A 114,829-nucleotide genomic window follows, 5' to 3' on the forward strand; every position below is an offset into this window, starting at 1 on the left:
CTGTCCCTGTCGGTACCGGGCCTGCTCGCGGCGTGGAACATCCTGGTCAAGGGCACCCTCGGCGTCCTCGTCTCGTTGACGCTCGCGGCCACCACCCCGATGCGGTCCCTGCCGGCGGGACTGTCCCGCCTGCACCTGCCCGGCGTCGTCGTCACGATTGCCACCCTCATGCTCCGCTACGTGAACCTGCTTGCGGGAGAGATCGACCGGATGCGGATCGCCCGCGTCTCGCGCGGCGACGACCCGCGTTCCCTGCACCAGGTCGGTGCCGCCGCGCGCGGCGTGGGCGGGACGTTCCTGCGCGCCTACGAGCGCGGCGAACGCGTGCACCTGGCGATGCTCTCGCGCGGATTCACCGGAACGGTGCCGCTGTCCTCGGCGCCGGCCCGGCGTCGCGACTGGTGCACCGCGCTGACGCCCGCCGCCTGCGCGGTGGCCGTCGCCACCGCCGCGTGGATGGTGTGAGATGCAGCCTCCCGCAGTCGAAACCGCCGGTCTCGTCTTCGAGTATCCGGACGGCCGACGGGCACTGGACGGCGTCGACCTCTCGATCGCTCACGGCGAACGGGTCGCGGTCCTCGGCCCCAACGGCGCCGGCAAGACCACCCTCATCCTGCAACTCAACGCGGTGCTCGCCGCGACCGCGGGCTCGGTGCGGATCGGTGGCCTCGCGGTGGACCGGAAGAACCTGCGCGAGATCCGGCGCCGCGTGGGTGTCGTGTTCCAGGACCCCGACGACCAGCTGTTCATGCCCACCGTGGCCGAGGATGTCGCCTTCGGGCCCGCCAACTTCGGGGTGCGCGGCACGGAACTCGAACGGCGCGTGGCCGATGCGCTCGCGCAGGTCGACATGGCCGAGCACGCGCACCGCAGCGCCGGTCACCTCTCCGGTGGCCAGCGGCGCCGGGTGGCGCTCGCGACGGTGCTGGCGTGCCGACCCGATGTGCTCGTGCTCGACGAGCCGTCGAGCAATCTCGACCCGGTCGCCCGCCGCGAACTCGCCGAGGTGCTCATGCGCCTGGAGGCGACCCTCGTCCTGGTCACGCACGACCTGCCGTACGCCGCGCAACTGTGCCGCCGTGCGGTGGTCCTCGACGAGGGCCGGGTGGTGGCGGACGACGGCATCGACCGCGTCCTCGCCGACGCGGACCTGCTCGCCGCGCACCGCCTCGAGCTGCCGTGGGGGTTCACGCTTCCCGCGACGGAGTCGCTGCCCGACCGACTGCGGGACCGGTGAGCTCGGCGGCGAGCCGCGGATTGGTCTGCGTCAGCTGCCAATCCGTCCAGTACTCGAGGCTGCCCGCCTGATCGGCGTCGAGTCGGTCGCACACCAGGTCCCAGTGCACGGCCACCCGGTCCCCGATCCGCAGATCCGGGACGAAGGAACCCGCACCGACGCTGCGCCGGGCGGGCCGGTCCTCGAGCGGGCCGAGCGCCAGTCGCCGGCCGTCGAACTGCAGTCCCCGCGAACGCACCGTGGCGGTGTGCGGGGTCAGGCTCACGACGACACCGTTGCGGATCCGGCACGAGTCCAGCACGTGCAGCGGTTGCGGCATCCCGGTGCCGAGCAGTCGCGTCCACGGATACACCCCGAACACGTGGAACGCGTGGGTGGGCGCGGCCTCGGGCAGCAGGGCGTCGGTGAGGTACTTCCAGTAGTGTCCGGCGCTCGCGCCGAGGCGGTCGAGCAGTTCCCGGCCGAAGCGCTCCCGGTCCACCGCCGCCGTCAGTTCGTTGCCGGTCCAGTAGCCGCGAACCACGGCGTCGTCGAGGGCGTCGTCGACGCCGGACAGGTCGGCGAGCAGTTCCTGGTACGGCCACGCGCCACTGAACTGCCGTGCAGCCGAGTCGACGTCGCCGTCGTCCGGATCCGTGGCGCCACACGCGACGGCCTCGAGAGCCGCCGAACCCGCCGGCCCGCAGTACCCGAGCGAGTTGGGCGCGTAGGCGTAGCGCGCGAACAGGACCCGGCCGGCCGCGGCGCTCACTCGGGTCTCCGCCCCACCAGCAGCGCCGTCTCCCGGTGCAGGCGACCGAAGTTGTAGTACGCCGCGCACGCGCCCTCGGGCGAGACCATGCACGTCCCGATCGGGGTCTCGGGCGTGCACGCGGTGCCGAACACCTTGCACTCCCACGGCTTGATGACCCCCTTGAGGACCTCGCCGCACTGGCACGCCTTGGGATCGGCCACCCGGACGCCGGGCATCGAGAAGCGTTCCTCCGCGTCGAACTCGACGTAGTCGGGGTGGATCCGCAGCGCGCTCTGCGAGATGAACCCGAGTCCGCGCCATTCGAAGTGCGGTCGCAGCGCGAAGGTTTCGCTCATCAGCTTCAGCGCCTGCGTGTTGCCCTCGGGCCGGACGACGCGGATGTACTGGTTCTCCACCTCGCAGCGGCCCTCGCGGATCTGCTGCAGCAGCATGTGCACCGACGCGAGGATGTCGAGCGGTTCGAACCCCGCCACCACCATCGGCTTTCCGTACACCTCGGGGACGAACCGGTACGGCCGCAACCCCACCACCGTCGAGACGTGCCCGGGTCCGAGGAAGCCGTCGAGTCGCAGATCCGGGGACTCGAGGATCGCCTTGATCGGCGGCACGATCGTCACGTGGTTGCAGAAGATGCTGAAGTTCGTCACCCCCATCTGCCGGGCGCGCACCAGCGTCACCGCGGTGGACGGGGCGGTGGTCTCGAAGCCGACCGCGAAGAACACCACCTGCTTGTCGGGGTGGTCGACGGCGATCTTGAGGGCGTCGAGCGGCGAGTACACGAATCGCACATCCGCACCACGGGCTTTCGCCTCGATGAGGTTGCCGTGCGATCCGGGCACCCGCATCATGTCGCCGAACGTCGTGAAGATGACGTCCGGCTGTTCGGCGAGGTACATCGCGTCGTCGACCCGGCCCATGGGGATCACGCACACCGGGCACCCCGGACCGTGCACGAGTTCGACGGACGGCGGCAACAGGTGTTCGATGCCGTGCCGGTAGATGGTGTGGGTGTGGCCGCCGCACACCTCCATGAACTTGAACTCGTCGTCGCCGGCGAGTTCGGTGATGGACCGGACCAGCGCGCGGGCCGCCGCCGGGTCGCGGAATTCGTCCACGAATTTCATGCTGCAACCTCCTTGTGCCCCGGCGTCAGTTGATACGCGAGGAATGGAACGCGTCGATCTCGTTCTCGTAGTCGGCGCCCATCTTCTGGACCTGGTCGAGGGTGAGCGCGGCCTCGGCCTCGTCGATCTTCGCCATCGCGAAGCCCACGTGGACCAGCACCCAGTCGCCCACCACGAGGCCGTCGTCGGCCAGCAGTCGCACACTGATGGTCCGCTGGACCCCGTTGACGTCCACCTTCGCCAGGTGCTGCTCCGTGTCGACCATCTGCACCACCTGGCCGGGAATGCCCAGACACATGTCGTTTCCTCCTCTCGCTCAACAGATTCGCGGCAGCGGATCCCCCACCAGCATGTCCACGATCCGGCTGCCGCCGAACGCGGTGCGCAGCGCGACGATGCCCTCCGGTTCTGCCAGCACCTCCCCGACGACCGCGGCCTGCTCGCCGCCCGGACACGCACGCAGTGCCGCGAGCGCGGCATCGGTCTCCTCCGCGGCGACGACCGCGACGAACTTGCCCTCGTTGGCGACGTACAGCGGATCGATGCCCAGCAGGTCACATGCGCCCGAGACCTGCGGCAGCACCGGCAGTGACTCCTCGTCGAGCACCACCGCCAGTCCGGTGGACTGGGCCAACTCGTTGCACACCGTGCCGACCCCGCCCCGGGTCGCGTCGCGCATCCACCGCGTCGACGGGGCCGCCTCGAGCAGCGCGTGGACCAGACCGTTGACCGGCGCCGTGTCGGACCGGATGTCCGCCTCGATCGCGAGTTCACCGCGCGCGAGCATGACGGCCATGCCGTGTTCGCCGATCGTGCCCGAGAGCAGCACCCGGTCGCCGGGCCGGACACACTCGGGTCCGAGTCGGCGGGTGACCGGCAGCGCGCCGACACCGGCGGTGCAGATGTAGACGCCGTCGGCCGCGCCCTTGCCGACCACCTTGGTGTCGCCGGTGACCACGTGCACCCCGGCCTGTGCAGCGGAATCCGCTATGTCCTGGACGATTTCGCGTAGCAACGCGATCTCGAAGCCCTCCTCGATCACGAATGCGGCGGACAGCCATAACGGCCGTGCGCCGGTCACGGCGAGATCGTTGACGGTGCCGTGCACCGCGAGGTTCCCGATCGACCCGCCCGGGAACTGCAGGGGCTGTACCACGAACGAGTCGGTCGAGAACGCGATCCGCTCGCCCGCCGGCAGCGTCAGCGCGGCCGCGTCGCCCAACTGCTCGAGCTGCGGATTGCGCAGCGCCTCCACGAACACCGAGTCGACCAGCGCCGCCGACGATTTCCCGCCGGCGCCGTGGGCGAGCGTCACGACGTCCTCGAGGAGCCTGGGCCGGCGCTTGCGGAACGAGGCGATGCGGTCGAGGACCCGGTCCTCGCGTTCGGCGGCCGTCGTAGGTTCCATCCGTCAATCCTCCTGGCTGTCGGTGGCGGGTCCGCCCGGTCTGTTCATGTGCTCCTGTGCGGCGCTCCAGAGCCGGTAGCCGACGAGCGCGTGACTCTCCTGGATGCGGTGGATGCTCTGCGATCGGATCGTGAAGCAGTAGTCCAGGTCGTCGCTCACCGCCATCCGGCCGCCGTCGTGTCCCGCGAATCCGATCGTGAGCAGACCGCGCCGCCGCGCTTCCGTCAGCGCGATCATCAGGTCGTCGGAATTCCCCGACGTCGACAGGGCGATCGCAATGTCGTGCGGGCCCGCGTGCGCGATGATCTGCCGGGAGAAGATCAGGTCGAAGCCGACGTCGTTGCCCAGCGCCGTCACCACGGCCTGGTCCGCGGCGAGCGACCACGCGGCGACGGGCCGGCCCCGGGCCGGACGGCTGAACAGCGACGCGAGGGTGGCCGCGTCGGTGGAGCTGCCGCCGTTGCCGAACGTGTAGAGCCGACCCCCCTGCGCGAACCGCTCCGCCATCCGGCGCCCGGCCTCCTCGATCCCCGATCCCCACTCGACGGTCGAGTCCCGCTGCAGCCGAGCACTTTCCGCAGCCTTACCGCGGGCCGAGGCGGCGAGGTCGTCGAGCAGGGCGTCGGCACCCTCCTCGTGGGCGTCGATGAACGGGTACAGGAAATCCGTTCCCTCGGGGACTGGGGTCGGGCCGGTCATCGCGGTACCTCCTCGTTCGGGTGGATGTCGAGGGGGATCCTGCTGATCGCGGCACCGCCGTGGACCAGCAGCAGGTCGTGGGCGGCGACGTCGCCGACGATCGTCGTGTCGACCCACTCCTCCCCGCCGGCCGTTCGGACGAGAGTGCCGTCGAGCGGATCCGACGGCGCCAGCACCACTTCCGCGAGTCGGCCCTCGTCGCTGCACGTGACGCACGCGTCGCCTTCGCACTCGACGCCCCCATCGGCGGGTGCCTGCACCAGCCCGGGGTGCTCGAAGCAGACGTGCGTCAGTTCCCACAGCAGGTGGTACATCAGCACGAACCGCCCGGTCGCGGGAACCATCGGATCGTCGGAGTCCACCCACAGGACGTGGGTGGACGCGCCGGGGCCGGGCCGCGGACCCGAGCCGATCCAGATCGTGTCCGCACCCCACGCCGGGGCCCGCCGCATGATGTCCCGCACCTGTGGTTGGTCGGCGGACGCCACCGCGAGGATCACGTCCCCGGGCCGGGTCGCGACGCGGCACTGCGCCACCGGGTCGGGTTCCACGAGCGAGACCGACGGCAGCGCCCGTTTGCCCACGATCACCGGGTGGACGAACTCGACCGCCACGTGATGGGCGTGCGGTTCCCACTGCGGCGAGACCACCCACAGGGTGGCGCCCGCCTGGAATCGACGCGCCAGGGCCAGGGCCGCGGCCGCCAGGTCCGCCGACAGCTCCCGGCCGATCAGTTCGACCGTCGCGTCACTCGTCGTCATGGTTGCACCTCGTCGATCGGATCGGTCCGGGAGCGACGCGCGAGCGTCGCGAGTCCCAGTGCGGCCTGCCCCAACGACAGTCCGCCGTCGTTCGCCGGCACCGACCGGTGCGTGAGCACCCGCAATCCCGCCGACTCCAGGCGGACCCGGACGAGCGCGGTCAGCAACCGGTTCTGGAACACCCCACCGGTCAGGCCCACCGTCGCCACCCCCGACCGCCGCGCAGTGTCGGCCGCGAGGCTCGCGGTCGCCGCCGCCAACGCACAGTGGAAGCCGAAGGCCAGTTCCGGCACCGGGACGCCCGCACGCATTCCCGTCACGAGTCCCCCCACCAGCTCCGCGAGCTTCAGCTCGCCGCCCTCGATCCGCATCTCGATCGCCGCGGGCGTGCGGGCGGTGCGGGCGAGGGCTTCGAGTTCCACCGCGGCCTGGGCCTCGTAGCTGACCCGGTGCCGCACCCCCAGCACCGACGCGACACCGTCGAAGAGCCGACCGACGCTCGTCGTCCGCACGCAGCCCAGCCCGGTGTCGAGTTGCGCTGCCACCAGCCCACGTTCGTTCGCCGCCAGCGCGCGCAGGCACGGCAGTTCCTCTGCCGCCGCGGTGTCCAGGCCCACCTCGTGCAACAGCGCCAACGCGACACGGGCCGGGTTGCGCACCGCGACGTCGCCACCGGGCAGCGTGAACGGCTGCAGGTGTCCGACGCGGTCGGCGTCGAGCAGGTCCTCCCCGACCAGCAGCATCTCCCCGCCCCACACGGTGCGGTCGCAGCCGTAGCCGGTGCCGTCATACGCGATGCCCAGCAGGGGCGTCCCCACCATGCGGTGTTCGGCGACCAGCGCCGCGACGTGGGCGTGGTGGTGCTGGACCGTGCGCAGGTCGATGCCCTCGCGTTCGCTGAACTCCTCGGCCCAACTGCGCGTCGAGTACCCCGGATGGTCGTCGGCGACGACCAGTTCGGGCCGGACGTCGTGCAGCGCGGACAGTTGCGCGACGGAGTCGTCGAACGCGCGCCGACTCTCGAGGCTGCCCATGTCGCCGAGATGCCCGGAGCAGAAGGCGAAGTCCTGCCGGGTGAGGCAGAAGGTGTTCTTCACCTCGGCACCCACCGCGAGCACGGTCGGGCCGGGACGGTCCAGCAGCACGGGCAGCGGCGCGTACCCGCGGGAGCGTCGGATCGGCGACACCGCGCCGTCGACGACCGTGAGCACCGAGTCCTCGCACGGCACGGCGATGTCGCGGTCGTGCATCAGGAACACGTCCGCGATGCCGGACAGTCGCTCGCGCGCATCGGCGTTGTCGAAGCACAGCGGTTCGCCGCCGAGATTGCCCGACGTCATCACCAGCAGTTCCGGCGGCGGGACGGCGCTGCCGGGCACCGGCGCGAACAGCAGGTGGTGCAGCGGCGCGTAGGGCAGCAGGATCCCGATCTCGTCGAGCCCCGGAGCGACATCGGCCGCCACCTCGGATCGGGTCTTCCTGCGCAGCAGCACGATCGGACGCGCGGCGCTGCGCAGCACATCGGCCTCGGCGGTTCCGACGTCACACACCCGGCGTGCGGTGTCGACGTCGGCCGCCATCACGGCGAACGGCTTGGCGGGCCGCTGCTTCCGCTCCCGCAGCCGCCGAACGGCGTCGGGATCGGTTGCGTCGCAGGCCAGATGGAATCCACCGATACCCTTGATCGCGACGATGCCACCCGACGCGATCTCCTGCTGCACCCGCTCGAGGACGGCGTCGTCGCCGTCGATGCGCGCGCCGGCGGCCTCCGCGTGGATCCGCGGCCCGCAGTCCGGACAGCAGATCGGCTGCGCGTGGTACCGGCGGTCGGTGGGATCGGCGTACTCGCGGGCGCACCGCGGACACATCGGGAACCGCGCCATCGTGGTCGCCGGCCGGTCGTAGGGCAGGTCCGTGACGACCGTGAACCGCGGCCCGCAGTTGGTGCAGTTCACGAACGGGTGCCGGTACCGCCGGTCGGCCGGGTCGGCCATCTCCCGCGCGCAGTCGGCGCAGATCCCGACGTCGGGCGGGACCAGGGTCCGGGCACCCGGGGTGTGCAGGCTCGGCACGATCCGGAACGTGTCGTCCCCGCGCGGCAGCGCCGGTTCGACGGTCACGTCCACCACCACCGCGAGCGGTGGTGCATCGCGCCGCAGCCCGATCGTGAACTCCGCCAGTGCGTCCGGTCGGCCCTCGACCTCGATGAACACGCACACCTCGTCGTTTCCGCAGTGCCCGGTGAGGCCCAACCGCTCGGCCAGCCGCGCCACGAACGGCCGGAAACCCACGCCCTGCACCACCCCACGGACCGTCACCCGGTGCCGCTGCTTCGCGGCCCGGTCGGTGAACGCCTCGGCGGTCACGGTGCCCCGTCTCCGTCGTCCCGCGGACGGCCCATCAACTCCAGACCCGCCATGGCCCGTTCGGCGCCCTCCCGGTCGACGCGCTCCACCGCGAATCCCATGTGGATCACGATCCAGTCGCCGGGGGCGAGCACAGTGTCCTCGAGCATCCCGATGTTGACCTTGCGCTCCTTCCCCTCGACGTCGACCAGCGCGAGCTGGCCGCCGTAGCCGTCGAGCAGTCGGACCACCCGCCCGGGGATTCCCAGACACATCGCTCAGCCCTCCGTCTCGTCGACCGGACCACCGACCGCCGCCGGACCGAACCCGGACACGACCGCCAGCACCTCGTCCGCGGCGTCGTCCACCGCCGCGGCGACCGGCGCGGACAGCCCGATCCCCTCGTCGACGCACGCCGCCTGGCAGCCGACGACGACGGTGCGTGGGAGTCGTCCGCCCAGCGCGGCGAGGCTCGCGAACACCGCGCCCGGATCCATGCCGTGCGCGTCGAGTCGAGGGGCAGCGCCGGGGTCGTCCGGGCCGACCTCGAACACCCGGACGTCGCCCGGCCGGCCGCGGTCCGGAACCGCGTCCACGAGAACCAGCGCGTCCCAGTCGTCGAGCAGGTCGTACGCCAGGTGCATCCCACGGATGCCGTAGTCGACCGCACGGACGCCGTCGGGCAGCGCGGCGGATGCCCGCCCGGACACCAAGGCGTGCAGCACCTCCGGGCCGAAGCCGTCGTCGCCGAGGAAGATGTTGCCGATTCCGGCGACCAGGATCCTCGGCGGCGACGCCGCGGGCGACGCGGGCGTCATCTCGTCACATCCGGCGCATGCGCAGGTAGCGCTGCATGTCCGGGATCGACCGCACCCCGATCCACACGCCTGCCGCGGCGACCGCCGCGAACAGCACCGTAGACACCATTCCGATTGCCCTCATGACCGATTCTCCTCTCGCTCGTTCGCCGGATCGGCCTGCGAATCGAGTGGTTCCACTTCGTCGGGCGCGAAGTACAGGTAGCGGCCGTACCAGTCGTGCAGTTCGGCGGCCGGATCGTCGAGGATGACGACACCCACGTGCGTGCCGCCGTCGACGTCGGCGTGCACGGTGGCGACCCGGGCGACCTGGCCGGTGAAGAACAGATCCTGCGCGTCCGCCCGCCGCGAGGGCCGCAGCCGCACCAGGCTGCCCTTCGCGATCCGCACCCCGTCGACGACCACGCCGTCGGCCTCGGGCCGAACGCTGTTGTCGGCGGCTGGATCCCACCACGGCACGTCGTCGGGCACCTCGGGAACGAGTCCGCCGGGGGTGACGAACGTCGGGGGCTCTGCCGGTCCGGTGTCGAAGGCGCGCGGGTCGCGCAGTGCACCGTGCAACCGCTGCATGTCCGACGCCGACATGCCGTCGCAGCGGTCGATGATCTGCGCCGCCAGCGGATCGGTCGCGCGGGCCTGCGCCTTCTCCTCGTCCGTCAGTGTCATCACCCGGAGGGTGAGGATCTCGTCGATCTCGGTGGCGTCGAACAGGTCTCCGCCGCTCTCCTCGGCGACCCGCGGGTGGTCGTAGAGAATGATCGGCGACGCCAGGACGACGTCGCTGGTGCCGGGGGCGTCCCGGTCCCCGGCCAGGACCGGGTAGCAGCGATGCTGCCGGCACCCGGCCGCGGCGTCGGCGAGGCGGTCGGGCGGCTCGAGCAGCGACACGAAGCGGGCGTCGCGGGCCGCGAGGAGCAGGTGCGCACCGATGAGCGAGTGGCGAATCGCAATGTCTTTCACGGGCACCCCGGGCGCGACGACGTCGTCCAGGACGGTCTCGTTGCGCACGTCGACGGTCAGTCGCACCGCGTCGCCGATGGGTGCCGCTGTCAACTCGACCCGGCCGCGGACCGGGAACCGTGTCCGCACCAGGCGGCCGGCCGGACCGAGATCCTCGACGTCCGCGCCGCCCGGCACCCGGACGTCCCGGCCGACGCCGTCCTGCAGGTCCGCCACCCCGAACGCGCCGAGTGCGATCTCCACCTCCACGGCCTCGTCCCAGCTCACCCACGTCCGACCGTCGACGACGAGTTCGGGGACCGCCTCGAATCCGGCCCCCCGTGTCGCCTCCACGGTCCGTACCTGCAACTGCAGGAAACGCAGCACCGGTTCGACGACACCGTCGTCACGGTCGAGCACGCACTCGACGCGCATCGTCGAATCCTCGCCCACTCCACGGTCGGCGGCGCCGACCGGCCCGAGGACACCGAACTGCCAGCGCGACTGGTTCTTCCGCGACGTGGAACGGTACGGGTACAGCAGGTAGCCCTCGTACAGGACGGCGTCGGCCACCGCCCGCAGCCGGGCCAGATCGTCGAGTCCGGTCACGTCGCCACCTCCCCCGCGGCCTCGAGCAGTTCGGTCACGGCCTGGTCGATGCCGGGCAGACCGCGGGCGGCCTTGTACCGCATCAGCGCGGCGATGGTGTCGTGGTCCAGGCGCAGCCACCCGGTCGACGGGAAGTTCTGCCGCACGGTCTCGCGCCACACGTCGACGGGCAGGTCGAACTGCGCCTCCCGATCCCACGGGACCTGCTCGACCCCGAACCCCTTGGTCCCCTTCGTGAACACCGTGCCGCTGAACAGGAAGCTCAGCGGGACCGTTCCGTCCGCGTCGCCCTCCAACGCGTGCAGGTACTTCGACGCCGTGACCTCGAAGTCGTAGGTGCACGGCAGCACCAGTTCGGTCACGCACTCGCCGGTGAACCCCGGTACCGTCGCCGTGGCGTGCAGCCACGGGAACGTCGAGAGGGTCGTCGCCCACCGCTCGCGGGGACCGAACAGGTCGAGCAGTCCCGCCTCCTCGGTGTCCGAGTAGCGGCGGCGCCGCGGCTCGATCCGGATCTGGCACCGCAGGGCGAGCGCGTGCACGGTGGCGCCGGTCGACTCGGCGATGCGCACGCGGGCGATCAGGTTGGGGGTCACCGCGAACGGTTCGGGGCCCACCGAGAGCACCGCGAAGTCCAGGGCCGTCACGGCGCACCTCCGGTCTGCTCGTGGACCGGCACACTGCGCCGATCGATGCGTTCGAAGAAGTCGTCGAGTTCGCGGTGCGCGTCCTGCCCGCCGTCGAACCCGCGCCAGCACCGCCGCAACCGCCCCACCAGTTCGTAGCAGGCGTCGATCGGCAGGAGGTGGCATTCGGCGGCGGCCGGTCCGGTCTTCGGCACCCGGATCAACAGCGCCTCGACGTCGGCGACGACGGTGTCGACGGCCGGGTTGGCCTCCCGCACCGAGTCCCACGCCGCGATGGGCAGTTCCGACTCGGTCGCGCCGGCGGGGCCGGGATAGAACGCGACCGTGCGGTCCTGTTCGGAGTTCCGGAAGAAGAAGGCGAGCCCCACCGGGATCTCGAGCCCGTCCCACTGGCCCGGTCCCAGCCGGAAGTCCGGGAACGACAGGTACCGGTCGGGCACGGCCCGGTACCTCAGCTCGGCGCCGGGTTCGGTGAACAGCAGGTAGCACGGCCGGCACACGCACATCAGCTGCCGTCCGGCCATGTTCACCACGTGCGGATGCTCGTCGGCGATCGGCACTGCACACATCTCGCACCGTTCCCCGGCGATCGGTTGCGGCCGGGACTCCGCGATACGCCGAAGCACCCCCAGCGCCGGACCGGTGGGGGTGCCGTGGTTCGACGGCGCGTTCACCCCGTCACCGCCGTCGGCACGGCCACCGAGAGGACGCCGTCACGCACCAGCACCGGAAGCGGATCGAGGTGATCGCCCGAGGTCTCCACCGCGGCCCCCGCGCGGCGGACGTCGTAGTGGGCCCGGCAGGTGGGGCAGCGCACCACCGCGTCGCCCACCGCACCACCGGCCCGGCGCTGCATCACCGCCCCGGCCATCGAATTCCCGCACGAGGGACACCGGTCCCGGTACGCGAAGAGTTCGTCCCCGATCCGGCACACCAGCATCGCGAGGCCGCCCACGGTGAAGCCGCCCACCTCGCCCGCACCGATCTCCGCGAATTCCGGTGCGGAAACCCACGTTCCGGGTTGCTGTCCGGAATCGCGCACGTGCGACATCAGCGAATCGACGCTGAACACGCCCGGTGTCGCCGCGGCGGGCTCGGCGGTGTCGGTCTCCACCTCGATCGCGGTGGTCTCGGGCGCCGCGGCCTGGACCGCCCCCTCCACCGCGAGCTGCAGGGTGACCGCCGACGACGGGCACCCGTGACAGCTGCCCAGTAGCCGCAGTCGCACGACGCCGTCGGCCGTCACCTCGACGAGTTCGACGTCGCCGCCGTGCGAGCCCAGGTAGGGGCGGACGTTGTCGAGCGCGGTCCGCACCCGGGTCTCGACGTCGTGCGGATGCAGCCCGCTCACCAGCAGGACGCTCGACACCAGTTCGTCGCGGGCCAGTTCGTCGACCAGTCCGGGGGTGCGCGCGGCGACGGCGAGGATCCGGTCGAGCGCCTCACCGTAGAGGTCGACCACCTCGCGGACGAGTTGCTCGGCCCGCTCCCGGGCCACCGGTCCCCCGGCCGACGCGGCGTCGAGCAGCGCCTCGATCCGATCGCCGGCTCCCCGCCAGCGATCGGATTCGTGCGTCTCGCTTCGCGTCTCGTCGTGTACCGACGCCATCCGTCACCTCACTCCCCGGTCATGGACTGCGTGGGCGAATGGAGCTTCTCGAGGGTCTTGCCGTCGCCGAGGTACATGTGGACACCGCACGGCAGGCAAGGATCGAAACTGCGCACGGTGCGCATGATGTCGATGCCCTTGAAGTTGTCGCGATCGTTCTCCTCGTAGATGTGCAGATCCGTCACCGCGTCCTCGTAAGGTCCCGGAACCCCTTCGGCGTCACGGGGACTCGCGTTCCACGGTGTCGGCGGGTACGGGTGGTAGTTCGCGATCTTGCCGTCGCGGATCACCATGTGGTGCGAGAGCACCCCGCGCACGGCCTCGGTGAACCCGCACCCGATGCCCTCGTCGGGGACCTCGAACGACTCCCACGTCTTGGTTCGGCCGGCATTGATCTCGACGAGCGCCTTCCGCGCGAAGTGCAGCGCCATCGCGGCCGCGTACGCCTGGAAGTACGTCCGGGCGCGGTTGCGCTCGATCGTGTTGCTCCACTGCGGAATCTTCCACTCGAGCCTGACCGGGCCCTTCAGCGCCGTCTTCGGGAAGTCGATCTCGACACTGTGGCCGGTGGCCTTCACCTCGTCGGTCTCGACCAGCCCGGCCAGCGCGGTGGACCACATGCGGGCCAGGGCACCGCCGCCGGTGTCGAGTGCCAGGTTGCTCTTGCCGTCGAACCACCGCGGCGACATCACCCAGCTGTACTTGTCCTCGAGGTCGCGCTTCTGCGGCTTCGGGTTGGTGTGCTGGTTCCACGGGTGCCGCCGGTCCACCGGGTTGCCCAGCGGATCGGTCGTCACGAACATCTCCTGGTCGGACCAGTCGTCGTAGTAGGACGAGCCGAGCATGATCCGGATACCGAGGTTGATGTCCACCAGGTCGGTCGTCACCATCTTGTTGTCGACGATGACACCCGGCGTGACGAACATCTTCCGACCCCAGTCGGTCATGTCCTTGTACGCGAAGTTGCACACCTCCGGATCCTGGAAGGCACCCCAGCACCCCAGCATCACCCGGCGCTCACCCACGTGCTCGTAGCCGGGAAGCGCCTCGTAGAAGAAGTCGAACAGATCGTCGTGCATGGGCACGACCTTCTTCATGAACTCGACGTAGCGCATCAACCGCGTCGTGTAGTCGGTGATCAGCTGCACCGTCGCGACCGTCCCGACACCGCCGGGATACAGCGTGGACGGGTGGACGTGCCGACCCTCCATGAGGCAGAACATCTCTCGCGTGAGCCGGCTGACCTGCAACGCCTCGCGGTAGAAGTCGCCGGTGAAGGGGTTGAGCGCACGCATGATGTCGGCGACGGTCTTGTACCCGTGGGCGTCGGCGTGCGGAGCCGCGGTCTTCTCGGCCTGCGCGAGGACGCCGGGATTGGTCTCCGAGACCATCTTCTCGCAGTAGTCGACCGCCACCAGGTTCTCCTGGAAGATGTTGTGGTCGAACATGTATTCTGCGGCCTCGCCGAGGTTCGCGATCCACTCGCCGAGGTGCGGCGGCTGGACCCCGTACGCCATGTTCTGCGTGTAGCACGAGCAGGTCGCGTGGTTGTCGCCGCAGATCCCGCAGATGCGACTGGTGATGAAGTGCGCGTCGCGCGGATCCTTGCCCTTCATGAAGAGCGAGTAGCCACGGAAGATGGACGACGTGCTGTGGCATTCGGCAACGGTCTTGTTCTTGAAGTCGACCTTGGTGTAGATCCCGAGGCTGCCGACGATGCGGGTGATCGGGTCCCAGGACATCTCGACGAGACCCTTGTCGTCGGCTGCCCCCCGCGTCGGCTCGGGCACTGTGGAAGTCATCGAGAAGCCTCTCTACTATCGGCGATCGCCTGTCGTCGTTCTCGCGCTACCAGGTGCGCACCGCGCCTGTCCTGAGCAAGCGCCCGGGCACGCGCCAGCTGGGTTCCTTGTCGAGCGTCCGGCCCGTGACACCCCGCAGCGTCCGGATCACCGATCCGTAGACCTCGGAGACCGAACTGGAGAGGATGCCGCCCGGCGGCTCGTCCATGAACGGCATGAACTTGTCCGGGAATCCGGGCATGGTGCAGCCGATGCAGATGCCGCCGACGTTCGGGCAACCACCGAGCCCGTTCATCCAACCTCGTTTGGGCACATTGCATTTCACGACCGGACCCCAGCAGCCGAGCTTCACGATGCACTTCGGGGAGCCGTACTCGTCCGCGAAGTCGCCCTGCTCGTAGTAGCCCGCGCGGTCGCATCCCTCGTGCACGGTCTGCCCGAACAGCCACTGCGGCCGCAGCATTTCGTCGAGCGGGATCATCGGCGCCTGATCCGTCACCTGGTACAGCAGATAGGTCAGGGTCTCGGAGAGGTTGTCCGGCTGGATCGGACACCCGGGCACGCACACGATCGGCAGGCCGGCCTTGGACTTCCAGTCCCACCCGAGATAGTCGGGCACGCCCATCGCGCCGGTCGGATTTCCGGCCATCGCGTGGATCCCGCCGTACGTCGCACACGTGCCGGCGGCGACGATCGCGGTCGCCTTGGGTGCCAGTCGATCCAGCCATTCGCTCGTCGTGACCGGCTGCCCGGTGTCCGGGTTGCTGCCGAACCCGCACCAGTAGCCCTCGTCGTGCAGTTTCTCGTTCGGGATCGATCCCTCGACCACCAGAACGAACGGTTCGAGTTCGCCGCGATCGGCTTTCCAGAACCACTCGAGGAAATCGTCGGCGCCGCCCGCGGGACCGCACTCGAAGTCGATCAGCGGCCAGTGCATGGCGATCTTCGGCAGTCCGGGAAGAGCACCGAGGGCGATCTCCTCCACGCTCGGCTGAGTCGCCGCGGTCAACGACACCGAATCGCCGTCGCAGCTGAGTCCGGCGTTGATCCACAGGACGTGAATGAGACCTTCGTCCGTCTCGTCAGATTTGGCGTGTTCCGGCTTCTTCGCAGCTTTCGTCGGTGTCGACATAGCAGCCACTCCCCGGGGCTCCACCGCCCCTGCGTCACCGGAGTCGACCCTCGGCCCACTTGCGTGACGCCCACCACAATTAAGGCGCGACAGCGGTGGGTCTGTCAACGCCGGATGATCACCCTGCGCGGCGCTCGGCGACCCACCGATACCAATCCTCCAGCCCCTCTCCGCTGGTCGCGGACAGATTGATCACTCGCACATCGGGATTCACCGACCGCGCGTTGCGTTCACACGCCTCCGTATCGAATTGAACATAAGGGAGCAGATCGGTCTTGTTGACGATCACGAGATCGGCCACCGCGAAGATGTGCGGGTACTTGAGCGGCTTGTCGTCCCCCTCGGTCACGGAGATGAGGACAACCTTGCCTTGCTCGCCGAGGTCGAACAGTGCAGGGCACACGAGGTTTCCGACGTTCTCCACGAACACCAGCGAGTCGTTCGCGGGACTCAACGCATCCAGCGCACCTCGCATCATCTCGGCGTCGAGATGACATCCAGATCCTGTATTGACCTGAACCACAGCACATCCCGTCGACCGGATCCGATCGGCGTCGAGCAGCGTCTCCTGGTCTCCCTCGATCACCGATATCGGACTCGACGCCCGCAGATCCCGCACGGTGCGCTCGAGCAGTGTCGTCTTGCCCGATCCGGGCGAGCTCATCAGGTTGAAGGCCCGTACCCCCCGCTCGGCCAGCCACGACCGATTGCCCGCCGCCAACCGATCGTTCTTGTCGAGGATCTTCTGTTCGAGTGTCACGGTCTCGGTCGCGGCGGGCACGTGGTCGTGATCGTGCCCGTGTTCATGATCGTGCCCGTGCCCGTGCCCGTGCCCGTGCCCGTGGGCATGCTCGTGCTGGTGTTCGCGCCGAGAAGCCCCGTCCGCCGGAATCGTGATCCGAGCCCCGGCCGGCTCGTCGACCTTGCCGCATCCACACGTCGCGCACATAGCTCAACCCACTTCCATCGACATGATCCGCAGTTCACGACCCGAGAGGACCTCGACGTCGGCGCTGCCGCAGGGACACAGCAGCACCAGGTCGTGCAGGGGAAAGTCCTCGCCGCAGCCGCGGCAGTGCGCGCGGCCAGGCGGCTCCTCGATGTCCAGCCGGGCACCCTCCGCGACAGTGCCCTCGGTGACCAGTTCGAAACAGAACTGCATCGCGTCGGGTACCACGGCGCACAGCCTGCCCACCTGCAGTCTGATGCTGTGCACGCTGCGTCCGGCGGCACGTTCGCACACCGCATCGACGACGCTCTGGGTGATTGCCATTTCGTGCATCACGGGTGTCCGTTCGGACGGAGGCTGTCGGATCACACGATAGGACGACGCCGCGACGAGCAACAGGGGATTCGGCGAAGTACCGTCAGCTCGCGTCGTGCTCGTGGAAGTGGGTCGCGCCGATCGTGTGCAGCAGTTCGTGCACGGTGTCGTCGACCAGTCGGTAGCGGACGGTGCGCCCCGACCGCGCGGCCTGCACCCATCCCTGCTGCCGCAGCAACCGCAGCGCGTGCGAGACCGCGGTTCCGGTCATCCCCAGGGCCGCCGCCAGATCGGTGACGCAGATGTCGGGCGCGTGGTGCAGGCACAGCAGCAGCCGCAGGCGATTGGGATCCGACAACAGTTCGAAACGGTTTGCCCACGCACCGATGTCGGGCGTCACGAGCGCCTGCGAGGCGCGGCGCACGTGGTCCGGGTCGATCGCCGGCGTCTGGGGCACGGCACCAGTGTAGGTCCGGGTCCGGGCACGACCCGTCGAATCGGGCCCCGCCGCGGCGAGACCTACCGTGTAGGGGTGGTCATGCAGCAGGCAATCAATCCGGTCGACGGCGTCGGCATCGCGTATCGGGTGATCGGCGACGGCCCGCCGCTGGTGCTCGCGCACGGGACGGCGCTGTCGAGTGCGATCTGGCGGGCATTCGGATACGTCAAGGCGCTGCGCGACGAATTCCAGTTGGTCCTGCCCGACATGCGCGGTCACGGCCGCAGCGACACCCCGCACGGTGCGGCGTCGTACGCGATGGACCTCGTCGTCGGCGACATCCTCGCGGTACTCGACGACCTCGGCCACGAGCGGGCGCACTACCTGGGCTACTCGTTCGGCGGCCGCGTCGGGCTCTCGCTCGCGGTCGCGGCGCCGGACCGCCTGCGCACCCTCACCGTCGGCGGCGGCAGCAGCCGACCGCAGGCCGGTTCGTTCGACAAGCTGTTCTTCCCGGGCTGCATCGACGTCCTCGACCACGAGGGCATGACGGCGTTCCTCGACCGGTGGAACGCGCATCGTTCGTGGCCGCTGGACCCGGCGACGCGGGCGGCGTTCGACGCCAACGACACCCGCGCCCTCGTCGCGTACCTGCGCCGGTCCGAGGAGGAACCGGGCGTGCCCGACGCCGCGCTCGCAGCGCTGGATGTCCCGACGATGCTGTTCGTCGGGTCCGAGGATCGGCCGCGGTTCTCGGACACCCAGAAACTGGCGTCGCTGATCCCGGGTTCCCGGCTCGCGGTGATCCCCGGTTTCGACCACGCCACCACCGTCGCGGCATCGCCCGAGGTCCTGGCGGTGGTGAGGCCGTTCCTGGAGGAGCACATCGAAGGCGTCTAGATGTACCGACCATCCTCGATGTCGATTGCAGGGCTGCCGCCGCCGAAGAATCGGAAACATCTTGGGTGACAACGGATCCCGGGATCTCGATGGCGAGTCAGACCAGGAGGCCGATACTGGTCGCCAGCATCACCACCGCCGTTGCGCCGTGGACGCCGTACGCGGTGGCCTTCGGCCCACCGCTGCGCAGCACGACCACCGCGTCTCCTGCGGGTACGGCGGCGAGCACCAGCACGTACCAACCCAGCACCGGCGTCGCCGCGACGAGCATCAGAACGAAGACGGCGGCCCCGAACGCGATCTCGCGCAATCCCTTCACGCGCAGCCAGGACCGGAAGGCGGGGTCGTCGGCGTGTGTTTCGGGAATGCCGAAACCGACGGCAGCCTGCGGCGTCGTGAAGGCGCTCCCGCCCATGACGATGAGCGCCACGCCGAGCAGGCCGGCGAGAACAGTGGCAATGGTGGTGAGCATCAGCGGTCCTGTCCGTTGAGGGAGTCTCTTGACGAAGTGGTTGTCGGTCCATGCCGTCCGGAACGACGGCGGGTTCACGGTGGCCGAGTAGGTCAGGGCTCGAGCACGTAGCGACCGCGCGTCCCGCCCTTGGCCATAGCCCGGTGGGCGTCGGCGGCCTGAGCCAACGGCAGCACCGCATGCACTCGGGTCGGCAACCGGCCGGACGCGGCGCGGGCCAGCAGCTGTCCCAACCGAGGACCGTCCGACTGCGTCACCAGTACGTTCACCGTGATCCCCCGCTCGGCCGCGGGCACCAGGTTGGGTCGGACGCCGACGAAGGCTCCGCCGTCGCGGACCAAGGTCAGGCCCCACACCTGCATGGACGTGGTGTCGACGACCGCGTCCCAGCCCGGCTCGGCGTCAGTCACGAAGTCGGCGCCGAGACCTCGCACGAACTGCTCGTCCGCGGCTCGGGCCAGACCGGTCACCTGCCAGCCTCGGTCGGGCGCGACCGAGGCCACGTTGGCCCCGATCGCACCGGCCGCACCGGTCACCAGCAATCGGTTGCCGTCGGCGGGCGCGTCGCCCAGCAGATCGACGATCTGCGCCGCACCCAGGCCGTTGAGCGGCACCGTCGATGCCGCGACCAAGTCGAGCCCGTCGGGCACCACGGCGAGATCGGCTGCGGGCACGACGAGTTGTTCGGCATAGGTGCCGAAATCGCGGTCGAAACCGAGAACGACACCGGCAACCCGAGTCCCGACAGCCAGGTCCACGCCCGGACCGGCGGCGAGGACGGTGCCGGCGAAGTCCCAGCCCAGGCCGGTGTGGTCGGGCTGGTCGATCATGCCCAGCTCGTGGAAGAAGCCGCCCACGACGCCGAGGTCGGTGGGGTTGACCGGCGCGGCCGCGACCGCGACCCGGACCTCGCCGGGGCCGGGCTCGGCGAGGGGGACATCGATGATCTCGATCAAGTCGGGTCCGCCCGGTGTGCGGACGACGGCGGCCCGGAAGGTGGGTGTGCTCATGTTTCGCTCCTCCATCAGTTCTGTTTCTGATGAGGTCGAGACTGCTCCTGGGTTTTGGAAGGCACTTGGAGCCGGCCAGGAACGCTCGAGGCGGGGCTGAGGCGCTCCGCCGCCGATCGCACCTTCAGCGATTCTGCGGGGGCGAAACATCCACGCCGAGAACACGATCGGCGCGTGATCGGGCGTCGGCGGACCAGTGGGGGGCGTTCCACCGGTCGGCGATGATGGCGGCCTGGGCGAAGTGTGCGGCGGCCTCGTCGTCGCGGCCGAGGAAGAGGGCGAGTTCGCCGAGCGTGTGGGCGACCGGGCGGAGCGCCAGCGACAGGCTCGCTGCGCCCGCAGGGGGACCGTCTCGGTGGGGGAGCAGGTCTGCGTAGATCTCCTCGGCAGCGTCGCGGTCGTCCGAGGCGATGATCGCCATCGCGCGCAGGCTGGCCAGGAAGGTGAAGAAGAAGTCGGGCCGGATCGGGGTCGGTGACGTGCGTGTCCGATGTGCCTCGTCGCCGCGGCCGGCGGCGTGGAGGGCGAGCGTGAGCAGGTCGGCGACCATCGGGCCGAGCGCCTCGTGATGAGATCGCACGTCGTCCAGGTGGTCGCCGAGCGTGCCGTCATTGAGCCAGACCGCCGCCTGCGCGAGGCGGAGGAAGCCCGCGGCGTGCACCGATCCGGCGCGTTCCATGCGTGCGGTGGCCTCGGCGTAGAGGGGCTCGGCGTCGGCGAACCGGCCCTCGATGAGCACCAGTGTCGCCAGCGCGATCTCGGCGGCCCCGATCGCCTCGGGCATACGGTAGGCGCGGGCAAGGTCGAGTGCCTCGACCGTCACGCGACGCATGGCGGCCGGGTCGTTGGCCGCGGCGGCGTTCGCGGCCTGGTTGAGCAGTCCGGTCACGCGGTAGACGGGCAGATCGTGCTCGGCGCCGATTTGCACCAGCTCGCGGGAGTATTCCTCCCGCCCGGTCCCGCGGGCCAGGACCAGCAGCGCCGCGGCTCGGAGGCGGGGATCGGTGGCGAGGTCGAGCGCTTCCTGCGCCGCCTCCACGACGGTCGGATCGTCCTCGCCCACCAGTTCGTGGGCGTAGGCGATGAGGAGGTGGGATCGCATATCGGTGGCGAGATCGGTCCGTTCGAGCAGGCGACCGAGGCGGTCGACGATGGGACGGTCGACCGTGCCGTAGGTGCGGGCCTGCCAGGGTGTGGGCTCGGTCCAGGCGGTGAACGCGGCGATCATCAGGTCGTCGCGCGCGAGCGACTCGGCGTACTCCACGGCCTGCTCCCGCGTAGCCCTGGCCGCGGCGAAGGCCCCTGCCCTGACCTGCGCGCGCAGCAGCCTGCCGAGCAGTCCGACGCGCTCGTCGGGGTCGCTGGAGTTGGTGACGGCATCGGTGAGGAGTGCGGCCGCCACATCGTGGGCGTAGCGTGCCTCGGCCAGCTCGGCGGCCCGCACGCAATAGCCCACGGCCTCCGGCGATCCCGCCCGCGCATGGTGATGGGCGAGGGCCGCGACGTCGCCGGTGCCCTCCAGGGCCGCGGCGATCCTGGTGTGCATCCGGGTGATTCGCACCCGGCTGACATCGGTGATGAGCGTGTCCCGGACCAGCGCGTGCACGAACCGGACGCGCCCAGGCCCGGGCTCGTCGAGCAACCCGGCGATGACACCCGCGTCCAGCGCGTCCAGCACGCCGTCCTCGTCGGTGTCGGCGGCCCGCACGAGCACGTCCACCGAGCTTTCCCGGCCGGCCACGGCCGCCAGCCGCAGGACGGACACGCCGCTCTCGGGCAGCCTGGCGAACCGGCGTCGCAGCACATCCCGTACGCCTTCGGGGACCTCGGAGAGCGCGATCAGCGCACCCTCGCCGCCCAGCAGCCGCGCGCTCTCCCGCACGTAGAACGGGTTGCCGCCGGTCCGCTCGGCGATCCCGGCCACGGTCGCGTCGTCGGCCTCGCACTCGGCGCGGACGAGCTCGGCGACGGCCGTGGCGTTCAATCCGGGCAGATCCAGCCGCAGAGGGGCGGTGCGGGCGAGAGACCCGAGCGCTTCGGTGAGGCGCTCGCTCTCCTCCGCGCGGTACGCCGCGACGACCAAGATCGGGGCCCGCACGTCGACGCCACCGCCGAGCAGTTCCAGTGTGGCGGCGTCCGCCCAGTGCAGGTCGTCCAGGACGACGGCGACCGGGCGGTCGCCGGCGGCCGCCGAGAGCCAGGCCCACACGGCCCTCCGCAACCGGAACCGCCCGGCCGCCGCGTCACCGTCCACCGGCGCGGAGTCGGAGAGTAACGGTGCCAGGTCCGCGGCGAACTCCCCGGGAGGAACGGTCTCGGCCACCTGCCGCAGTGCCTCGACCCACGCCCACGCGGGCGGCGCGCTGTCCATGTCGGGACAGCGCCCGGCGGCCACGAGCCACCCGTCCTGCCCGAGCCGCGCACCGAGCTGCTCCAGCAGCGTCGACTTGCCGAGCCCCGCTTCCCCGGTGACGAGCGCGACGCGTGCCCCCTGCGCGACGACCTGCCCTGCGGCCGCCAGCAGCGCTGAAAGCTCGCCCGACCGTCCCACGAATGTTGTTGCGCCGGGTTGGTTTTGCGGCGGCAGCAGCACGGTGGCCGTGGCCCGGCGCCCGGGTGAGTCTGCCGGAGGCGACGGGACGGCCGCACGGAGGACGTCCGTGCGCTGGGTGAGTATCGCCTCTTCCAGCGCCACCAGATCCGGGCCTGGGTCGAGGCCCAGCTCGTCGGCGAAGGTGGCGCGGGCGCGGCGGAGCGCGGTCAGGGCGTCAGCCTGGCGGCCGCTGCTCCACAGCGCGAGGGCGTGCAAGCGCCAGCCCTCCTCGCGCAGAGGATCGTCGCGAGTGAGGCGCTCCGTCTCGGGCACCACCGTCGCGGAGTGACCGAGCCGCAGTCCCGCCGCGATGTGCAGTTCCCGGGCGACCAGGCGCAGCTCGTTCAGCCGGACGGTCTCGGCGACGGCCCACGGCTCGTCGGCGACCTCGGCGAACGCGGGGCCCCGCCACAGCGCCAGTGCCTCGTCCAGCCGGACGCGAGCGTCATGGGGATCCGCGAGTGTGCGGGCTTCGTCAAGCAACTGCTCGAAGTGCCACGCGTCCACTGCTTCCGGTGGCAGCCGCAATGCGTAGCCGGGTGGCGCGCTCACCAGCAGTCGGGCCGGGGTGCGCGGGGGGCGGGCGGGCTCGAGCAGGCGGCGCAGATTGGACACGTACGCCTGCAACGAGGCCAGCGCGCGTGCCGGCGGTTCGCCGCGCCACAGATCCTCGACCATCCGGTCGACCGGGACGACTTGTCCGCGCGCGGCCACCAACAGGGCCAGCACGCCGCGCTGGCGCGGTCCGCCGAGGGGAAGGGGTTCGTCGCAGGCCTCAGCCGCGAACGAGCCCAATACCCGGATCAAGACCATGACGTGGCACATAGTACGCACGGTCACGTCAGGTATTCCACGTCAGCTCCAACTGTTTTCCAAACTCCCGGGAGCAGTCTCGAGCACATCGAACCAGACCAGATATGAAGGGCAGGAACAGATGAGCATCGACACGCAGGACATGGAGATCGTCCACCGCGCCTTCCGCCGCGAGTCGCGGTTGCTGAAGGAGCTCGTCGCGGCGGTCACGCCGGGTGACACCGCGCGCGCCACAGTGATCGCCGACCACTTCCGCGATTACCGACTGGGATTGAAGAACCACCATGAGGGCGAGGACGAGCTGCTGTGGCCGCCGCTGCTGTCCCGGGTCGACCTGGAGGCGGACATCGTCCTGCGCATGCAGGCCCAGCACGAGCGCGTCGAAGCCACGATGGCCAGGCTGGACGCCGCGGTACCGGCGTGGGAGGCCACCGCCGGAGCCGACGAGCGCGACACCCTGGTAGCGGCCCTGACCGATCACCGGGCGGTCCTGGTCGAACACCTCGACGACGAGGAGACCACTCTGCTTCCGCTCGCGGCCGAGCACATCACCGAGAAGGAATGGGCGTCCCTGGGCGAGCACCTGGTGGCGAACACGCCCAAGCTCACCTTGCTCACGCTCTTCGGCCTCGTCCTGGAGGACGCCGATCAAGCGGAGCGCGCCACGCTCCTCGGCGTCCTGCCCGCACCGATCCGCGCCGTCTGGCACGTCATCGGTCGCCCCCGCTACGCCCGCCACATCCGCCGCGTCCGCGCGGCCTGACCTACCCCCCCGAGCGGGGTCACCGCGATGCCCAGGCTGCGCAGCGCGCTCGCCGCGGCGCCGGCTCCACACATGCCGTGCACGCCGGCGCCGGGTGGCGTGGAGGCCGAGCACAGGTACATCCCGTCCACGCCGGTCGCGTACGGGTCGGCGGCGAACAGGGGGCGACCGACCATCTGCAGCGGCGTGTTGGCGCCTCCCACGATGTCGCCGCCGACGTAGTTGGGATTGCAGCTCTCGTGGCCGGTCGCACTCGTGGAGTGCACGGCGACGATCCGGCTGCGGAAACCCGGTGCGTAGGACTCGATCTGGTCGAGCACGACCTCGGTGGCATCCCCCTGGTACCCGGCCGGGACGTGCGCATAGGCGTAGATCGGGTGCACTCCGTCGACCGATCTGGTCGGATCGGCCAGGTACTGCTGTCCGATCAGCACGAACGGCCGCTCCGGCATCCGGCCGGCCGCCACCTCGGCCTCCACGGCCGCCACCTCGCCGGCGTCGCCACCGAGGTGCACGGTTCCGGCCCGACGTGCGGACTCGTTGGTCCACGGGACCCCGTGCCGCACAGCAAGATCCACCTTGAAGGCGGCCGGGCCGAACGCGTACGAGCGGTACCGGCGCCCGCGTCGGCTGCCGAGCCGGCCACCGAGGATCTCGGCGACCGCCTGCGGGGTCGTGTCGAACAGGGTCACGTCGGCCGGGGGCAGATCCGCGAGCGACGCGACGCGTGCGTTGCACTCGATCACCCCGCCACGCTCGGCCAACACGCACGCGAGCGCCGACGTGATCGCCTGCGACCCGCCCTCCGCCACCGGCCACCCGTACCGATGACCGGCGACCACCAGCATCACGCCCACGGAGGCCGACAACGGCCGGTTCAGGGGTTGGAACAGGTGCGCCGCGCACCCCATGAGCAGCGCCCGCGCCTGTGGCGTGCGAAACGCCTTCGTCAGCACGGTCGCGGGGAGCCCCGCCCGCAGACCGAACCTGGCGAGCGCCACCGGGTGCGAGGGCACCCGCAACAGCGGACCGAGCACATCGGGGGCGAGCTCGTCGAAACGCGCCGCGATCGGTCCGAACACCCGTCGCCAGGCGTTCCGGTCGACCCCCATCCCGGCTGCGGTGCGATCCACGTCGCCCACCAGCACGCCGGCCGAACCGTCTTCGAGCGGATGCACGAGGTCCACCTCGGGCCACCGCCACCGCAATCCGTGCTCGACGAGCGGAAGGGACGCCAGATACGGCGAGGCGACGCCGAAGGGATGCACCGCCGAACAGACGTCGTGCAGCAGGCCGGGCACCGTCAGCTCACTCGTGCGTGCCCCACCGCCCGGCGTCTCGGCGGCCTCGAGCACCTGGACCTTCACTCCGTGACCGGCCAGTCGGACGGCGGCGGCCAACCCGTTGGGCCCGGATCCGACCACGACGGCGGTCCTCGACCGCGTCAAGTCAGCGATCTCGACCACCCGCAACGACCTGCACCGGCATGTCCGCGGCCCAGGGTTGACGGTTGACCATGTCCGCGACCCGCACGCTGCCCCGCTCGAATTCCCCGGTGGCGGCGTCCAACAGGCGGTACGCCTGGGACTGCCGGTGGATCGGCTGGGCGTCGAGGACGAGCACTCGCAGTTCACCCGGTTCGAAGCTGCATCTCTCCTGCAGCGCCGCGACCAGTTGCTCGGAATGCAGGTGGCCGTCGCCGAAGTTCCATCCGAGCACCACCCCGGCCACCGTCTCCCCGTCGAGTTCCACGTAGTCGATCCCGGGCCGATCCCCGATGAGTCGGGGCAGCAGGGCCGCGTGCGCCCGACCGTGCGTGTGGATCGCGCGGAACGCGAAGCCGGTGAGCCGAGTGACCCGGGCCTCGTCCTCGCCGCCGTAGATCTTCTCCAGCTGACGGTGCGGCAGCATCGCCGCGCGGATCGTGTTGTCGGTCAGCTTCTGCTCACCAGTGGGCGAGAGGCACCACACCGACGTGTCCCAGTTGCCGGCGTAGTAGCGCATGCCGAGCAGGAAGGAGATCCGCCGCGGGAAGAGATTACCCAGGATCACGAGAAGGAAGCTGACGGCGGGGATCAGCAGGACTGCGGGATGGGCAAGGTCGCTCACACCCAGGTCGGCATGGTTCACGAACAGCACGAGGACGGCGAAGATCATGAACACGTTCCACTCCAGCGGCGTCCCCATCGGGATCGTCACGATGATGTGCAGATGGAACAGGATCATCACGATGGCGGCGACGGTGGTGACGGTGCCGCCGCTCGAGCAGACGAGCACCAGTGGAACGCCGAACTCGATCGCGGTGCCGCCGTGGGCGAGCAGCTTCGAGAGCGCGGACGGTCGCAGGTCCTCGGGGTACGAGCGGGTGAACTGGTGCTTGATGCGCTTGGCACGCCACAGCGGGCTGTTCGCCTCCATGGCCTGCACGACCGACGGGAAGTGCACGTTGACCTTCGAGATCGCCGCTCCCCACCAGATGCACAGCAGCACGAACTTGGCGACGACCATGGAATCGGGGAACGGAATCAGGAAGGTCAACGCGATCGCCCCGTAGACCTCCGCCCGGGCGGCCAGGAAGATCGTCTGGTCGCGCAGTCCGACGAGAGCGAGCACCACCAGCACGACCGCCACCTTCTGCCAGGGCAGCTGTCCGGTACCGGACGCGGTCGCCGAGAGCAGGGCCACCAGCAAGGAGACGAGCAGTGCGACGTACAGCACGACGTCGACAATGCTGCGCCGGCTACCGGAGGTGAACGGGAACCACCCCGACCATGGGGGCAACCGGACGGTTCCGGGTCGCAACCAGTAGAGGAAGGAGCCCAGCGGCGGCAGGAAGCGCAGGTTCAACGGCCCGAAACCGCAACCCAGCCCGGTGACCTCGAAAAGGATGCACCACAGCACGACCTTCTCCCAGACCACCGGCAGCGCCCACCACTGCCCCACGTCGAGGAGGCCGTCCACTCCCGGGGTGCTCGTCGCGAACAGCGCGCCGCCGAGGACGAACAGGGCGATCTTGAGGAGATAGCCCACGTACACCACGTCGGGTGTCCCGAAGCCCTGGGAGAGAAAGTTCTCCGACAGGATGCGCATCTGGACGGGCCGGTCACTGCGCCGCAACGCGTCCGCGTCGACGTCCGGTTCAACCGGTTGCAGGAATCCCATGCGTCCTCCGAACCACTGACCGAATCGGCGCATGCCGGGCCGGTTGGCGACCGGGCCTCTGGGTGGCCGGTCCTGACCGCCGAACATAGGGGTTGTAGACACTTCTCCACAAGTGCCTACAACAACATTTTCATCGCCCCGAACACCAGGCCCCGCCGGTCCGAGTTGCGATTCGGTTCTCGGACGTGTCCTAGGATCGGGCGGAGATGACCCCCCACTCCAACACCATTCGCGACCGCATCCTCGACGCCGCCGAGGTGTGCCTGGCGCGCAACGGGATCCGCCGCACGACCGTGCGAGCCGTGGCTCAGGAAGCGGGCATCAGCCGCGCCTACCTGTACCGGTTCTTCACCGACAAGCCGGCACTGCTGTCAGCGGCGCTGATCCGCCGGGGCGCGGACTTCTGGGCGGATGCCACCCATCGGATCGAGCGTCAGGACAGCGTGGCAGCCATGCTGACCGAGGCCGTCGTGTTGTCCCGACAGGAACCGCTCGGGCCCTTGGCGGTTGAGCTGTCCGCCCGGGAACCACATGAGTACGCCGAGATCATGGGGAACTACGCACAGGACGTGGTCGCGCAACTCTCGGACTTCTGGGTGGACCGGATGCGCGACGCCCGGGAGCGGGGACTGATCCGCGAGGATCTGGACCTGATCGGAGCGGCGGAGTGGCTGATCCGGATGCTCGTCTCCCTGGTGGGCACCCCAGGTTCGGCCGTCGACGTGGACGACCGCGCGGCGCTGCTGAGCTACCTGCAGACCTATCTGGATCCCGTATTCACTCCCCCGACCTGACGGCCAGGTCGCTCCAACCCAGGTAGGGGATCCCCGGAAGCGGGGAAACCCATCCGCATCTCAGCGGCTGAACGCACCCTCGAGGCGGTTGCGGGACCCCGGATGGATCAGGCGCGCGGCGCTCACCAGTCCGCGCTCGGACCACGTCCGGCGCCGGATCAGCAGGCAGGGTTCGCCGCGGTCGATCTGCAGCAGGCGGCACTCCTCGGGGCTGGCGAGGACGGCCTCGACGACGTGCTCGCCGCGCACGAGGGGCGCAACACGGCTGAGGTAGTCGTTCGGCGTGATCGCGGTGAAGTCCTGGTCGAGGTACTCGGGCGCCTCGGCCGGATTCACCAGACGGTCCTCCACCTGGATCGGCTTGTCGTCTTCGTAGTGCACGAGAACGGAGTGGAACACCCTGGCGCCGACGGCATCCCGGAGGAACGCCTGCGAGTGGTCGGTCTCCTCCTCGCGGACGAAGATCACCTCGGTGCGGTGCCGGTGGCCCCGCTCCTGGATCTCGTCGGCGATGTTCTTGACCTCGAACAGCGGTGACGGGGTCTTGGTGCTCGCCACGAACGTGCCGATGCCCATCATCCGCACGATCAGACCGTCACTCGTCAGTTCGCGCAACGCGCGGTTGATGGTCATCCGGGACAGCCCGAGCGCGTTGACGAACTGGTTCTCGGACGGCAACTGATCGCCTTCGGACCAACGGCCCGACCGGATCTGCTCCGCCACCAGCTTCTTGACGCGTTCGTAGGCGGGAACGGACTCGCCGCCGGCCTCGTCGAACAGCGCGGCCAGTTCCGCGTCGACGTCAACCACTGCCATCCGCTGCCCCTGTTCCTCGAAAAGTTCCACCGCTCCGTTCGTCGACTCGGCCCACGAAGTCTACCGACCGGTGACCTCCGCTCCGACGGCGAGCGGCCGCTGATCGGGATCGAGCAGGACGGGTCGGCGACGGAACGCCCCGACGAGCCGAATGTACTTGCTGCACAACCTTCCGCCATCGGGGAGGTCACCGCTCATATCACCGATGCCGAGCGGCCGCACCACCTGACGACCTGCCCCGCGAATCAGCCGACGCGTCGCATTCCAGGCTCATAAGCGGGCTCATAAGCACAAATGATGCCCTGCATCACTAATACGAGCTTGCCGCGGGTGACGCGCACCACCCAGCATGGATTGCGCATGATCCGTACGAAAGGCAGATGAATGACTTCAGAGCTGGCGGCGGTCGCCTTCGATGCGACTGCAATTGCAGAGATTATCGACCTCGATCGCTATCCGATCCATCGCCTGGACTCCGACGAAGGGCGCCGACTGGTCGAGCGTTGCCAAGACGATCTGCGCAATCACGGCGCATGCCAACTCCACGGATTCATTCGACCGAATGCTGTCGAAATCCTGGTAGCCGAGGCCCTCGAAAAGGCCGGGAATGCGTACCGGACGGACGACACGCACAATGTGTATTTCGAGGAAATTCCGGCGGACGCGGCGGCCGACGACCCGCGAGGAATGCTCCAGCACTCCTCGAAGCTCACGATCGCGTGGGACGAGATCGCCGAGAACTCCGCCCTGCGAACGGTCTACAACTGGGATTCGCTGACCGATTTCATCGGACAGGCGTTGGAAATGCCCAGCTTCTACCGCTACGACGATGCGCTGGGTGCGTGCTCTGTGGCCCTGTTCGAGCAGGGCGACGAACTGGGCTGGCATTTCGACAGGTCGCACTTCGCGGTGACTCTCATGCTCCAGCCCACCGACGAGGGCGGGGAATACGAGTACTTCCACATGCTTCGATCCCCGGAATCGGAGAACTACGACGAGGTGGCGGAGCGACTGAACGGATCTCGGTCCGGCGTGATCACCCTGCAGAACGAACCGGGCACCCTCAGCTTCTTCCGTGGCCGGTACTCCATGCACCGCGTCACCCCGGTGACAGGCGAAAAGACCCGCGTCAATGCCGTCCTCGCCTATTCCGAAAAGCCCGACGACAAGATGAACAGCATCACCCAGAAGCTCTTCTACGGACGCACGACGTAACTGCGCGACAGCGCCAGGGGCCGGAGGCATGCGGGCGAACCGCCCAACCATGCCGCCGGCCCCTGTCGCTTTTCATCGAGTGGTGGTGTGAGTGTGGCCAGGATCGTGGGCTACTCGATCGGCTCGGGACCGAAGGCGCGATCCGCTGTCGCCGCGATCGGCTCCGCCCTCGCCGAACGGGCTGCAGGCGATCACCAGGCGATCGGCTGTATCGTGCACAGCGACCGCGGATCGCAACCGTTCCCGCGGGTTCGTCCAAGTGTCGGGTAGACAGGCACGGTCGGATCGATGGGGCGAGTAGGCGCCCGCGGTGACAACGCCGCCATGGAATCGTTCTACGCACTCCCGTCGGAAGAACCTTCTCGACCGCTGCCGCTGAACCACCGGCGGCCACCTTCGGATCGCGATCGCCTCCTGGGCCGAACCGGCCTACCAACGACGCCCGTCCAGGCCCGACACGTTGACCCCGTCGAATACGAGACCCGCATGACCACACCAGCCGCTCGGGCTGCGCGACCGAGCCTGCCACGCGATCGTGCTGCCGCCGTGCCCAACTCGGCACCCCATCGGATACCGACCGGTATCCCGTTCGCAGCCGAGTTCACCCGGTATGCGGGCCTAGCTGCGCCGAAGGCCGATCGGGCACCACTCTCCTTGACATCAGCTTGTATAGACCGGAATATACAAGCCGTAATCATGGAAAGTGAGGGAGCGCACAACAGCTACCGACACGGGATGCGGGCGACAACAGGGTCGTTCGGCAGCCACGTGCGGCAGGCAGTGCCCTCACCGCCCGATCGCTAGGAGCACCCAATGGACATCACCTCATTCGGCAGCGAGGCCCGCCCGATCAGCGGCCCCGCGTCGCCGAACGTGCTCCGTGCGGACCCCGCCCCTGCCCCTGCGGACGACAGCGCCAACCGGGGGCCGTTCCGCGGGCCCGAGGGCCGGATGCTCCACCCCACCGACAGGGAACGACGATGTTTCCCTGTCCTCCGATCCCGGAATCGGAAGGCCACGAGGTGGTGGCGGAGCGCCCGGACGGTTCCCGAACCGGTGTGACCACCCCACAGAACGAACCTGGCGCCTCAACTTCTTCCATGGTCGGCACTCGATCCACCGCGCCGCTCCCATGGCGGGCGAGCAGACACGAATCGATGCAGTTCTCGCCTGTTCCGAAAAGCCGGACAACAAGCCGAACGACATCAACCTGAAGCTCTTCCACGGACGCACAGCATAATTGCGCGACAGCGCAATGGCCCGGAGCATGCGAGCGAGTCGGTGACCATGGCTCCGGCCCCCTTCTTTTTCGTCGACATGATCGCGCCGAAGTCTGCAGCGCTTCTGAATTGATCAAGTCGGCATGACGAACACGGACGAAATAGGGAACTTTCAGTGCACGACACCAACGCAGGTCGAAACTTGACCGGAATAGATCCGACAGCTCTCGCGGCGAATTCCACGAGCCCATTCGAAGTGGATGCGGTTTCCCTCGATCTCATGGAGCGATCGTGGAAGACGGCGACGAGTGCAGCCGAACGTCGGCAGGTCTACGGTCGGACGACCGGAGTCGGAGCCAACCGCGAGGTGCAGATCGACCAAGCTCTCGAACAGGATTTTCGGCTGCTGCGCAGCCATGCGACGGGTGCCGGGCCCTACCTTCCCCACGACACCGTCCGCGCTGCAATGATCGTGCGGCTCAACCAATTGCTGGCCGGCGGCTCGGGCATGCACCCGGACATCGTGGAGGCGATCTCGAAGTCGCTCAGCAACGACGACCTGCCACGGGTACACGCATCGAGTGCCATCGGAACCGCGGATCTCAGTCAGTTCGCCGAGATCGCGCTGGGCCTCATGGGCGAGGCCGACCTCGAGAGCGGTCGACGGGAGGCGCTCTGGCGCCCCCACCCGGGCGACGCGCTCGCGTTCATCTCGACAAATGCCATGGGCGTCGCTCGCGGTACCGCCGCATGCCAGGCGATGGAGCACTACCTCGGGCACTACGCGGCTGTCGCCGCGCTGTCGCTGATCGCAACTGGTGGCGCGACCGAGGCGTTCGACGAGTTCGTCCATTCGTCGCGCCCGCACCCGCACCAGGCGTCGACGGCCGCAAGGATTCGGGCTCTCATCGAGGATCACGAGTGGACCCCACGACGGGTGCAGGATTCGTACGGGTTCCGGGCCCTGCCGCAGGTTGTCGGCCCCGCTCAGCACGCCCTCGAATCCTATTCGGCCGCACTGGACATCGAGATGAACTCGGCGGCCGAGAACCCGGTGGTCAGCGTCGATCGAGACGACGTCTTCCACAACGCGAACTTCCATACGCAGGCCCTGGCCCTCGCATGCGACCACAGCAAGCTCGCCCTCTTCGGCGTCGCGAACCTGTCGATGCGGCGACTGGCGAACCTGACCGAGCCTTCGTTCACTGGCTTGAATCCGTTTCTGGCCGTCGGGCCGGCGGGTAGCAGCGGGGTCATGCTGCTCGAGTACATCGCGGCAGCATCCCTGTCGCGGTCTCGGAACTCGGCGGCCCCGGCGACGCTCGGAACGGTCACGATCTCGCGCGGAACCGAAGATCACGCGAGTTTCCATTCGCAGGCTGTCGACCAGATGCAGGACTGCATTCAGGCGGCAAACGAGATCCTCGGGTGCGAACTCGTCGCCGCGGTGAGGGCACTTCGCATCCTCGACGTTTCGCTCGATCCCGAAACCCCGCTCGGTACTTATCTCCAGAGGGTGTCGAGCGTTCTCGATCCGAACAGCCTCGATCGTCCACTCACCCAGGACCTCGAGAGCGCGATTGACTTCCTCACGCAGTCTCATGGACTGAAAGGCATTTGATGTCCGAAAACTCAGTGATCACCGCACCCGGTGACAAGACCACCCAGCCAGTCGCGCTCGACCAGATCCCGTTCAGCCGGTTTCACGCCAAGATCACCGGGATGACGCTCGGCGCCAACTTCTCCGACGGCTACACACTCGGAATCATCGGCGCGATCCTGCCCACGATCACCACCCAGCTCGGGCTCTCCTCGTTCTGGGAAGGGATGATCGCCAGCTCCGCACTGATCGGCCTGTTCCTCGGAAGCATGATCCTGGGACGAGTCGGAGACATCATCGGGCGGCAACGCCTCTACGTCTTCAACTTCGTGCTGATCGCAGCGGTGTCGTTGATGCAGCTGTGGACTCCCAACGTGCTGGTGCTGTTCATCATGCGCGTTCTCATCGGCTTCGGACTGGGTGCCGACTATGCGGTCGGGCCCACCCTGATGTCGGAGTTCGCGCCGCGCAAGCACCGCGGGGCCATGCTCGCCTCGCTCACCGTCGCGTGGACCGTCGGTTACGTCGCCGCCAACGTGATCGGCACCTATCTCAACACCGGCGACGACTCGTGGCGCTGGCTCCTGGCGAGCGGCGCGATCCCCGCATTGATCGTGTTGGTCGTCCGAATCGGCACACCCGAGTCGCCGGGATGGCTGATCAGCAAGGGACGGGTCGACGAGGCAAAGGCGATCGTCCGCCGCTGCTTCGGAGTGGAATTGGATACCACCAGCGTCGCGCCGGAAGAGGAATCCACCTCGTACAAGGCACTCTTCAACAAGGCCAACAGGACGCGCACCTGGTTCGCCGTTCTGTTCTACAGCGCCCTCGTGCTCCCGTACTTCGCGATCTACACGTTCGTTCCCACGATCCTGGCCGGGCTCAATGTCGAGGACGCCGATCTCCAGTACCTGATCCTCAACATCTTCCTCCTCGTCGGAGGCATCGCCGGAGTCTGGTTCGTCGCGAAGATGCCGCGGCGCTCGTTCACCATCGCGTCCTTCGGTGTCCTCGCCGTCTCGCTCGTGGCACTGGGTGCGATGAGCGACATGTCGGTCATGGCGATGATGATTCCCTTCGCCATCTACACGTTCGTGATGTCGGGCGCGTCGAACATCACCCAGGTCTATCCCGCCGAAGTCTTTCCCACCAGCCTCCGGGCTTCCGGTGTCGGATTGGCCAACGGACTCAGCCGAATCGCCTCGGCCATCGGTACCTTTGTCCTCCCGGTCAGCCTGACGAGCTGGGGAATCCCCGCCACGATGTACTGGCTCGCCGGGGTACTGCTGCTCGGCATGCTGATCTCCATCAAATGGGCACCCGAGACCAAATCACAGCACCTGGTGTGATCGCCGGGAAATGAGATCACTGTTGCCGCACTCCGCGATCCGCGCGGAGTGCGGCAACTTTCGTCGATGGAGGCGATTCATGAACAGACCACCGTGGACGTCGATCGAATTTCGACACTTCCTCGCCTTGGCCGAGGTGGGTCGGACAGGTTCGTTCACGGCCGCCGCCCACGCACTCGGGTATACCCAATCCGCGATCAGTCAGCAGATAAAGAAGCTCGAGTCCGTGGTGGGGCGGCGTCTGGTCGAGCGTCCCACAACCACCCTCCATTCGGTCACGTTGACCGACGAGGGAAAGATCCTGTTGGAACACGCGAAAGCGATCCAGGCACGGCTCGACACAGCGTGGGCCGATCTCACCGCGTTGTCCGAGGGCGCTGTCGGAACGCTGCGAGTCGGTAGCTACGAGAGCGTCGGCACCAGAATCCTTCCGCACGCCCTGAAGCTGTTCAAGGAGGTTTGGCCCCGGATAGACGTCGTGCTCGAGGAACACGACGACGACGAGATCCTCCTCCAGCGGGTCGAGGGCGGCGAGTTGGACCTGACCTTCATGGTCTTCCCCCTGACACCAGGTCCATTCGAATCCGCTGAGCTGCTTGTCGATCCGTACGTTCTCGTGGTGCCCGAGGAATCGTCGATCGTGACCGGGGACGTCCCGATGCAACTCGACCGGGTATCCGACCTTCCCCTGATCGCGTACGGAAAGCTGCGAGGGATCCACGACATCGCCGCGCGGCTCGGACGCCCCAGCCTGAACGATCAAGTCATCTTCCGCAGCAACGACAACGGCACGATCATGGGCATGGTCGCGGAGGGCTTGGGCGCGGCAGTCATGCCGCGACTGTCGGTGGACGCCAACCAGTCCGGATTCCGGATGGTCGACTTGGACCGGGTGAGTCCCAGGATCATCGGGATCGCGTGGCATCGCGGTCGGCGAATCACTCCCGTCATGCAGTCGTTCATCTCGGCGGCACAGAGCAGCGCGGGCCTGCTCGCAACGTAGGGACGCCGGCCCGACGTCATGCACCGCTCGGCGAATCCATCTGCCGGTGAATGCAATGCGTGGCCGATCACGATGGCCGTTCGTCCCCGTTCCAGGCCTGGAACGGGACGAACGGCAACGCCGGCGGGATCGCAGGCTGCCCGGTGTCAGCCTGCCGAAACAGTGCGGTGTGCCGGTTATCGACTGGTCGACACCAGATCCTTTTCGACGATGTCGATGCGGTATTTCCGGGCACGGTCGAGGATCGCCTCGGCCGTGCGCAGACGGGAAGATAGCTTCCGTCGATGCTGTCGGTGCGGTTGGCGAGGAGTTCCCTGGGACGCTGCACTTCTTCCGCGCTGGGCGCAAACTCGGTGTTGGCCATCCGAATGTGCTCCGGCTTCACACAGAGCATGCCGCCCATTCCATTTGCCACGGACCGGCGGCAGTAGCTGCGATTCCCGTCCGTGTCGTCCTCGCAGTGCACGAGCACCGAGTGAAACACCCCGGCACCGAGCGCATCCCGGAGGAAAACCTCCTCGAAATCCTGCCGCTCCGATGGTGGACTCGGCCCACCAAGTCTGCCGACCGGTGACCTCGGGCCCGACGTGCTCGAGTCGCCGATGCCGATCACCGGCACTTACCGGCCCGCCGGCCCCGCGAATCGTCGGGCGCAGCCGGTCCTCCAGGCGGTCCGCCCCGTGCGTCGACCCCGTCCACTCTACGTCCGGGAGAGCGATCGTCGGTGTATTCGTCGACGCATTCACGATCAGCATAAGCAGAAGTAATGACCTCCATCATTAATGCGAGCTTGCCGCGGGTGATGCGCATCACTCAGCATGGATTGCGCATGATCCGTACGAAAGGCAGATGAATGACTTCAGAGCTGGCGGCGGTCGCCTTCGATGCGACTGCAATTGCAGAGATTATCGACCTGGATCGGTATCCGATCGATCGCCTGGATTCCGAGGAAGGTCGCCGACTGGTAGAGCGTTGTCAAGACGATCTGCGCAATCACGGCGCATGTCAGCTTCACGGATTCATTCGACCGAATGCTGTCGAAATCCTGGTAGCCGAGGCCCTCGAAAAGGCCGGGAATGCGTACCGGACGGACGACACGCACAATGTGTATTTCGAGGAAATTCCGGCGGACGCGGCGGCCGACGACCCTAGAGTGATGCTCCAGCACTCCTCGAAGCTCACGATCGCGTGGGACGAGATCGCCGAGGAATCCGCCCTGCGAACGGTGTACAACTGGGATCCGCTGACCGATTTCATCGGACAGGCGTTGGAAATGCCCAGCTTCTACCGCTACGACGATGCGCTGGGTGCGTGCTCTGTGGCCCTGTTCGAGCAGGGCGACGAACTGGGCTGGCATTTCGACCGATCACACTTCGCGGTGACTCTCATGCTCCAGCCCACCGACGAGGGCGGGGAATACGAGTACTTCCACATGCTCCGATCCCCGGAATCGGAGAACTACGACGAGGTGGCGGAGCGACTGAACGGGTCACGAGCCGGCGTGATCACCCTGCAGAACGAACCGGGCACCCTCAGCTTCTTCCGTGGCCGGTACTCCATGCACCGCGTCACCCCCGTGGCAGGCGAGCAGACACGAGTCAACGCCGTCCTCGCCTATTCCGAAAAGCCCGACGACAAGCTGAACAGCATCACCCAGAAGCTCTTCTACGGACGCACAACATAACCGCGCGACGGCAGTAACGGGCCCGGAGGCGTGCAAGTGAGTCGGGCAACCTTGCCTCCGGGCCCTTTCGTATCTCATCGACATGATCGCGCCCGAGTCTGCAGTTCCTTTGAATTGATCAATTCGGCACGAAGAACACAGACGAAAAAGGGAATTTCCAGTGCACGACAATAAGGTAGGTCAAAACTTGACCGGGAAATATCTGACTGCTCTCACAGCTAACTCTCTGGGCTCATTCGAAGTGGATGCGGCCTCCCTCGACCTCATGGAACGTTCATGGAAGACAGCGACGAGCGCATCCGGACGTCGACAGGTATACGGTCGGACGACTGGAGTCGGAGCCAACCGCGAGGTACAGGTCGACCAAGCCCTCGACCAAGATCTCCGGCTACTGCGCAGCCATGCGACGGGTACCGGGCCCTATCTCTCCCACGACACCGTCCGCGCTGCGATGATCGCGAGGCTGAACCAGCTACTGGCCGGCGGCTCCGGCATGCACCCGGACATCGTCGAGGCGATGTCGAAGTCGCTGGCCCAGGACGACCTGCCACGGGTCCACGCTTCGAGCGCTATCGGAACCGCGGATCTCAGCCAGTTCGCCGAGATCGCGCTGGGCCTCATGGGCGAGGCCGACCTCGAGAGCGGTCGACGGGACCCGCTCTGGCACCCCCGTCCCGGCGATGCTCTTGCGTTCATCTCTACGAACGCCATGGGCGTCGCGCGCGGCATGGCTGCGTGCCGGGCGATGGAGCATTACATCGCGCACTACGAGGCTGTCGCCTCACTGTCACTGATCGCGACCCGCGGCTCGACCGAGGCCTTCGACGAGTTCGTCCACGCATCGCGCCCGCAACCACACCAGGCATCGACCGCAGCGAGGATCCGGGCTCTCGTTGCAGACCACGAGTGGGTCCCGCGGCGGGTGCAGGATTCGTACGGGTTCCGCGCCCTCCCGCAGGTCCTCGGACCTGCAATACACTCCCTCGAATCCTATTCGGCCGCACTGGACATCGAGTTGAACTCGGCAGCCGAGAACCCGGTGGTGAGTGCCGATCGAGACGACGTCTTCCACAACGCGAACTTCCACACGCAGGCTCTGGCACTCGCGTGCGACCACAGCAAACTCGCTCTCTTCGGCGTCGCAAATCTGTCGACTCGGCGGCTGGCGAACCTCACCGAGCCGGCGTTCACGGGCCTGGATCCGTTTCTGGCGGTCGGCCCGGCCGGTAGCAGCGGGGTCATGCTGCTCGAGTACATCGCGGCGGCGGCCCTCGCCAGATTCCGGAACTCGTCGGCTCCGGCGACGCTGGGAACAGTCACGATCTCGCGCGGAACCGAGGACCACGCGAGTTTCCATACGCAGGCCATCGACCAGACGCACGAGTGCATCCAGTCTGCAAACGAGGTACTCGGCTGTGAACTCATCGCTGCGGTGAGGGCACTTCGCATCCTCGGCGTTTCACTCGATCCGATCACCCCGCTCGGTGCCTACCTCCAGAGGGCTTCGAGCGTTCTCGATCCGAACAGCCTCGATCGACCACTCACCCAAGACCTCGAGAACGCGGTCGACTTCCTCACCCAGTCTCATGGACTGAAAGGCATTTGATATGTCCGAGAACTCAGTGATCGCCGATTCCGGCGACAAGCCGGCCGCACCAACCGCGCTCGACCAACTGCCTTTCAGTCGATTTCACGCCAAGATCACCGCGATGACGCTCGGCGCCAATTTCTCCGACGGCTACGCTCTGGGAATCATCGGCGCAATCCTGCCCACTATCAGTGTGCAACTCGGCCTCTCCTCCTTCTGGGAAGGGATGATCGCCAGTTCAGCGCTGATCGGTCTCTTCTTCGGGAGCCTGATTCTGGGAAGAGTCGGAGACATCATCGGGCGCCAACGCCTCTACGTGCTCAACTTCGTGCTGATCGCGGCGGTGTCGTTGATGCAGTTCTGGACTCCCAACGTAATGATGTTGTTCGTTCTGCGCGTTCTCATCGGCTTCGGACTGGGTGCCGACTATGCAGTCGGCCCCACCCTGATGTCGGAGTTCGCGCCGCGCAAGCAGCGAGGGGCCATGCTTGCGTCGCTCACGGTGGCGTGGACCGTCGGTTATGTCGCCGCCAATGTGATCGCCACGTATCTCAATACCGGCGACGACTCGTGGCGCTGGCTCCTGGCGAGCGGCGCGATCCCCGCCGTGATCGTGCTGGTCGTCCGCATCGGCACGCCGGAATCACCCGGATGGCTCATCAGTAAGGGGCGGGTCGACGAAGCACGCGCGATCGTCCGCCGCTGCTTCGGAGTGGAACTGGATACAAGTGCGTACACGCAGGAAGGGGAATCCACTGGATACAAGGAACTCTTCAGTGCGAGCAACAGGACGCGCACTTGGTTCGGCATTCTCTTCTTCAGCGCTCTCGTGCTCCCGTACTTCGCGATCTACACGTTCGTTCCCACGATCCTGTCCGAACTCGCTGTCGAGGATGCCGATCTCCAGTACCTGCTCCTCAACATCTTCCTCCTCGTCGGAGGCATCGCCGGAATCTGGTTCGTCGCGAAGATGCCGCGGCGCTCGTTCACCATCGTGTCCTTCGGAGTCCTCGCGGTTTCCCTCGCAGCTCTGGGCGCGCTCAGCGACATGTCGGTCACGGCGATGATGATTCCGTTCGTCATCTACACATTCGTGATGTCGGCCGCATCGAACATCACGCAGGTCTACCCTCCCGAGCTCTTCCCCACGAGCCTCAGAGCCTCCGGCGTCGGATTGCTCAACGGGCTGAGCCGAATCGCCTCGGCTGCCGGCACCTTCGCTCTCCCTCTCAGCCTGACGAACTGGGGAATCTCCGTCACGATGTACTGGCTCGCAGGCGTACTGCTGCTCGGCATGCTGGTCTCGATCCGATGGGCGCCCGAGACCAGATCACAGAACCTGGTTTGAGCGCTTCATCGAACCGGGCATAAGTCGAGACGAAGAAGCTGGAACGCAGATGCCGCACTCCGCGATCCGCGCGGAGTGCGGCATCTGTTGCTGATGGAACGTCAGTGTGGTGCAGCCTCGCCGAAACGCCAATCGTTTGCTCTGACGAGGGGCCCCGAGGTTCGAGCCGAAGAGGGGTCGCAGGATCACCCCCGCCATGCAGTCGTTCATCTCGGCGGCACAGAGCAGTGCGGGTCTGCTCGCGACATAGGGACACAGGTTCTGCGTCATGCACTCTGATCGACGAATCGATCTGCAGGCAAAGATAATACGTGTCCGAGTGCGAAACGGTCACCGTGCCCGGGGTGGACACGCGTGTCGTACGGAAGGCCCCGGAGGGTTTCGTGAACCGAGTCGGGAACTCGACGCCGCCCTCGCCCGTCGGTCGGCCGGCGCCTCTCCAGGGCATCACCGGCGAGTAGGGCGCCCAGACGGGCGACGTACAGGGACACCGCCCCGGCCGTAGGGGAAGGGGTGTGCACCACCTGGATCTCTTCGCCGGCCACCGCAATACGCTGTCCGTCGTCGAGTCGCCAGTAGCGGTGGTCGCCGTGAAACCCCTGCCACAGAACGTGGTCGGCCGGATGCAACAGAACCGGGGCGTACAAGCCGCACGCCACATCGACCGCCGCGGCGAAGTGGGAACTGCTCCCGTGCGTGCAGATCACCGCGACCACCGATCGGTCACCCACGGCAGCAGCGATCTCCTCGGTACTACCGGCCGCATCGACGACGACCACGTCCGTATCATCGCCCACCAGCCAACAATTCGTTGCGTCCGACTTCGCGGGAGTGATTCGGCACCGCTCCGACAACCCGGTGACCACAACCTGCTCGACCCGAAATGTACCGCTCATCGAACCTCGATGCGTAGTGTCCGCCAACTCGTCTCGAGGACGAACGTTCACGTGCGCCTCTCACTACGAGGCTAGTCAGGCGCGGGCAGTGCGGGTACTGGTCGAGCGGAGAGGCGGACCTGACCGAACGGGCAGGAGATCAGGCGATGGACGCGGATACGCGTTCGTCCCCGTTCCGGGCCTGGAACGGGGACGAACACGGTTGTGTGCCTTGTTATCGGCTCACTACACCCCGGCCCCTTCGAGGATGTCGATGCGGTACTTCCGGGCGCGGTCGAGGATCGCCTCGGCCGCGCGCAGACGGGGCAGGTAGCTTCCGTCGATACTGTCGGTGCGGGTGGCGAGGAGTTCCCTGGCGGCCTGCACTTCTTCCGTGCTGGGCGCAAACTCGGTGTTGATCATCCGAATGTGGTTCGGCTTCACACAGAGCATGCCGCCCATCCCATTTGCCACGGACCGGCGGCAGTAGGCGCGAAGCCCATCCGTATCGGATGCGAGGGACGGCCCGTCGATCGGCGCGGGGCGTCCGGCCGATCGACTGGCCAGGACGAGGTGGGACCGCGCCCCCATGACCGTGGCGGAGTCGTCCGTCGCCGACGTGTCGTGGCGGAAGTCGCCGCTGCCGAATGCCAAGCGGGTCAACGCGTTCGCACGCGCGATCGATACCGCGTTCAGAACCCCTGTCGCCGACTCGATCAGGGCGATCACACCTCCGGCGAAGTCGCCGAGCCCGGCCGCGGTCGCATCGATCTCGGCCGGGTCCTCGGTCTTCGCCAGCACGACCCCGAGAATCCCCGGGCAATGGGCCGCGAAGTCGAGGTCGAGTTGCCAATCCGCGGTGGTAGCCGGATTGACCCGGATCCAGGCCTCCCCACCCCTCGCTGCCCAATCGTGGATCTCGTCGCGGGCACGCGGCCTGTCTCCGGGCGCGACGCCGTCTTCGAGATCGAGGATGACGGCGTCGGGGCCATACCCTCGAACCCGGTCTTCCAGTTCGTGCGTGCGGGTTCCGGGCACCAGCAGCCACGAACGCGCGTCACGAGGAGCGACCGCTCCGACGGACTCACTGATGTTGCGGCAGTTCAGGGTAGTGATGACATTTCCTCTCGTGGATGGAGCACAGGTCAGTTCTGCGGATCAGCCGACCATCCGCCGCAGCTGACGCGACGCGACGGACAGGGCCGCGAGGTCCCGTCGGCCGGATGCGGCGATCTCCGCGAGCGACTCGCGAGCCCGGCGCAGACGGGACTCGTTGCGCTCCTGCCATTCCGTGATCATCCGGTCGGTGTCGTCACCGGGCAGCGCCTGCGCGAGGACGTCCAGTGTGAGGGCGCGCACGCTGTCGTACAGCTCGTCGCGCAGAGCCAGGCGCGCGAGCGCATCCCAGCGCCCCTCCTTGGGCAGCTCGGAGACCCCGTTGAGCAGCGGGACGAGTCCCACCCGCTCGCACAGATGGAAGTAGAGCTCACCGGCGACGGCCGTGTCGCACTCGGCCAACTCCGCGATCTCGACGACGTCGAGCAGGCCGAACCGGTCGAGCGCCAGTTCGACGTCCTGAACCAGGTCCTCGGGTGCGCCCCGCTCCGCGACCGCGCGCGTGCGGTCGCGGAGGTTGGTGCGGTCGGCGCCCACCAGCCACTCCTCGAGGTGCGCGGACGCGTCCTCGATCCGGTCCTTGAACCGCGCGATCTCCGCTCCCACCGCGAGCGGCTGCGGCCGACGGTGCAGCATCCAACGCGACGCCCGGTCGAGCAGCCGCCGCGTCACCGAGACCAGTTCGTCGGCGACCGCGCTCGGAACATCGGCTGCCGCGATCTTCGACCACAGCTCGGGGAGCCCGAACACCTCGCTGACCACACTGAACGCCCGGACGGCGTCATCGGGAGTGGCGCCCGCCTCCTCTCCGAGGCGGAAGACGTAGCTGATGCTGCCACGGTCGACGACGTCGTTGGTCAACGCCGTCGCGACGATCTCGCGGCGCAGTGGATGCCGGTCGATGGCGTCGACGTGATCGCGCCGAAGGGGCTGCGGGAAGTACTCGCGCAGGATCGGCAGGAACACGTCGTGGTCGACGAGGTCGCCGGCCAGCAGAGCGCCCTTGAGCTCGAGCTTCACGTGCGCCATCAGCGTCGCCAGTTCCGGCGCCGACAGACCCGCCCCGGACCGGCCCAGCGCCGTGATCGCCTTGCGATCGGGCAACACCTCGAGCCTGCGATCCAGCGCGCCGGCCGCCTCGAGTGCCGCGATCTGGCGTCCGTGTGCCTCCAGCATCGAGGGTGCGGCGGCGATCGCCGTGCCGATCAACTCGTTCTGGGAGACGTTGTTCGCCAACACCAGTGCGGCGACCTCGTCGGTCATCTCGGCCAGCAGGTGCGGACGCACCTCGGCATCGACGCTGCCGGCGCCGACCAGATCGTCGACCAGGATCTTGATGTTGACCTCGTGGTCGGAGCAGTCCACACCGGCCGAGTTGTCGAGCGCGTCGGTGCCCACGCGTCCTCCCGCACGAGCGAACTCGATTCGCGCCGCCTGCGTGAAGCCGAGGTTGCCGCCCTCGCCGACGACACGGGCGCGCAGATCGCACCCGTCCACGCGCACAGCGTCGTTCGTCTTGTCCCCGGCGTCGGCATGCGACTCGGTCGAGGCCTTGACGTAGGTGCCGATGCCGCCGTTCCACAGCAGGTCCACCGGTGCGCCCAGGATCGCCCGGATCAGTTCGGGCGGTGTCATTTCCGTCACGTTCGCGTCGAGACCGAGGACGCGACGGACCGCATCGCTGATCGGGACGGACTTCGCGCCGCGTTCCCACACGCCGCCGCCGGGGCCGATCAGCGACCGGTCGTAGTCGGCCCACGAGGATCGCGGCAGCGCGAACAGCCGCTCCCGCTCCGCGTACGACCGTTCGGGATCCGGATCCGGATCCAGGAAGACGTGCCGGTGGTCGAATGCCGCGACCAGTCGAATGTGCTTGCTGCACAGCATCCCGTTGCCGAAGACGTCGCCGCTCATGTCGCCGATGCCGACCGCGGTGAAGTCTTCCCGCTGGCAGTCGACCCCCAGTTCACGGAAGCGCCGCTTCACGCTCTCCCACGCGCCGCGCGCGGTGATGCCCATCGCCTTGTGGTCGTACCCCACCGAACCGCCGGACGCGAAGGCGTCACCCAACCAGAAGTCGTACTCGGCCGCGACCGCGTTCGCGATGTCGGAGAACGAGGCGGTGCCCTTGTCTGCGGCCACCACGAGGTAGGTGTCGTCGCCGTCGTGGCGGACGATGCCCGGCGCCGGGACGACCGCCCCGGTGCGCCGGTCGATGTTGTCCGTGAGGTCGAGCAGGCCGCTGATGAACGTGCGGTAACCCGCGACACCCGCCTCCCGCAGCGAGGCGCGATCGGCCTCGGCGTCTCCGGTCGGCGCGGGCGGGCGGCGCAGCACGAAGCCGCCCTTGGCCCCGACCGGCACGATCACCGCGTTCTTGACCGCCTGGGCCTTGACCAGGCCCAGCACCTCGGTGCGGAAGTCCTCCCGGCGATCCGACCAGCGCAGCCCGCCGCGGGCCACCGCGCCGAACCGCATGTGCACACCCGCGACGGTCGGCGAGTACACGAAGATCTCGTGCCGCGGGCGGGGCTCGGGCAGCTCGCCGATGCTGCGCGAATCAAGTTTCAGCGCAAGGGAATCGCGTGCGGGAGTGGCGAAGTGGTTGGTGCGCACGGTGTTGCGGACGGCGCTGAGGAGCGCCCGGAAGATCCGGTCCTCGTCGAGCCCGGACACCTGCTCGATCGACGCCGACACCGCCGCGGCGGCCGTCTCTCCGCCGTCGCCCGGCGCCACCGACGGATCGAATCGCGCCGTGAAGCACTCGACGAGGCCGACCGCGATCGCCGGGTAGCGGCACATCACATCGGCGACATACGCACTGCTGTAAGGCAATCCACCTTGCCGCAGGAACTCGGCGTACGCGCGGAGCGCCGACACGTCGCGCCACTGCAGCCCCGCGCGGGCCACCAACTCGCCCAGGCGGTCCGCCTCGGCGGCACCCACCCACAGCGCCTCCACCGCCGCACCGAAGCGGCGCGCGAAGTCGTCGAACCCGTCTTCCGGGGCGATCGGGTACCGGACGGTGAATTCGTACACCCAGCAGGGCAGGTCCGCCGGAGACACCAACGCGTAGGGACGTTCGTCGAGGACCTCGACCCCGAGGCTCTGCAGCAGCGGCATGAGATCCCCGAGCGACGCGGGTCGCCCGCCCACGTACAGGGACAGGCGGTGGGTGGCGCGCGCCGTCACGTCGGGGACGATCCGGACGCCGACGCCCCCGTCGGCGAGCCCGGCCAGGATGTCGAGGTCGACGCGTGCGCGCTCGGGGGTGATGTCCTGCTTGTACCCCGCGGGGAGGCCGGAGACGAATCGCGCGAGATGCTCACGCGCTTCGGGGTCCGCGTCGGCGAGCACACGCTCGTCCCAACTGCGGAAGACACGGGCGAGAGCGTCGTCGATCTCGCTGGGGTTCGTCGTCGGATCGGTCTGGGTGGAGACGGTGGTCATCTGGGAACCTTCCGCCGGATGCCACGCTGCATCCGGCTGGTCGTCGTGTCCGTTCAACTGGTCGAGTTCTCGAAATCTCGGGGCCGTACAGCGGCCTGCCCCTTGACACGAGCTTGTATAGACAGGAATATACAAGTCATAGTTGCAGAACGTGAGCCAGCGCACAACAGCTACGACAAAACGGATGCCGACGACAACGGAGTCGCTCGACAGCCACCGGAGCAGCGCCCTCACCGCCCGATCACTAGGAGTTACCCGATGGACATCACCTCACCCGGCCACGAGGCCCGCCCGGTCAGCGCACCCCGCGGCTCCGAGCTGAACACCCTCGGGTGGCAGCAGGAGGGCGCGCTGCGCATGCTCATGAACAACCTCGACCCCGAGGTTGCCGAGCACCCGGACAACCTGGTCGTCTACGGCGGCACCGGCCGCGCCGCCCGCAGCTGGGCCGCGTTCGACGCCATCGTCGCGACCCTCAAGACGCTGAAGAACGACGAGACCATGCTGGTGCAGTCCGGCAAGCCGGTCGGCGTCTTCCGCACCAACGAGTGGGCTCCGCGCGTGCTCCTCGCGAACTCCAACCTCGTCGGCGACTGGGCCAACTGGGAGCAGTTCCGCAAGCTCGAGGACGAGGGCCTGATGATGTACGGCCAGATGACCGCCGGGTCCTGGATCTACATCGGTACCCAGGGCATCCTGCAGGGCACCTACGAGACCTTCGGTGCGATCGCCCGCAAGCGCTTCGACGGCACCCTCGCCGGCACCATCACCCTCACCGCCGGCATGGGCGGCATGGGCGGCGCCCAGCCTCTCGCGGTCACCATGAACGACGGCGTCGCGATCTGCGTCGACTGCGACGTCACCCGCATCGACCGCCGCATCGCGCACAAGTACCTCGACACCAAGGCCGACAGCATCGAGCACGCGCTGCAGCTGGCGACCGAGGCCCGCGACGCCCGCAAGCCGCTGTCGATCGGCCTGGTCGGCAACGCCGCCGAGATCTTCCCGGCACTGCTGGAGATGGACGCCCCGATCGACATCGTCACCGACCAGACGTCGGCGCACGACCCGCTGTCCTACCTGCCGCTCGGCGTCGACTTCGCCGACATGAAGGCGATGGCCGAGAAGGATCCGGCCCAGTTCACCGAGGACTCCCGCAAGTCGATGGCCGCGCACGTCGAGGCGATGGTCGGCTTCATGGACAAGGGCGCCGAGGTCTTCGACTACGGCAACTCGATCCGCGACGAGGCCCGCAAGGCCGGCTACGACCGCGCGTTCGCGTTCCCCGGCTTCGTCCCGGCCTACATCCGTCCGCTGTTCGAGGAGGGCCTCGGCCCGTTCCGCTGGGCCGCGCTGTCGGGCGACCCGAAGGACATCGCCGCGACCGACAAGGCGATCCTCGAGCTGTTCCCGGAGAACGAGCACCTCAAGCGCTGGATCGAGATGGCCGGCGAGAAGGTCGCCTTCGAGGGCCTGCCCGCCCGCATCTGCTGGCTCGGCTACGGCGAGCGCCACAAGGCCGGCCTGAAGTTCAACGAGATGGTCGCCAACGGCGAGCTGTCGGCCCCGATCGCGATCGGCCGTGACCACCTCGACTCCGGCTCCGTCGCCTCGCCGTACCGCGAGACCGAGGCGATGAAGGACGGCTCGGACATGATCGCCGACTGGCCGCTGCTCAACGCCCTCGTCAACACTGCGTCGGGCGCCTCCTGGGTGTCGATCCACCACGGTGGCGGCGTCGGTATGGGCCGCTCGATCCACGCCGGTCAGGTGTGCATCGCCGACGGCACCGAGCTGGCCGCGAAGAAGATCGAGGCCGTGCTCACCAACGACCCGGGCATGGGCGTCATCCGCCACGCGGACGCCGGCTACGAGCACGCCATCGACACCGCGCGCGAGCGCGGCGTGCGTATCCCGATGACCGAGAACAACTGATCCTCACACCTGAACAAGGGCTCACGACGACCAGCGTGAGCCCGAACCGGCGGCACTGACGTCGGCTCCGCGGCGAGCGGCAACGCGCAGGACGATCCCCCCTGCGTGTTGCCGCTCGTCGTCGTTTCCGGGGCCGGGACGACGGCGAACTGCGCCCTCTGGACAAACGGCGCGATCGGATGCGATAGTCACGTATGCCACTAGATGGCAATTGACTTCCACTAGATGAAATCTAGCGATTCCCCCTCTCGTTCCCCCTCAGGAGTTCCCGTGACCGCTCAGACTCTCGACGACGCCCTCGACCTGTCCGAATTTCGCAGCACCGTCCGCGCTTTCGCGAACGCGGAGATCCTTCCCGGCGCGGCCGAGCGCGACGAGTCCAAGGAGTTCCCCGCGCACCTGATGCGCCGCCTGGCCGAGCAGGACCTGATGGGCATCTCCGTTCCGGAGGAGTTCGGCGGACTCGGGCTGTCGACGCGCGCCCAGCTGGTTGCCGTCGAGGAGGTCGCCCGCGCCGACGCCGCACTGGCGTCGATCTACACCGCCCACTACCTGGGCCTCGAGCCGATCCTCGTCGGCGGGACCGAGGAGCAGAAGAAGCGCTGGCTGCCCGGGCTGGCCTCGGGTGAGGTCCTGGCCGGCTTCGCGCTCACCGAGCCCGACGCGGGCTCGGACATCGCCTCCATGCGCACCGTGGCGCGCCGCGAGGACGACGGCTGGCACCTGTCCGGCTCCAAGACCTTCATCTCCAACGCCCGCGAGGCCGACCTGGTCGTGCTGTTCGCCAAGACCGATCCCTCCGCCGGCTTCCGCGGCATCACGGCCTTCGCGGTCCCGAAGGGCACGCCCGGCATCAGCTACTCGGAGCCGCAGGACAAGATGGGCATCCGCTCGGCGCCCACCTACACCGTCTACCTCGACGACGTGGTCCTGCCGCACGACGCCGTCATCGGCACCGAGGGACGCGGCGGCAACATCGCGCTCACCGCACTCAACCGCGCCCGCATCGACGTTGCCGCAATGGCCAACGGAATCGCCCTGCGCGCTTGGGAACTCGGACGCGAGTACGCCGCCGAGCGCAAGCAGTTCGGGCACCCCATCTTCGAGTTCCAGGCCATCCAGCTGCTGCTCGGTGAGTGCGACGCCAAGCTGGTCGCCTCGCGCGTGACCGCCGACTGGGCCTCCGACGTCAAGGACGCCGGCCAGGACCTGCGCCGCGCCGCCTCGATCTCGAAGTTCGTGGCGACCGAGGCCTGCTTCTCGATCGTCGACCAGGTCGTCCAGATCCACGGCGGCGCCGGGTTCATGCGCGAGTCCGAGATCGAGCGCCTCTACCGCGACTGCCGGATCCTGCGCATCTTCGAGGGCACCTCGCAGATCCAGCTGCTCACCATCGCCGGCAACGCCCCGTCGATCCGTTCCACCGAGTACTGAGAGGCGAGGCGAACATGACCACCCCCGCACTCCCCCCGCTCGACGGCGTCCGCGTCGTCGACCTCTCCCGCGTCCTCGCGGGCCCGTTCTGCACCGCGCTGCTCGCCGACGCCGGCGCCGACGTCGTCAAGATCGAGTCGAAAGCCGGCGAGGACTCCCGCCACCTCGGACCGTTCCGCGACGGCGAGAGCATCTACTTCAACGTCCTCAACCGCGGCAAGCGCTCGATCGCGCTCGACCTCAAGGACCCCGAGGACCGGGAGTCGTTGCTGCAGTTGATCGCCGACGCCGACGTCGTCGTCGAGAACTTCCGCCCCGGCGTCACCAGCCGGCTCGGCATCGACTACGAGGCCGCCCGCGCCCGAAACCCGAAGATCGTCTACGCGTCGATCTCCGGTTTCGGGCAGAAGGGCCCGATGGCGGGCGCCGCGGCCTACGACCTCGTGGTCCAGGCGCTGTCCGGCGTCATGAGCATCACCGGCACCGAGGACTCCGGCCCCACCCGCCTGGGCGAATCGTTCGGCGACACCATCACCGGCGTCTTCGCCGCGTGGGGCATCAGCACCGCACTGCTGGCCGCCCGCAGCACCGGCCAGGGCCAGCACCTGGACGTGGCGATGTTCGACAGCATGCTCGCGATGCTGCCCACCGCGCACAGTCAGCTGCAGGCGTCCGGCGAGACCCCGAAGCGCGTCGGCAACCGGCACCCGGTCTCGACGCCGTTTGACACCTATCGCGCCGACGACGGCCTGTTCGTCCTCGCGATCGCCAGCGAGAAGGGCTTCCAGACGCTGGCCCGGACCATGGGCCGCGACGAACTGCTCGCCGACCCCCGGTTCGCGGACGACACCCTGCGCACCGAGAACGAGCCCGCGCTCCGCAAGGAGATCGAGGCGTGGGCCTCGGGCCGGACCGTCGCCCAGGTCCTCGAGGTGCTCGACGCGGCCGGGCTGGCGGGCTCGGAGGTGTGGACGGTCGAGCAGGCGCTCGGGTCGGATCAGGCCCGGCGCCGCGGGGTCGTCGAGTCGTTCGAGCACCCGGCCGCCGGTACCGTGGCGTACGTCCGGCAGCCGGTCGTCTTCGGCGACAGCACGCGGCCGGAGGTGCGGCGCAGCCCGCTGCTCGACGAGCACCACGACGAGATTCTCGGCGAGGCGCGCCCGCGATAGATTCACGCAGTCGGCCGATCGGTCGACACCCTCGGCATGGGAGACACGCATGGCCCCCGGTGAGACACGCAGTGTCAGTCGCACCTTCGAACTGCTCGGCGCGATCATCGAGCACGGTGGGCTCACCCTCGCCGACGCCGCGAAGACGACCGACCTCGCCACCAGCACGGCGCTGCGGCTGATCCGCAGCCTCGAGCAGACCGAGTTCGTCCTCCGCGGCGAGGACAACGTCTACCGGGTCGGTCCGCGACTGCTGCAGATCGGGGCGAGGGCCATCGCGGACAACCAGTTGCTGCTCCGCGCGCAGCCGGCCATGACCGAGATCGCCGAGATCACCCGGGAGTCGACGTACCTGTCGGCTCCCGGGCCTCGCGGCACCGCGTTGTACATGGGGCAGATCGAGGGCACCCACGCCATCCGGCACATGGGATGGGTCGGGCAGACGGTGCCGCTGCGGGGAACCGCCGTCGGTGCCGCGCTGCTCGGCGAGGTGGGCGAGCACGGCTACGCCATCGCCCACGACACGATCGAGGACCACTCCACCGGCGTGGCCGCCCCGATCTACGACGCGATCGGCCGGATCGTCGGGGCCCTGAGCGTCGTCGGCCCCACCTTCCGACTGGACGACGACGTCTGCGCTCAGCACGGGCAGGTCCTCGTCGAGCGCTGCGCGCGACTGTCGGCCGAACTGGGACGCACCGTCCCGTCGTAGTCCGAGACCCGCAGTTCGCGAAATGAGAAGTTTGGTGCCGCGGTCTCGTATCCGAGACAATGGCGCGGCACGCCGGTCGGGACGATGACGCGGCACTCCGGCCGATCGGCCGGGATCGGAAGGGGTCATTCGATGTCGACGAGCCGGGTCAAGTCCGCGGAGCGGGTGCTCGACGTGCTCGATCTGCTCGCCCGGCGCGGTGTCCCGATGGCCGCGACCGAGATCTCGAGCGCGCTGGACCTGCCCAAGAGTACGACGCACCACCTGCTCAACGTGATGCGGGACCGGCGGTTCGTCGCGTACTGGCCCGATCAGCGGGCGTGGACGCTCGGCGTCTCCGCGTTCGAGGTGGGGGCGTCGTACATGCGGTCCGGTCCCCTGCACCGCGAGGGGCAGCGACACATGGTCGCGCTCACGCAGGCCGCGGACGAGACGTCGCATCTGGCGGTCCTGCAGGGCACCGACGTGATCTACCTGGACAAGCGCGAGCCTCTCAAGCCCGGCGTCCGGCTGGTGACGGAGGTCGGGACCCGGCTGCCCGCGCACCTGACCGCCGTCGGACGCGCGATCCTGGCGCGTCTCGATCCCGAGCAGCTCAGCGCGCTGTACGCCGGGTACACGTGGCCGACGCGCACCGGCGAGGGGCCGACGTCGCTCGACGACCTGCGGGCGCTCCTGCGGGCCGATCGCGAACTGGGGTACGCGGTGGAGCGCGACTCCACCACCAACGGCGTCACGTGCATCGCCGGTCCCGTCGTCACCCGGGACGGCCGTCCGGTCGCCGCGCTGGGTGTCGCGTACCTGACCGGCGCGCGTTCCGACGCGGAGACGACGGAACTGGCCCGGCTGGTCACGGACGCGGCCGCGCACTTCTCGGACAGCCTCAGCGACCGCATGGTCGAAGAGTCCATGGAGGCCTGACCCGCCCACCCGCCCGTCCCCGTTCGACAGTCCCCACCCACCTGTTGTCTTATATACGAGACTATGGTCTCGTATACGAGACATATTCGTCACGGCTGCGGATCCGTCGCGACCGCCCGGCCGTCCCTGCCTTCGGAGTCCCCATGACCCTCACCGCCCAGTCCACCGACATCGTCGACGTCGGACTCGGACCCGTCACCGTCCAGGACGTCGTCGACGTCGCCCGCCGCGGCCACGGGGTGCGCCTCACCGACGACGCCCTCGCCGAGATCGCGCGCTCGCGCCGACGCATCGAGGACCTCGCCGTCGACCCCCGCCCGGTGTACGGCGTCTCGACGGGCTTCGGCGCGCTCGCCACCCGGCACATCCCGCAGGAGCTGCGGACCCAGCTGCAGCGCAGCCTGATCCGCTCGCACGCCGCCGGGTCCGGACCCGAGGTGGAGCGCGAGGTCGTGCGGGCGCTGATGCTGCTGCGCCTGTCCACGCTCGCGACCGGACGCACCGGCGTGCGCCCCGAGGTCGCGCAGGCGTACGCCGACCTGCTCACCGCCGGGATCACGCCGGTGGTCCACGAGTTCGGCAGCCTCGGCTGCTCCGGCGACCTCGCCCCGCTCGCGCACGTCGCGCTCGCGGTGACCGGGGAGGGCACGGTCCGCACCGCGGACGGACGGCTGCTCGACGCCGCCGACGCGCTCGCCGAGCACGGCCTGAGCCCGGTCGTCCTCGCCGAGAAGGAGGGCCTGGCCCTCATCAACGGCACCGACGGCATGCTCGGCCAGCTCGCGCTCGCCGTCACCGATCTCGACCACCTGCTCAAGCTCGCCGACATCGCGGCCGCGATGAGCGTCGAGGGCCTGCTCGGCACCGACCGGGTGTTCGCGGCGGACCTGCAGGCGCTGCGCCCGCACCCCGGACAGGCCGCGGCCGCCGCCAACATGGCTCGCCTGCTGGCCGATTCGCCGATCGTCGCGAGCCACGCCGGCCCCGAGGACACCCGCGTGCAGGACGCCTACTCGCTGCGCTGCGCACCGCAGGTGGCCGGCGGCGCGCGGGACACCGTCGAGCACGCCCGCACGGTCGCGCACCGCGAACTCGCGTCGGCGGTCGACAACCCCGTCGTCACCCTCGACGGCCGGGTGGAGTCGAACGGCAACTTCCACGGCGCCCCCGTGGCCTACGTCCTCGACTTCCTCGCGATCGTCGCGGCCGACGTCGCGAGCATCAGCGAGCGCCGGACCGACCGGTTCCTCGACGTCGCCCGCAATCACGGCCTGCCGCCGTTCCTGGCCGACGATCCCGGCGTGGACAGCGGGCTGATGATCGCGCAGTACACGCAGGCCGCGATCGTCTCCGAGCTCAAGCGGTTGGCGGCGCCGGCGAGCGTCGACTCCATTCCGTCGTCCGCGATGCAGGAGGATCACGTCTCGATGGGGTGGTCCGGCGCCCGGAAGCTCCGCCGCGCCGTGGACGGACTCACCCGGGTGCTCGCCATCGAGATCCTCACCGCGGCACGGGGTATCGATCTTCGCGCGCCGCTGCAGCCCGCGCCGGGCACGGGCGCGGTGGTCCGCACGCTCCGCGAGAGCGTTCCCGGTCCGGGCACCGACCGCTTCCTCGCCCCCGAGATCGACCGGGCCGTCGCACTCGCCGCGTCCGGCGCGCTGGTCGCGGCCGCCGAGCACGAGATCGGCGCCCTGCAGTGACCCGCTCGATCGGCCTGCCCCGGGCCCGACCCGAGATCGACGCGCTGCCCGCGTATTCGCGGGCCTCGGGTGCCGCGACGGTCCGCTGGCGCGCGTCGAGCAACGAATCCACCATCGCGCCGTCCCCGGCCGTCGTCGAGGCGATCGCCCGCAAGGGCGCACACGGACACCTCTACCCGACGCTGTTCGCCGACGACCTGGTCGCGGCCCTGGCCGAGCGCCTGTCCGTGCCGGCCGACGCGGTGCTGACCGGCGCCGGTTCGCTGGCACTGCTGCAACAGGTCCTCACCGCCTTCACCGGTCCCGGCACCGAGGTGGTCCACGCGTGGCGCAGCTACGAGGCGTATCCCATTCTCATCGGGATCGCCGGCGCCACAGCCGTTCCGGTGCCGCTGGACGCGGCGCACCGGCACGACGTCGATGCGATGATCGCGGCGGTGACGCCCGACACCCGCGCGGTGCTGGTGTGCAACCCGAACAATCCGACGGGCACCGAACTCACCGAGACCGAGTTGCGGCGACTGCTCGACCACGTGCCCTCGGACGTCCTGGTGATCCTCGACGAGGCGTACCGCGAGTTCGCCGAGGAGCAGGTCGATGGCGTGGAACTGCTGCGCGAGTACCCGAACGTGGTGGTGCTCCGGACGTTCTCGAAGGCCTACGGCCTGGCCGGCCTGCGCGTGGGGTACGCGGTCGCCGACTCCGCCGTCGCCGCCCCGTTGCACGCCGCCGCCCCGCCGTTCGGCCTGAGCTCGGTCGCCGAGGCCGCGGCGTGCGCCGCGCTCACCGACCCCGGGCACACCGACCGGATCGTGGAGTCGGTCCGGGCCGGACGCCGGCACCTGCGCACGGGACTCGCCGACCGGGGCATCGAAACCCCCGCCAGCGGAGGAAACTTCGTCTGGATCCCGGTGGGCGACCAGGCCGCTTCCCTCGACGCCGCCTGCGTCGCGCACGGGGTGTCCGTGCGCGCGTTCTCCGGCGAGGGCGTGCGGGTGACCGTCGGCGACCGCGACGCCGAGGATGCTGTGCTCGCCGCCGTCGACGCCTTCACCGCAGACCGACAGAACTGATACGAGGAACCCGATGTCTCTCACCGCCCTCGCCGACGCCCTCGGCTCGAGCCGGCTCGTCACCGATCCCGACGTCATGGACGCCTACACCCGCGACGAGGCGCACCTCGCGACCCCCGGCCGGCCCCTCGCCGTGCTGATCGCGGATTCCGCCGAGGACGTCGTCGCCGCCATGAAATGGGCCACCGCCCATCGCGTTCCGGTGGTCCCCCGCGGCGCGGGCAGCGGCCTGGCCGGCGGCGCCACCGCGATCGACGGCTGCCTGGTGGTGTCCACCGCGGCCATGCGCACCATCGTCGAACTGAACGCGGCCGATCAGCTCGCGGTGGTGCAGGCCGGTGTCGTCAACGCCGACCTCGACGGGGCGGCCGCCGAGCACGGGCTGATGTACGCCCCGGACCCGAGCAGCTACCAGATCTCGACGATCGGCGGGAACATCGCCACCAATGCCGGCGGACTGCGCTGCGTCAAGTACGGCGTGACCCGGGATTCGGTGCTGGGTCTCGAGGTGGTGCTGGCCGACGGCCGGATCCTGCGCACCGGGCACCGCACCGTCAAGGGCGTCGCCGGCTACGACCTCACCGGGCTGCTGGTCGGCTCCGAGGGCACCCTCGGGATCGTCACGAGCGCGACGGTCCGCCTGCGCCCGCGCCCGCCCCGGGAACCGGCGACGATCGTCGGCAGCTTCGGCTCGCTGCGCGCGGCCGCGGACGCCGTCGCCGCGGTGGTTCGTGCCGGGATCGGGCCGAGCCTGCTCGAACTGATCGACCGCGCCACGCTGGCGGCGATCGACGAGTGGAAGCGCATCGGCCTCGAGCCCGGGACCGAGGCGATGCTCATCGCCCAGGCCGACGGACCCGACGCCGACGAGGCCGCCACCGCGATCGAACGGCACTTCACCGAGGCGGGCGCGGACTTCGTCGCGGTCTCCCGGGACCCCGCCGAGTCGGCGCAGTTGCTCGAGATTCGCCGCCTGGCGTACCCGGCGGCCGAGCGCCTCGGGCAGTGCCTGGTCGAGGACGTCGGGGTGCCGCGCTCGCGGTTGCCGGAGATGGTCGAGTCGATCGAGGAGATCTCGCGGCGGCACGCCGTGACCGTGATGACGGTCGCACACGCCGGGGACGGCAACGTGCACCCGACGTTCGTGTTCGACCGCCTCGCCGACGGGTCGGTCCCGGACGCCGTCTGGACGGCCGCCGACGAGGTGTTCCGACGCGCTCTCGACCTGGGTGGCACGCTTACTGGTGAGCACGGCGTCGGCGTGTTGAAGCGACGCTGGATGGCGCTCGAAGTGGGAGAGGCTGGTTTGGACATCCATCACGCGGTGAAAGCCGCGTTCGATCCGCTCGGTCTGATGAATCCGGGGAAGGGCTTCTGACCGGCGACCAGGCGAAACAATCCGAATACAAACCGAATGTTGACAGACCTGTATATACAGGCCTATACATTTTGCACTGACATGGCGTGATCCAGCGCACAAGCACGAAGAAGGTGGGCATCACCCCCGGAAGTCGACCCCGCCGCACGGTGGGATCAGCAGAAAGAACAGGCCCCATGACACACGACGGCAGCACATCCGAGGTGCTCCTCACCCCCGAGCGGCGCACCATCGACGTCGTCCCCGACAATGAGCGCCACGGCACTCCCCGTAGCCAGTTCACGCTGTGGTTCGGCGCGAACATGCAGATCACGGCCGTCGTCGACGGCGCCCTGGCCGTCGTGTTCGGCGCCGACGCGCTCTGGGCGATCCTGGGCCTGCTGATCGGCAACGTCTTCGGCGGCGCCGTGATGGCGCTCCACTCGGCGCAGGGCCCCCGGATGGGCCTGCCGCAGATGATCTCGAGCCGCGCCCAGTTCGGCGTCAAGGGCGCGGTCATCCCGCTCGTGCTCGTGATCCTGATGTACCTCGGGTTCGCCGCCACCGGCACCGTCCTGGCCGGCCAGGCCGTGAACAAGGTGCTCGGCATCGACAACGCCAAGGTCGGCATCGTGATCTTCGGGTTGCTCACCGCGTTCGTCGCGGTCACCGGCTACAAGCTGATCCACATCGTCGGCCGCATCGCCACGGTCGTCGGCGTCATCGGCTTCACCTACCTGGCCGTGCGACTGTTCATGGAGTACGACGTCGCGAACTACGTCGGAACCGTCGACTTCGACGTCGTGACCTTCCTGCTGGCGATCTCCCTGGGCGCCGGATGGCAGCTCACCTTCGGCCCGTACGTGGCCGACTACTCCCGCTACCTGCCCCGCGAGACCAGCGAGCGCACCACGTTCTGGTCGACGTTCCTCGGCAGCGTTATCGGATCGCAGTGGTCGATGACCTTCGGCGCGCTCACCGCGGCCGTCGCTGGAAAGGCATTCCTCGGCAACCAGGTCGGCTTCATGGGCGACCTCGCCGGCCCGGCGATCATCGCCTTCCTGATCTACCTGGTGATCGTGGTCGGCAAGCTGACCGTCAACGTCCTCAACGCGTACGGCGGATTCATGTCGATCCTCACCACCGTCACCGCGTTCGACGGCCGCTCGCAGATCTCCACCAAGGCCCGCACGCTGTACATCCTCGGGTTCACCGTCGCCTCGATGTTCATCGCGATCGCGGCGAGCGCGGACTTCCTGGACAACTTCAAGAACTTCGTCCTGGTGCTGCTCATGGTGTTCACGCCGTGGAGCGCAATCAACCTGATCGACTACTACCTGATCTCGAAGGAGCGCATCGACATCCCGGCGCTCTACGACCCGAAGGGGCGCTACGGAGCCTGGAACGTCCCGGCCCTGCTCGTCTACGTCGTCGGCGTGCTCGCGCAGATCCCGTTCCTCGCGCAGAAGATGTACACCGGCCCGATCACCGACATGCTCGGCGGCGCGGACATCTCGTGGATCGTCGGCATCGTGTTCACCGGCCTGATCTACTACCCGGTCGCCAAGCGGACGAACAACCCGCCCAGCGAAATGATCTACCCCGCCCACACCGCGATGGTCGACAGCCGGGTCTGAGCCCGGCCACCGTCCAACCGCATTCCCTCCCGACCTAGGAGCCTCACGTGACCACGACCGGTCCCCGGACCACCGCACTGACGAACATCGGAACCCTCGTCACCAACGACCCCTCACTGGGCGAGGGGGCGCTGGGTGTCCGACACGATGCAGCGGTCGTCTTCGAGGACGGCGTGGTCGCGTGGGTCGGTGACTCCGCGGACGCCCCGGCGGCCGACGCCGGACACGACCTCGGCGGCCGGGCCGTGCTGCCCGGCTTCGTCGAGAGCCACTCGCACCTGGTGTTCGCGGGCGAGCGGGCCGAGGAGTTCGCCGCACGCATGGCGGGCGAGAAGTACGCGGCGGGCGGCATCCGCACCACGATCGAGGCGACGCGGACCGCGAGCGACGAGCAGCTCGCCGCGAACGTGCAGCGGCTGCTCGACGAGTCGCTGCGCTCGGGCAGCACCACCGTCGAGATCAAGAGCGGTTACGGCCAGAGCGCCCGGGACGAGCTGCGCAGCGTCCAGGTCGCGAGCCGGTTCACCGACGAGGTCACCCTGCTGGCCGCGCACGTGCCGCCGCCCGAGTACGCGGGCCGCGCCGACGAGTACGTGACGATGGCCGTCGACGAGATGATCCCGGCGTGCGCTCCGTACGCGAAGTGGATCGACGTGTTCTGCGAGCGCGGCGCGTTCAACCTCGAGCAGTCGCGCGCCGTCCTCACCGCCGGCGTCGCGCACGGCCTGATCCCCCGCGTGCACGGCAACCAGCTCGGCGAGGGCCCGGGCGTGCAGCTGGCCGTCGAGATGGGCGCCGCCTCGGTGGACCACGTCACCTACGTCACCGACGCGGACATCGACGCGCTCGCCGGCAGCAACACCGTCGCGACCCTGCTCCCCGGCGCGGACTTCTCCACCCGCAACCAGTACCCCGGCGCCCGCGCGCTCCTCGACGCCGGTGTCACCGTGGCGCTCGGCGCGGACTGCAACCCCGGCACCTGCTACACCACCAGCCTGCCGTTCTGCATCGCCATCGCCGTCCGGGACATGCACATGACGCCCGCCGAGGCCGTGTGGGCCGCGACCGCCGGTGGCGCCCGCGCCCTGCAGCGCGAGGACGTCGGCAGCCTGCGCATCGGTGCCCGGGCCGACGCGATCGCGCTCGACGCACCGTCGTACCTGCACCTCGCCTACCGTCCGGGTGTGCCGCTGATCCGCGAGGTGTTCAAGGGCGGCGTCCTCGCTACCGCCACGAACTGATCGACCGAACTGGGATCTGACATGTCTGAGATGACCAACCACATCACCGTCGACATCGCGCCCCGGCCGTGGTCCGGCCGGACCGATGGCACCGGACCCGAGCACCTCCGCTGGCACCAGGCCGTCACGCCGTACCGCCCGGGCTCGGGCACCGGCACGGTCCTGATCGGGTTCGCCAGCGACGAGGGCGTGCGACGCAACAAGGGGCGCCAGGGCGCCGCCGCCGGCCCCGACGCGCTCCGCAAGGCCCTGTCCTCGATGGCGTTGGAGAACGAGACGACGCTGTCCGACGCGGGAACGGTCGCCGTGACGGGTGACCAACTCGAGGCGGGCCAGGAGGCGCTCGGCGCCGCCGTGACCACGGCGCTCGACGCCGGACGGCTGCCCGTCGTCCTCGGCGGCGGTCACGAGGTCGCCTACGGCACCTACCTGGGCGTTGCCGGCTCGCAGTTGCGGGGTCGGCACCCCCGACTCGGCATCCTCAATCTCGACGCTCACTTCGACCTGCGCAACGACCCGGTTCCCAGCTCCGGCACGCCGTTCCGACAGATCGCCGAGGCCGAGGAGGCCGCGGGCACCGGCCACCGCTACGACGTGATCGGCATCAGCCAACCGAGCAACACCAACACCCTGTTCGAGACCGCACACCGCCTCGGCGTGCGGTACCTGCTGGACGAGCACTGCGGCGTGGCCGATCGGGAGCGGGTCGACGAGTTCGTCACCGCCTTCCTCGACGACGTCGACCTCGTGTACCTGACGATCGACCTCGACGTCCTGCCCGCCGCCGTCGCTCCCGGCGTCAGCGCGCCCGCGGCCTACGGTGTGCCGCTCGAGATCATCCAGCGGGTGTGCGATCGGGTGACCGCGAGCGGCAAGCTGGCGGTCGTCGACGTCGCCGAGCTCAACCCGACCCTCGACGTCGACAGCCGCACGGCGCGGACCGCTGCGCGGCTGATCCACCGCATCGTCGCCGGCCACGTTCCGCCGGAAGCCTGACGCAGGCCCTCACCGCTCGAGCCGCTATTCCCCCTCCCCTGTAGCCGGCACCCTCTTCCAGGGTGTCGGCTGCAGTGGTTTCGGGAGTTGCACGGTTGTCGTTGTGCCGTTGTCGGCTGTGCCGCGGTCGCGGGCGAGGCCTCCACTCGAAACTCACCTGCGCACCCGCGTCACCGCGTGCTAACGTCCGCCCTTGGAATCGTGGCCCGTAGACAGGAGGTGAGACCCGTGAACGCAGTATCCGCGCTGGGTGCTCCCCCGCAGCCCACGATCACGCGACTGACCTAGTCGCCATTGGGAGCGCCGTACAAGGCAATTCGCGAAAGGCGACTCCCATGAATACAACTCCTTCCTCGATCCCTCAGCGTGCCGCAGGCGAGCGAGCGCTGGTCCTCGGTGGCGGCGGATCTACCGGCAATGCGTGGCTGATCGGCGTCGTCGCCGGGCTGTTCGAGGCCGGGCTCGACGTGACCACCGCCGACCTGACCGTCGGGACCTCGGCCGGCTCGACAGCCGCCGCCCAGCTGGCGGGCGCAACGCCGACCGAACTACTCGCCGCCGTCCTGACCTCCCCTCCCCCACACCGCACCCATCCGGCCGGACCCGATCCACGACGCGTTCCGGCCAGGCCGGTGTCGGACCACATGGCGAGAACGAGCAAGATCATCGCTTCCGCCACGGATCCGGCCGACATGCGCCGCAGAATGGGCGCGGCGGCACTCGACTTGGATGGCACGTCGGACGATTCCAGGCAGAACCATTGGCGTGCAACGGTTGCTGCACGCATTCCCGGTCAGCATTGGCCGCAGCGGCCGTTGCTCGTCACGGCGGTCGACGCCGAGACCGGCGAACCGGCGGTGTTCGACGGCCGCAGTGGGGTGGATCTGGTGGATGCCGTCGCCGCCAGCTGTTCCAGTGGCTTCGCCTACAGGATCGGGGACCGTCGGTACATCGACGGCGGCTACCGTTCCAACGCCGAGAACGCTGATCTGGCAGGCGGATACAAGCGGGTGCTGGTGCTCTCGCCCTTCGGCGGCCGGACACGGACGCCGTCGGAGTGGGGCCTCGACCTGGCGACGCAGGTCGACGAACTACGCGCGCACGGCAGCAGAGTCGAAACGATCTTCCCGGGCAGCGACTCCGAGTACATGTTCGGCGCCAATGCCATGGATCTGTCGCTGCGTCCGCCCGCCGCGCGAGCCGGTTACGACCAAGGCAGGGCCTTGGCCGAGCAGCTCACCGCGTTCTGGAACTGACGCTCGCAGAACCGGCCCCGCCGATCGCGCAATCATCCTCCCGCGCGATCGGCGGCCCGTTCGTCGGGCGTCCTAGAGCCAGCGCGGCGGCAGTCGATCGGCTCCAGCCGTGAGCCCGCTCGCCCCACGACCCGAGGCCCAACGGACCACGGCCGCGAGCGGACCCGCGACCGTGTCGGTGATCGGCGGACCGTCCTCCACGACGACGAACCGGCGATCGTCCACCTCGAGGACCAATCCCGCGCCGTCGCCCGTGCGTCGCCACATGCCGACGATGTCGTCGAGCAGCGAGCCGAGCACCACGTCCGGGAAGTCCTCGAACCGTCCGCCGTTGCCGAGGTCGACGGTGTGGATCCACACCTCGCGGCTGCGCATCCAGGCCGTCTCCGACGCCGGCACCATGCGTCCCTGTGCGGTCCGCACCTGCGCATCCCACGCCTGCCCGGGCAGATGCCGCCACTTCTCGTCGAGCTGAGCTGCCCTCTCGGCGAACAAGTTCCGCAACGAACCGGCGCTGAGGGCGGCGCCCTCGTCGATCTCCCGGGCCCGCTGCTCCATCGACTCGTACATGGGCGTCTCGACACCGGTCGCCGCCCAGTCCAGGAGCCGGCACAACGCGGCCGCGTTGTAGCCGACGTGCCCGACGAGGTGCTTGCGGGTCCAGCCGTCGAGCAGGCTCGGACCGGACAGATCCTCGTCCGGGAGCGCCGCGAGCCGCTGCGCGAAGTACGCGGTGCCCTCGCGCGCGATGTCCAACCGCTCGGACAGGTCCAGATCGTTGAAGGCCACTGACGCTCCTACTCGACGACGGTCTCGATGCTCACCTCGACCGTATCCCCGTCCCCGACGTGGCGCGCGGGCTTGCGCCCTCGAAGCCCCAACCGTCAATCCACCGGATCCGACCAGATGTCCATCGGCACGCTCTCGACGCTGCGGCCGTTCTCGTCGAGGATGCGCCCCATGCGCTTGAAGAACCGCAGTGTCACGGTGCGGTCGAGGATCTCGAGGGACGGCGCGATCCGCCGCAGGAGTTGCTCGACGCGGTGCACGTCCTCGAGGGAGCGGACCCAGACCGAGTAGAAGAAGTTGGCCGGCGCGCCGGTGAGGACGAGGCACGCCCGCGTCTCGGGCAGGGCGACCAGTCGGCGCGCGACGTCGTCGCACTCGTCGACCGGGACGTGCGCCCACATCCACACCGACACCGGCCACCCGGACAGGGGCTGCGCGACGTCGCAGCGCAGCAGCAGCGCGCTCCGGCCGAGCAGGGCGTTCAGCCTGCGCCGCGCGGTGCTGACGCTGCAGTCGAGTCGGGCAGCGATGTCGGTCAGCGAGGCTCGCCCGTCGTGGAAGAGGGCGGTGATCAGTCGTCGGTCGACGGTGTCGAGCGGCTGCAGCGACGACTGACCCCGACGCCCGTGCGCGTCGAGTTGGCCCCGCTGGTCGGCGTCGAGCGCCCGGAGCTGCCAATCCCCACCCATCGCGTACGGGCGGATCACGAGATGTGTTCTGGTCGAGCGGATTCCGGACAGCTTCTCGATGTGCAGCACCATCCGGGACAGTGCCGCCAGGTCGGCGACGCTGACCGTCAGCAGCAGGTCGCGGGCACCGCTCGTGTGCTCGACGGTGAGCACGTGCGCCCGGCGGGACAGGATCTCGGCGGTCACCTCCGCCTCGCCCGCCACACACTCGACCTCGACGAGCGCCGCGGTCTGCGGTCCGGCGGGGTGCGCCGTGACCCAGGCCGATCCGGAGGTGACCAGTCGGGCCCAACGCCGCGACGCGGTCACCGGATCGATGCCGAGTGCGCCGCCCACCTTCGACCACGAGGCCCGCGGCTCGAACTGGAGCACGTTGACCAGGCGCAGATCGATCTCGTCGAGGCCGTCAGATTTCTGAGAATCCGGTTCGCTCACGAAAGAATCCTGCATTTCGTCGGGGAGTTGTGCACGTCGTGTGCATCATGCCTGAACCCGCTGCACCGCGGGCACCACCGAGAGAGGAGCCCTCCGTGTCGCTCGCCGAGGACGCACACGCACTGCACGACGATCTGGTTCGGCTCCGGCGCACGCTGCACGCCGAACCCGAAGTGGGCCTGCATCTTCCGCGCACCCAGGAGAAGGTCCTCGCCGCCCTGGACGGACTGCCGCTCGAGATCGCCACCGGGACCGGACTGACGTCCGTGACGGCGGTCCTCCGCGGGTCACGCCCCGGCCCCACCGTGCTGCTGCGCGGCGACATGGACGCCCTCCCCGTCGGCGAACGCGCGAGCGTCGACTACGCGTCGCGCATCCCCGGGCAGATGCACGCGTGCGGCCACGACCTGCACACGTCCATGCTGGCCGGCGCCGCCCACCTGCTGTCCGCGCGGCGCGAGCACCTCGCCGGTGACGTCGTCTTCATGTTCCAACCCGGGGAGGAGGGCTTCGACGGCGCCGGCCTGATGCTGGAGGAAGGTGTGCTCGAGGCTTCCGGCTCCCGACCGGTGGCGGCATACGGACTGCACGTCAGCGCGTCGATGCCGCCGCGCGGGGTGTTCGTCACGCGCCGCGGACCGTTGATGGCGGCCAGCGACGTCGTCCGGGTGACGGTGCTCGGACGCGGCGGACACGGCTCGGCACCGCACGCGACGCTCGACCCCATTCCGGCGGCGTGCGAGATGGTGACGGCGCTGCAGACGTTCGCGGCGCGCTCGTTCGCGCCGTTCGACCCGGTCGTGGTCACGGTGGGCTCCTTCCACGCCGGGACCGCCGCCAACGTCATCCCCGACGACGCCCGCTTCGACGTCACGGTGCGTACCTTCGCGCCGGAGACCCGCGAGAAGGCCCGCGCGGGGATCATCCGCGTGTGCTCGGGCATCGCGGCCGCGCACGGCCTCGACGTGGACGTCGACTACGTCGAGCAGTACCCGGTGACCGTCAACGACGACACCGAGGCCGAGTTCGTCGCCGACGTGGTCGCCGAGGTGCACGGCCCGGAGCGGTTCGCGTGGTCGCCGCAGCCGGCGACCGGTTCCGAGGACTTCTCGCGAGTGCTCGACGAGGTCCCAGGCGCGTTCGTGTTCCTCGGCGCGTGCCCCACCGACCGCGATCCCACCACGGCGGCGTACAACCACTCGCCGCTCGCCGAATTCGACGACAGCGTGCTCGGCGACGGCGCGGCCCTCTACGGCGAACTGGCACTCCGCCGCCTCGCCCGACCGGACGTGGTGGCGTCCTGATCACCGATCAGGGGCGGCGCATCACCGTCTCGACGAGGTCGTTCGCCGAGGTCCGGATCGACCGCGCCTAGTAGGCGCGGTCGGTCGGCCCCGAACTCGTGGGCATGTCCGGGGCACGGGTGGCGCCGACCATCCGGAGGGCGATCCCGACGTACTTCCGCGCGACCACTTCCGGGCTGTGGATGCCCTCCGCGTGGTACCAGCGGGGAATCGCCTGGCACATACCGAGAATCGCCCGGGTGGTCTCGGCGGGATCGTCCGCGTCGAAGTCCCCGGCCGAGTTTCCGTCGTGCACGATGTCGAGCACCAGGCCCTCGATGCCCTTCCGCATCGCGCGGTACCGGTCCCAGTTCTCCGGACCCAGGTACCGCGCCTCGCCTTCGAGGGCGGCCAGCCGCGCGCGGTTCGTCATCTGCAGCACGATCGTGAAGATCACATTCGTCAGGCGCTGAACCGGATCGCCGTCGCCGGCGGCGTTCGCTGCGAGGGCCCGCGAACGCAGGCCGCCGGTGGAGAGTTCGAGGAGCGCGATGAGCAACCCCTCCTTGCTCTGATGGTGGTAGTACAGCGAGGGGACGGTGACCCCGACCCGACGGGCGATGTCCCGGACGGATGCTCCGTGGAAGCCCGACTCGTAGAACGCGTCGAGCGCCGCCGACAGGATGGGGGTCAGTTCCATCCGCTCGACACTGCGCCAGTCGGTGGGACCCTCGACCCCTTCGGCCACGTCCGTCGACAACTTCGCCACCTGACCCCATATCTGTCGTTCACGCTTGCTGACGGTCCGAGACTACTCGGGCTCGGTTCGACTTCCGGCCTACTCCGACGCGGCGGGACGGACGCCCCGCCCACGATCACGAGAGGTCGACCGCGGGGATGCGACCCGCACTTAGCGTGCGATAGATAGGGCCGCCCATTGATCTCCCCTGCCAGCCATGGTAGCAATTTAGCGATCGTTAAGTAGGCAGGATTATCCGGAGGAGTCTCGTGGGGCCACGCATCCGAAAGGAACTCCCATGACGAACGCTGTCATCGTCGACGCCGTCCGCCTCGCATCCGGCAAGGGCAAGCCGGGCGGCGCCCTCTCCGGCACGCATCCGGTCGAGATGCTCGCCGAGGTGCTCCACGCGCTCGTCGACCGCAACGATCTCGATCCCGCGATGGTCGACGACGTCATCGGCGGCTGCGTCCAGCAGGTCGGCGAGCAGGCCGTCAACATCACCCGTACCGCGCTGCTCTCGGCCGGATTCCCCGAGTCCGTTCCGGCCACCACCATCGACCGGCAGTGCGGATCGAGCCAGCAGGCCGCGCACTTCGCCGCGCAGGGCGTCATCGCCGGTGCCTACGACATCGTCATCGCGTGCGGCGTCGAATCGATGAGCCGGATCCCCATGGGCACGTCTCCCATCGGCCAGGACACGGCCGGGCCGGGCATCGCCGCGCGATACCCGGAAGGTCTTGTCCACCAGGGCATCTCGGCCGAATTGGTCGCCGCGAAGTGGAAGCTCGACCGGGCCACCCTCGACGCCTACTCGGCCGAGTCGCACCGCCGCGCGGCGGCCGCGATCGCATCCGGATTCTTCGACGCCGAGATCGTGCCGACCGACGTCACCACCGGGACGGGCGAGACGATCGAGCACGCCGTGGACGAGACGGTCCGCGCCGCCACCACGGCCGAAGGGTTGGCCGGTCTGAGGCCGTCGTTCCGCACGGACGCGTTCGCGCAGCGGTTCCCCGACGCCCAGTGGCACATCACCCCCGGCAACTCGTCGCCCCTGACCGACGGCGCCTCCGCGGTGCTGATCATGAGCGAGGACATGGCGAACAAGCTGGGCCTGACCCCGCGCGCCCGGTTCCATTCGTTCGCGGTCGCCGGCGACGACCCGGTGTACATGCTCACGGCACCGATTCCGGCCACCCACAAGGTCCTCGCCCGGGCGGGACTCGGCATCGACGACATCGACGCCTACGAGGTCAACGAGGCCTTCGCCCCCGTCCCGCTGATGTGGGCGCACGAATTCGGCGCCGATCCCGCCAAGCTCAACCCCCGCGGCGGGGCGATCGCGCTCGGCCACGCCCTCGGCTCCTCCGGCACCCGCCTGCTCACGACGCTCGTGAATCACCTCGAAGCCACCGGCGGACGCTACGGTCTGCAGACCATGTGCGAGGGCGCCGGGATGGCGAACGCCACCATCATCGAACGAATCTGAACCACAAGCACATTCGAAAGGAACACACATGATCGTCAACGACAGCGTCGCACTCGTCACCGGCGGCGCCTCCGGCCTCGGCCTCGCCACCGTCAAGGCCCTCCACGAGCAGGGCGCCAGCGTCGTCATCCTCGACCTGCCCTCGTCGAACGGCGAGACCGTCGCCAAGGAACTCGGCGACCGCGTCCGCTTCGCCGCCGGCGACGTGACCGACGAGGCCTCCGTCACCGCTGCCCTCGACCTGGCGGAATCCCTCGGCCCGCTGCGCGTCACCGTCAACTGCGCCGGCATCGGCAACGCCATGAAGACGGTCGGCAAGAACGGCGCGTTCCCCCTCGCCGACTTCAGCCGCGTGATCAACATCAATCTCGTCGGCACGTTCAACGTGATCCGTCTGGCCGCCGAGCGCATCTCGAAGACCGAGCCGATCGACGGCGAGCGCGGCGTCATCATCAACACCGCCTCCGTCGCCGCGTTCGACGGCCAGATCGGTCAGGCCGCCTACTCCGCCTCCAAGGGCGGCGTCGTCGGCATGACCCTGCCGATCGCCCGCGACCTCGCCTCGCTGCTCATCCGCGTGGTCACCATCGCTCCCGGCCTGTTCAAGACCCCGCTCCTCGCCGGTCTGCCGGAAGCCGCGCAGGCCTCGCTCGGCCAGCAGGTGCCCCACCCGTCGCGCCTCGGCGATCCCGCCGAGTACGGCGCCCTCGCCGCGCACATCGTCTCCAACCCCATGCTCAACGGCGAGGTGATCCGCCTCGACGGCGCCATCCGCATGGCACCGCGCTGATCGTCGCGACATGAGGCGGTCTCCGGTCCGCGCGGCACCCGCGCGGACCGGAGCGCGACTCACTTGGCCAGCAGACCCTTCGCGATGTGGGTCACCTGGATCTCGTTGGAGCCGGCGTAGATCATGAGCGACTTGGCGTCACGCGCGAGCTGCTCCACCTTGTACTCGGCCATGTAGCCGTTGCCGCCGAACAGCTGCACGGCCTCCATCGCCACCTCGGTCGCGGCACGCGACGAGTACAGCTTCATCGCCGACGCCTCGGCGAGCGTGACCTTGTTGCCCGCTGCGGTGCGCTCGATCGCGTTGAACACCATGTTCTGCACGTTGAGGCGGGCGACCTCCATCTCGGCCAGCTTGAGCTGGATGAGCTGGAACTGCGCGATCTCCTTGCCCCACAGCTTGCGGTTCTTCGCGTAGTCGATGCACAGCCGCTGGCACTCGTTGATGATGCCCAGCGCGAGCGACGCGATGCCGATGCGCTCGGCCGCGAACGACTCCTTCGCGCTCTCCTTGCCGTCACCCTTGGCCGGGTTCTCCGTCTCGCCGAGCAGCCGGTCCTTCGTGATGCGCACGTTGTCGAAGAACAGTTCGCCGGTGGGCGAGGAGTTCATGCCCATCTTCTTGAACGCCGGGCTCTGCGTGAAGCCCTCCATGCCCTTGTCGAGGACGAAGCCGAGCACCTTGCGGTCGCGGCGGTCGACCGACGGATCACCCTCGTCGAGCTTGGCGTAGACGATCGTGACGTCGGCGTACGGGCCGTTGGTGATGAACGTCTTCTGGCCGTTGAGGATGTAGTCCTCGCCGTCGCGGCGGACGTACGACTTCATGCCGCCGAAGGCGTCCGAGCCGGAGTCGGGCTCGGTGATGGCCCAGGCGCCCACCTTCTCCATCGTGACCAGCCCGGGCAGCCAGCGCTTCTTCTGTGCCAGCGTGCCGCGGCTGCGCAGGGTGCCGACGGTCAGCCCCAGGCTCACGCCCATCGACGCGACCAGGCCCAGGCTCACACCGGCCAGTTCGCTGTTGAGGATGACGCCCATGCTGCCGGCGCCGCTGAAACCACCGGACTTCTCGCCGGACTCGGGGACGGTCTCGCCGCGCTCCTTCGCCTCTTCCTTCGCGAAGGCCTTCTCGAGGGCCTCGCTGGCCATCTCGTCCATGCCGAAGGTGGCGTACATCTTGCGGATGATCTCGAACGGGGGAAGCTCACCGCTCTCGAGCTTGTCGACGTGCGGCTTGATCTCCTTGTCGATGAAGCCGCGAAGGGCATCGCGGAACATCAGGTCGGTGTCGGACCACTCGTACATGTCGTGAACTCCAGTCGGTGCGATCGAGGTGGCGGCCAGCGGAACAGGCCGGGCCGCCGCGTGGCGACCATCACATCCACACATATAGAACGCGTTCTCATTTGTCCACTCCGGGCGTCCCCGATCACATTTAGTTAGTGCACGACTTAATCGTGTATTATTCATTTCCATGACCGCGACCACCGCAGAACAGGACATCGACTGGGGCGACGCCGACCCCCTGGCCCTCGACCGCCAGGTGTGCTTCGCGCTCGCGGTGGCCAACCGCGCGGTTCTCGCGGTCTACCGCCCCCTCCTCGAGCCCATGGGTCTGACGCACCCGCAGTACCTCGTGATGCTCGCCCTGTGGGGGAACGCGCCGATGTCGGTCAAGGAGATCGGGCAGGCCCTCCAACTCGACTCACCCACCCTGTCGCCGCTCCTCAAGCGGCTCGAGTCGAGCGGGCTGATCACCCGCACCCGCAGCAGTTCCGACGAACGCCAGTTGATCGTCGAACTGACCGACGCCGGGAAGGCCCTGCGCGCCCGGGCCGAACGCATTCCCGGTGCCGTGGTCCAGCGCCTCGGTGTCAGCCTCGCCGAACTCGAAGAACTCCACTCCGTCCTCACCCGCGTCAACGCCGCTGCCCTGCGCGCCGGCGCCCTGCACGAGTGAACCCGCCCCTCCAGACAGGAACAGGTACACCGGACATGACCAGCAACAAGAAGGTCCATCGCCGCCCCAACCCGCTGCAGTGGATCGGGTACTCCTGCGGCCGCAAGCTGCCCGATTCGATGCAGGACTGGGTCCGCAACGACCTCATCGGCGACTGGGCGGTGCCCCGGCACATGATCCGCAGCATGGTGCCGTTCCTCCCCATCTTCGCCGCGTTCTTCCTGTTCCCCGGCCCGTTGTGGCTGCGTGGCTCGATGGTCCTGCTGGGTGTGTTCCTGGCGCTGTTCTTCTCGGCGGCCTACATGGAGCAGAACCGGCGTCGCCGCCTCGAGAAGCACGGCCTGGACCCCGACCTCGAGAACCCGAAGAAGGTCGCTCGACAGCACGCCGAGAAGGCCGCGTACGAGAAGGCACACCCGCACACGATCTAGTGCGGGCCGATCACCCGGACCCGCCCGGCTCCCAGCCCCGGGCCCGGCGCGCGTCCAGCGCCGACCCGAGCGCCATGATGCCCTCGTAGCAGCTCGGATCGACCCCCGCGAGATCCCGGATCCGGCCCAGCCGGTTGTTCACCGTGTTGGGGTGCACGTCGAGCGCCCGGGCCGTTCGCCCGCGGTCGAGATCGTGATGCAGATACGCGTCGAGGGTCTCGACTAGTTCCGGGTACGGATCGAGCGGCAGCAACCAGTCCGCCAGGTACTGCCGCCCCTCCGTCGGCCTGGACAGCTGGAACGGCAACGCCAGGTCCTTGAGCTGATACACCCCGGGGTCGCAGCCGAGCCGCCGCGCCAACAACAGCAGCTCACCGGCGAGCCGCACCGAATCCGCTATCCGGGCACGCGTGACCGGCTCGGTCACGGCACCGGTGACGGGCGAGTCGACCGCGGCCGAGATCGACTCGGTCAGGGCGACCGCCCGGCGGTACCAGTCGATGTCGCCGCCGACCTTGTGCGGCACCAACAGCGTGCCGCCGTCCGGCTCGAGGACGCCCAGCACCGGCGGGGGGCCGTTGCGATCGAGCACCCGCGCCGTTCTCGTGTCCGCCGACCACCGCGCGGCCGGATCCTGTTGCGCATCAGCGCGGTACAGGGTCAGGACCGAGTACTCGTCGGCCAGTTCGATGCCGCACCAGCGCGCGGTCGGGTCGGCGTCCTGCCCGGCCAGCAACAGCCGCGCCAACAACTCCCGGGACGACTTCTCGTCGCCGTCCAAAGCGATCCGCTCGCTCTCGTAGGATTCGACCACCGCGCACGTGATGGTCTCCTGCAGGCGCAGGACCGCCGCGCCGATCTCCACCAGCCCGGCCGCGCGCTCCCCCGCTGCGGCGGCGCGGCATTCGTCGAGGAGCGTGCGCCCGAAACGGTGCCAGTTGTGGAGCACCGCGGCCAACGACGCCCCGTCGGCCGCCGCCTGGACGGCGCCCTCACAGATCGGACGCAATTCGGCGGCGCTGAAAGTCCGGTTCTCCCGGATCGCGCGGGCGGCCACTTCGAAGAATCGACGGGTGCTGCGCCGCAACAGTTCCGGATGCGAATCGACGGGGACACCGTGCCTGCCCTCGCGAACCGGGAGCTTCCTCCCGTGGGCCAGCGAGTCGAGCCTGGCGTCGAATCGATCCAGGATTGCGATCACCGCGGCGCCGGCCTCCGGACGGTGCCGGTCGTCTTTCGACGGCATGGGCCGAACGATACGCCGACGATTCGGCACGGAGCCACGGATCGCGGCGTCCGTTGCGCCACCGTCACCCCGGCCCCCGCGGCCTATTCGCGGTCGGCGCTGCGGCGCAGCGCCCGGCGCTCGGCATCGTCGTGTGCCTGTTGCAGGAGGCTGATCGCCAATGCGTGTGTGACGGCGCCCGGGTTGACGATCGAAACCCAGCCTTGCGCCCGATACAGCGGGTGAGGAAGGACGGTGTCGGTCGCGGTGTGGTCCCTGGGTGTCCCCCCGTCACGGGGGTTCTCGCCGAGGAGATCGACGAACGCATCGGTGCCGACGTGGATGTTCACTCGCCAACGATCGGGGCGGTCGAGGTCGCTCGAGGCATCGTCGGGATAGTTCTTCGTGACGATGGTGGCGTAGGGCTGCTGACGCTGTGGCACTTGGCCATCGGGCGCGTAGTAGAAGAAGTGATCGCCCCAGGCGATCTCGGGGAAGACACTGCCCTCGCCGGGGGCGAGCTCGAACACCCCGTCGAACGCTCGGATCGTCTCGAGAAGTTGCTCCATACTCATGGTTCGAGCATGCAGTTGAAGTGCTTGTGGAGGGTTCGCATGATCGGCACTGACGACTCAGCCTCACCGGTGAGCACCGCTGCCGTCGCGGCAGCGACGGGCTACTCCGTGCAACAGGTTCGAGACCTGGAGGCCTTGGGCGTGATCCCTGCGGCAGCCAGGTCGCGCAACGGGTACCGGCAGTTCTCCGCGGCCCACGTCCGCGCCCTTCGCGCGTATCGCGACCTCGCACACGCGGTGGGACCTGTCGATGCGCGACGAGCGATGCGGGAGATTCGACTCCAGCCGCCCGATCGGGGGGCTGCATTGATCTGTGGGTTCCATGCTCGGCTCAACGGCGAGCGCGAGCAGGCCCTCGCAGCACGCTCGGCGTTGGAGTCGATCCGAGCCGAAGCGACAACCGACGCTGAACCCGTCGACGGCGACTCCATGACCATCACGGAGTTGTCGCAGGCACTCGGAGTCAAAGCGTCCACACTCCGCTTCTGGGAGAAGGTCGGTTTGGTGACACCCGACCGGGTCGGCACGCGAGCGGGGACCGCGCGGCGCTACACCCTGACCGCCATCCGGGAAGCACGCATCACCGCGGCCCTCCGGGCCAGTGGCTACCGCATCCCGGACGTACAGAAGGCGATCACGGCGGTCCGCGACCTCGACGACGTGAGCCACTCCCTCGCCGCGCTCGACACGCGAGTGGAGGCCATCGCCCGACGCGCACTGGCCCTTCTGCGCGCGGGCGCCCTGTTGGCAGAGCTCATCGAGTCAGCCGGGACGGCGTGACAAAGGTCAGCCCTCCGCCTCACCGAGTCGGCGCCGCAGATACTCGCGCTCGGGTTCGGTGCCGGCCAGACCCAGCGCACGCCGGTACGCCTCGGCGGCCTCGAGGCTGCGCCCGAGACGGATCAGCAGTTCCGCACGCGCCGCCTCGTACGGGTGGTGCGCGCGCAGACGCGGTTCGTCGGCCAGGCCGTCGAGCAGCGTGAGACCCGCCTCGGGGCCGTCCCGCATCGCGACCGCGACCGCGCGGTTCAACGCGACGACGGGCGACGGCACGATCCGGAGCAGGACGTCGTACAGGGACACGATCTGCGGCCAGTCGGTGCCCGCGACGTCGGGGGCCTCGTCGTGCAGCGCGGCGATCGCGGCCTGGACACCGTAGGCCCCGGGCGGGCCTCCGGTGAGCGCGATCAACACCAGTTCGCTGCCCTCGTCGATCATCGCGCGGTCCCAGTCGGTGCGATCCTGATCGCCCAGCAGCACCAGTTCGCCGCCCGGGCCGGTGCGGGCCCCGCGACGCGCGTGGACGAGCAGCATGAGCGCCAGGAGCCCCGCCACCTCACGTTCGTCCGGCAACAGTCGGTGCAGGACGCGGGTCAGCCGGATCGCTTCCTCGGCGACGTCGAGACGCTGCAACCGAGGTCCGGCGCTAGCCGCGTATCCCTCGGTGAAGATCGAGTACAGCACCTGCAGGACGCCGGGCAGCCGCTGCGGCAGCTCGTCGGCTCCGGGAACGCGGAAGGGGATCCGGAGATCCCGGATCCGCTTCTTGGCCCGCGTGATCCGCTTCGCCATCGTCGTGGTCGGCACCAGGAAGGCCCGCGCCACCTCGGGTGTCGTGAGACCGGCGAGGCAGCGCAGCGTCAGCGCAGTCCGGTCCTCGGGTGGCAGCGCCGGGTGCGCGCACGTGAAGAACAGCTGCAGCCGCTCGTCGGGCAACTCCCCGCTCGCGTCCGCGGGCGTAGCGGGATCGGCGCGATCCGCCTCCACCTGCAGCACCGCGATCCTCGCCGCGAGCACCCGGTCCCGACGCAACCGGTCGACGGCCCGGCGCCGCGCGGTCGTCAGGAGCCAGGCCCCGGGCTTGGCCGGCACCCCGTCCACCGGCCAGTGCCGCAGCGCCGATTCGATCGCCTCCGACGTGGCCTCCTCGGCCAGGTCGAGGTCCCCGAACCGGCCGACCAAGGCGGCGAGCAGACGGCCGCGCTCCTCGCGGAAGACCGCCTCGACGGACGTCTCCGCGTCGGCGGCGCGGCCGCTGCCCGCCCGTTCCATCGGTCGTCAGTTCCCGAAGTCGGCGATGGGGCGCACCACGATCCGGCCGCCGCCGCGCGATCCCGGGCACCGTGCCGCCCAGTCGAGCGCGACGTCGAGGTCGGGCACGTCGATGACGTAGAACCCGCCCAGCACCTCACGGGTCTCGGCGAACGGCCCGTCGGTGGTGATGGTGCGGGCGCCGTCCTCCCCCACCTGCACACTGGTCGCGGTGGTCAGGTCGGCCAGCGACTCCCCCGAGACATAGATGCCGGCGTCCCTGACCTGCTTGTCGTAGACCATCCAGTCCTCGGGGGTGCAGCCACTCGCGGCGTCGGCGGATTCGGCGTTGATCAGCAGCAGATACTTCATGATCGGTTCCTCCTCGAGAGGTGCTCGTTGTTGCGGTACACCATGACGACGAACGAGGAGACCCCGGAAGGACAGCGCCGACGAACTTTCTCGCGCGCCGTCAGTCGAGCCCGCGCAGGAACTCGAGCATCGCGGTGTTGACCTGCTCGGCCGCCTCCATCTGCACGAAGTGCCCGACGTCGGGGATCACGTGCGTCGAGCGCAGACCGGGCACCATCGCTGCCATCGTCTCGAACGGGTTCTCGCCCATCATCTCGAGCACCGGGTCCTTCGCGCCGGCGATGAACGTCGTGGGGACGGTGATCGGGCGGCCGTGCAGTTCCTCGTTCTGCTCCCACACGTAGTCGTCGGCGCGGTACCAGTTGAGCCCGCCGGTGAACCCGGTGCGCGTGAACTCGTCCACGTAGTAGCCGAATTCGTCCTCGGTCAGCCACGACCACGGCAACGCCGGCGGCTCCGGCAGCACGTCGAGGTAGCCGTTGCCCTCCGACGGGAAGTCCCAGCAGTCGAGGTAGCGGTTGGCGCCGCTGAGCGCGTGGAAGATCTTGGCCAGGAACTCCCGCGGGTTGCCGCCCAGTTCCCGATCGGCCGGACCGTACTCCTGGAAGTAGTGCAGGTGCACGAAGTGCCGGGAGGCCAGGTAGCGGAATCCGATCGTCGGCTGGATCGGCTGACGCGGCATGCGCGGGACGCTGAGCTGCATGAGCGCGCGCACCCGCCCCGGCGCCCAGTTCGGCAGGTCCCACACCAGCTGCGCACCGAAGTCGTGGCCCGCGAACACCGCCTGTTCGATGCCGAGCGCGTCGAGCAGGCCGACCATGTCGTCGACGGTGTGCCGGCGGTCGTAGGCGCGCGGGTCCGACGGTGCATCGGTGCGGCCGTAGCCGCGCATGTCCGGCGCGATCACCCGGTAGCCCGCCGCCGAGAGCGCGGACAGCTGGTGGCGCCAGCTGAACCAGAGCCCGGGGAAGCCGTGACACAGCACGATCGGCTCGCCCTGTCCCTGCTCGGCGATGTGCATGTCGATGTCGCCGACGTGAACGGTCCGGTGGGTCAGTGTGCTGGCGGGATCGGTCATTTCGGGAGACTATGTCACCCGAAGCCGCGGACGGAGCCAATCCACGAGGTCGTCGAGCACCTTCTCCTGCTCAGGCTCGTTGAACACCTCGTGGAACAGGCCGTCGTAGGTCTTCAACGTGAGGTCCTTCGATCCGGCCCGCTCGGCGATCATCCGGCTGCCGGAGACGTCGGCGAGTCGGTCGTCGGTGCCGTGCAGGACGAGCGTCGGCATCGTGAGCGACGGCAGCCGCGCCGGGAAGCTCTCGGCCGCGGTGATCATGCCACGGGCGATGCCCGCCTTGACCTTTCCGTGATAGACCAGCGGGTCGGACTCGTACGCCGCCACCACCGCGGGGTCGCGGGAGACGGACTTCGGGTCGAGGGTCTCGACCGGGACACCCGGTGCGAAGCGTCCGACGATCTTGCCGATCTCGATCACGAACTTGGGCTTGCCCTTGGCCACCACGACCGCGGGCGCCGACAGGATCAGGCCGGCGAGTTCGTCCGGGTGGTCCAGCGCGTAGGTGAGCGCGATCGCGCCGCCCATGCTGTGCCCCAGCAGGAACCGCTGCAGCCCCGGGTTCTCGGTGACCGCGATCGCCGACAGTTGGTGCAGGTCGTCGATGAACTCGGACCAGTCGTGCAGTTCGATCCGCTTGCCGCCCGAGCGGCCGTGGCCGCGATGATCCGGCGCGTAGACCACCAACCCGAGCCCGACCAGGCGCTCGACGACGTGGTCGTAGCGACGCGCGTGCTCGCCCAGGCCGTGCGCGAGCAGCAGGACACCGGTCGGCGCACCGTCCGGTCGCCACACGTCGTACGCGATGCGGGTGCCGTGCACCCCGGTGAACTCCGACTCTGTGTGCTGCACGAATGCGAGTCTAGGTCGATTCGCGGCATCGTGTGGGCGCTTGTCAGCGCGATGTGCGGGCGGCACGATGAAGGTGTCCCCACAGGAGCCGCAATGAGTATCACGGAAGCCCCCTACCTGCGGTACACCGACCAGACGGGGTGCCCGCACGAGCTGACGCTGTCCATCGACACACCACGGGTGACGGTGGGTCGCTCGCCCGACGCCGACGTCGCGCTGACGTCGGACCCGGAGGTCTCCCGCCTGCACGCCACGTTCGAGTGGATCGGCACCGACTGGACCATCGTCGACGACGGGCTCTCCCGTAACGGCACCTTCGTCAACGGCGAGCGGATCTCGGGCCGGCGACGGTTGCGCAACGGCGACAGTATCCGGATCGGTAAGTCCGCATTCGTGTTCCGCGATCTGTCCGGTCAGGGCGGCGAGCCCACCCGGGTCGCGGCGGAGATGCCGTCGGTGCGTTCACTGACGCCGACGCAGCGCTCGATCCTGGTCGCGCTGTGCCGGCCGTACAAGCACAACGCGACATTCGCGAACCCCGCGTCGAATCAGGAGATCGCGGACGAGGTGTTCCTCAGCGTCGACGCGGTCAAGACGCACCTGCGGGCCCTGTTCTCGAAATTCGGCGTCGAGAAGCTCCCGCAGAACCAGAAGCGTCTGCGGCTCGTCGAGAAGGCGCTGCACAGCGGCGTGATCACCGAGCACGACCTGTGACGCTCACGCCGCGACGTCCGACGCCTGCCGCAGGCGCGTCCGCAGCCTGCCGAGCGCGCGGTGCTGCGCGACCCGGACCGCGCCGGGCGTGGTGCCGAGCGCGTCGGCCGTCTCCGCCGCCGACATCCCCCACACCAACCGCATCACCACGATCTCGCGATAGCGCGGGGGCAGGGACTCGACGAGTTCCCGCGCCTGCTCGCCGGACTCGACCTCGATCAGGCGTTCCTCCGGACCCGCGTTCGGGCAGGCCACGTCGCCGGCGTCCTCGAGCGGCGCGCACGTCCGGCCGGCGGCGCGGCGGGCGTCGATCACCTTGTGCCCGGCGATCGCGTACACGTACGTCAGGAACGACGAGCCCTGGTCGCTGTAGCGCGGCAGGGCGGTCATCAACGCGACACACGTCTCGTGGGCGACGTCCTCGGCCACGGCCCGCAGCGCGCCGCGTCCCAGCCGCGCGAAGCAGTAGCGTCGCACCAGCGGGTAGACCACCGCGACCACCCGTTCCCGCGCCTCACGCTCACCCGCGACCGCGCGCGGCACCCACTCCACCAGCGCCTCCCTGGCGTGGGCGGCCGACATCTCGCCGATTCGTGTTGATGTGCAGACATTCCCGTACATGTCGGTCTCCTCACCGGGGGGGCGCGGTCGGCCGTCCCACGTCTTCGATCCTCGGCCGGGATCGGACGCGTCGACAGGCACCCTCGGGTGGGAGTCCCGCACCCGCGCCGGCTGCCGCGGTTCCGCTCACCTCCGCTTGTCGGCGTCCGCCACTAGAGTTCGGGGCATGACCGTAGGGCAGAGCCTGGACGACGAATTCCTCACGGCGGCAGATCCTTATCGGCGCGAACTACTTGCGCACTGCTACCGCATGGCCGGATCGATCCACGACGCCGAGGATCTCCTGCAGGAAACGATGGTGCGCGCGTGGCGCGGCTACGCGAAGTTCGACGGGCGCGCGTCGATCCGCACCTGGCTGCATCGGATCGCCACCAACACGTGCCTGACGGCGCTCGAGGGCCGCGCCCGCCGCCCGCTGCCCACCGGCCTGGGCGCGCCGAGTTCCGATCCGTCCGACGACCTGGTCGAGCGCGGCGAGGTGCCGTGGCTCGAGCCCATCCCGGATTCGATGGTGTGGGGAGACACCGGTTGGGGTGCCGACGATCCCGCGACGGTCGTCGGAGCCCGCGAGTCGGTGCGGCTGGCGTTCGTCGCGGCGCTGCAGCACCTGTCGGCGCGACAGCGCGCGGTGCTGGTCCTGCGCGACGTGTTGCAGTGGAAGGCCGCCGAGGTCGCCGAGGCGCTCGGCACCTCCACCGCCGCCGTCAACAGCCTGCTGCAACGCGCCCGCGCACAGCTGGCCGAGGCCACCCCGAACCCGGACGCGCTCGTCGAGCCCGAGTCCGACGACGCCCGTGAACTGCTGCGCCGCTACGTCGACGGGTTCGAGCGGTACGACATCGACGGACTCGTCGACCTGTTCACCCGGGACGCGATCTGGGAGATGCCGCCCTTCGTCGGCTGGTACGTCGGCGGCGCCGACATCGCCCGGCTGGTCAAGGAGAAGTGCCCGTCGGAGGCCGCGGGCGACATGCGCCTGCTGCCGTCGTCGGCCAACGGTCAGCCCGCGCTCGGCCTGTACATGCGCGGCGAGGACGGCGTCCACCGGCCGTTCCAGCTGCACGTACTCGACATCACCGAGCGCGGGGTCGCGCACGTCACGTGCTTCTTCGACACCGACCTGTTCGCCAGGTTCGGCCTGCCCGAGCGTGTGTGACCGTCGCCGCGGTCACTGCCCCGCGGCGGCCGGATCCATCCACATGACCTCCCACACGTGGTTGTCGAGGTCACGGAACGAGCGGCCGTACATGAACCCGTGATCCTGCGGGTCCATCCACTTCGAACCACCGGCCGCGACGGCGGCGTCGACCAGCGCGTCGACCCCCGCGCGGCTGTCGGCGGAGATGCAGGTGAGCACCTCGCGGCTCTTCGTGGTGTCGCAGACGTCGTCCTTGATGAAGTCCCGGAACCGGTCCTTCTCGAGCATCATGATCCACGCCGAGTCGTTGATCGCCATGCAGGCGGTGTTCTCGTCGCAGAACTGTTCGTTGAACTCGAAGCCGAGTCCGCCGAAGAACGCACGGCTGGCGGCGACGTTCTCGACGGGCAGGTTGACGAAGATCAGACGGGACATGGCAACTCCTGACTCGGGTGACGGTGGGTGCGTGGGCACCGGCACTCACGCCGGAAGCTCACACCGATACAGACCGCCCGCGCGCCGAAAACTCATCACACCCGCTGCGCCACCCCGATCTCCACGCAATCCGTCCCCGCGAAGAGCGCCTCGAGCCCGCGGTTGGCCACGTCCTCCGGGTCGGCTTTGGGCCCGCGTGCCAGCGCGGTGCCCTCCATGCCGGCGCGATCGAAGAACTCGGTGTCGGTGGCGCCGGGCATGAGCGTCGTGACGCAGACCCCGGTGTCGGCGAGTTCGTCGCGGACCGCCTCCGCGAACGACTGCACGAACGCCTTCGACGCCGCGTACGTGGCGAATTGGGGTCCCGGCATCGCGGCCGCCGAGGACGACGTGAACAGCACCCGGCCGTGGCCGCGATCGACCATCGGCTTCAGGACGTACTTCGCGAGCCGGACCGTGGCGGTCACGTTCAGCGCGATCACCCGCAGGTCGTCGTCGATCGGCATCCGGTCGAAGCGCCCGTACGCCCCGACACCGGCGTTGAGCGCGGCCACCTCGATGGGACGCTCCAGCGCATCCAGGGAGCGGCGGACCTCGGCGAGCCCGACATTGGTCGCCAGGTCCGCCTCGATCGCATGGGCGGTGATCCCCTGCGGCGCGAACTCGGCGGCCACCGGGCGGATCGCGTCGTCGTCGGCCACCAGCACGAGGTCGTAGCGGCGGGCCGCGAGCCCGCGGGCCAACTCGTACCCGATACCGGTCGAGGCGCCGGTCACCAGGGCGAGTGCTCGAGCCCCGTTCGTTTCGCTGTCGTTCATCCGACGCCTCCTCCGGTCCGGTACCGTCGCCGAGTTCCCCGGCGCGAGGGTGCCGAAACCCGACGACGGGGCGATTCGCGCCGGTCGGAACACGGTTCGGGGGTAGGCACGCGGACCGTCCGGTGGTGTCATTGATTCATGAGTGAGGACAAGCGACACTTCGTGGCGAGCCGACTCGACGGAATCATCCACACGCTCGAACTGAACGCACCGACCGCGGACGAGTCGTCGCCGGTGCCCACCGCGAACGGGTTCACCGGTTCGCTCGCCGAGGCGCAGCGCCACCGCGCCGAACTCGAATCCGCGACGCCCGCACGCGTCGACGAGATCGCGGCGGGCTATCCGGAGATCGAGAAGGACTGGACGCAGCGGCAGCCGACGTGACCCGCCGGCCCGCGCCCTTCGTCAGTGGCCGAACGGGTACAGCACGCCCGCCGCGTCGAGTCGTTTGACCCGACGGTGCTCGTGGAGCACCAGCGTGGTTCCCAGCACCAGGCTCAACGCGCAGATCGCGCCGGCGATCCAGGCCCAACCCTGGAACCCGTAGCCCGCCGCGACCAGGGTCATGCCCAGGGTCACGATCGCGACTCCGATCAGGCCGTAGCCGGGCCAGTTGCGGGTGTCCTCGATGGCCTCGCCCGGGTGCTCCCGGGCGACGGTGGCCGGTTCGCGTGCATCGTCGAAGTAGTTCACAAAAGCCTCCCGGTGCCGAGTTCCGTTTGCGCTCTCGTCGTACTGAGGTCGACGCGTCGCCGGAGCAGATCCCGGCGGCGGGCCTATCCGGCGATTGTCCTCCCGCGGCGGACCTCGCGCACGGATACGGGCGAACGCCTCCGCCACCCCGGGTGGCGGAACCTCCACCCTCGGGGATCCGCCGCCACTCCCGGGGGCGCTGGCCGCGACGCCCCGTCGGGACGAGATTGAGGTGTGCGACTCCAGCGCACATCCTCGTCTCGACCTCGGGAGGGCGTCATGATCACCACTCTCCGTTCCGATCGGCACGGCCGACGGCGCGTGGTCGAGACCGACGACGGTGTCGCCCTGGCCGTCCGCGAGTTCGGCGATGCCGACGCACCGGTGACCGTGGTGTTCGTGCACGGGCACTGCCTGCACACCCACTCGTGGGCGCGGCTGCGCTCGCACCTGAGTCGCGAGTGGGGTTCGGCCGTGCGGATGGTGTTCTACGACCATCGTGGTCACGGCGAGTCGGGGAGCGCGCCGGCGCACACGTACACGATCGACCAGTTGGGCCACGACCTCGACGCGGTCATCGGCGCGGTCGTACCGACCGGGCCGGTCGTCCTGGTCGGTCACTCGATGGGTGGCATGGCCGCGCTGGCCTACACGCGGCAGCATCCCGAGGCGGTCGGCTCGCGCGTCGTCGGCGTCGGTCTGCTGTCCACGGCGGCGAGCGACATCACCCGTTCCGGTCTGTGCCGGTTCCTTCGGCACCCGCTGGTCTCGGCGATCGAGTTCGGCGTCCGGCGCATGCCCGCGCTGGCGCAGCGCCTGGCCACGATGGCGCTGGACAACCGGACGTCGGTCGTCACGATGTACGGATTCTTGCGGTCGCTCGCGGGGGTCGACGAGTCCCGGGCACTGGCCGCACTCGGCGACATCCCGTCGCTCGTGCTCGGCGGCACCGCCGATCTGCTGACGCCGTTCGAGCACTCCGTCGCGATGGCGGCCACCCTGCCGTCCGCGGAGTTGGTGCGCCTGCACGACGCCGGGCACTCGGTGATCCTCGACCAGGCCGCGGAGGTGGCGCACGCGGTGGTCCGACTCGTCGACCGTGCCGGACTCCACTACGCGACCGGTTCGCCCGCCGCGTCCCCCGCCATGGCCGGGTGAGCACCCGGCGCAACCACGCCGTCCGCGACGTCACGGGCGTCGTCGACGTGGGCCCCACGCCCGACCTCCGTGTCGAAGACGCGCTTCCACCGCACCAGCCGGTCGGGATCCCAGCCTTCGAGCGCCCGGTCCAGCAGGAGCCGCCCGCCACGTCCCTCGGCGGCGGACAGCCGGGGTGACGCGAACTCGGCGACCCGCCGCAGGACGTCGGCCGGCAGCAACGACCGGGAGGTCGTGCGGTAATGCGCCCACGTCGCTTCGAGCGCATCGGATTCGGCGCAGTCCCTGAGCAGTTCGGCCCAGTAGTACTCGCCGGACCCGTCGGGGCTGGAACACTGCTCGACGCCGGACCGGATCCGCAGGATCTCGCGACACGTGTAGACGTCGACGGTCTTGACCGGGTTCACGACGCACCCGCCCGGGCGGTCGTCCGGACCACCGATTCGATTGCGAGAGTGCGGATGTCCCCCTTCGCCAGTTTGCCGCCGGAGGACCGCGGCAACTCGTCGACGACCACGAGGTGCTCGGGGTACAGCTCCTTGGAGACGCCCCGCGCGGCCATGAATCCGGTGAGCTCGTCCAGAGTGATCCGCTGTCCCGGCCGGAGGCTGACCACCGCACAGACCCGCTCGCCGAACACAGGGTCGGGCACTGCGACCACTCCGGCCAGATCGACCGACGGGTGCGATTCGACCTCCTGCTCGACCTGCGGCGCCGAGATGTTCTTTCCGCCGCGGATGATGATGTCGGACGTACGCCCCACCGGGGTCAGGTAGTCGTCCTCGATCGTGACCAGGTCGCCCATCAACATCCAGCCGTCCTTCGTGTACAGCGCGGCGTTGGCCTCCTCGTCGTCGTAGTAGCCCGCACAGGTCAACGGGCCCCGACCGCCGGGCTGGCCGGGACCGCCGGTCTCGGTGACGTCCCTGCCGTCGTCGTCGAAGAGCCGAACCTGCATCTCCGGGATCAGCCGTCCGGACGTCCCGAGCCGACGACCGCGCGGGTCGCCGACACGGGTGACACTGAACGCGCCGCTCTCGTTCGATCCGAAGAACTGCAGAACGGAAGCGCCCGTGCGGGACTCGAATTCGGCTGCGCGATCGGCGGGCACCGCCTCTCCGCCGGTGAACATCACCCGCAGCGACGACAGGTCCACCTCGTCGGCGAGCGGGGAATTGAGCAGCATCCGGAACTGCGTGCTGACGCAGCACAGAACCGTCACCTTCTCCCGCTCGATCATCCGGATCATGGCTTCCACATCGAACTTCGGCAACACCACGGTGGGCGCCCCGAGCATCGCGGGCGCGTAGTGCGACGTCCACAGACCGAAGCCGAACGGCGCCGGCACCGCACCGCAGAACACCTCGTCCTCGCCCAATTCGCCGGCCGCGATCGCCAGGCGACCGAAGGCCATCCAGCGGTTGTCGAACTGCGTGACACACTTCGGGAGACCCGTCGTCCCGGATGTGGAGTTGAGCAGGCAGAGGTCGTTCGGCCCCAGGCTCCGGACCGCCACGTCGGCGCGGCCGGCACGGCCCGGATCGATCGGAACCGGTTCGCCACCACGGACATCCACGATCCGGTCCACGCCCACGTCGGACAGCACCACGTGGAAGTCCAACGCGACGCCACGATCGCGCAGCGCTCGCACCAGCGTGGTCGACGAGCGACCGGCCAGTACGTCGACGGCGACCAGGGTCCGCGCGCCCGTCTTCGCGACGAGGTGGGCGATCTCCCGCTCGCCGGCACGCGCCCCGATGCCCACCGCGACGACGCCCGCGCGCGCCGCCGCGATCAGGGCGGCATGGACGAGGTGGGTGTCGGGAAGCTGGACGGCCACCCGGTCACCCGCCGGAATCCCCAGCGCGACGAGCGCCGCCGCGATGTCGTCCGCGACGGAATCGTATGCAGCCCAGGTTGTCCTACCCGCAGGCGTGACGAAGGCATCCCCCGCGGGCGTCGCTTGCGCCCGCCTGCGAACCAGCGCGTGCAGCGGTTCGGTTCCCCACCACCCGGACTCCACGTACTGTCGGGCGGTCGCGGCGTCGATCAGGCTCATCTGTGTACTCCTTCTGCGAGCATCCCGCGCACGGGCCGAGGCCGCATGCGACGGGCACGTGCCCATTTACCAACTTCGCTAAAATTCGGAACTTGACGCGACGGATCCGCAACGGAGAACCGTCGGCGACCGGAAGGATGTGACGTGGTGTCCGAGCAGGGACCGGACCGGCAACCCCGTGCGGCCGAACCGAGCAGCATCCGCTGGCGCCGCCTGGCCGAGATGGTCGCGGACCAGATCCGCGAGCGCATCCTGCGCGGCGACCTCGCCGAGGGCGATGTGCTGCCCAAGGAAGCGGAACTGCGCGAGCAGTACCCGGTCAACGTCCAGTCCCTCCGCGAGGCGCTGCGCATCCTCGAGGCCGAGGGCCTGGTCAAGGTCCGCCGCGGCAACCGGGGCGGAGCGGTGGTGCACCGCCCCACCCCCGGCAACGTCGCCTACAGCCTGTCGATGGTCCTGGCGATGTCCGGCACCGACATCGACGACGTGGGTCGCGCCCTCCACGAGGTCGAACCGATGTGCGCCGCCCTGTGCGCCGAACGCGAGGACCGCGCCACCGAGGTGGTGCCGGTCCTGCGCGCCCTCCACGAGGAGTCGCTGTCGAAGGTCGACGACCTGGTGGCCGCGACCACGCTGTCGCGCCGGTTCCACGAGGCCGTCGTCCAACTCTGCGGCAACCGGTCGCTGATCGTGCTCGCCGGCGCCCTCGAATCCCTGTGGTCGAGCCACGTCACGGACTGGGCCAACCAGCGGGCCGACCCCAGGACGATCCCCCCGACCGAGCGGGCGCAGGCCCTCGCCGTCCACGGCCAGATCCTGCAGTGCATCGAGGACGGCGACGCGGCCTCCGCGCGGGTGATCGCCGCGCGCCACCTCCGGGACGTGCAGACGTACCCGCACGACCCGGATCGCCCCCGCGTCCCGCTGGACCCGGCCGTCGCGCGGGACCGCCTCTTCTTCGGCTGACCGGACCCGGATCAGAAGCTGTTCGGGTCGTCGATCACGCTCTGCGGCACCGGATGCCGGTACAGCTTGGAGGCGTTCTCCCACGTGATCTTGCGCAGTTCGTCCGCCGAGAGTCCCTTCATGGACTCGTTGACGACCTCCATCGTGCGCGGCCACAGGCTGTCGCTGTGCGGGTAGTCCTCCTCGAGGAGGATGTGGTCGATGCCGATCCGGTCCCGCAGCACCATCGTCGACGGGTCCTCGACGGCGCAGAACCAGAAGTTCCGCTTGAGCACGTCCGCCGGGGAGATGTCGATGCCGTCCCACGTGCCGTACATCGACGAGTACGTCGTCATGTGGTCGAGGCGGTCGAGAAGCGCGGGAACCCAACCGATTCCACCCTCCGACATCACGATCTTGATGTTCGGGAAACGGACCGGGATCTTCGAGAACAGCCAGTCGACCGTCGCGAACATGGCGTAGCCGAAGAACAGGGTGCCGGCGACGTCCGGCGGGGCGTCCTCCGACGTGCTCGGTGACGTGCTCGACGAGCCGATGTGCAGGTTGATGACCGTCTCGGTCTCCTCGCACGCCCGCATGATCGGATCCCAGTGGCCCGAGTGCACCGACGGCAGACCCAGCGCGTGCGGGCCCTCCGAGAACGTCACGGCCTTGAAACCGCGCTCGGCGTTGCGATAGATCTCCTGCGCGCCGATCTCCGGGTCGAGGAAGTACGGGATCTGGCAGGGGATGATGCGGTCCGGGTACGGGCCCGCCCACTCCTCGAGATGCCAGTCGTTGTACGCGCGCGTCGCGGCGAGCGCCAGTTCCCGGTCGTCGGTGCTCAACTGCAGACGCTGACCGGCGAAGCCGGGGAGGAACGACGGGAAGTTCAGGGACGCGTAGACACCCGAAAGATTCATGTCCTTGATGCGGTGGTGGATGTCCCACGAACCGCGGCGCATGTCCTCGAAGCGCTGCGGGTCGAAGCCCCACTCGTCGACCGGACGCCCGACGACGGCATTGAAGCCGACGTTCGGGATCTCCTTGCCGTCGTACACCCAGATGTCCGCGCCGTCGCGGTGGATAACCCGAGGCGCGCGGTCCGCGAACTTGGCGGGCAGGCGGCCCTCGAAGGTGTTCTTGGGTTCGACGATGTGGTCGTCGACCGAGATGAACGGGAACGGCCGGTGCGCCTTCTCGGGTTCGGGCAGGAAGGTGACCTTGCCCTTGACGTTGGTCGTGAAGTCGGTGTTGTGGATCAGGTCGTCGAGACTGGCCATGGTGCACACTCCTCGAATGTTTCGCGAATAGGTGAATTCGGCTGCGCGGCAAGCGCAACCGGGATGTTTCCGGGGTCGGAGATCGTCAGTCGAGAACGTCGGGTTCGGTGCGGAGCAGTTTGCGGACCGCGCCGGCCCAGTAGACGCCCGCCGCACGTTCGACGAGCGCCTTCTGCATCGCGACGCGGATGCTCTTCTCGATCGGCAGGGGGTCCTTGCCGAGGAGCAGGATGTCGTAGGCGAGCCGGCAGAACCGGTCGATCGACGCCGCGCGGTAGACCGCGAGTTCGATCGTGTCGGCGGTCGTGATGATGCCGTGGCTGGCGAGGATCACGTTGTTGCGGTCACCGATCTTGTCGGCGAGATCCCGCCCCAGTTCGGCATCGCTGACCTCGCCGCCGTACTCGTGGACCAGCGACAGGTCGTCGTCGTACAGGCTCCCGGTCTGGTGCGCGATCATCGGCAGGACACCCACGGCGGCCAGCAACGTCACGTAGTAGGGGTGGTTGTGGATGACCACACGGGCGTCCGGCCGACGTCGGTGCAGTTCGGTGTGGATGTGGTAGGCGGGAGTCACGTCCCACTTGCCCTCGACGACCTTGCCGTCCGCGTCGACACGGCACACATCGGAGGCCGAGACCTCCTCCCACCACAGCCCCCACGGGTTGATGAGGAGACTGTCGTCGCCCCTGTCCGCCCACGTGATGTGGCCGGCCATGTTCTCACTGAAGCCGTCGTGCGCCAGGATGCGGAAGGCACACGCCAGCTTCTGCTCGTCGGTGAGCTCGACGCCGATCGGCGGAGTGGCACGCGGCTTCCAGCCGTCCATCGAGTTCGATTCTCGTTCTGCGGATTTCGTTGATTCTTCGATTGCGGTCACGGCGCCTCCTTGCGTCGAGAGTGAGCCACATCGGGATCTGCCGAAACTCTAACTTACAAAAGATAGCAATGTAAGACCTGTCCCACTCAGAGGCAGATTCCCGACAGGACCGACCCCGGAAACGACGAAGCGCTCGCCCCACGAGGGGCGAGCGCTTGCACCGGAACGCTTTTCGCGTGTCGGGTCGGTCAGTCGGCGCCGAAACCACTGGCCGGGCGGGTGAACACCTCCCGCAGGAGCGGGACGAACGTGTCCAGCGGCAGCGTGTCGTAGTTCGGATCGAAGGACACCTGGTCCCACTCCGCACAGAAGTGCGCACAGGTGTCGAAGTACGGGCTGTCCCGGTAACGATCACGCGCATTGACGTCCAGCCCGAGGCGATCCCAGTAGTGATAGCCCTGGAACACGCCGTGATGCTTGACGACCCACGTCGCCTCGGCGTCCAGGTACGGAGCGACGATCGCCGCGGCCAGTTCGGAATGATTGGCCGGCGCGATCGCATCACCCACGTCGTGCATCAGGGCCGCGACCACCAGATCCGTTCGCGCACCTTCCCGCAGCGCCCGGGAGGCGGTCTGCAAGGAGTGCTCGTACCGGTCGACCTGATAGCCCAGCGTCGGACCCTTCAACGCCTCGAGCATCTCGATCATCGTGTCCGGCAGACGATCATTGAGGAACAGCTTCGACTCCGAGACGATCAGGGCAATGTCCTCGGCCGTCGACTCGTCCATCCGCGTGAAGCCGACCTGGCGCCCGCTCGCCGCATCGGTCGTCATGACTCACATCCCTTCCGTTCACGACACCTCCGGGCGGACTGGAACCACCCTGAACTTTCAATCTTTATATAGAAAGCCCGGGGCTCGGGCAAGAGCTGATCCCACCCCGCCCTACCCCTGCGCGGCGAGGGCCGGATCCCCCCACACCTTCGGTGGCCGACCGAACACTTCCTCGAGCATCGGCATGAAGAACTCGAGCGGCTCGGAGTCGTAGTCCGAGTCGAACGATTCCTGGTCCCACGCCGCGCAGAAGTGCGCACAGGTCTCGAAATACGGTGAGTCGCGGTATCGCTCGCGACTGTCACTCGGTATCCCGAGCTTGTCCCCGTAGTGGTGGGTCTGGAAGACGCCGTGATGCTTGACCACCCAGACAGCCTCGTCGTCCAGGACCGGCCGGAGGATCGCGGCCGCCACCTCACTGTGGTTGTCCGGACACAGGTCGTCGCCGATGTCGTGGAGCAGTGCCGCCACCACGAGATCGACCCGCGCCCCCTCCCGGTACGCGCGGGTGGCCGACTGCAACGAGTGCTCGTAGCGGTCGACCCGATACCCGAATGTGTAACCCTTCATCGATTCCAGCAGCCGCACAACGGTTTCGAGCCAGTGATCGCGCCGGTGGGCCGCCGCCTCGTCACGGATCAACTCCATCTCGGCGACGGTCGCGTCGTCCATCCTGGTGAATTCGACAGTCCTCGGCGCATCGGCCATGCCAGCTCCCACGATTCATGCAAATGTGTCGCAGGTAACAGTACGCGCCGCGGCCCGATTGCTCAATCAATTGATTGGGTATTTCCCAATCAATTGATTGACAGCCGTCGGCGGGTGGATCACTATGACTGCGCATCACGCTCGACTTCCGGGAGCCCGCCGACCGCACAGGCTCGGCCGCGGCCCCGCATCTCTTCGAATCGGCTCCTCCCCCACGCCACTGGCCTCCGCACCAGAAGGAGAAGTTCATGACATCGTCAGCGCCGTCGGCCGGCACCTCGAACACGCCGGATACGCCCCCGGACCCGCAGTCCACGACCAACTCGATCCGCGGCAAGGCCCGAATGATCCTGGCGGTCAACATGGGTAACGCATTGGAGTGGTTCGACTGGACCGTCTTCGCGATCTTCGCGGTCTACTTCTCGAACAAGTTCTTCCACTCGGCGAACGAGGTGTCGAACCTCCTGTCGACCATGGCCGTGTTCGCGGTCGGGTTCGTGATGCGCCCGCTCGGTGGTCTGCTCTTCGGCCTGGTCGCCGATCGCCGCGGCCGGAAGTTCGTGATGGTGCTGACGATGAGCCTGGTCGCGGCGTCGAGCGTCCTCATCGCGATCGCCCCGACGTACGAGCAGATCGGCGCTTTCGCGTCGCTGTGGCTGCTGCTCGTGCGGTGCCTGCAGGGCGTCGCGCACGGCGGCGAGCAGGGCGGTTCCTACACGTACATCGCCGAGGTGGCGCGTCCGAACAACCGCGCACTGTGGGGCAGCACAGTGATCATGTCGACAGTCGGCGGAACCGTGTTGGCCACGCTGCTCGGCGCGGTGATGCGCAGCGCTGTCGACTCGTCGACGATGTCCGACTGGGGTTGGCGCGTCCCCTTCCTGATCGGCGGACTGCTCGGATTCTTCGCCCTGTACCTGCGCCGCGGACTCGAGGAGTCCGAGGCATTCTCCGAAAAGGCCACTGCGGCCACGGAAGCCGGCGCCGAGTCGTCGGCGCGCGTCGCGCTGCGCGACATCTGGGCGCAGCGCGGATCCATCCTCCGCGTCGTGATCCTCGTCGGCGGCACCTCGGTGTTCTCCTACACGTGGTCGGTCAATGCGCCCGCGTACGCCATCAGCTTCTACGACGTCGACGACCGGTTGGCAATGTGGGCCGGCGTGGTCGCCAACCTCGTGTTCATCGCCGCTCTGCCGCTCGCCGCCATGCTCGCCGACCGAATCGGGCGCCGCGTCAACAACATCGTGTGGGGTGTCGGCGTTGCTCTGCTGGCGTTCCCGCTCTCGGGCATGCTCGACAGTTCGGCCCTCACGCTCGCAACCGCGATGTCGCTCGCGCTGATCCTGCAGTCGTTCGCCGCGAGCACGCAGGTCGCCTGGTTCGCAGAACTGTTCGCCACCAAGTCCCGGGCCGCGGGCACCGGTATCGCGGTCTCGCTCGCCGCCGCGATCTTCGGCGGCACGGCACCGTACCTGAACTCGTGGCTGACCTCGCGCGGAACCCCCGACCTGTTCACGTGGTACGTCATCGTCCTCGCGCTGGCCGTCGCGGTCGCGGCCCTGCTCACCCGCGAGACCAAGGGCGCCGTCCTCACCGACGGGTCGGCGGACACCGCCGCGAAGGTGGCGCCGCACCTCCCGTAACGGGGTCGGCAAATCCTCTCCCGCGACCTGCACGTTGTGACACACTGTGCTGTCCGTGCGCGTGGCCCCCAGGGCCACGTGCACGTCAGGGTTTCGCGGGGCAGTACCGCGTGCGCCGACTATGTCGGTGGGTCTGGGGAGTGTGGTTTGTGGAGCCTGAACCGGGGACGGACAAGCGTGAGCGCCGGAGCGCGCACGCACACCGGACGCTGCTCGACCGGCCGAGGTTGTTCTCGCCGCTGTCGGAACTGCCCGCCCTGATCGTCGTCCGAGGCCCGCGAGGCTCGGGCAAGACCAGCCTCGTGAAGACGTGGATCGCCTCGCCGCAGGCACCGTCCGGACCGGTCGTCACCATCGATTCGCCCGCACCGTCCACCGCGCCGGAGGACTACTGGACCGAGGTGTCCCGTCGAATCGACGACGCGCTGGACTCCGACGCGGCCTCCTCGAGTCCGGTGACCTTGATCCTCGACGACGTGGACCGACTCGACGACCCGACGACGGAGAGTCGCGTCCTCGAACTCCTGGACCGGCACGCGCGCGTGCACGCGGTGGTCACCACCCGCAGCACCCAGGTGTTCGGCGATGCCGGCCTGCTCGACGTCGATCACGCCACGATCTCCCCCGCCGATCTGCTGTTCACGCCCGACGAATCGCGCGCGGTACTGCTCGCCCGCGGCGTCGCGCTGCCGCAGCGGCTGATCGAGGCGGTGCAGGACACCACCGGCGGGTTCCCCCCGTTGGTGCAGACGACGGTGCCCGTCGCGCGGTCCTTCGGTACCGACTACGCGCAGAACCGCGAACTTGCCCGCCACGCGCTCGAGCGCTCGATCGACCGCTTCGTCGAGCGGGAGATCCTGCGCGATCCGGGCCTCGCCGAGCTCCGGGAGTTCATGCTCACGATCGCCGCGGCGCGGACCGTCACCACCGCGGTGGCCGAGAAGCTGACCGACGACCGGGCGCCACAGCGACTCCGGGAACTCGAGTCCGCGGGTGTGCTCGTGCGGTCGCCGTGGCCCAAGGACGACGAGTGGAAGTACCCGACGCCGATTCGGGAGTCGCTGATGCGCGACGTGCGCCGGACGGCGCCCGAGGGGCCGCTGCGGGCATCGAGCGACCTGGCCCGATGGTTCCTCGACCTCGGCGATCCGGCGTCCGCTCTCGCGCACGCCGTCGAGGCGCAGGACTGGGGCCTCGCCGTCGTGATCATCAAGGCCGACTGGGTCCAGCTGATGTCGCGGCACTTCCACCTCGTCCGGGAAACGCTGATGGCACTCCCCGAGGAGGCGGCCGCCGGCGACCTGTCGATCCGGGCCGGACGAGAACTGTTCCTGCGGTTCGGATCGGACGCCGCCCACATCGCCCACCCGGTGCCGCTCGAACTCCTCGGCGAAGCACCGCTGAACACCGCCGATCTGGCCGACGCACTGGCGATCGGCAGCGTGCAGTCGCTGATCCTGCGGGTATCCGGGAACTTCACCCAGGCCTCGCGGATGAGCGTGCGAATGGCGGAACTCGGCGAGCGCGCCCTCAGCGCCCTCCCCACCGAGGTCGCGCCCTTCCTGCCCCTGCTCCGCCTGCAGTGGGGCATCACCCACCAGCTACACGGCGACATCGCCCGTGCGTCCGCCGAGTTCCGCCGCGCGTACAACAGCAGCCGTCCGGGCGGGATCGACTTCATCGCGCGTAACGCGGCCAGTGGCCTGGCGCTGAACTACGCCCTGACCGGCGAACTCGGACACGCCGAGTCCTGGCTCGACCGGGAACGCCGACGGGAGGACACGACGTCCTGGGGCGCCCCGGCGATCCGTGTCGGCGGACTGATCGCGTCCGCCCTGGTCGCGATCGACCGGATGGAACTCCACCTGGCCGGCCTGGCCCTCGCGGAGCTGGGCAATCTTCCCGACGACGAGGAGCTGTGGGCGTTCGCGTTGTATGCGCACTGCCAACTGGCGCTCGTCAGCCGTCACGCCGAGATGGGGCTCGACCGCCTGCATCGCGCGGTCGCGGTCTACGAACGCTGGTGCACGCCCGACTCGATCGCCGCGCAACTGCTCGCCGCCACCGAAGCCGATCTGCACCTGGCCCTGGACCGCGGCAACGAGACGTGGATGACGCTCGAACATGCGCGCGGACGCGGCCCCTGGACGACGATCGCCCACGCGCGGATGGAGTTGTCGAGCGGCCAACCGGCCGCCGCACTCGCCGACTGCTCGCAGCCGACGGTCACGGACTGCCCGTACCCGCGCATCCGCATGGAGGCCGCGCTCATCCAGGCGGCCGCGAACCTGGATCTGACACACCACACGCGCGCGCAGACGATGCTGCGGCGCGCCATCGCGCTGTTCGAGCAGACCGGGATGATCCGCCCGTTCGCGTCGATGCCCACCGCGCGGATCGCGCAGCTGTCGGAGCTGGGGATCGCGCTGCCGGAGGCGTGGCTGGCGGCGGTGCCGGACGAGGGCGACGCGGTGTTCCCGGACCGGGTCCAGCTGGTGGACATCAGCGACCGCGAGTCGGCGGTACTGGCCGCACTGGTGTCGACGCCCTCGGTCGCGGAGATCGCGGCCAGGCTGTTCGTATCGCAGAACACCGTCAAGTCCCAGCTCCGCAGCCTGTACCGCAAACTGGGCGTCCACTCCCGCGCCGACGCGCTGCTGACGGCGGCGCGGCTGGGCCTGATCGATTCGGATTCGGGACCCGGCAGCTAGCGTCCGCGGGCGCCGGGACAGGCCGGGAATAGTTCCGTTCACGATGCGTTGAGCTACGGTGAACTAGTTGAATCCTCAACTACCAGATCTCAGGAGAGCCTCATGCCTGCCGTGACCGTCGACAACATCCTGGCGCTGCCGCGCATCGAAGCCGTGGATCCGACCGCCGTGGACCGGCCGGTCCGGGGCGTCGTCACCGCACCCGTCGGCTACGAGGGCGAGGGCTTTCCCGTCCGTCGCGCCTTCGCCGGCATCGACCTGGCCCACCTCGATCCGTTCATCCACATGGATCAGATGGGTGAGGTGAACTACGCGCCCGGCGAACCCAAGGGGACCCCGTGGCACCCGCACCGCGGATTCGAGACCGTGACCTACATGATCGACGGGATCATGGAGCACCAGGACTCCAACGGCGGCGGCGGCATCATCGGCGGCGGCGACACCCAGTGGATGACGGCCGGCGGCGGCATCCTCCACATCGAGGCCCCGCCCGAGCACCTCGTGATGAGCGGCGGGCTGTTCCACGGCGTCCAGTTGTGGGTCAACCTACCCAAGAGCAACAAGATGGCCGCACCGCGCTACCAGGACATCACCGGCAGCAAGGTCGCGCTGGTGTCGAGCCCGGACGGCGGCGCGCTGATCCGCGTGATCGCCGGTGAGATCGGCGGCCACCAGGGCCCCGGGTCCACCTACACCCCGATCGCGCTGTCGCACACGACCGTGGCACCGGGCGCGAGCGTGACGCTGCCGTGGAACCCCGATTTCAACGCGCTGGTCTACGTGCTCGCCGGCGACGGCTTCGTCGGCGCCGAGCGGCGGCCGATCTCGTCGGGCCAGACCGCGGTGCTCGGTCGTGGCGACTCGATCACGATCGCGGCCGCCGACGTCCAGGATTCGCGCACCGAGTCGCTCGAGGTGTTCGTCCTGGGCGGACAGCCCATCCGCGAGCCCGTCGCGATGGCCGGCCCGTTCGTCATGAACACCAAGGCCGAGGTCATGCAGGCGTTCGAGGACTTCCAGGCCGGCCGCCTGGGCTCGATCCCGGCCGCCCACGAGAGCCTCGAGTGACATCAATGATGTTGCTGGACAATCGATCACCTGGGTCGGTCGACCGACCCAGGTGATCGGGTCCGACACTCGTCCGTGAACACTCCGAGACCGAACCGACACCGCTGATTCGGCGCCGACGGGCGCCACTTCGTACCCTTGTGACTCGACAGCGCGAAATGCCTCGAATGCACCGGAGAGCCCCACCCGCGCTCGTCACCGAGGAGGACCGCATGCCAGCTCTCACCACTCCCCACATCGACGTCCACCGTGCGGGTGATCGTTTGAAGACCCGCATCCCGTGGCTGGACTCGAAGCACTCGTTCTCGTTCGGCCATCACTACGACCCGGACAACACCCACCACGGGTTGCTCCTCGTCAACAACGACGACATCGTCCAGCCCGGCCAGGGCTTCGACACCCATCCCCACAAGGATATGGAGATCGTGACCTGGGTGCTCCAGGGTTCGCTGGTGCACCAGGACTCCATCGGGCACTCCGGAGTGATCTATCCGGGTCTCGCCCAGCGGATGAGCGCGGGCACCGGGATCCTGCACTCGGAGAAGAACGACTCGTGGCGGTTGCAGGGCGACGAGCACACCGACCCCGTCCACTTCATCCAGATGTGGGTCGTCCCGGACGAGGCCGGCATCACCCCCGGCTACGAGCAGCTCGAGATCGACGACGAACTGCTGACCGGCGGGCTGGTGCCCGTCGCATCGGGCATGCCGCAGCACCGGGACCACGCCGCGATCCGCATCAAGAACAAGTACGCGTCGCTGCACGCCGCCCGTCTCCAGCCGGGCCGGCCGGTGCGCATCCCCGAGGCCCCGTTCGTGCACGTGTTCGTCGCCCAGGGCACCGCCGAGATGGAGGGCGTCGGGACGCTGTACGAGGGGGACGCGGTCCGCGTCAGCGCGTCCGGCGGTCAGACTGTCACCACCGAGACGGGCGCCGAGATCCTGGTGTGGGAGATGCACGCACGTCTCGGCGGGTGAGAGACGAGGCGCGGCGCCGCGCCTCCACCTGCTAGCCAGGAGGCATGACTTCCGTACCGGTCGCACCCCGCGGCATCGACCCGCTCAACACCGTGATGGGGGTCCGCACCCTCTCGATGAACGCGTCGGGCGCCCGCTTCGAGCAGTCCGTCGGCCCGCAGTTCCACGACCACCGCGGGCTGACGACGCTCGGATCGGTGGGCGTGGTCGCCGACGACGCCGTCGCCGGCGCGTTCTACGCCTCCGTGCCGCCGGGCAGTCGCACCGTGGTCTCCCAGCTGACGGCGACGGCCGCGGCGCCACTGCCCGCTGTCGGCGCCGTCACGGCGGCCGCATCGACCACCCACCTCGACCTCGACGCGGGCACCGGCATCACCGTCGGCGACATCCGCGATCCGCACGGCCGGGTCGCCGCGCTGCTGCGCGCCCGTAGTTTCGTCGTCTCGCGGCCGTCCCGGGTCGAACTGCACTACGGCCCCGCCGCCGAACTCGTCGTCCCGGAACCCGAGGTGGTCACTGCCGCCGACGTCCTCGCGGCGATGCCCGGACTGGCGATCCTCGAGGCGATGGCCGCCGGCAGCGTGCGCCGCGGACCGCTCGCCGGTCTCGTGGACCTGACGGTGGACGCGGCGACGCGGGGCACCGTCACCGCCCGGATGACGCCGCAGGCATGGATGAGCAACGAGATCGGCACCGTGCAGGGTGGCGTCCTGTTGGCGGTGGCGGATCTCGCGTCCGGCCTGGCCGCGCAGACGCTCACCGAACCCGGCGACACCTTCCGGACGCTCGACGCCCACCTCGACCTCGTCCGCTCGCCCGCCGTCGACGGCCCCCCGATCCGGGTGGAGTCCGAAGTGGTCCGTGCCGGGCGCCGCCTCGCCCTGATCGAGACGCGGCTGACCGGGGCGGACGGGCACCTGCTGGTTTCCGCCCGCGCGAGCGCCCAGCTGGGACAGCCGTTCGGTGGCGCCGGACGGTAGTGGTACACAAGACCGGTGACCGATACCGCCGCTGATCCGCGCACTGCGCCCGAGCTGGTCGACCGGCTCAACCTGTTCATGGGAGTCGGGGCGCGGGAGATCCGGCCCGGACATCTCGTGCTCGCCCAGGAAGTCGGCGACCGCTTCCACGACCACCGTGGGCGGACGATCCTCGGCTCGGTCGGTGTGCTCGCCGACGCCTGCCCGGGCGGCGCGCTCGGCAACTCGGTGCCCGCCGACGCCGGCATGGTGCTGTCGCAGATCTCCGCGACGCTGGCCGCGCCGATGCCGGCGCACGGAACGGTCGTCTCGACCGGTGACGTCGTCGACCTCGACTTCGACGCCGGCATCGGACTCGCGGCCGGTGCCATGCGCGACGGCGACGGCAACACCGTCGCGGTCCTGCAGTCGCGCGGCGTCTTCGTCACCCGTCCCCGCGCGAACGCCGACGCGGTGCTCAGCGGCGAACGCCTCCCCGTGCCCGCGCCCGAGCCGTGCGCGGCACCGGACGAACTGGCCGGACGTGCCGGCCTGGACATCGTCGACGGCATCGCGTCGGAGCGGATCGCGCGCGGCCCCCTCGCCGGGCTGCTCGACGTCCGCCTCACCGATGTCGAGCGGGGCAGCGTCACCGCGACGTTCGCGCCGCAGGACTGGATGAGCAACTACCTGGGTTCGATCCAGGGCGGCATCCTGATCACCGCGGCCGACCTGGTCAACGGCCTTGTCGCCCAGACCCTCACCGCGGTCGACCAGCAGTACCGGATCCTGGACCTGCGCATCGACTTCGTCCGCTCCCCCGCCACCGACGGCCCCGACATCCGGGCCGAGGCGGAGGTCGTCCGCGCCGGACGACGGCTGGCGCTCATCGAGTCCCGCCTCGTCGACGCGTCCGGGCAGGTGCTGATCCGCGCGGCCGCGAGCGCCCAACTGTTCTGATCCGGATCCCGCGGAGGCGATTCACAGCCGACGTCCAGGGACACCGGAGCGCGCTCGACCACGATGGTCCTCGCATCGTTCGCTGCGGGGGTGTGGCCGAGGACCGGACGCCCCGGCCGAGTCGGTGTAAAGATGGAGCGATGACGACTGCGCAGCATTCCGGCATCGACCTCACCCATCTCGACCCGGGCGTCCGCCCCCAGGACGACCTGTTCGTGCACGTCAACGGCAAGTGGCTGGACGAGTACGAGATCCCGGCCGACCGCGCGGTGGACGGCGCGTTCCGCACGCTGTACGACAAGGCCGAGGAGGACGTGAAGACGCTGATCCAGGAGGCGTCCGAGTCCGGTGCGGCGCACGGCACCGACGCCCAGAAGATCGGCGACCTGTACTCGAGCTTCATGGACGCCGACGCCGTCGAGGCCGCCGGGCTGTCTCCGATCGCCGAGGAACTCGCCGCCGTCGCGAACGCCACGGATCGGAGCGAGCTGGCCGGGATCGTCGGACGCCTGCAGCGCACCGGTGTCGGCGGCGCCGTCATGCAGTACGTCGACACCGACGCCAAGAACTCGGCGCGGTACCTGGTGCACTTCAGCCAGTCCGGCATCGGCCTGCCGGACGAGTCGTACTACCGCGAGGACAACTACGCCGAGGTCCGCGAGGCGTACCTCGCGCACATCCGGAAGATGTTCGAGCTGGCCGGGATCGAGTACGACGCGCAGCGCGTGTTCGACCTCGAGACGGCGATCGCCGCGGGCCACTGGGACGTCGTCAAGCGCCGCGACGCCGAGCTGAGCTACAACCTGGTGACGCTGGACGACCTGCAGTCCAGTCGCGGCGGGTTCGACTGGGCCGCTTGGATTTCCGGCCTGGAGGCCACCCCCGAGCAGCTCGCCGAGATCGTGGTGCGCCAGCCGACGTTCGTCGAGTCGTTCACCGAGTTGTGGACGTCGCGCCCGATCGAGGACTGGAAGGCCTGGGCCACGTGGCGGATCCTGCACTCGCGGGCGCCGTACCTGACCGAGGCGATCGTCGCGGAGGACTTCGCGTTCTTCGGCAAGACCCTCAGCGGCACCCAGGAGAACCGCGAGCGGTGGAAGCGCGGCGTCTCGCTGGTGCAGGACCTGCTCGGCGAGGCCGTCGGCAAGCTGTACGTCGAGCGGCACTTCCCGCCGGAGTCCAAGGCGCGCATGCAGGTGCTGGTCGCGAACCTGCAGGAGGCGTACCGCCGCAACATCTCCGACCTCGAGTGGATGAGCCCGGAGACCCGGCAGGCCGCCCTCGCGAAGCTCGAGAAGTTCACCCCGAAGATCGGTTACCCGGACAAGTGGCGGGACTACTCGGCCGTCGAGATCGACCCGGCCGACCTGGTCGGCAACTACCGCAGCGGCTACGCCGCCGACCACGACCGCGACATCGCCAAGCTGGGCGGTCCGGTGGACCGCGACGAGTGGTTCATGACCCCGCAGACCGTCAACGCGTACTACAACCCGGGCATGAACGAGATCGTCTTCCCCGCAGCGATTCTGCAGCCCCCGTTCTTCGACGCGGAGGCCGACGACGCCGCAAACTACGGCGGCATCGGCGCGGTCATCGGCCACGAGATCGGCCACGGCTTCGACGACCAGGGCGCCAAGTACGACGGCGACGGCAACATGGTCGACTGGTGGACCGACGGCGACCGCACCGAGTTCGGCAAGCGGACCAAGGCGCTCATCGAGCAGTACAACGACTTCGAGCCCAAGGACCTGCCGGGACATCACGTCAACGGCGAGTTCACGATCGGTGAGAACATCGGCGACCTGGGCGGCCTGTCGATCGCGCTCGAGGCGTACCGCATCGCGACCGAGGGCACCGAGGCTCCGGTGCTCGACGAACTGACCGGCCTGCAGCGCGTGTTCTTCGGCTGGGCGCAGGTGTGGCGGACCAAGGCCCGCAAGGAAGAGGCCATCCGACGCCTCGCCGTCGACCCGCACTCGCCGCCGGAGTTCCGCTGCAACGGCGTGATCCGCAACCTGGACAGCTTCCACGACGCGTTCGGGGTCGAACCGGGCGACGCCCTGTACCTGGAGCCCGAAAAGCGCGTCAAGATCTGGTAGGCGCTCCCCGCCCGTGCGCCTTTTTGGTAGTGGTCACTACCAAAAAGGCGCACAGGCGCGACAGCGCCCGGCGCCGTCGCGCTTCCAACCCTCCCGAGTGAGAACGGACTCGACCTCGCGGGCGACGACGCACGGCATGCCGCCGACCTCATCCATCCCGTAGACCAGGCGCGGGCGATCGGCTAGTTCGGCGGCGTTGTCGCGTCTACGGTCCCGGAACTGGACCTCGCGCATCGAGTGCGCCCAGCGACCGTCGAGTCGCACGATCAGCGGCACACCGCATTCGGAATAATCGACATCCTCGTAAAGGGTGCGGCCATCCACTATCACCGGACCCTGGCGGTGGGCCGGCGGCAATCCGTGAGCCTGCTCGACATCGATCGCGTAGTGGTACTCGAGCACCGATTGCACACCGTCCGCGAGTAGACCGATCGCGTCCTCGAGCGCGCGACGGTAGCGACGCGGACTCCGCTCGACCATCCGTTGTCGAATGTCGGCCAACCTGATTCGTGAATTGGTGACCGTCGTTATCAACGAGACGTAGGCCAGGCGCGCCGTCGGCTCGGCCACCGCAACGTCGAGAGCGGTGTCCGCTTTCGACGTCCTCGGGTTCGACGCGTCGACGCCGATGTGCCGGTGCGCGCGAGAACGGTGCACCACGACGCCGGGGTGAAGGATCGATCCGGGCCGCAGGACGGGGTGCGCGGACGCCCGCGCCGGCAGCATCGCGGTTGCCGTCTGCGGTCGAGAGGACTTTCCGTACGGCACCGTCACGTGTACCGGCGCGCTCTCGTCGACCCGGAACATTCCCCACTCCTCGGCAGCCGTCCGATGGCTGAGCATCGCGTGATCGCCGCCGTACAGCAATGCGGCAGCGAGTGCCATCTCGCGAGTCAACGGCCCGTTCGTCACGGCGTAGACGCCGTGTAGGACGCGACGCCACCGCCCGGTGTCCAGGAGGTGCCGGACGCGTCCGCGGCCGTAACCCAGGGCGGCGATCTGACTCTGGGTGACCATCCCACATTGGTCGTCTACGAGTCGTCGAAGGTCGGATTGCTCGATATCCGTCATGACCGGATCGTTCGTCGAGGCCACGACATGTTCCGGTCGGGATCGCGAAGTTATCCACAACCCCTGTGCGCCTTTTTGGTAGTCCCAGCTACCAAAAAGGCGCACGGGCGCGGAGCGCCTATCGCGCGTACATGATGACGCCGACCCCGCACAGGCAGATGACCGCACCGATGATGTCGTACCGGTCGGGGCGGAAGCCGTCCATCACGACCGCCCACAGCAGCGAACCCGCCACGAACACACCGCCGTAGGCGGCGAGGATGCGTCCGAAGTTGGCGTCGGGCTGCATCGTCGCGACCAGGCCGTAGACGCCGAGTGCGATCATCCCGGCACCGACCCACAGCCAGCCGCGGTGCTCGCGCACGCCCTGCCACACCAGCCAGGCGCCGCCGATCTCGAACAGCGCGGCCAGGACGAACAGCAGGATCGAGCGTGTCACGGTCATGACACGGATTATGCGGGAGCGGTCACCGCAGCCGCTCGTCCGAGTACGCCGAGAAGAACCGGATCTCGTCGAGCTTCGGCAGCAGGTGCAGCTCGTCACCGGGACGCACCGACACCTTCCGGTCGACGCGAATCACCACCCGGCCGCCGCGGCTGGTCCACGTGCCGTCCGTCGGGTCGGCCTTGACCGCGTGGACGAACGATTCGGCGCCGAGTTCCTCGAACAGCTCGGCGACCACCGTGAGCGCGCCCTTGCGCCACTCCCCCACCAGGGTCCACGACTCCGGGCGAACCCCGACCACGACGCGTTCCTCCCGGCGCGCCGACGCCGGCAGGGGCACCCGCAGCTCGCCCAGCACCGCGGTCGAACCCTCCACCCGCGCCTCGAGCAGGCTCATCCCGGGTGAGCCGATGAATCCCGCGACGAACGTGTTGACCGGATCGTCGTACAGTTCGCGCGGACGCGCGATCTGCTGCAGCCGGCCGTCCCGCATCACCGCCACCCGGTCCCCCATGGTCATCGCCTCGACCTGGTCGTGCGTGACGTAGACGGTCGTGGTGCCCAAACGCCGCTGCAGACCGGAGATCTGGGCACGCGTGCTCACCCGGAGCTTCGCGTCGAGGTTGGAGAGCGGTTCGTCCATGCAGAACACTGCGGGATGCCGGACGATCGCCCGTCCCATCGCGACGCGCTGCCGTTGTCCGCCGGACAGCTTGGCGGGCTTGCGATCCAGCAGTGGCTCGAGTTCGAGCATCCGCGCGGCCTCGAGGACGCGCGCGGTGCGATCGGTCTTGTTCACGCCGGCGTTGCGCAGGGCGAAGCCCATGTTCTCGGCCACCGTCATGTTGGGGTAGAGCGCGTAGTTCTGGAAGACCATGGCGACATCGCGCGCCTTCGGCGGCACGCCTGTGACGTCCGCTCCCCCGATGCGGATGTGGCCGGTCTCGACGGATTCGAGACCGGCGAGCATCCGCAGGCTCGTGGACTTTCCGCACCCGGACGGCCCGACGAGGACGACGAACTCGCCGTCGGCGATGTCGAGATCGAGCCGGTCGACGGCCGGTCGCTCGCCGCCCGGGTAGCGGTGGGTGACCGACGAGAACTGCACGTGTGCCATGGTTTTCCTTCTGTGGTCCTGCTACTGGGGCAGCTTCGGGGCGATCTGTCGATCGATCGTCTGCTGCAGTTGCGACGCGACGGACGCGAACGTCGCCTTCACGTCGGCGTTCTGCAGCGCGATCTGCTCGAGCCCGGTGCCGATCACCTGGTCGCCGCCCGGAACGAAGACGCGGGCGTAGTCCTGCGAGCGGGTGTGGGCCAGCTGCTCGACGGCCGTGCGGGAGTTGGGGTTCGCATCCAGGAACGCCTTCATCGACGGCACTTCCACCGCAGACTTGCGGACCGGCATGTAGCCGACGTTCTGCGAGAAGTACGACGTGTTCTCGGCATTGGTGATGAAGTCGATGAACTTCAGCGCGTTCTTCTTGCGCTCGTCGGAGATGCGCGACGGGATCGCGAGCCCGGCACCACCCGTCGGGCAGCCCGGACGGCCGTCCGACGTCGGCAGGAACGCGGTGCCGAAGTCGAATGCCGCGGACTTCGTGATGCCGGACAGGTCTCCGGTCGACGCGATCGTCGAGGCCAGGATCCCGGCGCCGAACTCGTTCGCGATGTCGCTCGACACCGCCGCGTACTTCTTCTGGAAGACCATGTCGCGCAGGAAGTTGCCGGCCTCGATCGTCTTGGGGTCGTCGAACTTCAGCGTCCACTGGTCGGAGTACGCGCCGCCGAAGGTCCAGATCGGGCCTTCGTAGGTCCAACCCAGGTAGTTCTTGGCGTTGCCCCAGCCGTGCGCGAGCTTGCCGTCACCGACGACGCGCTGCAGTTCGGGACCCCACTGATCGAACTCCTGCCACGTCGCGGGGCCGCGGTCGGGCAGCCCGGCCTGCGCCCAGATCTGCTTGTTGTAGTAGAAGATCGGGGTCGAGCGGGCGTACGGAAGCGCGAAGTGCTTGCCCTGGAACACGTAGTCGGCGAGCAGCGAGTCGACGTAGTCGGACGCGTTGACGCCCACCTCGCCGAAGAGCGGATCGAGCGGCTCGATCGCACCGGTCAGCGCGTAGTTGAACCACCAGACGTCGGACAGCACAACCACATCCGGCAATGCCCCACCGGAGAGCGCGGCATTGAACTTCTGCGAGACCTCCTCGTAGTTCTTGCCGCCGTCCACCAGGTCGACCTTCAGGTCGGGGTACTTCGCCTCGAAGCGCTTGATCAGTTCCCGCTCGACGTCCTGCGACTTGCCGGGATGATTGGACCAGAACGTGATCGTGTTCGAGCCACCGGAGCCGGACGCGCTCGAGGTCGACGAGCCGGAGCCCGATCCCGAACCTGCGCATGCGGTCAGCGCGGCCCCGGCCGCGAGCGCCCCGGTCAGTCCGAGGAACCCACGGCGATTGATGTGTGCCATTTCGTCAGTGCCTTTCATGCATGGTTCGAAAAGTCAGCCCTTGACCGCACCGGAGGTGAGGCCCTTGATCATGTGTCGTTGCAGGAGAAGGAAGATCACGAGGATCGGCAGCATCGTCAGCACGGTGCCGGCCATGACCGGACCCCAGTTGGTGAGACCGTCGTTGTTCTGCAACTGGGTCAGCCCGATCGGCAGCGGCGCCACCGATGCGTCGTCGGACATCAGAAACGGCCAGAGGTACTCGTTCCACTCGTTGACGACCGTGATGATCGCGAAGGCGACCATCGTCGGCCCCGACACCGGCAGCACGACCCGCCACAGCAACCGGAAGTGCCCCGCGCCGTCCATCCGGGCGGCCTCGATGATCTCCGCCGGGATCGACAGGAAGTGGTTGCGCATCAGGAATGTCCCGAAGGCGACGCCGGCGAGGGGAATGACGATGCCCTGGAAGGTGTTTCGCCATCCCCACTCCGCGACCAGCGCATAGTTCGAGATCACCGTGATCTGGTTCGGGACCATGAGCGCCGCGATGATGGTCAGGAACACGACGTTCTTGCCGGGGAAGCGCAGGAACACCAGACCGTAGGCGCTGAGCACACCGAGCACGAACTTGATCGCCGCCAGCGCCGTCGTGATGATCACCGAGTTCCGGAGGAACGTGGTGAAGGGCACCGAGGTGACCGCCTCGGTGTAGTTCTCGGGGTGGAAGGAGCTCGGCCACCACGTGACCGGCTGGGTGTAGATGTCGGGCCGATCCTTGAAGGACGTCATGACGATCCAGTACAGCGGCAGCGCCACCATCACCAGCGCACACGCCATCGCCAGGTAGCCGAACACCTTCAGCATGCGCTCGCGTCGACGCTGCGCACGCGCGTCGGGAGGGACGATCTCGGTGGGGAGCGCCCCGACGACGGAGCGCCGTTCGACGGTCGTCACGCCTGCTCACCCCGATCCATGACCCGCACCTGGTAGACGGTGACGGCGAGCAGCACCAGGAACATGATCGTGGCGACGGTCGCGCCGTAGCCGGCCCGGAAGTTGCGGAACGATTCGTTGTAGACCTGGTAGACCATCGTCGTGGTCCCGGTCCCGAGCGGGCCGCCACGCGTCATGACGTTGATGATGTCGAACACCTGCAGCGAGTTGAGCATCACGGTGATCGAGAGGAAGAAGGTGGTGGGGCGCAACTGCGGCAACAGGACTCGACGGAAGCGGGTCCACCTGCTCGCGCCGTCGATGGCGGCCGCCTCCGACAACTCCGGGCGCAGACCCTGCAGCGCGGCCAGGTAGATGACGAAGGTGTAGCCCAGGTTCTTCCACATGTACGTGACCGTCACCATGAACAGCGCCCACCCGGGCTCCTGGTAGAAGTCCGGGACCGAGGTGACGCCGACGCGGTGCAGCAGGTCCTGGACAAGCCCGAACCTGGGGTCGAACACGAACTGGAACGCCACACCGATCGCAGCCCCGGAGATCACGAACGGCGCGAAGATCGCCGACCGAACGAGGTTGCGCCCCACGAGCTTGCGGTCGAGCAGCAGCGCCAGACCCAGACCGAGCACCATCGATCCGACCACCGTCGCGAGGGTGAACACCACCGTGTTGGTGACGATCTGCCACGTGTCGTCGCGACTCCACCATTCCCGGTAGTTGTCGAAACCGATGAAGGTCGCCACCGGATCGGCGATGTTCCAGTCGAAGAACGAGAGCCGGATGTTGTCCACGAGCGGTCGATACGTGAACAGGGACAGCAGCACCAGGTTGGGGCCGACCAGGGCCACGAACAGCGCGTAGTCGCGCCATGGGCGGCCGCGCAGGCCGCGGACGGACTGCTGCGGGAGCGTTCTCTCCGGGCTCGATGTCACGGCCGAAGTGTCGCCGGTGACTTCGAATACCGGGTGAATACACGCGACACGCGGCCTGAACGTCTCGGGTCGATGCGTCCGGATACGAAAACGGCGCTACGCGAGTCGTTCTCGCGCAGCGCCGTGTTCTCGCCTCAGTGCAGGTCAGCGGTTCCAGTCGCCGAGGCCGTCGGTGCCGCTGAGGATTCCGCCGGCGGTGTTCTGGACGATCACCGGGTCACCCTTCTTGGCGTTCTCGTAGAACCACTTGCCGTCCTCGGTGCTGACGTTGAGGCAGCCGTGACTGACGTTGGTGTGGCCCTGCTCCGCGACCGACCACGGGGCGGCGTGGACGAAGATGCCGCTGTAGGAGATGCGCGTCGCGTACTCGACGTACGTCCGGTAGCCCTCGGGATCGTCGATCGGGACACCGTACGTCGACGAGTCCATGTACATGTCGCGGTACTTCTCGCCCACGATGTACGTGCCGTTGGGAGTCCCGTGGCCGGGCTTGCCGAGCGACGTCGGCATCGTCTTGACCATCTCGCCGTTGCGGTAGACGGTGATCTGCTTGGTGTTGTCGTCGGCGTAGGTCACGAGCGCGTCGCCGATCGAGAACGTCGAGTGCGAGTCGCCGGCGTCGACGGTCACCTGGGTGTTGGCCGGCCAGAACTCGTCGGGCTTCCACCGGACCTGTCGGTCGTTGATCCAGTAGAAGCTCCCCGTGACCGGGGGGTCGGTGGTGACGCGGATGGCCCGCTCGGCGACGCCGCGATCCCCGATCGGCTTGTCGAAGCCGACGATGATCGGCTGCGCGACGCCCACCACCTCGCCCGGTGCCGGGTTCAGCGAGGGGGCCGTGAAGTTGGCCGGACCGATCGGTGCGAGCGCCGGCGCCACCGATCCGGCGGGCAGCGCGGCCTGGATCTGCGGCGGCAACTCGAACCCGGGCGGAAGCTGCACCGGCGGCAGCGTCGGCAACTGGAATCCGGACGGAAGCTGCATCGGCGGCGTCGGCACCTGGATGTCCGGGATCTCCACCGAACCACCCGGGAACAGCGGCGCCGCCTGCGCCGGGGCCGAGAGAACGGCACCGGCGGCGGCAGCGGTCACCGCGAGCGCCGCCGCGCGGGTGAACAAGCGGCGCCCCCGGCCGGAGGTGGCGGTCGATGTGTCGGTCATGTGCGTACCCCTTCTTACGCGCGAGCCCACCGCGGTGGGCTGCTGCCCCGTTTGTCCCATTAGACAGACTGGACAGCCGACCGACAACCTCGAGCCGGTGTGACGTGCGTCAGCCCGCTTCGCCGCGGGCCGCGTCGAGCATCGCCGCGAGATCGACAATCTTGGTGCGCAGACGCCCGTCCTCGGCGCCGAGCACCCGCTCCTTCTTGTCGATGCGCTGCCAGCCCTGGAAGTCGATGGCCTCCGGCTGACGCTCGCCGACCAGCTGCGCGAGGTGCTCACCGTCGTGGCCGGGCTGCGTGAGCAGGCCGGCCGCGAAATCGGCCAGGAGCAGGTCCACGGTGGCCGCGGAGCAGTGCTTGTTGGTGCCGATGACACCGGTGGGGCCGCGCTTGATCCATCCCGCGACGTAGACGCCGGGGACCGGGGAACCGGACTCGGGGTCGATGACGCGACCGTTCTCGTTCGGGATGACACCGCGACGATCGTCGAACGGGAGATCCGCGACCGGCACACCCTTGTAGCCGATCGAGCGGAGCACCAGACCGGTCTCGAGGGTGTCGGTCCGGTCGGTGGGGCGGGCGCTCAGCTTGCCGGACTCGTCGGCGACGAGCTCGTTGCGCACGAGACGGACGCCCTCGACACGCTCGCCACCGAGGATCTCCTCGGGCGAGGCGAGGTAGCGCAACACGATCCGCTTGCGGCCGTCGGTGGCGGTCCGCTTGGCGAACTCCTCGACCTGACGCACCTTGAGCTTCTCGGACGGTTCCGAGTCGGGGCCGTCGATCCACGCCCGGCTGGCCGGGTCGAGGATCGCCTCGTCGGGGTCGACGACGATGTCGACGTCGGCCATCTGGCCGAGCGCGATCAGCTCGGGGTTGGTGTACGCGGCCTGGGCCGGTCCGCGGCGCCCGACGATGACCACCTCGCGGATGTTGCTGCGGCGCAGCGCCTCGATGGCGTGCGCGGCGATGTCCGTCTTGGCGAGCTCGTCCGGGTCGGTGACGAGGATGCGGGCGACGTCGAGCGCGACGTTGCCGTTGCCGACGATGACGGCGCGCTCACCCGAGAGGTCGAACGTACGGTCCGCGTAGTCGGGGTGGCCGTTGTACCAGGCCACGAACTCGGTGGCGGCGTGCGAGCCGGGCAGGTCCTCGCCGGGGACCCCGAGGTGGCGATCGCTGGCGGCGCCGACCGCGTAGATAACCGCGTGGTGGTGCTGCAGCAGCTCGTCGTGGCTGACGTGCTCACCGATCTCGACGTTGAAGTGGCACTGGACGGAACGCTTGCTCAGCGCCGAGCGGAAGACGTCGGCCACGCCCTTGGTGCCGGGATGGTCGGGGGCGACGCCGGCACGGACCAGTCCGTACGGGGTGGGAAGGCGGTCGAACATGTCGACCTCGACGCGCGGGCGCGACGTCAGTTCGATCGCGGCGTAGCACGCGGCCGGCCCGGAGCCGACGATCGCGACGCGCAGCGTACCCAGATCGGCACTGAGCGAACGCGGCTCGGCCAGTTCGGGCCAGTCGGGGCCGATCGGGTGCTTTTCGAAGTAGGCGGCGTTGATATCGGCGTAGACCGCGTGGGCCTCGCTCAGTTCGTTGTCGCCGAAGATCGCGTCGACCGGGCACTCGTCGACGCACGCGCCGCAGTCGATGCACGTCTGCGGATCGATGTAGAGCATCTCCGTGGTCGCGAACTCCGGCTCGTCCGGCGTCGGATGAATGCAGTTGACAGGACAAACATCCACGCACGAGGCATCATTGCAGCACGCCTGCGTAATCACATAAGCCACAGTTCTTCCCTACCTGTGAGTACACCACCGAGACTGTCGTTCTCGGCACAAGACTATAACGTGTTCCAGTTTCGGTCGAGGATCAGTGCACAAAGGGACTTTCGGCCCACCATGTCCGGAGCGGTCCGGAGCGGTCCGGAGCGGTCCGGAGCGCCGACCTAGTCGAGCCGGAACCCGACCTCGAGCGTCACCTGCGTGTGGGCGACGGATCCGTCCTCGATGTGGCCGCGGGTCTCGACCACCTCGAACCAGTCGAGATTGTGCATCGTCTGGCTCGCGCGGTCGATGGCATTGGCGATCGCGGCGTCGACACCCTGTGTCGACGACCCGACGACCTTGATCACCCGGTAGACGTGGTTGCTCATCGGCAGACCTCCCTCACGAACGCACGATCTCCTGGGCCTCGGCGCCGAGCCGGGCCAGTCGCAGGTCACCGAGTGCGGTGACGGCATTACCGAGCCGGTTGGTCACGAACGCGAGCGCGAGGCCGGTCTCCGGGTCGGCGTACGCACCGGAGCCGCCCACGCCGTAGTGGCCGAGCCCGCGCGTGGGCTGGACGCGGCTGGCCAGGATCGGCGGGTGGTAACCGAGGCGCCACGCGAGCTTGATGCCCAGCACGTAGTCGCGGTCGCGGGTCTGCACCGCGCCCATCTGCTCGAGGGTCTCCGGCTGCAGGAACCGGGTGCCGTCGATGACACCGCCGTTCGCGATCGCGGCGTACATGCGCGCGAGGGAGCGGGCACTGAACACGCCGTTCCACCCCGGCATCACGGCGTCGTGCACGGCCGGGTTGCGGACCAGTTCGTCGAACCCGTCGGGCATCGCAGCCTCCGCGAGCCCGCGCAGCGGTCCCATGTGGGCGAGCACGGCGGACGTGAGTCGCCAGTCCAGTCCACCGGGGTTGATGTGCGGGAACAGCTTCGCGATCCGACGCTTCTGGTCGGCGGGCACCTCGTACCAGAATTCGTCGGCGCCGAGCGGTTCGGCGATCTCCTCGCGGACGATCTGTGTGAACGGCTTGCCGGTGGCACGCGACACCGTCTCGGCGATCAGCCAGCCGTAGGTGACCGCGTGGTATCCGGGTCCACGCAGCCGGCGACGGTCGGGCGCAGCCGCCGCGAGCGCATCGATGACGGTGTCGTAGTCGAGCAGGCCGAACCGGCCCGGCACCAGTCCGCGGACTTTGTGCAGACCCGTGCGATGGGTCAGCACGTCCCGGACGGTGATGGACTCCTTGCCCGCGGCCGCGAACTCCGGCCAGTACGCGGCGACCGGAGCGTCGTAGTCGATGATCCCGCGCTCGGCCAGACGGTGCGTGACGGTGCTCGCGACGCCCTTGCCGGTGGAGAACGACAGCGCGACCGTGTCACCGTTCCAGCGGCGCTCCCGGTCGGCGTACCCGGCCCAGATGTCGAGGACCTTCTCGCCGTGCACGTACGCGACCAGCCCGCCACCGCCGTTGTGCGGGTGGCGATACATCGAGAAGAACCGGTCCGCGAGCGGAAGGAACCGGGGATCGACCACCATCTCGGTAGGTGCCGACGTGAATGCCGGTACGACAGGCATCCGCTCGGGGGTCGCAACCCGCGACACGCTTCCATGTTCGACCTGAACGGTCATGGCGGCCTCCGATCCCGCTCCCCCACCATTGTGATTGCCGCAGCCTACGACCGGAAGGGGCCACCGCGGGGCGAAATCGACATACGTCAATTATCGGACCGTCGTCCGGCCTGGTCAGGTGACCGACTCAGCTCTCCTTACGGTCCCGGTCGCGGCTCGGCTGCACCCGTTTGGGCTCTCCGGGCATCTTCGGATGGTTCGGCGGGTACGGCAGATCCCCCAGTCCGGCGGCGGCGTCCCGCTCGGCCATCTCGAGCAGGACGTCGAGCGAGTGCGCGACGTCGTCGAGCGTCGCCATCGGGTCGGGACGGCCGGCGAGCAGCGCGGGAACGGTCGCGATCGTGAAGTCGTCGGGTTCGACGGACGCGAGTTCCTCCCAGGTCACCGGGGTCGAGACGGTCGCGATCGGGGTGTTGCGCGCCGAGTAGGCCGACGCGATCGTCTTGTCGCGGGCGTTCTGGTTGAAGTCGAGGAAGATGCGCTTGCCGCGCTCCTCCTTCCACCAGTGGGTGGTGGCCCGGTCGCCGCTGCGCCGCTCGATCTCCCGGCACAGCGCGATTCCGGCGCGACGCACCTCGACGAAGTCCCAGCGCGGCTCGATCCGGATGTAGACGTGCAGGCCGCGACCGCCCGACGTCTTCGGGAACCCGATCAGCCCGAGTTCGTCGAGCAGCGGTTGCATGACGTCCAGCGCGACACGGCGGGCGTCGTCGAAGTCGGTGCCGGGCTGCGGATCGAAATCGATCCGCAGCTCGTCCGGGTGCTCGACGTCGGGGCAGCGCACCGCCCACGGGTGGAACGTGACGGTGCCGAGGTTCGCGGCCCACACGATGTCGGCGGCACTGCGCACCCGCAGCACGTCCGCGGTGCGCTTGGACGGGAACGTGACCTCGCACGACGCCACGTGTTCGGGCCGCTTGGCCGGCACCCGCTTCTGGTAGATCTCCTCGCCGTCGACCCCGTCCGGGTACCGCTGCAGGTGCGTGGGCCGGTCGTGCAGCGCCCGCAGCAGCTCACCGCCGGTCGCGACCTTGAGGTAGTACTCGACGAGGTGGCGTTTGGTGCCGCCCTCGGGACCGAGCCGCGGGTAGTAGATCTTGTCGGGATTCGACAGCCGGACGGCCACGCCGTCGACGTCGAGCTCCTCCGCCGGAGAACGCTTGGTGGCCGCCATGTTTCAGCTCTCTCCCGTGAGTACGTCGGCGAGGTCGTAGCGCAGCGGGACCTCGAGTTGCTCGAACGTGCACGATTCCGGCGCCCGGTCGGGACGCCACCGCAGGAACCGGGCGGCGTGCCGGAAACGGACGCCCGCCTGGCTGCCGCGTTCCCCGAGCCCGCCCTCCATCTGGTCGTAGGCCACCTCGAGCACCCGTTCGGGGCGCAGGGGGATCCAGCTGCGGTCGGCGCTCGATCGCCATCGCGTGGCCTCGCCCTCGGCGACGACGTCGTCGCCCACCCGCAGCGGTTCGAGTTCGGCGAGCAGTTCCACGCGGCGCTTCGCGGTGAACGCCGACGCTCCCCCGACCATGTGCAGTTCGCCGTCGTCGTAGAGTCCCAGCAGGATCGACCCGATGCCCGGCTGACTCTTGTGCGGGCGGTATCCGATCGCCACGACGTCGGCGGTCCGAGAGTGCTTGACCTTCACCATCTCCCGCTTGTTCGGCAGATAGTGGCCGTCGAGCCGCTTGGCGACCACGCCGTCGAGTCCGGCGCCCTCGAACGTCTCGAACCAGCGTTCGGCGGTCGCGGCGTCGAGCGTCGCGGCGGTGACGTGACAGCTCGGTCCGCCGCCGATCGCACCGAGCAACGCCGCCCGGCGCTCCGCGAACGCCCGCTTCGTGAGGTCGTCTTCGCCGAGCGCCAGCAGATCGAACCCGATGAACTGGGCCGGGGTCTCGGCGGCCAGCAACTTCACCCTGCTGTCGGCGGGATGAATGCGCTCGGACAGCGAACCCCAGTCCAGCCGGGTGCGCCCGCCGATCTCGCGCGGCACCACCAGTTCGCCGTCGATGACACAGCGTTCCGGCAGTTCCGCTCGGACCGCATCGACCATCTCCGGGAAGTAGCGCGCGAGGTCCTTGCCGCCGCGCGAGCCGAAAACGACGTCGTCGCCGTCACGGAACACGATGGCACGGAATCCGTCCCACTTCGGCTCGTACGACCACACGGGTTCGCCGGCGGGCTGTTCGGGCACTCCGGATGCGGCCTTGGCCAGCATCGGCTGCAGGGGTGGCGCGATCGGGAGATCCACGGGGTCCATAGTGGCACCCGTTCGCCGTCTTCGCGCTGCGCTTCGCCGTCAGGGTCGGCGACGCTCGTCGGTGCCGGCGATCTTGCCGGTGCTGATCGCGAGCCGATTCCACGTGTTGATCGTGAAGATGACCGCGAGGACGTGGGCGATCTCCGTCTCGTCGAAGTGCGCCGCCGCCTCGGCATACACGGCGTCCGGCACTCCGCCCGCGATCAGCGTCACGGCCTCGGTCAGCGCGAGCGCGGCCTGTTCGCGCGGGGAGAAGAAGTGCCGCGCCTCGCGCCACACCGCGACCATGTGCAGGCGCATCTCGTCCTCGCCCGCCGCGCGCGCGTCACCCACGTGCATGTGCAGGCAGTAGGCACAGCCGTTGAGCTGGGAGGAGCGGATCTGGATCAGCTCGATCAGCGCCGGGTCGACGCCCTCGCGGGCCGCGGCGTCGAGACCGAGCAGGGCCCGAAATGCCTTCGGGGCGGCGTCGGCGAAGGTGAGTCGGGGGGCGGCGGTAGTAGTCATGACCACTACGGTAGGGAGCGAATAGACCACCCGAGAGGTGCATTCCGATGTCGAAATCATGGGTCAATTTCGCCGAACGACTCGGCTCCGATCTGCACCTGGAGTTGACCGGAACCGGATCGCGCCGAGCAGCTCTCGCGGAGGCACTACGCACCGCGATCCAGGACGGGCGACTCGCCCCGGGGACCGGACTTCCGCCCTATCGGTCGCTCGCGGCAGACCTCGGCGTCGCGCGGAACACCGTCGCTGCCACCTACTCCGAACTGGTCGCTGAGGGCTGGCTCACCGCGCGGCAGGGTTCGGGCACCCGGGTGGCCGAACGCTCTGCGCCCCTCTCGCGGCCGCGCACGCCCGGGAGACCGACGACCACACCCGCCGCGCCTGAGCACAATCTCCTGCAGGGACAGCCCGACGCCTCCGCCTTCCCGCGGAAGGCATGGGCGACCTCGACCCGACGCGCGCTCACGGGCGCACCCAACAGCGCCTTCGGGCCCGGCGACCCCCAGGGGCGGCTCGAGTTGCGGACCGCGCTCGCGAACTACCTCGCCCGCGCCCGGGGCGTGCGGGCCGAGCCCGAGCACATCGTGATCTGCGCCGGGTTCTCCGACGCTCTGCGCCTGCTGTTCGGCGGCGGTGTGCTGCGCGGGACGCTGGCGGTCGAGGCGTACGGTCTGGCGTTCCACCGCGCCCTGCTGGCGTCCACGGGTGTCGCGACCGTGCCACTGGGCCTGGACGAACACGGCTCCCGGACATCGGAACTGGACGACCACGACGAGGTCCGCTCGGCGCTGCTCACGCCGGCCCACCAGTTCCCGGTCGGCGGCCCCCTGGATCCGGTGCGCCGCCACGCAGCGGTGGAGTGGGCACGACGACGCGGCGGCACGGTGATCGAGGACGACTACGACGGCGAGTTCCGGTACGACCGCGAACCGGTCGGCGCGGTCCAAGCTCTCGACCCCGACCACGTCGTCTACGTCGGGTCGGCCAGCAAGAGCCTCTCGCCCGCCCTACGCCTGGGCTGGATGGTGCTGCCGGAGTCGCTGGTCGACGCCGTGCTGGAGGTCAAGGGCCGGCGCGAACGGTGGACCGGTGTGGTCGACCAACTCACCTTCGCCGATCTGATCGCCTCCGGGGCCTACGACCGGCACGTCCGGCAGATGCGTCAGCGCTATCGGGCCCGCCGCAACCGCCTGGCCGCCGCTCTCGCCGAGCGCGCACCGCACATCGAACCGACGGGCATCGCCGCGGGACTGCACGCCGTGCTGCGACTGCCACCCGGCACCGAGGCATCGACGGTGGAAGCCGCTGCAGCGCAGGGAATTGCACTCGACGGACTCGCCGGCTACCGCCACCCCGACGCCGCGACCGCCTTCGACGGCCTGGCCGTCGGCTATGCGGCGCCGTCGGACCCTGCCCTCGCCCCCGCGCTCGCCGCACTGTGTCGGATCCTGCCGCCGCGCCCGTGAACCGGGACGGACGTCGGCGCTGTTCGCCGGGTTCGACGAACAGCGCCGACGGTCGATCAGTCGTTCGACTCGGGCGTTTCGAGCACCGAGACGACCGGCGTCGGGTTGCGCGTCAGATCCAGCACCGGGCAGTGTGCCTCGGCCGCCGCGTGCAGTTCCAGGTAGCGCTCGCGCGACTCCGGTCCGGTGATCGTCACGACCACCCGGACCTCCCCGAAGCCCGGGCGGACGGCGTCGTCGAACCCGAAGAAGCCGCGGACGTCGAGGTCACCCTCGGCGCGGGCCTTGATGTCGTCGACCACGATCCCGAGGCGCTCGGCCCAGAACCGGTAGGTGACGACGTGGCAGGACAGCAGCGAGGCCAGGTAGTACTCGACCGGGTTGGGCGCCGCGTTGTAGCCGCCGAGGGCCGGCGGCTCGTCCACCTCGACGGAGTACTTGCCGAGCGAGACGGTGCTGGCGACGGCGTCGTGCGCCTGCGCCTTCGCCCGGAAGACGACGTGCGCCTTGGTTTCGTCCTTCGCGACGGCGTCGCCGGTGGCGGCGACGATGGCGGAGAGATGCGTGACTGCTGCAGTGGTCATGGAAGATGCCGATCCTGTCGAGTTCGGTTGCGGGCGCGCGAGGACGCCGCGGCGAGTTGGTCGTCGTGCGGGATCGGGTCGATCAGGACCGCGGACAACCGGACGTGCACACGAGCGCGAAGTCGACGTGGCGGCGCCGCGTCAGCAGCTCACCGGAGTCGATCGCGCGAAGGTCGGTCACGGCGCTGACTGTAACCGGCCGATCGGCTCCGGTGCCACCCGCTACAGCCAGCCGCGCTTCTTGAAGATGGTGTAGAGGCTGAAACAGGTCAGGAACATCAGCATCAGCGCGAACGGGTAGCCGCCGACCCAGTGCAGTTCCGGGATGTTGTCGAAGTTCATGCCGTACACGGTGCCGATCAGCGTGGGCGCGAACAGGATTGCGGCCCACGAGGAGATCTTCTTGATCTCTTCGTTCTGCGCGTAGCTGGCCTGGGTGAGGTTGCGCATCTCCTCGTTCTGCGCCTGCGAGACCAGGGTTGCGTTGACCGTGAGCATGTTGGCGAGCAGATCCCGGAACCCGTCCACGCGTTCCACCACGGTGGTCGCGTGGTCGGTGACGTCGCGCAGGTACTTCTGCAGTTCCTCGTCGGTCTTGTACTTGTCGAAGCCGGCGGACAGCGCCTTGAGCATGCCGAGCAGCGGCTTGGTGGCCCGCTGGAACTCGATGACCTCGCGGGAGAGTTCGTAGATGCGCCGCGACACCATCGGGTCGCCGCTGAACACCTCGGTCTCGATCTCGTCGATGTCGTTCTGCAGGCCCGCGACGACCGGCGCGTAGCCGTCGACGACCGCGTCGAGGATCGCGTAGAGCACCGCCTCGGGGCCGAGTCGCAGCAGGTCGGGGTCGCTCTCCATCCGCGTGCGGACGTTCGACAGATCCGGCGACTCGCTGTGCCGGACGGTGAGGACGAACGTCGGGCCGCAGAAGATGTGCAGTTCACCGAAGTCGACCGACTCCGACTCGTCGAGGTACCGCGCGGCGCGGAGCACGACGAACAGGGTGTCGCCGTAGCGCTCGAGCTTGGGCCGCTGGTGCGCAACGATCGCATCCTCGACCGCCAGCTCGTGCAGATCGAATTGTCTTGCTGCAGCGTGTAGTTGAGCATCGGACGGGCGGTACAGTCCGATCCACGCCATGGACGAGGCGTCCGGCAGGCTCTCGAGCGCCGCCGCGAGCGTCGCGGGCGAGGCGATGCGCCGGCCGTCCCGGTAGACGGCGCTGTTGACGACACTCGACTCGACGGCGCTGTGCTGCGGCGCGGGCGAGTGCGCGGGATGCCGCGGGGCCATCGAGTGCTCCGGCGAGACCACGTCGTCGGCGGTCCCGGCGGCGCGTCGGGGCAGGATCGAGCGGATGGGGCGCTTCTCACGCATGACGAATACGGCTTTCGGGAAGGTCCGCGGC

Annotated in this window: 107 protein-coding genes and 1 pseudogene (1 of these 108 only partly in view); 43 read left to right on the plus strand and 65 right to left on the minus strand. The window is 68.9% G+C overall.

The features are described 5' to 3' along the window. Together cbiQ and EGT67_RS11730 are read left to right on the plus strand one after the other, a co-directional pair. A protein-coding gene (gene cbiQ, locus EGT67_RS11725) for a cobalt ECF transporter T component CbiQ (RefSeq protein WP_127916247.1) crosses the window boundary here: on the plus strand, positions 1–465 show its 3' portion. Its footprint begins 294 nt before the window's first position; 465 of the gene's 759 nt are visible here — the last part of the coding sequence; its start codon lies off the left edge, out of view; the stop codon is at positions 463–465. A gap of 1 nt (position 466) precedes the next feature. After that, positions 467–1,237: an energy-coupling factor ABC transporter ATP-binding protein gene (locus EGT67_RS11730; protein WP_127916248.1), complete on the plus strand. Its 771-nt coding sequence runs from the start codon at positions 467–469 to the stop codon at positions 1,235–1,237. Here the strand turns inward: EGT67_RS11730 and EGT67_RS11735 are convergent. From EGT67_RS11735 to EGT67_RS11820, 19 genes are all read right to left on the minus strand, one after another. Then, positions 1,188–1,988: a DUF6390 family protein gene (locus EGT67_RS11735; RefSeq protein WP_127916249.1), complete on the minus strand. Its 801-nt coding sequence runs from the start codon at positions 1,986–1,988 to the stop codon at positions 1,188–1,190. The two genes, EGT67_RS11730 and EGT67_RS11735, sit on opposite strands and share 50 nt — an antisense overlap. Beyond that, positions 1,985–3,115, minus strand: coding sequence for a hydrogenase formation protein HypD (hypD, locus tag EGT67_RS11740; RefSeq protein ID WP_127916250.1), 1,131 nt, complete (start codon positions 3,113–3,115; stop codon positions 1,985–1,987). Before hypD ends, EGT67_RS11735 begins: the two co-directional genes overlap by 4 nt. A 25-nt stretch (positions 3,116–3,140) precedes the next feature. After that, on the minus strand, positions 3,141–3,413 hold the full coding sequence (locus tag EGT67_RS11745; RefSeq protein WP_127916251.1) for a HypC/HybG/HupF family hydrogenase formation chaperone: 273 nt from the start codon (positions 3,411–3,413) through the stop codon (positions 3,141–3,143). Between the two features lie 18 nt (positions 3,414–3,431). Next, a complete protein-coding gene (gene hypE, locus EGT67_RS11750) occupies positions 3,432–4,523 on the minus strand; it encodes a hydrogenase expression/formation protein HypE (protein WP_127916252.1) in 1,092 nt (363 codons plus the stop codon). 3 nt (positions 4,524–4,526) lie between these two features. Continuing rightward, positions 4,527–5,222, minus strand: a complete 696-nt coding sequence (locus EGT67_RS11755; RefSeq protein ID WP_127916253.1) for a D-sedoheptulose-7-phosphate isomerase — start codon at positions 5,220–5,222, stop codon at positions 4,527–4,529. Then, the gene (locus EGT67_RS11760; protein ID WP_127916254.1) at positions 5,219–5,983 is read right to left on the minus strand and encodes a hydrogenase assembly protein HupF; all 765 of its coding nucleotides are present in this window, start codon (positions 5,981–5,983) and stop codon (positions 5,219–5,221) included. The genes EGT67_RS11755 and EGT67_RS11760 overlap by 4 nt, the downstream gene beginning before the upstream one ends. Next, positions 5,980–8,349: a carbamoyltransferase HypF gene (gene hypF, locus EGT67_RS11765; protein ID WP_127916255.1), complete on the minus strand. Its 2,370-nt coding sequence runs from the start codon at positions 8,347–8,349 to the stop codon at positions 5,980–5,982. The genes EGT67_RS11760 and hypF overlap by 4 nt, the downstream gene beginning before the upstream one ends. After that, a complete protein-coding gene (locus tag EGT67_RS11770) occupies positions 8,346–8,603 on the minus strand; it encodes a HypC/HybG/HupF family hydrogenase formation chaperone (RefSeq protein WP_127916256.1) in 258 nt (85 codons plus the stop codon). The genes hypF and EGT67_RS11770 overlap by 4 nt, the downstream gene beginning before the upstream one ends. 3 nt (positions 8,604–8,606) lie before the next feature. Then, positions 8,607–9,146, minus strand: a complete 540-nt coding sequence (locus EGT67_RS11775) for a hydrogenase maturation protease (protein ID WP_127916257.1) — start codon at positions 9,144–9,146, stop codon at positions 8,607–8,609. Between the two features lie 4 nt (positions 9,147–9,150). Then, positions 9,151–9,270 (minus strand): DUF6893 family small protein, encoded by a 120-nt coding sequence (locus EGT67_RS25605; RefSeq protein WP_421958119.1) that lies wholly within the window; start codon positions 9,268–9,270, stop codon positions 9,151–9,153. Next, positions 9,267–10,694, minus strand: a complete 1,428-nt coding sequence (locus tag EGT67_RS11780; RefSeq protein WP_127916258.1) for a hypothetical protein — start codon at positions 10,692–10,694, stop codon at positions 9,267–9,269. The genes EGT67_RS25605 and EGT67_RS11780 overlap by 4 nt, the downstream gene beginning before the upstream one ends. Next, positions 10,691–11,341 (minus strand): DUF6084 family protein, encoded by a 651-nt coding sequence (locus EGT67_RS11785; protein ID WP_127916259.1) that lies wholly within the window; start codon positions 11,339–11,341, stop codon positions 10,691–10,693. The genes EGT67_RS11780 and EGT67_RS11785 overlap by 4 nt, the downstream gene beginning before the upstream one ends. Further along, positions 11,338–12,015, minus strand: a complete 678-nt coding sequence (locus tag EGT67_RS11790; protein WP_127916260.1) for a DUF5947 family protein — start codon at positions 12,013–12,015, stop codon at positions 11,338–11,340. The genes EGT67_RS11785 and EGT67_RS11790 overlap by 4 nt, the downstream gene beginning before the upstream one ends. Beyond that, the gene (locus tag EGT67_RS11795; protein WP_127916261.1) at positions 12,012–12,950 is read right to left on the minus strand and encodes a NifU family protein; all 939 of its coding nucleotides are present in this window, start codon (positions 12,948–12,950) and stop codon (positions 12,012–12,014) included. Before EGT67_RS11795 ends, EGT67_RS11790 begins: the two co-directional genes overlap by 4 nt. A gap of 8 nt (positions 12,951–12,958) precedes the next feature. Next, complete coding sequence (locus tag EGT67_RS11800) at positions 12,959–14,752, minus strand: nickel-dependent hydrogenase large subunit (RefSeq protein ID WP_127916262.1); 1,794 nt, start codon at positions 14,750–14,752, stop codon at positions 12,959–12,961. A gap of 46 nt (positions 14,753–14,798) precedes the next feature. Beyond that, a complete protein-coding gene (locus EGT67_RS11805) occupies positions 14,799–15,884 on the minus strand; it encodes an NADH-quinone oxidoreductase subunit B family protein (protein ID WP_241565982.1) in 1,086 nt (361 codons plus the stop codon). Between the two features lie 118 nt (positions 15,885–16,002). Then, positions 16,003–16,833 (minus strand): hydrogenase nickel incorporation protein HypB, encoded by an 831-nt coding sequence (hypB, locus tag EGT67_RS11810; protein WP_127916263.1) that lies wholly within the window; start codon positions 16,831–16,833, stop codon positions 16,003–16,005. A gap of 3 nt (positions 16,834–16,836) precedes the next feature. Beyond that, positions 16,837–17,166, minus strand: coding sequence for a hydrogenase maturation nickel metallochaperone HypA/HybF (locus tag EGT67_RS11815; protein ID WP_127916264.1), 330 nt, complete (start codon positions 17,164–17,166; stop codon positions 16,837–16,839). Between the two features lie 85 nt (positions 17,167–17,251). Then, a complete protein-coding gene (locus EGT67_RS11820) occupies positions 17,252–17,605 on the minus strand; it encodes an ArsR/SmtB family transcription factor (RefSeq protein WP_127916265.1) in 354 nt (117 codons plus the stop codon). 81 nt (positions 17,606–17,686) lie between these two features. On the opposite strand from EGT67_RS11820, the gene EGT67_RS11825 reads away from it, so the two are divergent. Then, positions 17,687–18,487, plus strand: a complete 801-nt coding sequence (locus EGT67_RS11825; protein ID WP_206612350.1) for an alpha/beta fold hydrolase — start codon at positions 17,687–17,689, stop codon at positions 18,485–18,487. Between the two features lie 97 nt (positions 18,488–18,584). On the opposite strand, the gene EGT67_RS11830 is transcribed toward EGT67_RS11825, so the two are convergent. The 3 genes from EGT67_RS11830 to EGT67_RS11840 form a co-directional block, all read right to left on the minus strand. Continuing rightward, entirely contained in the window at positions 18,585–18,959 is a 375-nt protein-coding gene (locus tag EGT67_RS11830; RefSeq protein ID WP_127916267.1) for a DUF4267 domain-containing protein, read from the minus strand. 92 nt (positions 18,960–19,051) lie between these two features. After that, positions 19,052–19,969 (minus strand): NADP-dependent oxidoreductase, encoded by a 918-nt coding sequence (locus EGT67_RS11835; RefSeq protein ID WP_127916268.1) that lies wholly within the window; start codon positions 19,967–19,969, stop codon positions 19,052–19,054. Between the two features lie 124 nt (positions 19,970–20,093). After that, a complete protein-coding gene (locus tag EGT67_RS11840) occupies positions 20,094–23,402 on the minus strand; it encodes an ATP-binding protein (RefSeq protein WP_241565983.1) in 3,309 nt (1,102 codons plus the stop codon). 94 nt (positions 23,403–23,496) lie between these two features. Between EGT67_RS11840 and EGT67_RS11845 the strand changes: the two genes are divergently transcribed. Further along, a complete protein-coding gene (locus EGT67_RS11845) occupies positions 23,497–24,138 on the plus strand; it encodes a hemerythrin domain-containing protein (RefSeq protein WP_127916269.1) in 642 nt (213 codons plus the stop codon). Here the strand turns inward: EGT67_RS11845 and EGT67_RS11850 are convergent. Both EGT67_RS11850 and EGT67_RS11855 read right to left on the minus strand, forming a co-directional pair. Further along, positions 24,102–25,562: a phytoene desaturase family protein gene (locus tag EGT67_RS11850; protein WP_206612351.1), complete on the minus strand. Its 1,461-nt coding sequence runs from the start codon at positions 25,560–25,562 to the stop codon at positions 24,102–24,104. The two genes, EGT67_RS11845 and EGT67_RS11850, sit on opposite strands and share 37 nt — an antisense overlap. Before the next feature lie 25 nt (positions 25,563–25,587). Next, complete coding sequence (locus EGT67_RS11855) at positions 25,588–27,300, minus strand: DUF3556 domain-containing protein (protein WP_127916270.1); 1,713 nt, start codon at positions 27,298–27,300, stop codon at positions 25,588–25,590. 206 nt (positions 27,301–27,506) lie between these two features. Here EGT67_RS11855 and EGT67_RS11860 point away from each other — a divergent pair, with 206 nt between their 5' ends. Further along, positions 27,507–28,094: a TetR/AcrR family transcriptional regulator gene (locus EGT67_RS11860; RefSeq protein ID WP_127916271.1), complete on the plus strand. Its 588-nt coding sequence runs from the start codon at positions 27,507–27,509 to the stop codon at positions 28,092–28,094. 60 nt (positions 28,095–28,154) lie between these two features. Here EGT67_RS11860 and hutC read toward each other — a convergent pair whose 3' ends face one another. Together hutC and EGT67_RS11870 are read right to left on the minus strand one after the other, a co-directional pair. After that, positions 28,155–28,910, minus strand: a complete 756-nt coding sequence (gene hutC, locus EGT67_RS11865) for a histidine utilization repressor (RefSeq protein ID WP_127916272.1) — start codon at positions 28,908–28,910, stop codon at positions 28,155–28,157. Between the two features lie 60 nt (positions 28,911–28,970). Next, positions 28,971–29,168 (minus strand): annotated as a pseudogene (locus EGT67_RS11870) (NAD-glutamate dehydrogenase domain-containing protein); the annotation flags it as partial. Between the two features lie 126 nt (positions 29,169–29,294). Between EGT67_RS11870 and EGT67_RS11875 the strand changes: the two are divergent. The 4 genes from EGT67_RS11875 to EGT67_RS11890 all read left to right on the plus strand — a co-directional run bounded on the left by EGT67_RS11875 (position 29,295) and on the right by EGT67_RS11890 (position 35,297). Beyond that, on the plus strand, positions 29,295–30,125 hold the full coding sequence (locus EGT67_RS11875) for a HalD/BesD family halogenase (protein ID WP_127916274.1): 831 nt from the start codon (positions 29,295–29,297) through the stop codon (positions 30,123–30,125). 1,395 nt (positions 30,126–31,520) lie between these two features. After that, positions 31,521–32,966: an aromatic amino acid ammonia-lyase gene (locus tag EGT67_RS11880; RefSeq protein WP_127916275.1), complete on the plus strand. Its 1,446-nt coding sequence runs from the start codon at positions 31,521–31,523 to the stop codon at positions 32,964–32,966. After that, entirely contained in the window at positions 32,966–34,294 is a 1,329-nt protein-coding gene (locus EGT67_RS11885) for an MFS transporter (protein WP_127916276.1), read from the plus strand. The genes EGT67_RS11880 and EGT67_RS11885 overlap by 1 nt, the downstream gene beginning before the upstream one ends. Before the next feature lie 79 nt (positions 34,295–34,373). Continuing rightward, positions 34,374–35,297: a LysR family transcriptional regulator gene (locus EGT67_RS11890; protein ID WP_164877545.1), complete on the plus strand. Its 924-nt coding sequence runs from the start codon at positions 34,374–34,376 to the stop codon at positions 35,295–35,297. Positions 35,298–35,364: 67 nt separating this feature from the next. Here EGT67_RS11890 and EGT67_RS25195 read toward each other — a convergent pair whose 3' ends face one another. After that, a complete protein-coding gene (locus EGT67_RS25195) occupies positions 35,365–35,910 on the minus strand; it encodes a hypothetical protein (protein WP_206612352.1) in 546 nt (181 codons plus the stop codon). 240 nt (positions 35,911–36,150) lie between these two features. Here EGT67_RS25195 and EGT67_RS11900 point away from each other — a divergent pair, with 240 nt between their 5' ends. The 3 genes from EGT67_RS11900 to EGT67_RS11910 all read left to right on the plus strand — a co-directional run bounded on the left by EGT67_RS11900 (position 36,151) and on the right by EGT67_RS11910 (position 39,917). After that, positions 36,151–36,981 (plus strand): HalD/BesD family halogenase, encoded by an 831-nt coding sequence (locus tag EGT67_RS11900; protein ID WP_127916278.1) that lies wholly within the window; start codon positions 36,151–36,153, stop codon positions 36,979–36,981. Between the two features lie 160 nt (positions 36,982–37,141). Continuing rightward, positions 37,142–38,587 (plus strand): aromatic amino acid ammonia-lyase, encoded by a 1,446-nt coding sequence (locus EGT67_RS11905; protein ID WP_127916279.1) that lies wholly within the window; start codon positions 37,142–37,144, stop codon positions 38,585–38,587. Between the two features lies 1 nt (position 38,588). Beyond that, positions 38,589–39,917, plus strand: coding sequence for an MFS transporter (locus tag EGT67_RS11910; protein WP_127916280.1), 1,329 nt, complete (start codon positions 38,589–38,591; stop codon positions 39,915–39,917). A gap of 266 nt (positions 39,918–40,183) precedes the next feature. Here the strand turns inward: EGT67_RS11910 and EGT67_RS11915 are convergent, their stop codons facing one another. The 3 genes from EGT67_RS11915 to EGT67_RS11925 all read right to left on the minus strand — a co-directional run bounded on the left by EGT67_RS11915 (position 40,184) and on the right by EGT67_RS11925 (position 45,358). Next, positions 40,184–40,813 (minus strand): MBL fold metallo-hydrolase, encoded by a 630-nt coding sequence (locus EGT67_RS11915; protein WP_127916281.1) that lies wholly within the window; start codon positions 40,811–40,813, stop codon positions 40,184–40,186. A gap of 225 nt (positions 40,814–41,038) precedes the next feature. After that, entirely contained in the window at positions 41,039–41,830 is a 792-nt protein-coding gene (locus EGT67_RS11920) for an HpcH/HpaI aldolase/citrate lyase family protein (RefSeq protein WP_241565985.1), read from the minus strand. Between the two features lie 120 nt (positions 41,831–41,950). After that, the gene (locus EGT67_RS11925) at positions 41,951–45,358 is read right to left on the minus strand and encodes an NAD-glutamate dehydrogenase domain-containing protein (protein WP_127916283.1); all 3,408 of its coding nucleotides are present in this window, start codon (positions 45,356–45,358) and stop codon (positions 41,951–41,953) included. A gap of 258 nt (positions 45,359–45,616) precedes the next feature. Between EGT67_RS11925 and hutU the strand changes: the two genes are divergently transcribed. The 12 genes from hutU to EGT67_RS11985 all read left to right on the plus strand — a co-directional run bounded on the left by hutU (position 45,617) and on the right by EGT67_RS11985 (position 60,792). After that, positions 45,617–47,293 carry a urocanate hydratase gene (gene hutU / locus EGT67_RS11930; RefSeq protein WP_127916284.1) on the plus strand — a complete coding sequence of 559 codons (1,677 nt, stop codon included), beginning with the start codon at positions 45,617–45,619 and terminating at the stop codon, positions 47,291–47,293. A 270-nt stretch (positions 47,294–47,563) separates the two neighbouring features. Next, on the plus strand, positions 47,564–48,727 hold the full coding sequence (locus EGT67_RS11935) for an acyl-CoA dehydrogenase family protein (protein ID WP_127916285.1): 1,164 nt from the start codon (positions 47,564–47,566) through the stop codon (positions 48,725–48,727). Positions 48,728–48,741: 14 nt separating this feature from the next. Next, positions 48,742–49,896: a CaiB/BaiF CoA transferase family protein gene (locus EGT67_RS11940; RefSeq protein WP_127916286.1), complete on the plus strand. Its 1,155-nt coding sequence runs from the start codon at positions 48,742–48,744 to the stop codon at positions 49,894–49,896. 49 nt (positions 49,897–49,945) lie between these two features. After that, on the plus strand, positions 49,946–50,608 hold the full coding sequence (locus EGT67_RS11945; protein ID WP_127916287.1) for an IclR family transcriptional regulator: 663 nt from the start codon (positions 49,946–49,948) through the stop codon (positions 50,606–50,608). 132 nt (positions 50,609–50,740) lie between these two features. Further along, on the plus strand, positions 50,741–51,529 hold the full coding sequence (locus EGT67_RS11950; protein ID WP_127916288.1) for an IclR family transcriptional regulator: 789 nt from the start codon (positions 50,741–50,743) through the stop codon (positions 51,527–51,529). A gap of 143 nt (positions 51,530–51,672) precedes the next feature. After that, positions 51,673–53,232: a histidine ammonia-lyase gene (hutH, locus tag EGT67_RS11955; RefSeq protein WP_127916289.1), complete on the plus strand. Its 1,560-nt coding sequence runs from the start codon at positions 51,673–51,675 to the stop codon at positions 53,230–53,232. Next, the gene (locus EGT67_RS11960) at positions 53,229–54,305 is read left to right on the plus strand and encodes a histidinol-phosphate transaminase (RefSeq protein ID WP_127916290.1); all 1,077 of its coding nucleotides are present in this window, start codon (positions 53,229–53,231) and stop codon (positions 54,303–54,305) included. Before hutH ends, EGT67_RS11960 begins: the two co-directional genes overlap by 4 nt. A 13-nt stretch (positions 54,306–54,318) precedes the next feature. Continuing rightward, positions 54,319–55,683 carry an FAD-binding oxidoreductase gene (locus tag EGT67_RS11965; protein ID WP_127916291.1) on the plus strand — a complete coding sequence of 455 codons (1,365 nt, stop codon included), beginning with the start codon at positions 54,319–54,321 and terminating at the stop codon, positions 55,681–55,683. Positions 55,684–55,859: 176 nt separating this feature from the next. Next, complete coding sequence (locus EGT67_RS11970; RefSeq protein WP_127916292.1) at positions 55,860–57,299, plus strand: purine-cytosine permease family protein; 1,440 nt, start codon at positions 55,860–55,862, stop codon at positions 57,297–57,299. Between the two features lie 47 nt (positions 57,300–57,346). Further along, positions 57,347–58,540, plus strand: coding sequence for an imidazolonepropionase (hutI, locus tag EGT67_RS11975; protein ID WP_127916293.1), 1,194 nt, complete (start codon positions 57,347–57,349; stop codon positions 58,538–58,540). Between the two features lie 30 nt (positions 58,541–58,570). Further along, on the plus strand, positions 58,571–59,536 hold the full coding sequence (gene hutG, locus EGT67_RS11980) for a formimidoylglutamase (RefSeq protein ID WP_127916374.1): 966 nt from the start codon (positions 58,571–58,573) through the stop codon (positions 59,534–59,536). 335 nt (positions 59,537–59,871) lie between these two features. Then, on the plus strand, positions 59,872–60,792 hold the full coding sequence (locus EGT67_RS11985) for a patatin-like phospholipase family protein (RefSeq protein ID WP_127916294.1): 921 nt from the start codon (positions 59,872–59,874) through the stop codon (positions 60,790–60,792). A 72-nt stretch (positions 60,793–60,864) separates the two neighbouring features. On the opposite strand, the gene EGT67_RS11990 is transcribed toward EGT67_RS11985, so the two are convergent. Together EGT67_RS11990 and EGT67_RS11995 are read right to left on the minus strand one after the other, a co-directional pair. Next, positions 60,865–61,581 carry a maleylpyruvate isomerase family mycothiol-dependent enzyme gene (locus EGT67_RS11990; protein ID WP_127916295.1) on the minus strand — a complete coding sequence of 239 codons (717 nt, stop codon included), beginning with the start codon at positions 61,579–61,581 and terminating at the stop codon, positions 60,865–60,867. Between the two features lie 95 nt (positions 61,582–61,676). Beyond that, positions 61,677–62,705: an Lrp/AsnC family transcriptional regulator gene (locus tag EGT67_RS11995; RefSeq protein WP_241565986.1), complete on the minus strand. Its 1,029-nt coding sequence runs from the start codon at positions 62,703–62,705 to the stop codon at positions 61,677–61,679. Positions 62,706–62,800: 95 nt separating this feature from the next. Here EGT67_RS11995 and EGT67_RS12000 point away from each other — a divergent pair, with 95 nt between their 5' ends. Further along, complete coding sequence (locus tag EGT67_RS12000) at positions 62,801–64,009, plus strand: M20 metallopeptidase family protein (protein WP_127916297.1); 1,209 nt, start codon at positions 62,801–62,803, stop codon at positions 64,007–64,009. 67 nt (positions 64,010–64,076) lie between these two features. On the opposite strand, the gene EGT67_RS12005 is transcribed toward EGT67_RS12000, so the two are convergent. Continuing rightward, positions 64,077–64,688 carry a TetR/AcrR family transcriptional regulator gene (locus tag EGT67_RS12005; RefSeq protein WP_127916375.1) on the minus strand — a complete coding sequence of 204 codons (612 nt, stop codon included), beginning with the start codon at positions 64,686–64,688 and terminating at the stop codon, positions 64,077–64,079. Positions 64,689–65,025: 337 nt separating this feature from the next. On the opposite strand from EGT67_RS12005, the gene EGT67_RS12010 reads away from it, so the two are divergent. Both EGT67_RS12010 and EGT67_RS12015 read left to right on the plus strand, forming a co-directional pair. Then, complete coding sequence (locus EGT67_RS12010) at positions 65,026–66,219, plus strand: thiolase family protein (protein ID WP_127916298.1); 1,194 nt, start codon at positions 65,026–65,028, stop codon at positions 66,217–66,219. 28 nt (positions 66,220–66,247) lie between these two features. Beyond that, positions 66,248–67,009: a 3-hydroxyacyl-CoA dehydrogenase gene (locus EGT67_RS12015; RefSeq protein ID WP_127916299.1), complete on the plus strand. Its 762-nt coding sequence runs from the start codon at positions 66,248–66,250 to the stop codon at positions 67,007–67,009. A 59-nt stretch (positions 67,010–67,068) separates the two neighbouring features. Here the strand turns inward: EGT67_RS12015 and EGT67_RS12020 are convergent, their stop codons facing one another. Next, entirely contained in the window at positions 67,069–68,313 is a 1,245-nt protein-coding gene (locus tag EGT67_RS12020; RefSeq protein ID WP_127916300.1) for an acyl-CoA dehydrogenase family protein, read from the minus strand. A 169-nt stretch (positions 68,314–68,482) separates the two neighbouring features. Between EGT67_RS12020 and EGT67_RS12025 the strand changes: the two genes are divergently transcribed. Both EGT67_RS12025 and EGT67_RS12030 read left to right on the plus strand, forming a co-directional pair. Next, positions 68,483–68,968, plus strand: coding sequence for a MarR family winged helix-turn-helix transcriptional regulator (locus EGT67_RS12025; protein ID WP_127916301.1), 486 nt, complete (start codon positions 68,483–68,485; stop codon positions 68,966–68,968). A 35-nt stretch (positions 68,969–69,003) separates the two neighbouring features. Continuing rightward, a complete protein-coding gene (locus tag EGT67_RS12030; RefSeq protein WP_127916302.1) occupies positions 69,004–69,399 on the plus strand; it encodes a DUF5313 family protein in 396 nt (131 codons plus the stop codon). A gap of 10 nt (positions 69,400–69,409) precedes the next feature. Here EGT67_RS12030 and EGT67_RS12035 read toward each other — a convergent pair whose 3' ends face one another. Continuing rightward, positions 69,410–70,645 (minus strand): PucR family transcriptional regulator, encoded by a 1,236-nt coding sequence (locus EGT67_RS12035; protein WP_127916303.1) that lies wholly within the window; start codon positions 70,643–70,645, stop codon positions 69,410–69,412. Between the two features lie 83 nt (positions 70,646–70,728). Beyond that, a complete protein-coding gene (locus EGT67_RS12040; RefSeq protein ID WP_127916304.1) occupies positions 70,729–71,199 on the minus strand; it encodes a DUF6194 family protein in 471 nt (156 codons plus the stop codon). A gap of 39 nt (positions 71,200–71,238) precedes the next feature. Between EGT67_RS12040 and EGT67_RS25610 the strand changes: the two genes are divergently transcribed. Continuing rightward, positions 71,239–71,979 (plus strand): MerR family transcriptional regulator, encoded by a 741-nt coding sequence (locus tag EGT67_RS25610; RefSeq protein ID WP_164877546.1) that lies wholly within the window; start codon positions 71,239–71,241, stop codon positions 71,977–71,979. 6 nt (positions 71,980–71,985) lie between these two features. Here the strand turns inward: EGT67_RS25610 and EGT67_RS12050 are convergent, their stop codons facing one another. The 4 genes from EGT67_RS12050 to EGT67_RS12065 all read right to left on the minus strand — a co-directional run bounded on the left by EGT67_RS12050 (position 71,986) and on the right by EGT67_RS12065 (position 75,532). Further along, a complete protein-coding gene (locus EGT67_RS12050) occupies positions 71,986–73,251 on the minus strand; it encodes an RNA polymerase sigma factor (RefSeq protein WP_127916305.1) in 1,266 nt (421 codons plus the stop codon). 6 nt (positions 73,252–73,257) lie between these two features. Then, positions 73,258–73,602: a YciI family protein gene (locus EGT67_RS12055; protein WP_127916306.1), complete on the minus strand. Its 345-nt coding sequence runs from the start codon at positions 73,600–73,602 to the stop codon at positions 73,258–73,260. A gap of 100 nt (positions 73,603–73,702) precedes the next feature. Further along, positions 73,703–74,680, minus strand: coding sequence for an alpha/beta fold hydrolase (locus EGT67_RS12060; protein ID WP_127916307.1), 978 nt, complete (start codon positions 74,678–74,680; stop codon positions 73,703–73,705). A gap of 9 nt (positions 74,681–74,689) precedes the next feature. Next, positions 74,690–75,532 carry an alpha/beta hydrolase gene (locus EGT67_RS12065; RefSeq protein WP_127916308.1) on the minus strand — a complete coding sequence of 281 codons (843 nt, stop codon included), beginning with the start codon at positions 75,530–75,532 and terminating at the stop codon, positions 74,690–74,692. Between the two features lie 93 nt (positions 75,533–75,625). Here EGT67_RS12065 and EGT67_RS12070 point away from each other — a divergent pair, with 93 nt between their 5' ends. Continuing rightward, the gene (locus EGT67_RS12070; protein ID WP_127916309.1) at positions 75,626–76,246 is read left to right on the plus strand and encodes an FHA domain-containing protein; all 621 of its coding nucleotides are present in this window, start codon (positions 75,626–75,628) and stop codon (positions 76,244–76,246) included. Between the two features lie 3 nt (positions 76,247–76,249). Here EGT67_RS12070 and shbA read toward each other — a convergent pair whose 3' ends face one another. Further along, the gene (shbA, locus tag EGT67_RS12075) at positions 76,250–76,867 is read right to left on the minus strand and encodes an RNA polymerase sigma factor ShbA (protein ID WP_127916310.1); all 618 of its coding nucleotides are present in this window, start codon (positions 76,865–76,867) and stop codon (positions 76,250–76,252) included. Between the two features lie 166 nt (positions 76,868–77,033). On the opposite strand from shbA, the gene EGT67_RS12080 reads away from it, so the two are divergent. Then, entirely contained in the window at positions 77,034–78,023 is a 990-nt protein-coding gene (locus EGT67_RS12080) for a sigma-70 family RNA polymerase sigma factor (RefSeq protein ID WP_127916311.1), read from the plus strand. A 12-nt stretch (positions 78,024–78,035) separates the two neighbouring features. On the opposite strand, the gene EGT67_RS12085 is transcribed toward EGT67_RS12080, so the two are convergent. Both EGT67_RS12085 and EGT67_RS12090 read right to left on the minus strand, forming a co-directional pair. Beyond that, on the minus strand, positions 78,036–78,440 hold the full coding sequence (locus EGT67_RS12085) for a VOC family protein (RefSeq protein WP_127916312.1): 405 nt from the start codon (positions 78,438–78,440) through the stop codon (positions 78,036–78,038). Positions 78,441–78,535: 95 nt separating this feature from the next. Further along, positions 78,536–79,258, minus strand: a complete 723-nt coding sequence (locus EGT67_RS12090; RefSeq protein WP_164877547.1) for an SDR family NAD(P)-dependent oxidoreductase — start codon at positions 79,256–79,258, stop codon at positions 78,536–78,538. Between the two features lie 138 nt (positions 79,259–79,396). Between EGT67_RS12090 and EGT67_RS12095 the strand changes: the two genes are divergently transcribed. Beyond that, on the plus strand, positions 79,397–79,642 hold the full coding sequence (locus EGT67_RS12095) for a hypothetical protein (protein ID WP_127916314.1): 246 nt from the start codon (positions 79,397–79,399) through the stop codon (positions 79,640–79,642). Positions 79,643–79,663: 21 nt separating this feature from the next. Here EGT67_RS12095 and EGT67_RS12100 read toward each other — a convergent pair whose 3' ends face one another. After that, positions 79,664–79,951, minus strand: coding sequence for a hypothetical protein (locus EGT67_RS12100; RefSeq protein ID WP_127916315.1), 288 nt, complete (start codon positions 79,949–79,951; stop codon positions 79,664–79,666). A gap of 279 nt (positions 79,952–80,230) precedes the next feature. Between EGT67_RS12100 and EGT67_RS12105 the strand changes: the two genes are divergently transcribed. Further along, complete coding sequence (locus EGT67_RS12105; RefSeq protein ID WP_127916316.1) at positions 80,231–81,109, plus strand: alpha/beta fold hydrolase; 879 nt, start codon at positions 80,231–80,233, stop codon at positions 81,107–81,109. Here EGT67_RS12105 and EGT67_RS12110 read toward each other — a convergent pair. Together EGT67_RS12110 and EGT67_RS12115 are read right to left on the minus strand one after the other, a co-directional pair. Continuing rightward, complete coding sequence (locus tag EGT67_RS12110; RefSeq protein ID WP_127916317.1) at positions 81,064–81,516, minus strand: hypothetical protein; 453 nt, start codon at positions 81,514–81,516, stop codon at positions 81,064–81,066. The genes EGT67_RS12105 and EGT67_RS12110 overlap by 46 nt on opposite strands. Further along, positions 81,513–83,168 carry a class I adenylate-forming enzyme family protein gene (locus tag EGT67_RS12115; RefSeq protein ID WP_127916318.1) on the minus strand — a complete coding sequence of 552 codons (1,656 nt, stop codon included), beginning with the start codon at positions 83,166–83,168 and terminating at the stop codon, positions 81,513–81,515. The genes EGT67_RS12110 and EGT67_RS12115 overlap by 4 nt, the downstream gene beginning before the upstream one ends. A gap of 147 nt (positions 83,169–83,315) precedes the next feature. Here EGT67_RS12115 and EGT67_RS12120 point away from each other — a divergent pair, with 147 nt between their 5' ends. Next, positions 83,316–84,134: a FadR/GntR family transcriptional regulator gene (locus tag EGT67_RS12120; protein ID WP_127916319.1), complete on the plus strand. Its 819-nt coding sequence runs from the start codon at positions 83,316–83,318 to the stop codon at positions 84,132–84,134. 11 nt (positions 84,135–84,145) lie between these two features. Here the strand turns inward: EGT67_RS12120 and EGT67_RS12125 are convergent, their stop codons facing one another. From EGT67_RS12125 to EGT67_RS12140, 4 genes are all read right to left on the minus strand, one after another. Next, entirely contained in the window at positions 84,146–85,396 is a 1,251-nt protein-coding gene (locus EGT67_RS12125) for an amidohydrolase family protein (protein ID WP_127916320.1), read from the minus strand. Positions 85,397–85,481: 85 nt separating this feature from the next. Next, positions 85,482–86,225 (minus strand): class II aldolase/adducin family protein, encoded by a 744-nt coding sequence (locus tag EGT67_RS12130; protein WP_127916377.1) that lies wholly within the window; start codon positions 86,223–86,225, stop codon positions 85,482–85,484. A gap of 239 nt (positions 86,226–86,464) precedes the next feature. Continuing rightward, entirely contained in the window at positions 86,465–87,052 is a 588-nt protein-coding gene (locus EGT67_RS12135; protein WP_127916321.1) for an HD domain-containing protein, read from the minus strand. A 111-nt stretch (positions 87,053–87,163) separates the two neighbouring features. Beyond that, on the minus strand, positions 87,164–87,724 hold the full coding sequence (locus EGT67_RS12140) for an HD domain-containing protein (RefSeq protein WP_127916322.1): 561 nt from the start codon (positions 87,722–87,724) through the stop codon (positions 87,164–87,166). Between the two features lie 284 nt (positions 87,725–88,008). On the opposite strand from EGT67_RS12140, the gene EGT67_RS12145 reads away from it, so the two are divergent. The 7 genes from EGT67_RS12145 (at position 88,009) to EGT67_RS12175 (ending at position 98,177) form a co-directional block, all read left to right on the plus strand. Next, on the plus strand, positions 88,009–89,403 hold the full coding sequence (locus EGT67_RS12145; RefSeq protein ID WP_241565987.1) for an MFS transporter: 1,395 nt from the start codon (positions 88,009–88,011) through the stop codon (positions 89,401–89,403). A gap of 149 nt (positions 89,404–89,552) precedes the next feature. Continuing rightward, positions 89,553–92,114, plus strand: a complete 2,562-nt coding sequence (locus tag EGT67_RS12150) for a LuxR C-terminal-related transcriptional regulator (protein ID WP_127916323.1) — start codon at positions 89,553–89,555, stop codon at positions 92,112–92,114. A 102-nt stretch (positions 92,115–92,216) separates the two neighbouring features. Beyond that, positions 92,217–93,182: a pirin family protein gene (locus EGT67_RS12155; protein WP_127916324.1), complete on the plus strand. Its 966-nt coding sequence runs from the start codon at positions 92,217–92,219 to the stop codon at positions 93,180–93,182. Between the two features lie 212 nt (positions 93,183–93,394). After that, positions 93,395–94,159 carry a pirin family protein gene (locus EGT67_RS12160; RefSeq protein ID WP_127916325.1) on the plus strand — a complete coding sequence of 255 codons (765 nt, stop codon included), beginning with the start codon at positions 93,395–93,397 and terminating at the stop codon, positions 94,157–94,159. Positions 94,160–94,203: 44 nt separating this feature from the next. Beyond that, complete coding sequence (locus EGT67_RS12165) at positions 94,204–95,139, plus strand: PaaI family thioesterase (protein ID WP_241565988.1); 936 nt, start codon at positions 94,204–94,206, stop codon at positions 95,137–95,139. 15 nt (positions 95,140–95,154) lie between these two features. After that, entirely contained in the window at positions 95,155–96,078 is a 924-nt protein-coding gene (locus tag EGT67_RS12170) for a PaaI family thioesterase (protein WP_127916326.1), read from the plus strand. Positions 96,079–96,218: 140 nt separating this feature from the next. Next, entirely contained in the window at positions 96,219–98,177 is a 1,959-nt protein-coding gene (locus EGT67_RS12175; protein WP_127916327.1) for a M13 family metallopeptidase, read from the plus strand. A gap of 36 nt (positions 98,178–98,213) precedes the next feature. Here the strand turns inward: EGT67_RS12175 and EGT67_RS12180 are convergent, their stop codons facing one another. From EGT67_RS12180 to EGT67_RS12240, 13 genes are all read right to left on the minus strand, one after another. After that, complete coding sequence (locus EGT67_RS12180) at positions 98,214–99,248, minus strand: type IV toxin-antitoxin system AbiEi family antitoxin domain-containing protein (RefSeq protein ID WP_206612353.1); 1,035 nt, start codon at positions 99,246–99,248, stop codon at positions 98,214–98,216. A gap of 118 nt (positions 99,249–99,366) precedes the next feature. Next, positions 99,367–99,693 carry a YnfA family protein gene (locus EGT67_RS12185; RefSeq protein ID WP_127916329.1) on the minus strand — a complete coding sequence of 109 codons (327 nt, stop codon included), beginning with the start codon at positions 99,691–99,693 and terminating at the stop codon, positions 99,367–99,369. Positions 99,694–99,715: 22 nt separating this feature from the next. Beyond that, positions 99,716–100,810, minus strand: a complete 1,095-nt coding sequence (locus EGT67_RS12190; protein ID WP_127916330.1) for an ABC transporter ATP-binding protein — start codon at positions 100,808–100,810, stop codon at positions 99,716–99,718. A 21-nt stretch (positions 100,811–100,831) separates the two neighbouring features. After that, positions 100,832–102,163 (minus strand): ABC transporter substrate-binding protein, encoded by a 1,332-nt coding sequence (locus tag EGT67_RS12195; RefSeq protein WP_127916331.1) that lies wholly within the window; start codon positions 102,161–102,163, stop codon positions 100,832–100,834. A 33-nt stretch (positions 102,164–102,196) separates the two neighbouring features. Then, on the minus strand, positions 102,197–103,099 hold the full coding sequence (locus EGT67_RS12200; RefSeq protein ID WP_421958120.1) for a carbohydrate ABC transporter permease: 903 nt from the start codon (positions 103,097–103,099) through the stop codon (positions 102,197–102,199). Then, on the minus strand, positions 103,096–104,028 hold the full coding sequence (locus EGT67_RS12205) for a carbohydrate ABC transporter permease (protein WP_127916332.1): 933 nt from the start codon (positions 104,026–104,028) through the stop codon (positions 103,096–103,098). The genes EGT67_RS12200 and EGT67_RS12205 overlap by 4 nt, the downstream gene beginning before the upstream one ends. Positions 104,029–104,172: 144 nt before the next feature. Further along, entirely contained in the window at positions 104,173–105,189 is a 1,017-nt protein-coding gene (locus EGT67_RS12210; RefSeq protein ID WP_127916333.1) for a L,D-transpeptidase, read from the minus strand. A 109-nt stretch (positions 105,190–105,298) separates the two neighbouring features. Beyond that, positions 105,299–106,984 (minus strand): FAD-dependent oxidoreductase, encoded by a 1,686-nt coding sequence (locus tag EGT67_RS12215; protein ID WP_164877549.1) that lies wholly within the window; start codon positions 106,982–106,984, stop codon positions 105,299–105,301. 158 nt (positions 106,985–107,142) lie between these two features. Beyond that, on the minus strand, positions 107,143–107,349 hold the full coding sequence (locus EGT67_RS12220) for a dodecin (RefSeq protein ID WP_127916335.1): 207 nt from the start codon (positions 107,347–107,349) through the stop codon (positions 107,143–107,145). Positions 107,350–107,362: 13 nt separating this feature from the next. Next, complete coding sequence (locus EGT67_RS12225; RefSeq protein ID WP_241565991.1) at positions 107,363–108,550, minus strand: serine hydrolase domain-containing protein; 1,188 nt, start codon at positions 108,548–108,550, stop codon at positions 107,363–107,365. A gap of 181 nt (positions 108,551–108,731) precedes the next feature. Further along, positions 108,732–109,778: a DNA polymerase domain-containing protein gene (locus EGT67_RS12230; protein WP_127916337.1), complete on the minus strand. Its 1,047-nt coding sequence runs from the start codon at positions 109,776–109,778 to the stop codon at positions 108,732–108,734. Between the two features lie 3 nt (positions 109,779–109,781). Beyond that, on the minus strand, positions 109,782–110,855 hold the full coding sequence (locus EGT67_RS12235) for an ATP-dependent DNA ligase (protein WP_127916338.1): 1,074 nt from the start codon (positions 110,853–110,855) through the stop codon (positions 109,782–109,784). A 48-nt stretch (positions 110,856–110,903) separates the two neighbouring features. Further along, positions 110,904–111,371, minus strand: a complete 468-nt coding sequence (locus EGT67_RS12240; RefSeq protein ID WP_206612354.1) for a carboxymuconolactone decarboxylase family protein — start codon at positions 111,369–111,371, stop codon at positions 110,904–110,906. Between the two features lie 47 nt (positions 111,372–111,418). On the opposite strand from EGT67_RS12240, the gene pdxR reads away from it, so the two are divergent. Beyond that, positions 111,419–112,837 carry a MocR-like pyridoxine biosynthesis transcription factor PdxR gene (gene pdxR / locus EGT67_RS12245; protein WP_127916340.1) on the plus strand — a complete coding sequence of 473 codons (1,419 nt, stop codon included), beginning with the start codon at positions 111,419–111,421 and terminating at the stop codon, positions 112,835–112,837. 56 nt (positions 112,838–112,893) lie between these two features. Here the strand turns inward: pdxR and EGT67_RS12250 are convergent, their stop codons facing one another. After that, entirely contained in the window at positions 112,894–113,421 is a 528-nt protein-coding gene (locus tag EGT67_RS12250; RefSeq protein ID WP_127916341.1) for an OsmC family protein, read from the minus strand. A 222-nt stretch (positions 113,422–113,643) separates the two neighbouring features. Further along, positions 113,644–114,714, minus strand: coding sequence for a magnesium and cobalt transport protein CorA (locus tag EGT67_RS12255; protein ID WP_421958121.1), 1,071 nt, complete (start codon positions 114,712–114,714; stop codon positions 113,644–113,646). Positions 114,715–114,829: the final 115 nt, after the last annotated feature.

It is taken from the genome of Prescottella agglutinans, from assembly GCF_004011865.1.
Taxonomy (GTDB): domain Bacteria; phylum Actinomycetota; class Actinomycetes; order Mycobacteriales; family Mycobacteriaceae; genus Prescottella; species Prescottella agglutinans.

Excerpts from the sequence above, each read along its gene's own strand:
- EGT67_RS11730 (WP_127916248.1), top strand. The coding sequence starts at position 467 with ATGCAGCCTCCCGCAGTCGAAACCGCCGGTCTCGTCTTCGAGTATCCG.
- hypD (WP_127916250.1), bottom strand. The coding sequence starts at position 3,115 with ATGAAATTCGTGGACGAATTCCGCGACCCGGCGGCGGCCCGCGCGCTG.
- EGT67_RS11745 (WP_127916251.1), bottom strand. The coding sequence starts at position 3,413 with ATGTGTCTGGGCATTCCCGGCCAGGTGGTGCAGATGGTCGACACGGAG.
- hypE (WP_127916252.1), bottom strand. The coding sequence starts at position 4,523 with ATGGAACCTACGACGGCCGCCGAACGCGAGGACCGGGTCCTCGACCGC.
- EGT67_RS11755 (WP_127916253.1), bottom strand. The coding sequence starts at position 5,222 with ATGACCGGCCCGACCCCAGTCCCCGAGGGAACGGATTTCCTGTACCCG.
- EGT67_RS11760 (WP_127916254.1), bottom strand. The coding sequence starts at position 5,983 with ATGACGACGAGTGACGCGACGGTCGAACTGATCGGCCGGGAGCTGTCG.
- EGT67_RS11770 (WP_127916256.1), bottom strand. The coding sequence starts at position 8,603 with ATGTGTCTGGGAATCCCCGGGCGGGTGGTCCGACTGCTCGACGGCTAC.
- EGT67_RS11775 (WP_127916257.1), bottom strand. The coding sequence starts at position 9,146 with ATGACGCCCGCGTCGCCCGCGGCGTCGCCGCCGAGGATCCTGGTCGCC.
- EGT67_RS25605 (WP_421958119.1), bottom strand. The coding sequence starts at position 9,270 with ATGAGGGCAATCGGAATGGTGTCTACGGTGCTGTTCGCGGCGGTCGCC.
- EGT67_RS11795 (WP_127916261.1), bottom strand. The coding sequence starts at position 12,950 with ATGGCGTCGGTACACGACGAGACGCGAAGCGAGACGCACGAATCCGAT.
- EGT67_RS11800 (WP_127916262.1), bottom strand. The coding sequence starts at position 14,752 with ATGACTTCCACAGTGCCCGAGCCGACGCGGGGGGCAGCCGACGACAAG.
- EGT67_RS11805 (WP_241565982.1), bottom strand. The coding sequence starts at position 15,884 with ATGTCGACACCGACGAAAGCTGCGAAGAAGCCGGAACACGCCAAATCT.
- hypB (WP_127916263.1), bottom strand. The coding sequence starts at position 16,833 with ATGTGCGCGACGTGTGGATGCGGCAAGGTCGACGAGCCGGCCGGGGCT.
- EGT67_RS11815 (WP_127916264.1), bottom strand. The coding sequence starts at position 17,166 with ATGCACGAAATGGCAATCACCCAGAGCGTCGTCGATGCGGTGTGCGAA.
- EGT67_RS11825 (WP_206612350.1), top strand. The coding sequence starts at position 17,687 with ATGCAGCAGGCAATCAATCCGGTCGACGGCGTCGGCATCGCGTATCGG.
- EGT67_RS11830 (WP_127916267.1), bottom strand. The coding sequence starts at position 18,959 with ATGCTCACCACCATTGCCACTGTTCTCGCCGGCCTGCTCGGCGTGGCG.
- EGT67_RS11835 (WP_127916268.1), bottom strand. The coding sequence starts at position 19,969 with ATGAGCACACCCACCTTCCGGGCCGCCGTCGTCCGCACACCGGGCGGA.
- EGT67_RS11845 (WP_127916269.1), top strand. The coding sequence starts at position 23,497 with ATGAGCATCGACACGCAGGACATGGAGATCGTCCACCGCGCCTTCCGC.
- EGT67_RS11855 (WP_127916270.1), bottom strand. The coding sequence starts at position 27,300 with ATGGGATTCCTGCAACCGGTTGAACCGGACGTCGACGCGGACGCGTTG.
- EGT67_RS11860 (WP_127916271.1), top strand. The coding sequence starts at position 27,507 with ATGACCCCCCACTCCAACACCATTCGCGACCGCATCCTCGACGCCGCC.
- hutC (WP_127916272.1), bottom strand. The coding sequence starts at position 28,910 with ATGGCAGTGGTTGACGTCGACGCGGAACTGGCCGCGCTGTTCGACGAG.
- EGT67_RS11875 (WP_127916274.1), top strand. The coding sequence starts at position 29,295 with ATGACTTCAGAGCTGGCGGCGGTCGCCTTCGATGCGACTGCAATTGCA.
- EGT67_RS11885 (WP_127916276.1), top strand. The coding sequence starts at position 32,966 with ATGTCCGAAAACTCAGTGATCACCGCACCCGGTGACAAGACCACCCAG.
- EGT67_RS11890 (WP_164877545.1), top strand. The coding sequence starts at position 34,374 with ATGAACAGACCACCGTGGACGTCGATCGAATTTCGACACTTCCTCGCC.
- EGT67_RS11900 (WP_127916278.1), top strand. The coding sequence starts at position 36,151 with ATGACTTCAGAGCTGGCGGCGGTCGCCTTCGATGCGACTGCAATTGCA.
- EGT67_RS11910 (WP_127916280.1), top strand. The coding sequence starts at position 38,589 with ATGTCCGAGAACTCAGTGATCGCCGATTCCGGCGACAAGCCGGCCGCA.
- EGT67_RS11915 (WP_127916281.1), bottom strand. The coding sequence starts at position 40,813 with ATGAGCGGTACATTTCGGGTCGAGCAGGTTGTGGTCACCGGGTTGTCG.
- EGT67_RS11925 (WP_127916283.1), bottom strand. The coding sequence starts at position 45,358 with ATGACCACCGTCTCCACCCAGACCGATCCGACGACGAACCCCAGCGAG.
- hutU (WP_127916284.1), top strand. The coding sequence starts at position 45,617 with ATGGACATCACCTCACCCGGCCACGAGGCCCGCCCGGTCAGCGCACCC.
- EGT67_RS11940 (WP_127916286.1), top strand. The coding sequence starts at position 48,742 with ATGACCACCCCCGCACTCCCCCCGCTCGACGGCGTCCGCGTCGTCGAC.
- EGT67_RS11945 (WP_127916287.1), top strand. The coding sequence starts at position 49,946 with ATGGCCCCCGGTGAGACACGCAGTGTCAGTCGCACCTTCGAACTGCTC.
- EGT67_RS11950 (WP_127916288.1), top strand. The coding sequence starts at position 50,741 with ATGTCGACGAGCCGGGTCAAGTCCGCGGAGCGGGTGCTCGACGTGCTC.
- hutH (WP_127916289.1), top strand. The coding sequence starts at position 51,673 with ATGACCCTCACCGCCCAGTCCACCGACATCGTCGACGTCGGACTCGGA.
- EGT67_RS11965 (WP_127916291.1), top strand. The coding sequence starts at position 54,319 with ATGTCTCTCACCGCCCTCGCCGACGCCCTCGGCTCGAGCCGGCTCGTC.
- EGT67_RS11970 (WP_127916292.1), top strand. The coding sequence starts at position 55,860 with ATGACACACGACGGCAGCACATCCGAGGTGCTCCTCACCCCCGAGCGG.
- hutG (WP_127916374.1), top strand. The coding sequence starts at position 58,571 with ATGACCAACCACATCACCGTCGACATCGCGCCCCGGCCGTGGTCCGGC.
- EGT67_RS11985 (WP_127916294.1), top strand. The coding sequence starts at position 59,872 with ATGAATACAACTCCTTCCTCGATCCCTCAGCGTGCCGCAGGCGAGCGA.
- EGT67_RS12005 (WP_127916375.1), bottom strand. The coding sequence starts at position 64,688 with ATGGAACTGACCCCCATCCTGTCGGCGGCGCTCGACGCGTTCTACGAG.
- EGT67_RS12010 (WP_127916298.1), top strand. The coding sequence starts at position 65,026 with ATGACGAACGCTGTCATCGTCGACGCCGTCCGCCTCGCATCCGGCAAG.
- EGT67_RS12015 (WP_127916299.1), top strand. The coding sequence starts at position 66,248 with ATGATCGTCAACGACAGCGTCGCACTCGTCACCGGCGGCGCCTCCGGC.
- EGT67_RS12020 (WP_127916300.1), bottom strand. The coding sequence starts at position 68,313 with ATGTACGAGTGGTCCGACACCGACCTGATGTTCCGCGATGCCCTTCGC.
- EGT67_RS12025 (WP_127916301.1), top strand. The coding sequence starts at position 68,483 with ATGACCGCGACCACCGCAGAACAGGACATCGACTGGGGCGACGCCGAC.
- EGT67_RS12030 (WP_127916302.1), top strand. The coding sequence starts at position 69,004 with ATGACCAGCAACAAGAAGGTCCATCGCCGCCCCAACCCGCTGCAGTGG.
- EGT67_RS12035 (WP_127916303.1), bottom strand. The coding sequence starts at position 70,645 with ATGCCGTCGAAAGACGACCGGCACCGTCCGGAGGCCGGCGCCGCGGTG.
- EGT67_RS12040 (WP_127916304.1), bottom strand. The coding sequence starts at position 71,199 with ATGAGTATGGAGCAACTTCTCGAGACGATCCGAGCGTTCGACGGGGTG.
- EGT67_RS25610 (WP_164877546.1), top strand. The coding sequence starts at position 71,239 with ATGATCGGCACTGACGACTCAGCCTCACCGGTGAGCACCGCTGCCGTC.
- EGT67_RS12050 (WP_127916305.1), bottom strand. The coding sequence starts at position 73,251 with ATGGAACGGGCGGGCAGCGGCCGCGCCGCCGACGCGGAGACGTCCGTC.
- EGT67_RS12055 (WP_127916306.1), bottom strand. The coding sequence starts at position 73,602 with ATGAAGTATCTGCTGCTGATCAACGCCGAATCCGCCGACGCCGCGAGT.
- EGT67_RS12060 (WP_127916307.1), bottom strand. The coding sequence starts at position 74,680 with ATGACCGATCCCGCCAGCACACTGACCCACCGGACCGTTCACGTCGGC.
- EGT67_RS12070 (WP_127916309.1), top strand. The coding sequence starts at position 75,626 with ATGAGTATCACGGAAGCCCCCTACCTGCGGTACACCGACCAGACGGGG.
- shbA (WP_127916310.1), bottom strand. The coding sequence starts at position 76,867 with ATGTACGGGAATGTCTGCACATCAACACGAATCGGCGAGATGTCGGCC.
- EGT67_RS12080 (WP_127916311.1), top strand. The coding sequence starts at position 77,034 with ATGACCGTAGGGCAGAGCCTGGACGACGAATTCCTCACGGCGGCAGAT.
- EGT67_RS12085 (WP_127916312.1), bottom strand. The coding sequence starts at position 78,440 with ATGTCCCGTCTGATCTTCGTCAACCTGCCCGTCGAGAACGTCGCCGCC.
- EGT67_RS12090 (WP_164877547.1), bottom strand. The coding sequence starts at position 79,258 with ATGAACGACAGCGAAACGAACGGGGCTCGAGCACTCGCCCTGGTGACC.
- EGT67_RS12095 (WP_127916314.1), top strand. The coding sequence starts at position 79,397 with ATGAGTGAGGACAAGCGACACTTCGTGGCGAGCCGACTCGACGGAATC.
- EGT67_RS12105 (WP_127916316.1), top strand. The coding sequence starts at position 80,231 with ATGATCACCACTCTCCGTTCCGATCGGCACGGCCGACGGCGCGTGGTC.
- EGT67_RS12115 (WP_127916318.1), bottom strand. The coding sequence starts at position 83,168 with ATGAGCCTGATCGACGCCGCGACCGCCCGACAGTACGTGGAGTCCGGG.
- EGT67_RS12125 (WP_127916320.1), bottom strand. The coding sequence starts at position 85,396 with ATGGCCAGTCTCGACGACCTGATCCACAACACCGACTTCACGACCAAC.
- EGT67_RS12130 (WP_127916377.1), bottom strand. The coding sequence starts at position 86,225 with ATGGACGGCTGGAAGCCGCGTGCCACTCCGCCGATCGGCGTCGAGCTC.
- EGT67_RS12135 (WP_127916321.1), bottom strand. The coding sequence starts at position 87,052 with ATGACGACCGATGCGGCGAGCGGGCGCCAGGTCGGCTTCACGCGGATG.
- EGT67_RS12140 (WP_127916322.1), bottom strand. The coding sequence starts at position 87,724 with ATGGACGACGCGACCGTCGCCGAGATGGAGTTGATCCGTGACGAGGCG.
- EGT67_RS12145 (WP_241565987.1), top strand. The coding sequence starts at position 88,009 with ATGACATCGTCAGCGCCGTCGGCCGGCACCTCGAACACGCCGGATACG.
- EGT67_RS12155 (WP_127916324.1), top strand. The coding sequence starts at position 92,217 with ATGCCTGCCGTGACCGTCGACAACATCCTGGCGCTGCCGCGCATCGAA.
- EGT67_RS12160 (WP_127916325.1), top strand. The coding sequence starts at position 93,395 with ATGCCAGCTCTCACCACTCCCCACATCGACGTCCACCGTGCGGGTGAT.
- EGT67_RS12165 (WP_241565988.1), top strand. The coding sequence starts at position 94,204 with ATGACTTCCGTACCGGTCGCACCCCGCGGCATCGACCCGCTCAACACC.
- EGT67_RS12175 (WP_127916327.1), top strand. The coding sequence starts at position 96,219 with ATGACGACTGCGCAGCATTCCGGCATCGACCTCACCCATCTCGACCCG.
- EGT67_RS12180 (WP_206612353.1), bottom strand. The coding sequence starts at position 99,248 with ATGACGGATATCGAGCAATCCGACCTTCGACGACTCGTAGACGACCAA.
- EGT67_RS12185 (WP_127916329.1), bottom strand. The coding sequence starts at position 99,693 with ATGACCGTGACACGCTCGATCCTGCTGTTCGTCCTGGCCGCGCTGTTC.
- EGT67_RS12190 (WP_127916330.1), bottom strand. The coding sequence starts at position 100,810 with ATGGCACACGTGCAGTTCTCGTCGGTCACCCACCGCTACCCGGGCGGC.
- EGT67_RS12195 (WP_127916331.1), bottom strand. The coding sequence starts at position 102,163 with ATGGCACACATCAATCGCCGTGGGTTCCTCGGACTGACCGGGGCGCTC.
- EGT67_RS12210 (WP_127916333.1), bottom strand. The coding sequence starts at position 105,189 with ATGACCGACACATCGACCGCCACCTCCGGCCGGGGGCGCCGCTTGTTC.
- EGT67_RS12220 (WP_127916335.1), bottom strand. The coding sequence starts at position 107,349 with ATGAGCAACCACGTCTACCGGGTGATCAAGGTCGTCGGGTCGTCGACA.
- EGT67_RS12225 (WP_241565991.1), bottom strand. The coding sequence starts at position 108,550 with ATGCCTGTCGTACCGGCATTCACGTCGGCACCTACCGAGATGGTGGTC.
- EGT67_RS12230 (WP_127916337.1), bottom strand. The coding sequence starts at position 109,778 with ATGGCGGCCACCAAGCGTTCTCCGGCGGAGGAGCTCGACGTCGACGGC.
- EGT67_RS12240 (WP_206612354.1), bottom strand. The coding sequence starts at position 111,371 with ATGACTACTACCGCCGCCCCCCGACTCACCTTCGCCGACGCCGCCCCG.
- pdxR (WP_127916340.1), top strand. The coding sequence starts at position 111,419 with ATGTCGAAATCATGGGTCAATTTCGCCGAACGACTCGGCTCCGATCTG.
- EGT67_RS12250 (WP_127916341.1), bottom strand. The coding sequence starts at position 113,421 with ATGACCACTGCAGCAGTCACGCATCTCTCCGCCATCGTCGCCGCCACC.
- EGT67_RS12255 (WP_421958121.1), bottom strand. The coding sequence starts at position 114,714 with ATGGCCCCGCGGCATCCCGCGCACTCGCCCGCGCCGCAGCACAGCGCC.